102 protein-coding genes, 2 tRNA genes and 4 pseudogenes (2 of these 108 only partly in view) are annotated in these 113,053 nt (G+C 73.6%); 60 read left to right on the top strand and 48 right to left on the bottom strand.

The features are described from left to right. Positions 1–199 carry the 5' end (the start) of a M48 family metallopeptidase gene (locus IGA62_RS07800; protein ID WP_145815611.1) on the bottom strand. 1,643 nt of this gene lie to the left of the window's left edge, so the window shows 199 of its 1,842 coding nt (coding positions 1–199); the start codon lies at positions 197–199; the stop codon falls past the left edge of the window. A gap of 286 nt (positions 200–485) precedes the next feature. Here IGA62_RS07800 and IGA62_RS07795 point away from each other — a divergent pair, with 286 nt between their 5' ends. The 3 genes from IGA62_RS07795 to IGA62_RS07785 are packed head-to-tail and all read left to right on the top strand — an operon-like array spanning position 486 to position 2,905. Further along, the gene (locus tag IGA62_RS07795) at positions 486–1,577 is read left to right on the top strand and encodes a prephenate dehydrogenase (RefSeq protein WP_145815612.1); all 1,092 of its coding nucleotides are present in this window, start codon (positions 486–488) and stop codon (positions 1,575–1,577) included. 9 nt (positions 1,578–1,586) lie between these two features. Continuing rightward, complete coding sequence (locus IGA62_RS07790; RefSeq protein WP_145815613.1) at positions 1,587–2,234, top strand: SIMPL domain-containing protein; 648 nt, start codon at positions 1,587–1,589, stop codon at positions 2,232–2,234. After that, positions 2,234–2,905 carry a nucleoside/nucleotide kinase family protein gene (locus IGA62_RS07785; protein WP_145815614.1) on the top strand — a complete coding sequence of 224 codons (672 nt, stop codon included), beginning with the start codon at positions 2,234–2,236 and terminating at the stop codon, positions 2,903–2,905. The genes IGA62_RS07790 and IGA62_RS07785 overlap by 1 nt, the downstream gene beginning before the upstream one ends. On the opposite strand, the gene IGA62_RS07780 is transcribed toward IGA62_RS07785, so the two are convergent. Both IGA62_RS07780 and IGA62_RS07775 read right to left on the bottom strand, forming a co-directional pair. After that, positions 2,882–5,419, bottom strand: coding sequence for a hypothetical protein (locus IGA62_RS07780; protein ID WP_190289267.1), 2,538 nt, complete (start codon positions 5,417–5,419; stop codon positions 2,882–2,884). The two genes, IGA62_RS07785 and IGA62_RS07780, sit on opposite strands and share 24 nt — an antisense overlap. Before the next feature lie 103 nt (positions 5,420–5,522). Then, positions 5,523–6,080: a sugar O-acetyltransferase gene (locus IGA62_RS07775; RefSeq protein WP_145815615.1), complete on the bottom strand. Its 558-nt coding sequence runs from the start codon at positions 6,078–6,080 to the stop codon at positions 5,523–5,525. 164 nt (positions 6,081–6,244) lie between these two features. Between IGA62_RS07775 and IGA62_RS07770 the strand changes: the two genes are divergently transcribed. Next, the gene (locus tag IGA62_RS07770) at positions 6,245–9,577 is read left to right on the top strand and encodes a S8 family serine peptidase (RefSeq protein WP_232624917.1); all 3,333 of its coding nucleotides are present in this window, start codon (positions 6,245–6,247) and stop codon (positions 9,575–9,577) included. A gap of 50 nt (positions 9,578–9,627) precedes the next feature. Here the strand turns inward: IGA62_RS07770 and dapD are convergent, their stop codons facing one another. Then, the gene (gene dapD, locus IGA62_RS07765) at positions 9,628–10,587 is read right to left on the bottom strand and encodes a 2,3,4,5-tetrahydropyridine-2,6-dicarboxylate N-succinyltransferase (protein WP_145815616.1); all 960 of its coding nucleotides are present in this window, start codon (positions 10,585–10,587) and stop codon (positions 9,628–9,630) included. Positions 10,588–10,666: 79 nt separating this feature from the next. On the opposite strand from dapD, the gene dapE reads away from it, so the two are divergent. After that, entirely contained in the window at positions 10,667–11,740 is a 1,074-nt protein-coding gene (dapE, locus tag IGA62_RS07760; RefSeq protein WP_145815617.1) for a succinyl-diaminopimelate desuccinylase, read from the top strand. A gap of 131 nt (positions 11,741–11,871) precedes the next feature. Here dapE and IGA62_RS07755 read toward each other — a convergent pair whose 3' ends face one another. Beyond that, positions 11,872–12,036: a hypothetical protein gene (locus IGA62_RS07755; RefSeq protein WP_186499717.1), complete on the bottom strand. Its 165-nt coding sequence runs from the start codon at positions 12,034–12,036 to the stop codon at positions 11,872–11,874. A gap of 194 nt (positions 12,037–12,230) precedes the next feature. Between IGA62_RS07755 and IGA62_RS07750 the strand changes: the two genes are divergently transcribed. The 6 genes from IGA62_RS07750 (at position 12,231) to IGA62_RS07725 (ending at position 22,540) form a co-directional block, all read left to right on the top strand. Further along, positions 12,231–13,082 (top strand): LOG family protein, encoded by an 852-nt coding sequence (locus tag IGA62_RS07750; RefSeq protein ID WP_145815618.1) that lies wholly within the window; start codon positions 12,231–12,233, stop codon positions 13,080–13,082. A gap of 4 nt (positions 13,083–13,086) precedes the next feature. Continuing rightward, complete coding sequence (locus IGA62_RS07745) at positions 13,087–13,650, top strand: LOG family protein (RefSeq protein WP_091451310.1); 564 nt, start codon at positions 13,087–13,089, stop codon at positions 13,648–13,650. Positions 13,651–13,736: 86 nt separating this feature from the next. Next, positions 13,737–17,186, top strand: coding sequence for an ATP-dependent helicase (locus IGA62_RS07740; RefSeq protein ID WP_145815619.1), 3,450 nt, complete (start codon positions 13,737–13,739; stop codon positions 17,184–17,186). Continuing rightward, a complete protein-coding gene (locus IGA62_RS07735) occupies positions 17,183–20,581 on the top strand; it encodes an ATP-dependent helicase (RefSeq protein ID WP_145815620.1) in 3,399 nt (1,132 codons plus the stop codon). Before IGA62_RS07740 ends, IGA62_RS07735 begins: the two co-directional genes overlap by 4 nt. A gap of 198 nt (positions 20,582–20,779) precedes the next feature. After that, positions 20,780–20,983, top strand: coding sequence for a cold-shock protein (locus tag IGA62_RS07730; protein ID WP_088982211.1), 204 nt, complete (start codon positions 20,780–20,782; stop codon positions 20,981–20,983). A gap of 204 nt (positions 20,984–21,187) precedes the next feature. Beyond that, positions 21,188–22,540 (top strand): DEAD/DEAH box helicase, encoded by a 1,353-nt coding sequence (locus IGA62_RS07725; protein WP_145815621.1) that lies wholly within the window; start codon positions 21,188–21,190, stop codon positions 22,538–22,540. 22 nt (positions 22,541–22,562) lie between these two features. Here the strand turns inward: IGA62_RS07725 and IGA62_RS07720 are convergent, their stop codons facing one another. Next, positions 22,563–23,498 (bottom strand): hypothetical protein, encoded by a 936-nt coding sequence (locus IGA62_RS07720; RefSeq protein ID WP_145815622.1) that lies wholly within the window; start codon positions 23,496–23,498, stop codon positions 22,563–22,565. 534 nt (positions 23,499–24,032) lie between these two features. Here IGA62_RS07720 and IGA62_RS30755 point away from each other — a divergent pair. Continuing rightward, entirely contained in the window at positions 24,033–24,227 is a 195-nt protein-coding gene (locus IGA62_RS30755; RefSeq protein WP_145815623.1) for a hypothetical protein, read from the top strand. Positions 24,228–24,269: 42 nt separating this feature from the next. On the opposite strand, the pseudogene IGA62_RS07715 reads toward IGA62_RS30755, so the two are convergent. From IGA62_RS07715 to IGA62_RS07700, 4 genes and pseudogenes are all read right to left on the bottom strand, one after another. Then, positions 24,270–24,650, bottom strand: a pseudogene (locus IGA62_RS07715) (RrF2 family transcriptional regulator); the annotation flags it as partial. A gap of 4 nt (positions 24,651–24,654) precedes the next feature. Beyond that, positions 24,655–25,539 (bottom strand): ABC transporter permease, encoded by an 885-nt coding sequence (locus tag IGA62_RS07710; RefSeq protein ID WP_145815624.1) that lies wholly within the window; start codon positions 25,537–25,539, stop codon positions 24,655–24,657. Continuing rightward, positions 25,529–26,308, bottom strand: a complete 780-nt coding sequence (locus tag IGA62_RS07705) for an ABC transporter ATP-binding protein (RefSeq protein ID WP_145815625.1) — start codon at positions 26,306–26,308, stop codon at positions 25,529–25,531. The genes IGA62_RS07710 and IGA62_RS07705 overlap by 11 nt, the downstream gene beginning before the upstream one ends. Next, on the bottom strand, positions 26,305–27,360 hold the full coding sequence (locus tag IGA62_RS07700) for an ABC transporter substrate-binding protein (RefSeq protein ID WP_145815626.1): 1,056 nt from the start codon (positions 27,358–27,360) through the stop codon (positions 26,305–26,307). The genes IGA62_RS07705 and IGA62_RS07700 overlap by 4 nt, the downstream gene beginning before the upstream one ends. Positions 27,361–27,646: 286 nt before the next feature. On the opposite strand from IGA62_RS07700, the gene IGA62_RS07695 reads away from it, so the two are divergent. The 3 genes from IGA62_RS07695 to nudC are packed head-to-tail and all read left to right on the top strand — an operon-like array spanning position 27,647 to position 31,283. Then, positions 27,647–28,957: a M16 family metallopeptidase gene (locus IGA62_RS07695; protein ID WP_145815627.1), complete on the top strand. Its 1,311-nt coding sequence runs from the start codon at positions 27,647–27,649 to the stop codon at positions 28,955–28,957. Next, a complete protein-coding gene (locus IGA62_RS07690; RefSeq protein WP_145815628.1) occupies positions 28,954–30,297 on the top strand; it encodes a M16 family metallopeptidase in 1,344 nt (447 codons plus the stop codon). Before IGA62_RS07695 ends, IGA62_RS07690 begins: the two co-directional genes overlap by 4 nt. Beyond that, on the top strand, positions 30,294–31,283 hold the full coding sequence (gene nudC / locus IGA62_RS07685; RefSeq protein ID WP_145815629.1) for an NAD(+) diphosphatase: 990 nt from the start codon (positions 30,294–30,296) through the stop codon (positions 31,281–31,283). Before IGA62_RS07690 ends, nudC begins: the two co-directional genes overlap by 4 nt. A gap of 101 nt (positions 31,284–31,384) precedes the next feature. Here nudC and IGA62_RS07680 read toward each other — a convergent pair whose 3' ends face one another. The 3 genes from IGA62_RS07680 to IGA62_RS07670 all read right to left on the bottom strand — a co-directional run bounded on the left by IGA62_RS07680 (position 31,385) and on the right by IGA62_RS07670 (position 33,250). Beyond that, the gene (locus tag IGA62_RS07680) at positions 31,385–31,669 is read right to left on the bottom strand and encodes a hypothetical protein (protein WP_145815630.1); all 285 of its coding nucleotides are present in this window, start codon (positions 31,667–31,669) and stop codon (positions 31,385–31,387) included. A 317-nt stretch (positions 31,670–31,986) separates the two neighbouring features. After that, on the bottom strand, positions 31,987–32,226 hold the full coding sequence (locus IGA62_RS07675; RefSeq protein ID WP_145815631.1) for a DUF397 domain-containing protein: 240 nt from the start codon (positions 32,224–32,226) through the stop codon (positions 31,987–31,989). 70 nt (positions 32,227–32,296) lie between these two features. After that, positions 32,297–33,250, bottom strand: a complete 954-nt coding sequence (locus IGA62_RS07670) for a helix-turn-helix domain-containing protein (RefSeq protein WP_145815632.1) — start codon at positions 33,248–33,250, stop codon at positions 32,297–32,299. 208 nt (positions 33,251–33,458) lie between these two features. Between IGA62_RS07670 and IGA62_RS07665 the strand changes: the two genes are divergently transcribed. Next, the gene (locus tag IGA62_RS07665; RefSeq protein WP_145815633.1) at positions 33,459–34,778 is read left to right on the top strand and encodes an MFS transporter; all 1,320 of its coding nucleotides are present in this window, start codon (positions 33,459–33,461) and stop codon (positions 34,776–34,778) included. Between the two features lie 58 nt (positions 34,779–34,836). On the opposite strand, the gene IGA62_RS07660 is transcribed toward IGA62_RS07665, so the two are convergent. After that, positions 34,837–35,082 (bottom strand): mycoredoxin, encoded by a 246-nt coding sequence (locus tag IGA62_RS07660; RefSeq protein WP_091451256.1) that lies wholly within the window; start codon positions 35,080–35,082, stop codon positions 34,837–34,839. 92 nt (positions 35,083–35,174) lie between these two features. Here IGA62_RS07660 and IGA62_RS07655 point away from each other — a divergent pair, with 92 nt between their 5' ends. The 3 genes from IGA62_RS07655 to IGA62_RS07645 all read left to right on the top strand — a co-directional run bounded on the left by IGA62_RS07655 (position 35,175) and on the right by IGA62_RS07645 (position 38,210). Further along, the gene (locus IGA62_RS07655) at positions 35,175–37,334 is read left to right on the top strand and encodes an ATP-dependent DNA helicase UvrD2 (protein ID WP_145815634.1); all 2,160 of its coding nucleotides are present in this window, start codon (positions 35,175–35,177) and stop codon (positions 37,332–37,334) included. 123 nt (positions 37,335–37,457) lie between these two features. Then, entirely contained in the window at positions 37,458–37,712 is a 255-nt protein-coding gene (locus IGA62_RS07650) for a hypothetical protein (RefSeq protein WP_091458489.1), read from the top strand. A 132-nt stretch (positions 37,713–37,844) separates the two neighbouring features. Continuing rightward, positions 37,845–38,210 carry a WhiB family transcriptional regulator gene (locus IGA62_RS07645; protein ID WP_145815635.1) on the top strand — a complete coding sequence of 122 codons (366 nt, stop codon included), beginning with the start codon at positions 37,845–37,847 and terminating at the stop codon, positions 38,208–38,210. 296 nt (positions 38,211–38,506) lie between these two features. Here the strand turns inward: IGA62_RS07645 and IGA62_RS07640 are convergent, their stop codons facing one another. The 3 genes from IGA62_RS07640 to IGA62_RS07630 all read right to left on the bottom strand — a co-directional run bounded on the left by IGA62_RS07640 (position 38,507) and on the right by IGA62_RS07630 (position 41,355). After that, entirely contained in the window at positions 38,507–39,859 is a 1,353-nt protein-coding gene (locus IGA62_RS07640) for an ABC1 kinase family protein (protein WP_145815636.1), read from the bottom strand. Positions 39,860–39,869: 10 nt separating this feature from the next. After that, the gene (locus IGA62_RS07635; protein ID WP_145815637.1) at positions 39,870–40,979 is read right to left on the bottom strand and encodes a TOMM precursor leader peptide-binding protein; all 1,110 of its coding nucleotides are present in this window, start codon (positions 40,977–40,979) and stop codon (positions 39,870–39,872) included. A 208-nt stretch (positions 40,980–41,187) separates the two neighbouring features. After that, positions 41,188–41,355 carry a DUF5679 domain-containing protein gene (locus IGA62_RS07630; RefSeq protein WP_170107818.1) on the bottom strand — a complete coding sequence of 56 codons (168 nt, stop codon included), beginning with the start codon at positions 41,353–41,355 and terminating at the stop codon, positions 41,188–41,190. Positions 41,356–41,883: 528 nt separating this feature from the next. Between IGA62_RS07630 and IGA62_RS07625 the strand changes: the two genes are divergently transcribed. Together IGA62_RS07625 and IGA62_RS07620 are read left to right on the top strand one after the other, a co-directional pair. Then, entirely contained in the window at positions 41,884–42,414 is a 531-nt protein-coding gene (locus IGA62_RS07625; protein ID WP_145815638.1) for a M48 metallopeptidase family protein, read from the top strand. A gap of 110 nt (positions 42,415–42,524) precedes the next feature. After that, positions 42,525–43,133: a hypothetical protein gene (locus IGA62_RS07620; protein ID WP_145815639.1), complete on the top strand. Its 609-nt coding sequence runs from the start codon at positions 42,525–42,527 to the stop codon at positions 43,131–43,133. Positions 43,134–43,291: 158 nt separating this feature from the next. Here IGA62_RS07620 and IGA62_RS07615 read toward each other — a convergent pair whose 3' ends face one another. Next, on the bottom strand, positions 43,292–44,578 hold the full coding sequence (locus tag IGA62_RS07615) for a zinc-dependent metalloprotease (protein WP_145815640.1): 1,287 nt from the start codon (positions 44,576–44,578) through the stop codon (positions 43,292–43,294). Positions 44,579–44,708: 130 nt separating this feature from the next. Here IGA62_RS07615 and IGA62_RS07610 point away from each other — a divergent pair, with 130 nt between their 5' ends. The 5 genes from IGA62_RS07610 to IGA62_RS07590 all read left to right on the top strand — a co-directional run bounded on the left by IGA62_RS07610 (position 44,709) and on the right by IGA62_RS07590 (position 49,796). Beyond that, on the top strand, positions 44,709–45,722 hold the full coding sequence (locus IGA62_RS07610) for a YlbL family protein (RefSeq protein ID WP_145815641.1): 1,014 nt from the start codon (positions 44,709–44,711) through the stop codon (positions 45,720–45,722). 162 nt (positions 45,723–45,884) lie between these two features. Next, complete coding sequence (locus tag IGA62_RS07605; protein ID WP_145815642.1) at positions 45,885–48,890, top strand: UPF0182 family membrane protein; 3,006 nt, start codon at positions 45,885–45,887, stop codon at positions 48,888–48,890. 133 nt (positions 48,891–49,023) lie between these two features. Continuing rightward, positions 49,024–49,100 (top strand) — tRNA-Met (locus IGA62_RS07600). A 256-nt stretch (positions 49,101–49,356) separates the two neighbouring features. Continuing rightward, positions 49,357–49,433, top strand: a tRNA-Met gene (locus IGA62_RS07595). 108 nt (positions 49,434–49,541) lie between these two features. Further along, positions 49,542–49,796, top strand: a complete 255-nt coding sequence (locus tag IGA62_RS07590) for a hypothetical protein (RefSeq protein WP_145815643.1) — start codon at positions 49,542–49,544, stop codon at positions 49,794–49,796. Positions 49,797–49,845: 49 nt separating this feature from the next. On the opposite strand, the gene IGA62_RS29945 is transcribed toward IGA62_RS07590, so the two are convergent. Continuing rightward, complete coding sequence (locus tag IGA62_RS29945; protein WP_232624915.1) at positions 49,846–50,706, bottom strand: extracellular solute-binding protein; 861 nt, start codon at positions 50,704–50,706, stop codon at positions 49,846–49,848. 50 nt (positions 50,707–50,756) lie between these two features. After that, positions 50,757–51,179: an extracellular solute-binding protein gene (locus tag IGA62_RS29940; RefSeq protein ID WP_232624914.1), complete on the bottom strand. Its 423-nt coding sequence runs from the start codon at positions 51,177–51,179 to the stop codon at positions 50,757–50,759. Between the two features lie 192 nt (positions 51,180–51,371). On the opposite strand from IGA62_RS29940, the gene IGA62_RS07580 reads away from it, so the two are divergent. Continuing rightward, on the top strand, positions 51,372–52,205 hold the full coding sequence (locus IGA62_RS07580) for a phosphoribosylaminoimidazolesuccinocarboxamide synthase (protein ID WP_145815644.1): 834 nt from the start codon (positions 51,372–51,374) through the stop codon (positions 52,203–52,205). 94 nt (positions 52,206–52,299) lie between these two features. On the opposite strand, the gene glpK is transcribed toward IGA62_RS07580, so the two are convergent. After that, positions 52,300–53,772 carry a glycerol kinase GlpK gene (gene glpK, locus IGA62_RS07575; RefSeq protein WP_145815645.1) on the bottom strand — a complete coding sequence of 491 codons (1,473 nt, stop codon included), beginning with the start codon at positions 53,770–53,772 and terminating at the stop codon, positions 52,300–52,302. 33 nt (positions 53,773–53,805) lie between these two features. Next, positions 53,806–54,267 (bottom strand): ATP-binding protein, encoded by a 462-nt coding sequence (locus IGA62_RS07570; protein ID WP_145815646.1) that lies wholly within the window; start codon positions 54,265–54,267, stop codon positions 53,806–53,808. Between the two features lie 122 nt (positions 54,268–54,389). Between IGA62_RS07570 and macS the strand changes: the two genes are divergently transcribed. Beyond that, a complete protein-coding gene (gene macS, locus IGA62_RS07565; protein ID WP_145821737.1) occupies positions 54,390–55,568 on the top strand; it encodes a MacS family sensor histidine kinase in 1,179 nt (392 codons plus the stop codon). 80 nt (positions 55,569–55,648) lie between these two features. After that, on the top strand, positions 55,649–56,314 hold the full coding sequence (locus tag IGA62_RS07560; protein WP_145815647.1) for a response regulator: 666 nt from the start codon (positions 55,649–55,651) through the stop codon (positions 56,312–56,314). 28 nt (positions 56,315–56,342) lie between these two features. On the opposite strand, the gene IGA62_RS07555 is transcribed toward IGA62_RS07560, so the two are convergent. From IGA62_RS07555 to IGA62_RS07545, 3 genes are all read right to left on the bottom strand, one after another. Next, positions 56,343–56,915, bottom strand: coding sequence for a DUF5709 domain-containing protein (locus IGA62_RS07555; RefSeq protein ID WP_091451210.1), 573 nt, complete (start codon positions 56,913–56,915; stop codon positions 56,343–56,345). A gap of 69 nt (positions 56,916–56,984) precedes the next feature. Further along, positions 56,985–57,704: an ATP-binding protein gene (locus tag IGA62_RS07550; RefSeq protein WP_232624913.1), complete on the bottom strand. Its 720-nt coding sequence runs from the start codon at positions 57,702–57,704 to the stop codon at positions 56,985–56,987. A 59-nt stretch (positions 57,705–57,763) separates the two neighbouring features. Beyond that, positions 57,764–58,750, bottom strand: a complete 987-nt coding sequence (locus IGA62_RS07545) for an SDR family oxidoreductase (protein ID WP_145815649.1) — start codon at positions 58,748–58,750, stop codon at positions 57,764–57,766. A 239-nt stretch (positions 58,751–58,989) separates the two neighbouring features. On the opposite strand from IGA62_RS07545, the gene IGA62_RS07540 reads away from it, so the two are divergent. Next, entirely contained in the window at positions 58,990–60,189 is a 1,200-nt protein-coding gene (locus IGA62_RS07540; RefSeq protein WP_145815650.1) for a glycosyltransferase, read from the top strand. On the opposite strand, the gene IGA62_RS07535 is transcribed toward IGA62_RS07540, so the two are convergent. The 4 genes from IGA62_RS07535 to aroA are packed head-to-tail and all read right to left on the bottom strand — an operon-like array spanning position 60,147 to position 64,500. Next, positions 60,147–61,256: a hypothetical protein gene (locus tag IGA62_RS07535; RefSeq protein WP_377464322.1), complete on the bottom strand. Its 1,110-nt coding sequence runs from the start codon at positions 61,254–61,256 to the stop codon at positions 60,147–60,149. The genes IGA62_RS07540 and IGA62_RS07535 overlap by 43 nt on opposite strands. A 26-nt stretch (positions 61,257–61,282) precedes the next feature. Further along, positions 61,283–62,086, bottom strand: a complete 804-nt coding sequence (hisN, locus tag IGA62_RS07530) for a histidinol-phosphatase (RefSeq protein WP_145815651.1) — start codon at positions 62,084–62,086, stop codon at positions 61,283–61,285. Between the two features lie 25 nt (positions 62,087–62,111). Then, positions 62,112–63,182 (bottom strand): ribosome small subunit-dependent GTPase A, encoded by a 1,071-nt coding sequence (gene rsgA, locus IGA62_RS07525; RefSeq protein WP_145815652.1) that lies wholly within the window; start codon positions 63,180–63,182, stop codon positions 62,112–62,114. 16 nt (positions 63,183–63,198) lie between these two features. Then, positions 63,199–64,500, bottom strand: a complete 1,302-nt coding sequence (gene aroA / locus IGA62_RS07520; protein ID WP_145815653.1) for a 3-phosphoshikimate 1-carboxyvinyltransferase — start codon at positions 64,498–64,500, stop codon at positions 63,199–63,201. Between the two features lie 124 nt (positions 64,501–64,624). On the opposite strand from aroA, the gene IGA62_RS07515 reads away from it, so the two are divergent. The 5 genes from IGA62_RS07515 to rsrA all read left to right on the top strand — a co-directional run bounded on the left by IGA62_RS07515 (position 64,625) and on the right by rsrA (position 67,999). Further along, entirely contained in the window at positions 64,625–65,353 is a 729-nt protein-coding gene (locus tag IGA62_RS07515) for an SOS response-associated peptidase (protein WP_145815654.1), read from the top strand. Between the two features lie 196 nt (positions 65,354–65,549). Continuing rightward, on the top strand, positions 65,550–65,942 hold the full coding sequence (locus tag IGA62_RS07510; RefSeq protein WP_091451194.1) for a WhiB family transcriptional regulator: 393 nt from the start codon (positions 65,550–65,552) through the stop codon (positions 65,940–65,942). 51 nt (positions 65,943–65,993) lie between these two features. After that, complete coding sequence (locus IGA62_RS07505) at positions 65,994–66,638, top strand: alpha/beta hydrolase family protein (RefSeq protein WP_145815655.1); 645 nt, start codon at positions 65,994–65,996, stop codon at positions 66,636–66,638. A gap of 250 nt (positions 66,639–66,888) precedes the next feature. Beyond that, a complete protein-coding gene (locus IGA62_RS07500; RefSeq protein ID WP_145815656.1) occupies positions 66,889–67,710 on the top strand; it encodes a sigma-70 family RNA polymerase sigma factor in 822 nt (273 codons plus the stop codon). A 1-nt stretch (position 67,711) separates the two neighbouring features. Then, positions 67,712–67,999 carry a mycothiol system anti-sigma-R factor gene (gene rsrA / locus IGA62_RS07495; protein ID WP_145815657.1) on the top strand — a complete coding sequence of 96 codons (288 nt, stop codon included), beginning with the start codon at positions 67,712–67,714 and terminating at the stop codon, positions 67,997–67,999. Between the two features lie 157 nt (positions 68,000–68,156). On the opposite strand, the gene IGA62_RS30885 is transcribed toward rsrA, so the two are convergent. After that, a complete protein-coding gene (locus IGA62_RS30885) occupies positions 68,157–68,231 on the bottom strand; it encodes a 50S ribosomal protein bL37 (RefSeq protein WP_373684233.1) in 75 nt (24 codons plus the stop codon). A gap of 218 nt (positions 68,232–68,449) precedes the next feature. Between IGA62_RS30885 and IGA62_RS07490 the strand changes: the two genes are divergently transcribed. From IGA62_RS07490 to IGA62_RS07480, 3 genes and pseudogenes are all read left to right on the top strand, one after another. Beyond that, entirely contained in the window at positions 68,450–68,665 is a 216-nt protein-coding gene (locus IGA62_RS07490; protein WP_088982253.1) for a biotin/lipoyl-binding carrier protein, read from the top strand. Positions 68,666–68,853: 188 nt separating this feature from the next. Then, a complete protein-coding gene (locus IGA62_RS07485; RefSeq protein ID WP_145815658.1) occupies positions 68,854–69,159 on the top strand; it encodes a hypothetical protein in 306 nt (101 codons plus the stop codon). A 189-nt stretch (positions 69,160–69,348) separates the two neighbouring features. Further along, a pseudogene (locus IGA62_RS07480) lies at positions 69,349–70,896 on the top strand (MDR family MFS transporter); the annotation flags it as partial. A gap of 126 nt (positions 70,897–71,022) precedes the next feature. Here the strand turns inward: IGA62_RS07480 and IGA62_RS07475 are convergent. Beyond that, positions 71,023–72,843: a tetratricopeptide repeat protein gene (locus IGA62_RS07475; protein ID WP_232624911.1), complete on the bottom strand. Its 1,821-nt coding sequence runs from the start codon at positions 72,841–72,843 to the stop codon at positions 71,023–71,025. 187 nt (positions 72,844–73,030) lie between these two features. Here IGA62_RS07475 and IGA62_RS07470 point away from each other — a divergent pair, with 187 nt between their 5' ends. Further along, positions 73,031–74,062 (top strand): SIS domain-containing protein, encoded by a 1,032-nt coding sequence (locus IGA62_RS07470; RefSeq protein ID WP_145815660.1) that lies wholly within the window; start codon positions 73,031–73,033, stop codon positions 74,060–74,062. 61 nt (positions 74,063–74,123) lie between these two features. Next, the gene (locus tag IGA62_RS07465; RefSeq protein ID WP_145815661.1) at positions 74,124–75,656 is read left to right on the top strand and encodes a PAS domain-containing sensor histidine kinase; all 1,533 of its coding nucleotides are present in this window, start codon (positions 74,124–74,126) and stop codon (positions 75,654–75,656) included. Between the two features lie 76 nt (positions 75,657–75,732). Here the strand turns inward: IGA62_RS07465 and IGA62_RS07460 are convergent, their stop codons facing one another. After that, a complete protein-coding gene (locus tag IGA62_RS07460; RefSeq protein ID WP_232624910.1) occupies positions 75,733–77,286 on the bottom strand; it encodes a glycosyltransferase family 39 protein in 1,554 nt (517 codons plus the stop codon). A gap of 384 nt (positions 77,287–77,670) precedes the next feature. On the opposite strand from IGA62_RS07460, the gene IGA62_RS07455 reads away from it, so the two are divergent. The 4 genes from IGA62_RS07455 to IGA62_RS07440 are packed head-to-tail and all read left to right on the top strand — an operon-like array spanning position 77,671 to position 81,233. Next, positions 77,671–79,383 carry a nitrite/sulfite reductase gene (locus tag IGA62_RS07455; RefSeq protein WP_145815663.1) on the top strand — a complete coding sequence of 571 codons (1,713 nt, stop codon included), beginning with the start codon at positions 77,671–77,673 and terminating at the stop codon, positions 79,381–79,383. 43 nt (positions 79,384–79,426) lie between these two features. Continuing rightward, positions 79,427–79,636, top strand: a complete 210-nt coding sequence (locus tag IGA62_RS07450) for a hypothetical protein (protein ID WP_145815664.1) — start codon at positions 79,427–79,429, stop codon at positions 79,634–79,636. Further along, positions 79,633–80,397, top strand: coding sequence for a phosphoadenylyl-sulfate reductase (locus IGA62_RS07445; protein WP_145815665.1), 765 nt, complete (start codon positions 79,633–79,635; stop codon positions 80,395–80,397). The genes IGA62_RS07450 and IGA62_RS07445 overlap by 4 nt, the downstream gene beginning before the upstream one ends. Before the next feature lie 44 nt (positions 80,398–80,441). After that, on the top strand, positions 80,442–81,233 hold the full coding sequence (locus IGA62_RS07440) for a sirohydrochlorin chelatase (RefSeq protein WP_232625050.1): 792 nt from the start codon (positions 80,442–80,444) through the stop codon (positions 81,231–81,233). Here the strand turns inward: IGA62_RS07440 and IGA62_RS07435 are convergent. Then, positions 81,221–81,478 (bottom strand): WhiB family transcriptional regulator, encoded by a 258-nt coding sequence (locus IGA62_RS07435; protein WP_088982262.1) that lies wholly within the window; start codon positions 81,476–81,478, stop codon positions 81,221–81,223. The two genes, IGA62_RS07440 and IGA62_RS07435, sit on opposite strands and share 13 nt — an antisense overlap. 425 nt (positions 81,479–81,903) lie before the next feature. Next, positions 81,904–82,851, bottom strand: a complete 948-nt coding sequence (locus IGA62_RS07430) for a diacylglycerol/lipid kinase family protein (protein ID WP_091451149.1) — start codon at positions 82,849–82,851, stop codon at positions 81,904–81,906. 41 nt (positions 82,852–82,892) lie between these two features. Here IGA62_RS07430 and IGA62_RS07425 point away from each other — a divergent pair, with 41 nt between their 5' ends. Beyond that, positions 82,893–83,285 (top strand): hypothetical protein, encoded by a 393-nt coding sequence (locus IGA62_RS07425; protein ID WP_145815667.1) that lies wholly within the window; start codon positions 82,893–82,895, stop codon positions 83,283–83,285. Positions 83,286–83,318: 33 nt separating this feature from the next. Here IGA62_RS07425 and IGA62_RS07420 read toward each other — a convergent pair whose 3' ends face one another. From IGA62_RS07420 to sodN, 3 genes are read right to left on the bottom strand one after another with little or no spacing between them, the layout of a single operon-like run. Then, positions 83,319–83,729, bottom strand: a complete 411-nt coding sequence (locus IGA62_RS07420) for an ATP-binding protein (protein ID WP_377464320.1) — start codon at positions 83,727–83,729, stop codon at positions 83,319–83,321. Positions 83,730–83,746: 17 nt separating this feature from the next. Beyond that, positions 83,747–84,277: a GNAT family N-acetyltransferase gene (locus IGA62_RS07415; RefSeq protein ID WP_425325897.1), complete on the bottom strand. Its 531-nt coding sequence runs from the start codon at positions 84,275–84,277 to the stop codon at positions 83,747–83,749. Beyond that, the gene (gene sodN / locus IGA62_RS07410) at positions 84,274–84,678 is read right to left on the bottom strand and encodes a superoxide dismutase, Ni (protein ID WP_091451141.1); all 405 of its coding nucleotides are present in this window, start codon (positions 84,676–84,678) and stop codon (positions 84,274–84,276) included. The genes IGA62_RS07415 and sodN overlap by 4 nt, the downstream gene beginning before the upstream one ends. Before the next feature lie 84 nt (positions 84,679–84,762). On the opposite strand from sodN, the gene IGA62_RS07405 reads away from it, so the two are divergent. The 3 genes from IGA62_RS07405 to IGA62_RS07395 all read left to right on the top strand — a co-directional run bounded on the left by IGA62_RS07405 (position 84,763) and on the right by IGA62_RS07395 (position 87,568). After that, on the top strand, positions 84,763–85,110 hold the full coding sequence (locus IGA62_RS07405) for a S24/S26 family peptidase (RefSeq protein ID WP_232624909.1): 348 nt from the start codon (positions 84,763–84,765) through the stop codon (positions 85,108–85,110). Between the two features lie 139 nt (positions 85,111–85,249). Then, positions 85,250–86,428: an NAD(P)-dependent malic enzyme gene (locus IGA62_RS07400; protein ID WP_145815668.1), complete on the top strand. Its 1,179-nt coding sequence runs from the start codon at positions 85,250–85,252 to the stop codon at positions 86,426–86,428. A gap of 177 nt (positions 86,429–86,605) precedes the next feature. After that, positions 86,606–87,568, top strand: a complete 963-nt coding sequence (locus IGA62_RS07395) for a zinc-binding dehydrogenase (RefSeq protein WP_145815669.1) — start codon at positions 86,606–86,608, stop codon at positions 87,566–87,568. Between the two features lie 78 nt (positions 87,569–87,646). Here IGA62_RS07395 and IGA62_RS07390 read toward each other — a convergent pair whose 3' ends face one another. Both IGA62_RS07390 and IGA62_RS07385 read right to left on the bottom strand, forming a co-directional pair. Beyond that, positions 87,647–88,615: an alpha/beta hydrolase family protein gene (locus IGA62_RS07390; RefSeq protein ID WP_145815670.1), complete on the bottom strand. Its 969-nt coding sequence runs from the start codon at positions 88,613–88,615 to the stop codon at positions 87,647–87,649. Between the two features lie 40 nt (positions 88,616–88,655). Next, the gene (locus IGA62_RS07385) at positions 88,656–89,552 is read right to left on the bottom strand and encodes an alpha/beta hydrolase family protein (protein ID WP_145815671.1); all 897 of its coding nucleotides are present in this window, start codon (positions 89,550–89,552) and stop codon (positions 88,656–88,658) included. 182 nt (positions 89,553–89,734) lie between these two features. On the opposite strand from IGA62_RS07385, the gene IGA62_RS07380 reads away from it, so the two are divergent. Next, a complete protein-coding gene (locus IGA62_RS07380) occupies positions 89,735–89,917 on the top strand; it encodes a hypothetical protein (RefSeq protein ID WP_145815672.1) in 183 nt (60 codons plus the stop codon). A gap of 14 nt (positions 89,918–89,931) precedes the next feature. Here IGA62_RS07380 and IGA62_RS07375 read toward each other — a convergent pair whose 3' ends face one another. From IGA62_RS07375 to IGA62_RS07340, 8 genes are all read right to left on the bottom strand, one after another. Then, complete coding sequence (locus tag IGA62_RS07375; protein WP_145815673.1) at positions 89,932–91,056, bottom strand: acetate/propionate family kinase; 1,125 nt, start codon at positions 91,054–91,056, stop codon at positions 89,932–89,934. Further along, positions 91,053–93,119 carry a phosphate acetyltransferase gene (gene pta / locus IGA62_RS07370; protein ID WP_145815674.1) on the bottom strand — a complete coding sequence of 689 codons (2,067 nt, stop codon included), beginning with the start codon at positions 93,117–93,119 and terminating at the stop codon, positions 91,053–91,055. The genes IGA62_RS07375 and pta overlap by 4 nt, the downstream gene beginning before the upstream one ends. Positions 93,120–93,178: 59 nt before the next feature. Beyond that, a complete protein-coding gene (locus IGA62_RS07365) occupies positions 93,179–93,862 on the bottom strand; it encodes a DUF998 domain-containing protein (RefSeq protein ID WP_186499718.1) in 684 nt (227 codons plus the stop codon). A gap of 117 nt (positions 93,863–93,979) precedes the next feature. After that, complete coding sequence (locus IGA62_RS07360; protein WP_091451114.1) at positions 93,980–94,159, bottom strand: DUF6104 family protein; 180 nt, start codon at positions 94,157–94,159, stop codon at positions 93,980–93,982. 73 nt (positions 94,160–94,232) lie between these two features. Beyond that, complete coding sequence (locus tag IGA62_RS07355) at positions 94,233–98,009, bottom strand: multifunctional oxoglutarate decarboxylase/oxoglutarate dehydrogenase thiamine pyrophosphate-binding subunit/dihydrolipoyllysine-residue succinyltransferase subunit (protein WP_145815675.1); 3,777 nt, start codon at positions 98,007–98,009, stop codon at positions 94,233–94,235. 260 nt (positions 98,010–98,269) lie between these two features. Next, complete coding sequence (locus IGA62_RS07350) at positions 98,270–99,097, bottom strand: ABC transporter permease (RefSeq protein ID WP_145815676.1); 828 nt, start codon at positions 99,095–99,097, stop codon at positions 98,270–98,272. Next, positions 99,094–100,029: an ABC transporter ATP-binding protein gene (locus tag IGA62_RS07345; protein ID WP_145815677.1), complete on the bottom strand. Its 936-nt coding sequence runs from the start codon at positions 100,027–100,029 to the stop codon at positions 99,094–99,096. The genes IGA62_RS07350 and IGA62_RS07345 overlap by 4 nt, the downstream gene beginning before the upstream one ends. A 148-nt stretch (positions 100,030–100,177) precedes the next feature. Continuing rightward, positions 100,178–100,888 carry a hotdog family protein gene (locus IGA62_RS07340; RefSeq protein ID WP_145815678.1) on the bottom strand — a complete coding sequence of 237 codons (711 nt, stop codon included), beginning with the start codon at positions 100,886–100,888 and terminating at the stop codon, positions 100,178–100,180. Between the two features lie 163 nt (positions 100,889–101,051). Here IGA62_RS07340 and IGA62_RS07335 point away from each other — a divergent pair, with 163 nt between their 5' ends. From IGA62_RS07335 to IGA62_RS07300, 9 genes and pseudogenes are all read left to right on the top strand, one after another. After that, entirely contained in the window at positions 101,052–101,891 is an 840-nt protein-coding gene (locus tag IGA62_RS07335; protein WP_145815679.1) for a GNAT family N-acetyltransferase, read from the top strand. Continuing rightward, the gene (locus IGA62_RS07330; RefSeq protein WP_145815680.1) at positions 101,888–102,739 is read left to right on the top strand and encodes a lysophospholipid acyltransferase family protein; all 852 of its coding nucleotides are present in this window, start codon (positions 101,888–101,890) and stop codon (positions 102,737–102,739) included. Before IGA62_RS07335 ends, IGA62_RS07330 begins: the two co-directional genes overlap by 4 nt. A gap of 86 nt (positions 102,740–102,825) precedes the next feature. Continuing rightward, complete coding sequence (locus tag IGA62_RS07325; RefSeq protein ID WP_088982280.1) at positions 102,826–103,527, top strand: response regulator transcription factor; 702 nt, start codon at positions 102,826–102,828, stop codon at positions 103,525–103,527. Next, positions 103,524–103,689: pseudogene (locus IGA62_RS30880) on the top strand (two-component sensor histidine kinase); the annotation flags it as partial. The gene IGA62_RS07325 and the pseudogene IGA62_RS30880, both read left to right, overlap by 4 nt. A gap of 200 nt (positions 103,690–103,889) precedes the next feature. Next, positions 103,890–105,107 (top strand): annotated as a pseudogene (locus IGA62_RS07320) (HAMP domain-containing sensor histidine kinase); the annotation flags it as partial. 62 nt (positions 105,108–105,169) lie between these two features. Next, positions 105,170–106,786 (top strand): S1C family serine protease, encoded by a 1,617-nt coding sequence (locus IGA62_RS07315; protein ID WP_190289266.1) that lies wholly within the window; start codon positions 105,170–105,172, stop codon positions 106,784–106,786. A gap of 159 nt (positions 106,787–106,945) precedes the next feature. Further along, on the top strand, positions 106,946–107,617 hold the full coding sequence (locus IGA62_RS07310; RefSeq protein ID WP_145815682.1) for a BON domain-containing protein: 672 nt from the start codon (positions 106,946–106,948) through the stop codon (positions 107,615–107,617). 122 nt (positions 107,618–107,739) lie between these two features. Next, the gene (locus tag IGA62_RS07305; protein ID WP_145821742.1) at positions 107,740–108,795 is read left to right on the top strand and encodes a glycosyltransferase family 4 protein; all 1,056 of its coding nucleotides are present in this window, start codon (positions 107,740–107,742) and stop codon (positions 108,793–108,795) included. Between the two features lie 416 nt (positions 108,796–109,211). Next, on the top strand, positions 109,212–110,393 hold the full coding sequence (locus IGA62_RS07300; RefSeq protein WP_145815683.1) for a Cmx/CmrA family chloramphenicol efflux MFS transporter: 1,182 nt from the start codon (positions 109,212–109,214) through the stop codon (positions 110,391–110,393). A 30-nt stretch (positions 110,394–110,423) separates the two neighbouring features. Here IGA62_RS07300 and IGA62_RS07295 read toward each other — a convergent pair whose 3' ends face one another. Further along, positions 110,424–111,899, bottom strand: coding sequence for a serine/threonine-protein kinase (locus IGA62_RS07295; protein ID WP_145815684.1), 1,476 nt, complete (start codon positions 111,897–111,899; stop codon positions 110,424–110,426). Between the two features lie 198 nt (positions 111,900–112,097). Between IGA62_RS07295 and IGA62_RS07290 the strand changes: the two genes are divergently transcribed. Together IGA62_RS07290 and IGA62_RS07285 are read left to right on the top strand one after the other, a co-directional pair. Further along, positions 112,098–112,928 (top strand): patatin-like phospholipase family protein, encoded by an 831-nt coding sequence (locus tag IGA62_RS07290; RefSeq protein ID WP_091451084.1) that lies wholly within the window; start codon positions 112,098–112,100, stop codon positions 112,926–112,928. Then, positions 112,928–113,053, top strand: partial view of a 1-acyl-sn-glycerol-3-phosphate acyltransferase gene (locus IGA62_RS07285; RefSeq protein ID WP_145815685.1) — the beginning only. 921 nt of this gene lie beyond the right edge of the window; the window shows 126 of its 1,047 coding nt (coding positions 1–126); its start codon is at positions 112,928–112,930; the stop codon falls past the right edge of the window. The genes IGA62_RS07290 and IGA62_RS07285 overlap by 1 nt, the downstream gene beginning before the upstream one ends.

The following is a 113,053-nucleotide window of genomic DNA, read 5'->3' as shown; positions in this document are numbered from 1 at the left end:
GGACGGCCCGCCACAACGCGACCACCACCGCGCCGAGCGCGACCAGCAGGGGGAAGATCAGTTTCGCCGCGAGGATGCCGCTGGAGACGCTCAGCAGCCACCAGCCCAGTGCGACGACGGCGGCGAGCTGGAGGAGTGCGACGACGTAGAAGCCGATCAACATGAGCACCGAGGCGAGCGCCCGGTACGTCGCGGACATGGTGTTTCCCTTTCCCCGTGGCCCGCCCGAACGGCAGGGCAGCGCAGGGACGGTACGACGTCGATCTTCGTACGACAACCCTCTTCCGGTGCGATCGCCCGAAACCGAACGATCTTGCGACGAACCGGGAAGGGAACCGGCATGTGGCCGTTCCGGCTGCGGGTAGGCCGTCCGCTTGCTGGTCTTGGGGCGGCGCGGCCGTCCGCGTCGGGCCGTGCAGGGGATATCCTCGGCGCTCGAACGGGTCGGCTGGGACCCGCACCGAGCGGAACCCGAGGTAGGGAAGATGGTGGCGAGCTCCGGGGCGCGGGTTCGGGCGGCGGTGGTCGGTACCGGCCTGATCGGTGGCTCGGTCCTGCTCCGGCTGCACCGGGCCGGCCTCGACGTGACCGGCTGGGACCCGGACCCGGCGACCCGCCTGGCGGCCCGTCGCAGTGGTGTCACCTGCCCCGACGAGCTGACCGAGGCGGTCGCCGGCCGGAACGTGGTCTTCCTCTGCGGGCCGTTGCCGACCCTGCCGCAGACCCTGCCGACGGTCGCGGCGGCGACCGGCGAGGAGTGCGTCCTCACCGACGTGGGCAGCACCAAGGCGGGCCTGGCCGCCTTCGCCGCCGCGCACGGCCTGACCCACCGTTTCGTACCGGGGCACCCGATGGCCGGTACCGACCGGGCCGGGATCGGTGCCGCCGAACCGGACCTCCTCGCCGGTGCCGCCTGGGTGCTCTGCCCCTCGGCGGGGCCGGGGCTCGCCGCGTTCCGGCGGCTGGCCGCGCTGATCCTGGAGGTCTTCCGGGCGCGGGTGGTGCCGATGGCGGCCGACGAGCACGACGCGGTGGTGGCGCTCTCCTCGCACGTGCCGCACCTGCTGGCCGGGGCCCTGGCCGGCGCCGCCGGCCGCTCCACGCTGCGTGACGCGGTGCTGGCGTTGGCCGCCGGGAGCTTCCGGGACGGCAGCCGGGTGGCCGGTGCCCCGGCCGAGCGGACCGCCAACATGCTGCTCGACAACCGGGAGTACGTACTGCGGGAACTGGCCGGTGTCCGGTCCTTCCTGGACGAGTTGGCCGACGCGCTCGCCGACGCCGACGCCGGTGCGCTCACCGCCGCCTGCCGGGAGGCCCGGACGGCGCGGACCGCCCTGCTCGGCCGGACCTTCACCGAGTTCCGGCGCACCTTCCCGACCGTCCCCGGCGACCGCCCCGAGGCCGTGCCCGGTGCTCGGGCGGCCGGCGGGCCGGGTGGGCCTGCGGGCACCCCGGACGAGCTGGGGTTCCTGCTCGCGCTCGGTTCGGCCGGCGGGCACCTCGGTGGGTGCCGGGTGAGCGGGACGACGGTCGAGTACACCGCGCACAAGCCGGCGGGGTCGGCGGAGCGCGGTTAGGGTGAGCTCATGGTGGACGGACCGGTGGTGACGGTACGCGGCGAAGCGTACCGGGAGGTGGCGCCCGAGATCGCCCGCTTCACGGTGACCGCGATGGCCCGTGACCGGGACCGCGAGGTGACCCTGACCCGGCTGGCCGAGCGGGCCGCCGCGATCCGGGTGCTGCTCGACGGCTACGGTCCGGCGGTGGACCGCCGGGAGACCGGTGAGCTGCGGGTCCGGCCCGAGTTGAAGCGTTCCGGCGAGCGGGTGGTCGCGTACCACGGCAGCGTCACCACCACGGTCACGGTCACCGACTTCGCCGTCCTCGGCGAGCTGATGCTCCGCCTGGCCGACCAGGACCAGGTCTCGGTCGCCGGCCCGTGGTGGTCGCTGCGGCCGGACAGCCCGGTGCACCGCCAGGCGCGGCAGGCCGCCATCGCCGAGGCGCTCAACCGGGCCCGGGAGTACGCCGAGGCGCTCGGTGCCCGGGTGACCGGCCTGATCGAACTCTCCGACTCGGGGATGGCCGCCCAGCCGATGACGTTCCGGGCGGCCGGCTTCACCGGCGCGACGGAGTCGGCCGGGGCTCCGGAGATCGACCTCGACCCGCAGCAGCAGACCGTCCAGGCCGCCGTCGAGGCACGGTTCGCGATCAGCGAGCCGGTTCTGGGCTGATGCCCCGGCCGTCCGCGCCCGGTCCGGTGCCGGCCCGGGAGTGCCCGGTCGACGAGCTGGTGGCCCGGGCCCGGGAGCTGGCCGCCGCCGGCCCCCGGCAGCTGCTCGGCATCGCCGGGGCTCCCGGGGCGGGGAAGTCGACCCTCGCCGAGCGGATCGTCGCCGAGGTCGGCCCGACCGCCCGGCTGGTGCCGATGGACGGCTTCCACCTCGCCCAGGCGGAACTGGACCGGCTCGGTCTGGCCGACCGCAAGGGTGCGGTGGAGACCTTCGACGCGTACGGCTTCGCGGCGTTGCTGCGCCGGCTGCACCGGTTGGAGCCGGTCACCGTGTACGCGCCGGCCTTCCACCGCGAGATCGAGGAACCCGTCGCCGGGTCGATCGCCGTGCCGCCCTGGGTCACGCTCGTGGTGACCGAGGGCAACTACCTTCTCCTCCCCGACGACCCGTGGGACGAGGTCCGGACCCTGCTGCACGACGCCTGGTTCCTCGACCTCGACGCCGAGCTGCGGCTGCGTCTGCTCACCGCCCGGCACGTCGCGTACGGCCGGTCGCCGGCCGAGGCGGAGCGCTGGGCGCGTGGGTCCGACGAGGCGAACGCGGCCCTGGTGGCCGGCACCGCGCACCGCGCCGACCTGGTGGTCCGGCTAGCCGACCCCCTCCCGGGGTGAGGGGACGGCCCCGCGCATCAGCCCCGCCACCCGCTCCCGCTCGACGAGGAACTCCGGGGACTCCGGGTACCCGCCGTGGTTGCGGATCGGCGGGTCGACGACCTCGCCGCCGGTCGGGTGCAGCCCCTCCGGGTCCCGCACGCTGACCTGCCGGTGGGCGGCGGGCACCGGCCAGCCCAACGGGTCGGTCTCCCGCCAGAAGTTCGTCCAGCCGGTGCGGCCGTGCCGGTCGGTGAGCGCGTCGGCCAGCACCGGCAGCCGGTGGGGACCGAAGTACGCCGGGAAGACCCGCCCGTAGAGCCGGGTCAGCTGGCAGCCGTACGAGAAGAACCGGACCCGGCGCCGCCAGCGGGCCGGCAGCTGGAGGAGCACGGCCGCGCAGATCACCGCGCCCTGGCTGTGCCCGGAGAGGATGATGCCCGCCACCCCGCGCGGGTCGTCGTCGGGCAGCGCCAACAGGCCGGCGGTGCGGGTCTGCAACTCCGGTACGGCCCGTTCGGCGTAGCTGGGCGGGGCGAACGGGTGGGCGGACCGGGGCCAGAACGTGCCGACGTCCCAGATCACGCCGACCGACCGGCGGACGGTGTCGTTGCGGTACACCAGCAGGCCGAGCGTCGCGACCACCACGGGCAGCCAGCCGAGGAGCCGGTCCCCGGCGTTGGCCGCCCCGTCGACCAGTGCCGCCCAGCCGCTGCCCGGCGCGCGGTGGGGGCCGGTCCCGGAGAGCGCGGCGACGCAGCCGAGCGCGGCGAGGGCGAGCAGTGCCGCGCCGCACCACCCGCCGAGCCGGATCGCGTGTTCGCCGACGAGCCGGTGCAGGGCGCGGAACGTGCTCACGTCCCGGCAGCGGCGCAGGTCGTGGGCGGAGAGTCGGCGGCCGGGCAGGCTGAGGTGCTGGTACTCCTGCCGCCGCAGCCGGGCGAAGAGCATCCCGGCGTGGACGGCGCTGCCGAGGACGACCAGCAGCGAGCCGCCGAACACCAGCCCGGCCCAGGTCACCGGCACCGGCGGGACGACGCCGACCCGGTCGTCGGGGTTGAGCCGGTTGCCGACCCAGTAGACCACCCCCGTGCAGTACGCGACGGCGAGCAGCCAGCCGAGCCCGGCGATCAGCATCGGGCCCCGACCACCCCAGGCCAGCCCGGTGTGCCCCGCCCCGGGCGGGTCGACCGGGGCAGCGCGGGGGAGGAGGAGCCCGGTGCCGGCCACCGCGACCGCCGGCCCCACCAGCATCCACAGGTCGAGTCCCTCGGGTGGCGCGGACGCCCCGGGCAGCCAGCCGGACGTCCAGGCGACCGTGGCCACCAGGGCGAGCCCCGCGCCGGCCGGGACGACCAGCGCCCGCCGCCCCGAGCGGGCGACCGCGCCGATCGCGACCAGCAGGAACAGCTGCCCGACGCCCCACCCGGCGATCACCCCGTCGTAGCCGGGCAGGGAACGGTCGGCCCGGCAGCCGGCGGCGTCCGGTGTGGCGACGCAGCCGTGCGGCGGGCGCAGCTCGGCGAGGGGTATGCCGGCCGGACCGTCGGGCAGGAGCAGGAGCGCGAAGGTGCCGGCCAGTCCGCCCAGCGTGCTCACCACGACCAGGGCGCTGTACGGCCCGAGCGGGGTCCGGCCGCCGCGTCGGGTGAGGTACGGCCGGCCGAGGGCCACCACGGCGACCGTCACCGGGAGCACCAGCAGCGCCACGGTGAGCCCGGCGAGGACGGCCCGTGGTCCGGCCGGCGGGTCCATCACCAGTACCGCGCCGAGCGGTACCGCCGCCGCGACGGCCGTACCGGTGCAGAGGTGCAGCACGGCGGCCCGCCGCAGCTGCCCCTCGCCGCACCAGAAGGTGGGGTCCTGCAACGGGTTGACCATCGGCACCCCGACCGGGGGGACGACGCCCGGTCCGACCGGCATCTCCGCCTCGTACTGGTAGGTACGCCAGCTCAGCAGCCCGACCAGCGCGATCAGGGCGAGTGGCACCAGCAGCCCGACGGCGAGCGCGTGCGCGTCCTGACTCCACCAGCCGTGCCCGAGGAACTCCCAGGGGCCGGGCAGCCGGCGCAGGCAGCTCCGGTCCACGCACTGCCAGCCGATCAGGTCGACCCCGATTCCGGTGGCGGTGAGGACCATGGTGCCGGTCAGGCTGAGGCAGAACAGCCGGATCAGCCAGCCGACGATGCCGGCACGGCAGGACCACCGTTCCCGCTCCGGGTCGGCGGGGATCTCCGGCCGGGCGTGCAGGGCGACGTTGGCGAGGGTGAACGGGAGCAGCACCGTCCAGAGTGCGCGTTCGACGTCCCGCGCGGTCCGCGCGCCCGAGGTCAGCCGACCCCAGCTGTACGCCTCGACGGTGACCGGCTCGTCCTGGTCGGACCCGGGGCGACGGTAGAAGCCGGTGACGTCGTCACCAGCCACGAGCCACGGCTGCGGGGCCGGTCCGTCCGGTTCCGGGAGCAGGCCCAGCAGCTCGTCCGGTGGCGTGTTGGACACGCCGTGCACGCGTAGTTCGAGCACTCGACCAGCCATCCCTGCCTCCCGGTGACGGCGTCACTACCCAGAGTGCTCCCGTGAAGGCGGGTGGGGCCAGTAGTTCTATCCGTTTTTGCAGCTCAGGATGGATCCGAGGCGGTCAGTCGAGGGCGCGGACCGAGCGGGCGGGGTTACCGACCGCCACCACGTTCGGCGGCAGGTCCCGGGTGACCACGGCGCCCGCGCCCACCACGGTGTTGTCCCCGATGGTGACTCCGGCGAGCACGATCACGCCGCCACCGAGCCACACGTTGTCGCCGATGGTGATCGGTCGGGCCGCCTCCCACTTGTCGCGGCGGGGCTCCGGTTCGACCGGGTGGGTGGCGGTGAGCAGTTGCACGTTCGGTCCGATCTGCGCGTCGGCGCCGATGGTGATCGGGGCGACGTCCAGGAAGACGGCGTTGAAGTTGACGAATCCGCGTGGCCCGATGGTGATCCGGGAGCCGTAGTCGCAGTGGAACGGTGGCCGGACCCAGGTGCCCTCGCCGACTGAGCCGAGCAGTTCCCGGAGGGCGGCGAGCCGGCCCTCGGGGTCGTCCGCGCGGCTGCCGTTGAACCGCTCCATCGCGAGGGCGGCCCGGTCCAGCTCGGCGAGGATCTCGGGGTCGTCCGCCCGGTACAGCTCACCGGCGAGCATGCGTTCTCTCATCGACGTCACGGGTCGAGCATGCCGGACGCACGGTCGGCAGGCCAGAAAGGTTGCGCCCCTTTCCCCCGTTTCCGGTCGGATCAAGGACATTTTGCGGGGATCCGGTGTGGAAACGTGGGTCCGGCCGTGTCGATGTGATCAGCATCGACGAGAACGCTCCTCAAGGAGGTCGCGTGCCACGAACACGGAAATCCGTCGGTGTCGGGCTGGTCCTGGGTCTGCTGCTCGGGGCGGCCACGGCCGTACCCGCGTCGTCCGCCCCGGCCGCGATCGCCCCCGGGCCGACGGTGTCGCCCGCCACCGCCCCGGCCCCGACCACGGGTGCCGGACGCCCGGTCACGGTCACGCTGCTCACCGGCGACCGGGTCACGGTCACCGGCGGCGACTCGATCAGTGTCCGTCCCGGCCCCGGGCGGGCCGGCATGACCTTCGTGACCCGGCGGACGGGGGACCACCTCTCCGTCCTGCCCCGGGACGCGGTGCACCTGGTCCGGTCCGGTCGGGTGGACCAGCGGCTCTTCGACGTCACCGAACTGGTCTCCGCCGGGTACGACGACGACCGGCGGGACACCCTGCCGCTGCTGCTGCGGTACCGGGGCGGGGCGGACCGGAAGGCTCCCGTCGCCGGCACCCGGGTCACCCGGGACCTGCCCGCCATCGGCGGCGCGGCGGTCCAGGCCACGAAGGACCGGGCCGCCGCCGTCTGGACGGCGCTCACCACCGGCACGGCCGGCAACCGGGTCGACACGGCGGGGGGCGTCGACCGGATCTGGCTGGACGGCCGGCGTCAGGTGGTTCTCGACCGGAGCGTGGCCCAGATCGGTGCCCCGGAGGCGCACCGCGACGGGTGGACCGGTCGGGGCGTCCGGGTGGCGGTGCTCGACACCGGCGTCGACGCCACCCATCCGGACCTCGCCGGCCGGGTCGCGGAGAGCCGCAACTTCACCGAGGCCACCGACGGGGACGACACGGTCGGGCACGGCACCCACGTGGCGTCGATCATCGGCGGTAGCGGAGCTGCGGCTGGCGGCCGGTACCGCGGGGTCGCGCCGGACGCGACCCTGCTCTCCGGGAAGGTGTGCGAGAGCCAATTCTGCACCGAGTCGGCGATCCTGGCCGGCATGCAGTGGGCCACGGTCGAGCAGCGGGCCGCCGTCGTCAACCTGAGCCTGGGCGGCCAGGACACGCCGCAGGTCGACCCGCTGGAGGAGGCGGTCGGGAAGCTCACCGCCCAGACCGGCGCGCTCTTCGTGATCGCCGCCGGCAACGACGGGTCGGACGCCTCGGTCGGCTCCCCGGGCAGCGCGGACGCGGCGTTGACCGTCGGCGCGGTGGACCGGGCGGACGACCTCGCCGAGTTCTCCAGCCGGGGTCCCCGCCCGTACGACGAGGGGATCAAGCCCGACATCACCGCGCCCGGTGTCGACATCGTCGCGGCGCGCGCCGCGAAGGGGCAGATCGGCGACCCGGTCGGGGAGCGACACGTGAGCCTCTCCGGCACCTCGATGGCCACCCCGCACGTGGCCGGCGCGGTGGCGCTCCTGGCCCAGCAGCGTCCCGGGGCGGACGCGGGAGCGCTCAAGGCCCTCCTGATGGCCTCGGCGCGGGCGCACCCCGAGCAGACGGTCTTCGCGCAGGGCGCGGGCCGGGTCGACGTGGCCGCCGCCGTGGACCAACGCATCACCAGCGACCCGCCCAGCGTCTCGTTCGGTCGGACCACGTGGCCGCACCACGACGACACCCCGGTCGCCCGGACGGTGGCCTACCACAACACCGGCGGTAGTCCGGTGACCCTGCACCTGACCCTGGCGGTCACCGGCCCCGACGGCGAGCCCGCGCCGGCCGGCATGTTCCGCCTCGGCGCGGACCGGGTGACCGTCCCGGCCGGTGGTCGGACGGAGGTGACGGTCAGCGCGGACACGAGCGTGGCCGGGCCGGACGGGTACTACACCGGTCGGCTCGTGGCCCGTTCCGACGCCGGCACGGTGGCGACCCCGCTGGCCGTGCACCGGGAGGTGGAGAGCTACCAGTTGACCGTCGAGGTCCTCGACGACACCGGGGCGCGTGCGAACGACCACTTCACCCAGCTCTACGGCCTCGACCAGCGGTACTCGCAGGAGCTCCACGGTGCCGGCGAGGTGAGCAGTGTCCGGGTCCCGAAGGGCCGCTACGGGCTGGCCAGCGCCGTCTTCGCCGATGGCCGGGGCTTCGCCGTGCTCGCCCAGCCGGAACTGACCCTCGACCGGGACACCCGGATCACCGTCGACGCGCGGCGGACCGGACCGGTCCGGATGACCGTGCCCGAGGCGTCCGCCGTGCCGGCGATGGTGGACGTCACAGTGCACTTCAACGCCGACCAGGGCTCCTACGGCTTCGGCGTCGGGGGTGACGACTTCACCGGTGTCCGGACCGGGCGGGTCGGCGGGAGCACCTCGGCAAAACGGTTCCTCAGCTCGGTTTCCAGTCAGTGGGTCCACGGCGAGGCGGAGGTCAGCCCGTACCTGTACGCGCTGAGCGAGACGTTCGGCGGCACGGTGCCGACCGGGTTCGTCCGGGACTACCACCGGCGTGACCTGGCCGCCGTCCACCAACGGTTCCACGGCGACCCCGCAGTCGAGGCGGACCGGGTGGTCTTCCCCCGGCAGGAGGGGGTCAGCTTCGCGACGGCGGTCGGGCTGCCCACGGACCTGCCCGGCAGCCGGGTCGAGTACCTCAACGCCGCTGCCGGGCTGCGCTGGTGGTCGCTCCTGGAGACCGGGGAACGCACCGACCACGGTTGGCTGGAGAACAGCACGACGTACTTCTCGGAACCGGTCGCCTACCGGGCGGGGCGCTCCCACCGGGACGAGTGGAACGGCGCACCGTTCGGGCCGGCCCTCCCTCGGTCGACCGAGGGCATCGCCCGGTACGGCGACACCCTCGTCGTCGACGTCCCGGTGCACGCCGACGCCCACGGCCACGGCGGGTACTCGATGACCGACACGGAACGGACCGTCCTGTACCGCGACGGCAAGCTGGTCGGGGAGAGCCCGTACGCCGGCTCCGGCATGTTCGTCGTTCCGCCGGAGCCCGCCGAGTACCGGCTGGAGGTGTCCGCCGCCCGGGGCTTCACCGACCTGAGCACCGAGGTGACCGCGAGCTGGACGTTCCGGTCCGGGAACGTGCCCGGTGACGCCCCGGTCGGGCAGCCGGCGATGGCGGTCCGCTTCGCGCCGAGGCTGGACGACACCGGCACCGCCCCGGCCGGACGGCCCTGGACGATCCCGGTGACGGTCGACCGGCAGCCGGGAGCACCGGCGGCCACGGTGACCGCGCTGACCGTGGACGTCTCGTACGACGGGGGAGCGAGTTGGCAGCCGACGCGGCTGCGGAAGCAGGGCGCCGGTTGGGTGGCCGCCGTGCGGCACCCGTCCGGGCCGGGCTGGGTGTCGTTGCGGGCCAGCGCCACCGGCAGCGACGGCAGTCTGGTGACCCAGCGGATCACCCAGGCGTACCGGCTGGGGTGAGGCGGATCCGTCCCGGCCCGTGGGGTTGCCACGGGCCGGGACGGGCCGGGTCAGTCGTTGGCGTGCAGGGCGGCGTTCAGGGTGATGCCCTGGCCGGTGCGCGGCCGGGCCTCCAACGCGCCGGTGACCGAGTTGCGCAGGAACAGCAGCCCGTCGACACCGGAGAGCTCGCGGGCCTTGACCACCCGGCCGTCCGGCAGGGTGATCTTCGACGCGGCGGTGACGTAGCAGCCGGCCTCGACCACGCAGTCGTCGCCGAGGGAGATGCCGACCCCGGCGTTCGCCCCGATCAGGCTCCGCTGGCCGATGCTGATCCGCTCGGTGCCACCACCGGAGAGGGTGCCCATGATCGACGCGCCGCCGCCGATGTCGGAGCCGTCCCCGACCACCACACCCTGGACGATCCGCCCCTCCACCATCGAGGTGCCGAGCGTCCCGGCGTTGAAGTTGACGAAGCCCTCGTGCATGACGGTGGTCCCCGAGGCGAGGTGCGCGCCGAGCCGGACCCGGTCGGCGTCGGCGATCCGCACCCCGGAGGGAACCACGTAGTCGGTCATCCGGGGGAACTTGTCCACCCCGTACACGGCCAGGTGGCGGCCGGCGGCCCGCTCGATCACCCGTAGCTCGTCCACCCGCTCCGGCGGGCACGGCCCGGCCGACGTCCAGGCCACGTTCGCCAGATTGCCGAAGATGCCGTCGAGGTTGAGGCCGTTCGGCCGGACCAGGCGGTGGGAGAGCAGGTGCAGCCGCAGGTACGCGTCGGCGGCTCCCTTGATCGGGTCGTCCAGCGAGCCGATCACGGTGACCACCTCGACGGTGCGCAGACCCGGCAGGGCCCGCTCGCCGATGGCCCCCGGCGGCAGGTCCAGCACGTCCGCCTTCTCCTCGCCGGGAACCAGGGGCAACTCGCCGAGGCCGAGCTTGCCGGTCGGGTACCAGGTGTCGAGGACCTGGTCGTCGGCGGTGACGGTGGCCACGCCGATGCCCCAGGCGGACTGTGCGGACGTCACGATTTCACCCTTCGTTCACGGCCGGCGGGCGCGCACGCTCACTGCCGGCTCCTGTCGTCCTGACGGTACCGTGCGAACCATGGAGAACCCGCTGACCCCCGAGGTCCTCGCCGATCCGGTGGCGTTGACCCGTGCCCTGGTGGACATCGAGTCCGTGTCCCTGAACGAGAAGGCGATCGCCGACTGTGTCGAGCAGGTGCTCCGGGCGGTCCCGCACCTGACCACCCACCGGTACGGCAACACCGTGATGGCCCGTACCGAGCTGGGCCGCGCGCAGCGGGTGGTGCTCGCCGGCCACCTGGACACCGTCCCGCTGAACGGCAACTTCCCGTCCAGCATGCGCGGCGACCTGATGTACGGCTGCGGCACCTCCGACATGAAGTCCGGCGTGGCGTACGCGCTGCACCTGGCGGTGACCCTGCCCGACCCCCGGTACGACGTCACGTACTTCTTCTACGAGGGCGAGGAGATCGAGCAGAAGTACAACGGCCTGCACCTGGTCGCCGAGGCACACCCGGAGTGGCTCCAGGCGGACTTCGCCGTGCTGCTCGAACCGACCTACGGCATCGTGGAGGCGGGCTGCCAGGGCACCATGCGGGCGGTCGTCACCACGGTCGGCGAGCGCGCCCACGCGGCCCGGTCCTGGAACGGGGTGAACGCGATCCACGGGGCCGGCGAGGTGCTGCGCCGGCTGACCACGTACGAGGCACGTCGGGTCACCATCGACGGCTGCGCGTACCGGGAGGGGATGAACGCGGTCCGGATCTCCGGCGGGGTGGCGGGCAACGTCGTTCCGGACCGGTGCGACATCGAGGTCAACTACCGGTTCGCGCCGGACCGGGACCCGGCGGCGGCCGAGGCGCACCTGCGTGAGGTCCTCGACGGCTTCGAGCTGACCGTGACCGACGTGGCCGCCGGGGCGGCCCCGGGGCTGGACGCGCCGGTGGCGCAGGAGTTCCTGGCAGCGGTCGGCGCGGCGCCGATCGGCAAGCTGGGCTGGACGGACGTGGCCCGCTTCGCGGCGATGGGCATCCCCGCGCTGAACTTCGGCCCCGGCGACCCGAACCTGGCGCACCACAAGGACGAGCACGTCGAGATTTCCAAGATCCGCGACGGGGCGGCGACCCTGCACCGGTGGCTGGCCCCGGCCTGACCCACCGCCGGCCGGCCCGACCGGCGACCCGCCCGGGGTGACCAGGAGACGACCTGGTCACCCCGGGCGGTCGGCCGGGCTGTCGCGCGCGGTCACCCCCCGGTGCGCGCGGACAGCCGTCGAGCGGTCGGTCAGTTGTTGCTCAGTGCGGGCGCGTCGATGTCCGCCCGTGCCTCGGTCTCGCCGGCCAGTTCGATGGTCTGCATCTGGCGGGCGCGACGGCGCTCGGCCACCACGTCCCGGATCCGTCGCTGCATCTGCCGCCGGATCCGGATCCTCTCGTTGTTGCTGATCACGCTGCTCCTCCCCCGAAGGCGCGCCGGGGGCGTCCCCCGTGTGTGAATAGTAGGACGCACGTGCGACCGAATAAGTTGCGTTCCGATGGCGGGAGTTCGTCTCCCGGTTGACCGGACGTCTCGTCCGCCGGTGGCCGCGAGTTCTCGGACGACCCTCCCGACCTGCGGCGCGGCACTCCACTACGGTGGCTTGCATGAGCCAGAGCAACGGACGGGACACCGGACACGGTCTGTCCGAGGTACGACACCGGGGCGCGGTGACCCTGCGCCGCCGGGCCCTGCCGACCAGCACCGCCGACGAGCGGCTGCTGGACTCGCGGGGCCGGGCCGACTGGAAGACCCGCGACGCCTGGCGGGCGCTGCGGATCCTCTCCGAGTTCGTCGAGGGGTTCGACACGCTGGCCGACCTACCGTCGGCGGTGAGCGTCTTCGGTTCGGCCCGGAGTAAGCCGGACAGTCCGGAGTGTCAGCTGGCCGAGCAGGTGGGCGCGGCGCTGGCCCGGGCCGGGTACGCGGTCATCACCGGCGGGGGGCCGGGGGTGATGGAGGCGGCGAACCGGGGGGCCAGTGAGGCCGGCGGGCTCTCCGTCGGCCTCGGCATCGAGCTTCCCTTCGAGCAGGGCCTCAACGAATGGGTCGACCTGGCCATCGACTTCCGCTACTTCTTCGCCCGCAAGACCATGTTCGTCAAGTACGCCCAGGCGTTCGTCGTCCTGCCCGGTGGATTCGGCACCATGGACGAACTCTTCGAGGCGCTGACCCTGGTGCAGACCGGCAAGGTGACCCGGTTCCCGGTGGTGCTGATGGGCACGGACTACTGGCGGGGGCTGCTGGACTGGTTGCGCGACACGATGGCCGCCGATGGCAAGATCGGTCCGGTGGACCTGGAACTGATCTGCCTCACCGACGACGTGGACGCGGCCGTCCGGCACATCGTCGAGGCCGAGGCGCAGCTCTCCGCCGAGCAGGAGGCGGTACGCGAGGAGGCGGTGGCCCGTACCGCCGCCGACCAGAGGGCCGCGGCCGACGAGAGCCGGGAGGGCTGAGCCGGTGGCCGCGATCGGCGTGTTCTGCGCCTCCTCCCGGACCCTCGACCGACGCTGGCTCGACCTCGCCTTCGACACCGGGGCGGAGCTGGCCCGGCGGGGTCACACACTGGTCAGCGGAGGCGGTTGCGTCGGCATGATGGGGGCGCTGGCCGACGGCGCGCGTTCCGGGGGCGCGCGGACCGTCGGGGTGATCCCGCAGGCGCTGGTCGACCTGGAGGTCGCCGACCTGGCCTCCGACGAACTGCTGGTCACCGACTCGATGGCCAGCCGCAAGACGGTACTGATCGAGCGCTCGGACGCCTTCCTCACCCTGCCCGGCGGGCTCGGCACGCTGGACGAACTCTTCGAGGTGTGGACCACGGCGACCCTGGCGATGCACGACAAGCCGATGGTGCTGCTCGACACGGACGGCTTCTACCGCCCCCTGCTGGACTGGCTCACCACCCTGACCGACCAGCACTTCGTCAAGCCCGCCGGGCAGGATCTCCTCCTGGTGGCGCACACCCTCGCCGAGGCCCTGGACACCATCGACTCGCGCCTCCCGCTGACCCGCCGGCCGGCCTGACCGCAGTCGGCCAGGAGGTCGACGGCCGGGGCCGGTGGGGGGTGTGGTGGGGACGGGGTGTCGGGGGCGCGTGGTGTGATGGTCGGATGCAGACGTACCGGTTGGTGCGCCGGTCCGAGGGGCTGACCTGGGCAGACGGTCCCACCCCGGCACCGGTGGGGTGGCGGGGGGATCCCCGGCAGGCGGAGGTGGTCGCCCACACCGACGGGCCGATGCTGGTGCTCGGCGGTCCCGGCACCGGAAAGACGGGCACCCTGGTCGAGGCGGTCGCAGCGCGGGTCGCCGAGGGCGTCGACCCGGAGCGGGTGCTGGTGCTCACCTTCGGGCGGCGGGCCGCCACCGCGCTGCGCCACCGGATCGAGGCCCGGGTCGCCGTCGGCAACCGCGTGGTCCGCGAGCCGCTGGTGCGGACCTTCCCGGCGTACGCCTTCGGCCTGCTGCGCCGGGCCGCCGCCGTGCGCGGCGAGCCGTCTCCCCGGCTGCTCACCGGCCCGGAGCAGGATCTGATCATCCGGGAGCTGCTCGACGTCGTGGGGGAGAGCCCCGAGGACGACCCGGTGGGCTGGCCCGAGGACCTGCGCCCCGCGCTGCGCACCCGGGCGTTCGCCGGCCAGCTGCGCGACCTGCTGATGCGCGCCGCCGAACGCGGGGTGGGGCCGGGGGAGCTGACCCGGCTGGGCGAGCGGCTGGGCCGCTCCGACTGGCCGGCCGCCGCGCGCTTCCTCCGGGAGTACGTCTCCGTGCTCGCGCTCCGCGACGTCAGCAACCGGGGCTCGGTGGCGTACGACCCGGCCGAGCTGGTCCGGGCCGCCACCGGGCTGCTGCTCGACGACCCGGAGCTGCTGGAGGCCGAGCGCCGCCGGCTGGCCCACGTGTACGTCGACGAGCTGGCCGACACCGACCCGGCCCAGTACGACCTGCTCGCCGTGGTGGCCGGTGGCGGCAAGTCCCTGGTCGCCTTCGGTGACCCCGACTCCTCCACGTACGCCTTCCGGGGTGCCGACCCGTCCGGGGTGACGGCCTTCCCGCACCGGTTCCGGACCGCCTCCGGGGCGCCGGCGGCGCAGGTGGTGCTCACCACCTCGCACCGGGCGGGGACGGAGCTGCTGGCCGTGGCGGGACGGCTGGCCCGGCGACTGCGTGGCCCGGTCACCCACCGGCGGCTGGAACCGGTCCCCGACGCGCCGCCGGGCGTGGTCGAGGTCCGCACCTTCCGGTCGGCGACGAGCGAGTCCGCGTACCTGGCCCACGCGCTGCGCGCCGCGCACCTGCTCGACGGGGTGCCCTGGTCCCGGATGGCGGTGCTGGTCCGGTCGACCACCCTCCAACTGCCCACCCTGCGCCGGGCGCTGCACACCGCCGGGGTGCCGACCGTGGTGCACGGCGAGGACCTGCCACTGCACCTGCAACCGGCGGTGGCTCCGCTGCTGCTCCTGCTCCGCTGCGCCCTCGAACCGGAGCGGTTGGACGAGGAGGCTGCGGTCGCGTTGCTGCACTCCCCGCTCGGCGGGGCCGATCCGCTGGCCGAGCGGCGACTGCGCCAGGGCCTGCGGGCGCTCGCGCTGGCCACCGGCGACCGCCGTCCCTCCGGTGACCTGATCGTCGAGGCGCTGCGCGACCCGGACGCCCTGGCCGGCGTCGAGCGGCGTTGGGCGGAGCCGGCCCAGACGGTGGCCGGGCTGCTCGCCACCGCCCGCGAGACGGCGGCCCGACCGGGCACCACCGTGGAGGACGTGCTCTGGGCGGTGTGGGCGGCCAGTGGCCTGGCCGAGCGCTGGTCGACGGCGATCGAGGGAGGGAGCGCCACCGGGGAGGGCGAGACCGCCCGGCGCTGGCGGGCCGACGCGGCCGACCGGGACCTGGACGCCGTCCTGGTGCTCTTCGACGCGGCGGCCCGGTTCGTCGACCGGCTGCCCGGTGCCCGGACCGAGGTCTTCCTCGACCACGTGCTCGGGCAGGACCTCCCCGCCGACACCATCGCCCCGACCGCCGACCGGGGGGACGCCGTCCGGCTGCTCACCGCGCACGCCGCCAAGGGGCTGGAGTGGGACGTGGTGGCGGTCGCCGGGGTGCAGGAGGGGATCTGGCCGGACCTGCGCCTGCGGGGCAGCCTGCTCGGCTCGGAGCGGCTGGTGGACGTGCTCGCCGGCCGGGGCGACGGCGCGGGCACCGCCGCCGTCCTGGCCGGGCAGACCTCCGCGCTGCTCGACGAGGAGCGCCGGCTGTTCTACGTGGCGGTCACCCGGGCCCGGCGTCGACTGCTGGTCAGCGCGGTCTCCTCCGCCTCGGTGGGGGGCGACGACCACGAGGAACAGCCGAGCCGCTTCCTGTACGAACTCGGCGCCGCCGAACCGCCGAGGGGGGACGGCGGTACGCCGCGCGGCCCGGTGCCACCACCGGTGGACGGTGCCGGGCGGGACGCCGTGGCCCCGTCCGACGAGGACGGCGACGGCGCGGACGGCGTCGAGCCGGTGGGCGAAGACGTGGACGGTGCGGCGGCGGACGCCGGGCGGGCCGGGGAGCTGCCGGTCGGCCGGCCACCCCGGGCGCTGACCCTGCCCGCCCTGGTCGCGGAGCTGCGTACCGCGGTGGCCGACCCGGCGGCACCGGTGGCCCGTCGGCACGCCGCAGCGGCCGAACTGGCCCGGCTCGCCGCCGCCGGGGTGCCCGGCGCGCACCCGGACGACTGGTGGGGGCTGCGCGGACTCTCCGACGACCGGCCGCTGGTCGACGACGGCGAGCCGGTACGGGTCACTCCGTCGGCGATGGAGAGCGCGTTGCGGTGCAGCCTGCGCTGGCTGCTGGAACGGCACGGCGGCGGGGCGCCACCGAGCACCGCCCAGAGCGTGGGCAACCTGGTGCACGCCGCCGCGATGCTCGCCGAGAACGCCAGCGTCGACCGTTCCACCCTGCTGGAGTACGTCACCGCGCGGTTCGACGCGATCGAGCTGGCCGCCCGGTGGATGGCCGGCCCCGAGCAGGCCCGTGCCCATGCCATGGTGGACAAGCTGCTCCGCTGGCTGGCCGTCAACCCGCGTCGGTTGCTCGCCATCGAGCACGAGTTCGCCGTCCGGCTGGACGACCCGCACCGCCCGGTCGACCTGGTCGGGCGGGTGGACCGGCTGGAGATCGACGCGGACGGCCGGCTGGTGGTGGTCGACCTGAAGACCGGCCGGTCCACCACGGTCGGCACGGAACTGGCCGAACACCCGCAGCTCGGGGCGTACCAGGCGGCGGTCGAGGCGGGAGCGTTCGCCGAGTACGGCGACTCCTCGGGCGGGGCGGCCCTGGTGCAGCTCGGCACCGGGTCGAAGGAGGCGCGGGAACAGGGCCAGGCGCCGGCGGGCCAGGGGCCGGAGGCCGGCTGGGCGACCGCGCTGGTCCGGCGCACCGCCGATACGATGGCCGCCGCCACCTTCGCCGCCGTCGCCAACTCGAAGTGCCGGGTCTGCCCGGTCCGCACGAGCTGCCCGGTCTCCGGCAAGGGGCGCCAGGTCGTCGAACCGCCGACCACCCGTGACCCGGAGTTGTCTTGACCCAGCCCGCGCTCTTCGGCACCAGCCCCGCGCCGTCACCGCGCGCGGCCGATTCCGGTCCCCGGTACACCCCGGTGGAGCTGGCCCGGCTGCTGCGGCTGCCGGCGCCCACCCGTGAGCAGGCGGCGATCATCGCCGCGCCGGTGGAGCCGCTGCTGGTGGTCGCGGGCGCGGGCTCGGGCAAGACCGAGACGATGGCCGCCCGGGTGGTCTGGCTGGTCGCCAACTCGTACGTCCGGCCCGAGCAGATCCTCGGGCTGACCTTCACCCGCAAGGCGGCCGGTGAGCTGGCGCACCGCGTGCGTACCCGGCTCGACCAGCTGATCCGCCGGCTCGGGCGGCCGGGGCACGACCCGCTCGACGACCCGCTGGCCGGTGAGCCGACGGTGGCCACCTACCACTCGTACGCGGCCCGGATCGTCACCGAGCACGGGCTGCGCTCCGGCTACGAACCCTCCACCCGGCTGCTCACCGAGGCGTCCCGCTGGCAGATGGTGGACCTGCTGGTGCGCAACCACGACGGGGACCTCTCCGAACTCCAGCGGACGCCGAGCACGGTCACCGACGCGGTGCTGGCGCTCGCCGCCGAGCTGGACGAGCACCTGGTCGACCCGGACGACCTGGCCGCCTGGACCGGCCGGTTCTTCGCCGAGGTCCAGTCCCGCCCCGGCAAGGTCTACGCCGACGTCCGCAAGGCGCTCGGCGTCCAGCAGAACCGGCTGCGGCTGCTGCCGCTGGTGCGGGCGTACGCCGGGCGCAAGGCGGACTTCGAGGCGATGGACTTCGCCGACCAGCTGGCCCGGGCCGCCCGGGTGGCCCGCGACCACCCGGAGGTCGGCCGGATCGAACGGGACCGGTTCCGGGTGGTGCTCCTCGACGAGTACCAGGACACCAGCCACGCGCAGGTGGTGCTGCTGCACTCGCTCTTCGGCGGCGGACACCCGGTCACCGCGGTCGGTGACCCGTGCCAGTCCATCTACGGCTGGCGCGGGGCGAGCGCCGGCACGCTGGAGCGCTTCCCGACCGGGTTCACCCGCGTCGACGGGGAGCCGGCCCGGGTGCTCGGGCTGACCACCAGCTGGCGGAACCGCCCCGAGATCCTCGGCGTGGCCAACGCGTTCGCCACCCCGCTGCGGGCCGCCGGGGCACGGGTGCCGGAGCTGCGGGCCGCCTCGACCGTCGCCGACCCGATCCCGCACCGTACGCCCCGGGGGGCGGCCGGCGGCACGGTGCACTGCGCGCTGCTGCCCACGTACGCCGAGGAGTCCGGGTGGATCGCCGACAGCGTCCTCGCCGCCTGGCGCGGGGCGGCCCGGATGCCCGGCGCGCTGCCCGAGCACATCCCGGTGCCCCGGCGTCCCACCACCGCCGTGCTGGTCCGGGTCCGCAGCCAGATCCCGGCGATCGAGTCGGCGCTGCGCGACCGGGGGCTGCCGGTCGAGGTGGTCGGGCTGGGCGGACTGCTGGACACCCCGGAGGTCCGGGACGTGGTCTGCACGTTGCGGGTGCTCGCCGACCCGACCGACGGGGCGGCGCTGCTGCGGCTGCTCACCGGGGCGCGCTGGCGGATCGGCCCCCGGGACCTGGTGGCCCTGCACCGGCGGGCCCGGCAGATCGCCGCCGCCCGGCGGGAGCTGGCCGGCGGGGCGTCCATCCCGGACGGGGTCGACGTGCTCGACGAGGCGACCCTGGTCGAGGCGCTGGCCGACCTCGGTCCGGCGCAGGCGTACTCGGCGGAGGGGTACGCGCGGCTGAAGGCGTACGCCCGGGAGCTGGCCCTGCTCCGCTACCGGCTGGACCAGTCCCTGCCGGAGCTGGTCGCGGACGTGGAGCGGACCACCGGCCTGGACGTGGAGGTGGCCGTCCGGGCCGGTCGGGACGGTGCCGGTGACGCCGGCCTGGCCCGGGGGCACCTGGACGCCCTCGGTGACGTGGCCGCCCGCTTCAGCGGGGAGACGCCGGGGGCGACCCTGGCCGGCTTCCTGGCCTTCCTCGCCGCCGCCGAGGACGAGGAGCGGGGGCTCACCCCGGGCGAGGTCGAGGTGGTGGAGGGCGCGGTGCAGGTGCTCACCGCGCACGCCGCCAAGGGACTGGAGTGGGACGTCGTGGCGGTCGCCGGGCTGACCCGGGGGGCGTGGCCGGGCCTGGTCCGCAACTCCGACCACTACCTGGGCGGGTTGGGTGTGCTGCCGTTCCCGCTGCGCGGGGACGCCGACGGCCTGCCCGACCTGGCCCTGGACGAGGCGGTCGACCAGCGTGGGGTGGCCCGGGGACTGGCCGACTTCGTCGACGACTGGCGGGCGCACGACGAGCGGGAGGAGCGGCGGCTGGCGTACGTGGCGGTGACCCGACCGCGCCGGCTGCTGCTCTGCTCCGGCTACTGGTGGGGGGAGGGGACGAAGCGTCCCCGGGGTCCCTCGGTCTTCCTCCGGGAGGTGCACGACGCCTGCCTGGACGCCCGGGACGGGCACGTGGTCGACACGTGGGCGCCCGAGCCGGCCGGGGACGCGGTCAACCCGACCACCGAGGTGGTGCTCCGCGCCGAGTGGCCGGCCGACCCGCTGGGGGCCCGCCGTCCGGTGCTCGCCGAGGCGGCGGCACTGGTCCGGGGTTTCCTGGCCGGCGACGACCCGGCGGACGGGCCGGCCGGGGCCGACGACCCGGAGGCGGTCCGCTGGCGGCGGGAGGCCGACCTGCTGCTGGCCGAGCGGGCCGAGGCGCTGCGCGGGGCCGGGACGGTCGAGGTGACGCTGCCGGAGCACCTGTCGGTCTCCCAGCTGGTCGCGCTGCGTCGTGACCCGGAGGCGCTGGCCCGTACGCTGCGCCGTCCGCTGCCGACCCCACCCAACCCGTACGCCCGCCGGGGCACCGCCTTCCACACCTGGCTGGAACAGCGCTTCGGGGCCGACCGGCTGCTCGACGTGGACGAGCTGCCCGGGGCCGCGGACGCCGACGCCGCCCCGGACGGCGAACTGCTCGCCCTCCAGGAGCGCTTCCTGGCCAGCGAGTGGGCCGACCGGGTGCCGCTGGAGGTGGAGGTGCCGTTCGCCACGGTGATCGCCGGTGTGGTGGTCCGGGGCCGGATGGACGCGGTCTTCACCCGCCCCGGCGGCCGGTACGACGTGGTCGACTGGAAGACCGGGCGGCAGCCGGCCGGGGCGGAGGCCGACGCGGCGGCGGTGCAGCTGGCGGTGTACCGGCTGGCCTGGGCGGAGCTGGCCGGGGTGCCGGTCGAGCAGGTGGGCGCGGCGTTCCACTACGTCCGGGACGGGGTGACCGTCCGTCCGGCGGATCTGCTGGACGTCGCGGGGCTGACCGCGATGGTGGCCGGGGCGACGGAGGTGTCGGACGGCACCGGATCGGAGAAACCTGGTGCCACCGCGCCGGATCCGTGATAGCTTGGGTTCGTTGCAGTTTTGGTTACCAGAGACTCTGTGTGCGCCTGGTGAATTGTGGCCCCAGGCGCTCTTTGTTGTGTCCGGAGTTCTCCGGGCGGGGCGACCAGCAGCGACAGGCGAGCCGTGCACGCGGCGCGCTCCCTATCGAGTCCGCAACAGGTGCGGGCCCGACGTTCCGTCAAGGAGACGAAACACATGGCAATTGGTACCGTCAAGTGGTTCAACGCTGACAAGGGCTTCGGCTTCATCACCCCGGATGGCGGGGGCCCCGACGTCTTCGCCCACTTCTCGGCGATCCAGTCCTCCGGCTACCGGAGCCTGGACGAGAACCAGCGGGTCGAGTTCGAGGTGACCCAGGGCCAGAAGGGCCCGCAGGCCGAGAACATCCGTCCGCTCTGATCCTCCGGGATCCCAGCGACACCCACCGCGCCCTCCGGGTGTGGTGACGCGGCCGGTCCGCAGCGCATCCGCGCGGACCGGCCGCGTACCCCTTCGGTTCGTGCTTGTGACGACCGCTGCGCGCCCTTACCACCGGCCGCGCCGGTGCAGCGCCGTTCGTCGGCGCCCTCCCTCGACACGTGCCGCGTCGAGGAAGGCTTTTCCATGACCACCGTCATCCCGTCGTTCGCCGACGTCGGCCTCCGGCCGGAACTGCTCGCCGAACTCTCCGTGCAGGGCATCGACCTGCCGTTCCCGATCCAGGCGGCGACCCTGCCCGACTCGCTCGCCGGCCGGGACGTGCTCGGCCGGGGCCGAACCGGTTCCGGCAAGACCCTCGCCTTCGGGCTGCCGACGTTGCACCGCATCGCCGGCCAACGGGCCCGGTCCGGTCGGCCGAAGGCGCTCGTGCTGGTGCCCACCCGGGAACTCGCCCAGCAGGTCACCACCGCGCTCACCCCGTACGCGAACGCGCTCGGGCTGCGCTGCGCGACCGTGGTCGGCGGGCTCTCCCTGCAACGGCAGGCGGACGCCCTGCGGGCCGGGGCCGAGCTGGTCGTGGCCACCCCGGGCCGGCTGCACGACCTGATCGACCGGGGCGACGTCCGGCTCGGCGAGGTGCGGGTCACCGTCCTCGACGAGGCCGACCGGATGGCCGACATGGGCTTCCTGCCGCAGGTCACCAAGCTGCTGGAGCAGGTCGCTCCGGACGGCCAGCGGATGCTGTTCTCCGCCACCCTGGACGGGGGCGTGGACCGGTTGGTCCGTCGCTTCCTGACCAACCCGGTCTCCCACTCGGTCGACCCCGGCACCGCCACGGTGACCGCGATGACCCACCACGTGCTGCACGTCGACGCGGACGACAAGCCCGGCACGCTGGCCCAGATCGCCGCCCGCGAGGGTCGCACCATCCTCTTCATGGGCACGAAGCACCGCGCCGACCGGCTCGCCCGGCAACTGCTCGCCCGGGGGGTACGCGCGGCCGCGCTGCACGGTGGCAAGTCGCAGCCGCAGCGCACCCGGATCCTGGAGCAGTTCAAGACCGGGGCGGTCACCGCGCTGGTCGCCACCGACGTGGCCGCCAGGGGCATCCACGTGGACGGGCTCGACCTGGTGGTGAACGTGGACCCGCCGGCCGAGGCGAAGGACTACCTGCACCGCGGCGGGCGTACGGCGCGGGCCGGGGAGTCCGGCACGGTGGTCACCCTGGTCCTGCCGGAGCAGCGCCGGGACGTCGTCAAGTTGATGAGCGTGGCCGGTATCAAGCCGCACGTGGTCGCGGTGCGTCCCGGTGACGAGGCGCTGACCCAGGTGACCGGTGCCCGTGAGCCCTCCGGTGTTCCGGTCACCATCCCGGTGCCGGCCGCCACCAGGTCCGGCGCGGTCGGTGGCGACGCGGCCCAGCGTGGCCCCGGCGCGGCGTCCACGTCGGGTAGGCCGGCCAGGTCCGCCGGGGGTGCCGTCCCGCACCGCTCGTCGGCCCGCTCCCGGCGCTCCCGCCGCTCCCGCCCCTCCTGACCACCCGCCCCACCCGGGTCGATCAAGAGGTTCGTGTCATCGTTGAGGTGACGCGAACCTCTTGATCGACGACCCTGGCTGGGGTCGAGAGGTGCTGATGCAGGCCGGCGAATCCGTAAACGCAGGCTGCCGGTGTGGCGAGGAGCCCGAGCGCCACGACGAGCACGGCCGGCCGTCCCGCGTTGGCCAGGAGAAGCTGCGCCGGCCCCTGGAGCGCTGCCGTGGCGCAGCCCGTCCAGGTCAGTGCCCACCGCACGGCTGGCGAGAACGGACCGCGTCCGGCGAGGTGTGGCGCGGTCACTCCGATCAGCGTCAGCAGCCCGGTGGCCAGGAGCACCGCGCGTTGGGCGACAGCATCCATGCCGGCAGGGCCGTGCTCACCGGGCCCGGCCAGGCCCCAGTAGCACATGGCCAGACCGAAGGGCAGCACAGCGACCCCCGCCAACCGGGCCCACCACTGTCGGGGAGGTCGCGGTGCGTCGAGCAGCAGCCACCCCCAGCGCTCGATGACGTGCATCACGAGTAGCGCCGCGAGCGCGAGTGCGAGAATCCCGAAGCCGCCGTAGACCAGGGCGAAGACCCAACCCTCGAGGTTTCCTTCGTTGCCGGACGAGACCGTTCCGTCAACCGCCGTCTGGATCAGCGTCCCGAGGGGCAGCCCCACGGCGATCGGCGCCAGAAGTCCGGTGGCACCCCCGGCGATCAGGAGGATCAGCCAGGGAGGGACGCGCCGCCCCCGCGTGCTGGCGAGCGCGAACGCAAGTGCGACCGCCAACGCCTGAAGACCGAGCGTGACGACGTTGCCCACGACCATACGGGTCGTGTGCATGTCGCCGGTCCCCGTTCCCGGTCGCATACCGACGTGCGATCCCGCCAGCCACAGCAGTTTCAGTACGACGTAGGGCGTGACCGCCGCCAACGCCAGTGCCAGGGCTACCCGCTGGACGTTCTTCACCACGTGACCCTCCTGTTCGGTAGCCGGCGACCCGGTGACGAACCGGTTGCCGTGCAACTCCAGGAGCTGGCCCTGGCGCTGACGCAACGATTCTGCGGCGCGGTACCTTAAACGGAGCTGAGAGGCGGCGGGATGGCCATGCCCACCGGATTCGGCTCGGGTTCGTGGCGTGGTGTCTCGTCATTCGCGTTCGCAGGCAGGACCGAAAACCGCCCACGCTCATGCCACCTCCCGGCAGTCGCGACTGCCGCAGGTGACAAGCCCGCAGGTCGCCGTGGCGGGAAATCCGGAGCGGTTGGTTTCGGCTCGGTCACTGTCGCTCGCGCCGTCGCCCCGATGTCGGATGCGGACGGTAGTTTTCCTCATGTCGGCCGTCGTGATCCGTTGCTGAGTCGGGGATCAGCAAGGGGAGCGTCAGGTGGCCGACAGCACCGATCGGCCCGAGGGCTGATGGTGAGGTCGGGGGAGCGGGTCGGTGGGGACCGACCGCGTCGGATCCGGGTCGATGGGGATCGGCCCGCGTCAGGAGGGGTGACGATGGGGGTTCCCGCCGGGGCGGTGCGCGAACTACTGGTGGTGCTCGCGGTGGCCGGGGTCGGCGTGCTGCTCGCCCTGCTGGCGGCGTTCGGCCCCTGGCATCCCGGGGTGGGCGACCGGCACCCGGCCGTGGTGGTCGAGTTGCACAGCCCGGTGCGGCCGATGGGCACGGGCGGCGTCGCCGACGCCGGCTGAGCGGCGGTCGACGGGGTGGTGTCCGCCGGTGAGCAGATCGGCGAGCGTGGTCCGGTCGACGACCTGCTCGACCGCCCCGTGCACGGCGAGCCAGACGTCCCGGAGCCCGGTGGCCACCCCCTGGTAGCCGGCACTCTCGGCGGGCAGGCCCCGGACGGTGGTCAGGGTGCCGCCGACGGCACGCAGCACGTCCCCGACGGTGATCCGGTCGGCGGGACGGCTCAGGACGTAGCCGCCCTCCGTGCCGCGGTGGCTGATCAGCAGGTCGGCCCGGCGCAGGTCGAGCAGGATCCCGTGCAGCACGCTGAGCGGGATCTGCTGGACCTCCGCCAGGAGGGCGGCCTTGACCAGCTCGCCACCGCCGAGGTCGGCGATGGCGAGCACGGCACGGAGGGCGTAGTCGGCGCGGGCGGAGACGTGCACGGCGTCAGACGCTCCCCTGGTCCAGGACGCCCCACCGGCGGCGGATCGCCTTGTCGGCCGCGCCGAACGCGGCGTCCACGACCAGTCCGACGACCAGGATCACGATCATCGTGGCGAGCAGCCAGGGGGCGTCGGACAGCTCGCGTGAATAGGTGAGCTGCGCACCCAACGACGTCTGGGAGATGCCCACCACGATCAACTCACCGGCCATCAGGCTGCGCCAGGAGAACGCCCAGCCCTGCTTGAGCCCGGCGACGATGGCGGGCAGGGCGGCCGGCGCGATCACGTACCGGTAGAGGTTCAGGCCCCGCGCGCCGAGGTTGCGACCGGCCCGCAGCAGCAGCGGCGGCACGTAGTCGACCCCGGCGATCACGCCGTTGGCGATCGACGGCGCGGCACCGAGCACCACCACGAAGAAGATCGCCTTCTCGCTCAGTTCGAACAGCAGGATCGCCAGTGGGAACCAGGCGATCGACGGCATGGTCTGCAACGCCGTGATCATCGAGCCGATGGCGGCGCGGAGCACCCGGGAACGGGCCACCGCCAGACCGACCAGCAGGCCCACCGCGACGGAGAAGACGTACCCGACGGCGGCCCGCCGCAGGGTGGTCACCATGCCGTCCCAAAGCTGGGGACCGCCGACCTGGCGCAGCAGCTCCTGCCCGACGGTGACCGGCCCGGGTAGCGAGTACTCCGGCTTCCAGCCGGTCCAGACCACCACCTGCCACGCGCCGACGGCGATGGCCAGCGCGGCGAGCTTCGGCCAGGTGGCCGACCAGAACCGGCTGGCCCGGGACGGGGCCTTCTCCTGCCCGGCGATCTCCAGCGCGTCCAGCCCGGAGATCTCCGCGTCGGTACGTGCTCCGCTGGCGAGCGTGTCACCGGCCATGACGCCCCACCTCCGCGCGCAGTCGGTCGGTGACCTCGGCGGCGATCGCGGCGACCTCGGGGGAGTCGATGCGCCGGGGCCGGGGCACCTCGACCCGGGTGGACCAGATGATCCGGCCGGGCCGGCTGGAGAGCAGGATGATCCGGTCGGCGAGCCGGGCCGCCTCGCGGACGTTGTGGGTCACGAAGAGCACGGTCAGCTTCCGCTCGGACCAGATCCGTTCCAGCTCGTCGTGCAGGATGTCCCGGGTCATCGCGTCGAGCGCGCCGAACGGCTCGTCCATCAGCAGCACCGGGGTCTGGAGGGCGAGGGTGCGGGCCAGCGCCACCCGCTGCCGCATGCCGCCGGAGAGTTCGTGTGGGCGCTTGCCGGCGAAGTCGCCCAGGTGCACGGTGCGCAGCAGCTCGGCGACCCGCTCCCTCCGTCGCGCCCGGGGCAGTCCGCGCAGCTTCAGCGGCACCTCGACGTTGCCCTCCACGGTCAGCCAGGGGAACAGCGCCGACTCCTGGAACATCAGTCCCGGCTCGACACCCGGGCCGAGGTCGATCTCCCCGCCGCTGACCCGGTCCAGGCCGGCGACCAGGTTGAGCAGGGTGCTCTTGCCGCAGCCGGACGCGCCGACGAGGCAGACGAACTCACCCGGGGAGACGTCGAGGGTGACCCCGTCCAGGGCGAGGACCGCACCGTCGCCACGTCCGTACACCTTGGTCACCCCGCGCAGCGCGACCGCACCGGTCGCGCTGCGCGGGGTCGTCGTGGCCGATGTCACGGCTGGCTCACCTCGGGCTTGCCCTGGGCCTTGAGCACCTCGTTGAGGTACGTCAGGTCGTAGAGCCCGTCCAGGCTGACCGGCTGGGTCAGCCCGACCGCGACGGCGTGGTCCAGCCCGGTCTTCAGCGACGAGGCGATCGGGTCGTTGGTGAACTCCAACGTCGGCCAGGCCTGCTTGATCAGCTTGAGGTCCAGCGGCTTGCCGGTGATCTTGCCGATGTGGTCGGAGATGGCCTGGTGCGCCTGGTCCGGGTTGGCGGTGACGAAGGCGTTCGCGGCCACCTGCGCCTCGACCAGCTTCTTGACCACGTCCGGGTGGGCCTTGAGGAACTTCGTGCTGACGATCAGGTTGGTGATCACGAACTTCCGGTCCGGCCAGAGGTCCCGCTCGTCGACGAGCACCTTGCCGCCGGCGTTGACCAGCCGGGAGACGAACGGCTCGGGCACCCAGGCGCCGTCGATCGCGCCGCTGCCGAAGGTCTCGACGGTCTGCGCGTTCTCCTGCGGGACGATCTTGACGTCGCCACCACCCTCCTTGGTGGTGGTGATGCCCTTCTCCTTGAGCCAGAACCGCAGCGCGACGTCCTGGGTGTTGCCGAGCTGCGGGGTGGCGATCTTCTTGCCCCTGAGCTGCTCGACCGAGGTGATCTCGGGCTTGACGACCAGCGCGACCCCGCCGGAGGCGGCGCCGGAGATCACCCGGACGGCCTCGCCCTTGCTCTTGGAGTGCGCGTTGACCGTGGGGTTCGGTCCGATGTACGTCGCGTCCAGCGCGCCGGAGAAGATCGCCTCGATGGCGGCCGGGCCGGCGTTGAAGGTCTTGGTCTCCAGCTTGACGTCGCTGCCGAGCTTCTCGGCGAAGATGCCCTTCTCGACACCGACCACGGCCGGCGCGTGGGTGATGTTGGGGAAGTAGCCGAGGCGCAGCGTCGTCGGCCCGGAGGAGCCCCCGCCCGCGTCGTCCTCGCCCCCGCAGGCGGCCAGGCTCGCCAGGCCGACGATCGCCAGGGCCGCCAGGGCCGCCGTCCGACGGTAGGGGTGCCGTCTCATCCCACAGTCCAATCCTTGGTTTTCCTACTTGGTTGGTAGGAAGACTGGACTAGCGGCGGGATGACGTCAACAGCCAACCGGATAACGGGAAAGCGCCGTCAGGGGTATCCCGGTTGTCCCATGTATTTGATAGGTGATCCGGTCACCGGTGGTCCGCCCGGCGCGAGTCCGCTCCGGCCGGGCCACCCGGGCGCACCGCCGCGCCGGGGCGTCCGGGAGGTGCTGCCACTGGTCACACCGCCCAGGGGTGCCGCGCGTGGAGGCCCCGACACGCTAGGGTCGACGCGTGGCGGCGCGGAGATCCAGAATCCCAGCGACGAAGTACCCGGTGGAGCGGTTCACCCTCGACAACGGACTGCGGGTGGTGCTCAGTCCCGACCGCAGCGCCCCGGTGGTCGGGGTCGCGGTCGTCTACGACGTCGGCATCCGCTCCGAGCCGGAGGGGCGCACCGGCTTCGCCCACCTCTTCGAGCACCTGATGTTCCAGGGTTCGGAGAACCTGGAGAAGCTGGCCCACTTCCGGCACGTGCAGGGCGCGGGGGGCACCTTCAACGGCTCCACCCACCTGGACTACACCGACTACTACGAGTACCTCCCGGCGAACGCGCTGGAGCGCGCGCTCTTCCTGGAGGCCGACCGGATGCGCGGTCCCCGGCTGACCGAGGAGAACCTGCGCAACCAGGTCGACGTGGTCAAGGAGGAGATCCGGGTCAACGTGCTCAACCGCCCGTACGGCGGCTTCCCCTGGCTGACCCTGTCGCCGGTGGTCTTCGACACCTTCCCCAACGCCCACGACGGGTACGGATCCTTCGACGACCTCGAGTCGGCGACCGTCGACGAGGCGGTCGACTTCTTCCACCGCTTCTACGCCAGCGGCAACGCCGTCCTGGCCGTCAGCGGGGACATCGACGTGGCCGAGGCCACCATGCTGGTCGAGCGGCACTTCGGCGACGTGCCGGCCCGTCCCGCGCCGGACCGCCCCGACTTCGGCGAACCCGACCTGACCGTCGAACGGCGCACCTCGTACACCGACAGGCTGGCCCCGATGCCGGCGGTGGCCAGCGCCTGGCGGGTGCCCGATCCGCTCACCGACCTCACCGGCTACCTGGCGTACGTGGTGCTCGCCGAGGTGCTCACCGACGGCGACGCGTCCCGGCTGGTGGAGCGGCTGGTGCAGCGGGACCGGACGGTCACCAGCATCGGCGGGTACCTCAACTTCATGGGTGACCCGTTCGACGTCCGCGACCCGACCGTGCTGGTGCTCCAGCACCACCTGCCGCCCGGCGGAGACGTGGACCGGGTGCTCCGCACCGTCGACGAGGAACTGGACCGGCTCGCCGCCGACGGTCTCACCGAGGGCGAGCTGGCCCGGACCCAGGCCCGGATGGCCACCCACCTGCTGCGCGACACCGACGCGGTGCTCGGCCGGGCACTGCGGATGGCGGTGCTGGAGCAGCAGCGCGACGAGCCCGGCCTGCTCAACGAACTGCCCCGGCTGGTCGGCGAGGTCACCGAGGAGCAGGTCCGCGCCGCCGCCGCCATGCTGCGGCCCGAACGCCGCGCGTCGATCGAGGTCATTCCCGGAGGTGCCCGGTGACGACGGAGACCCGGACCGCGACCCGGCCGCTGCCGCCGCTCGGCCCCGTCCGCCGACTCAAACTGCCCCGCCAGGCCGAGCGGACGCTCGACAACGGCCTCACCGTGATCGTGGTACGCCGGCCGGCGGTGCCCCTGGTCGAGCTGCGGCTCGGCGTGCCGTTCGGCCGTGCCCACCTGGCCCGGGGCACGCTGCTCGCGCAGACGCTGCTCGCCGGCACCGAGCGGATGTCCAGCAACCGGATCGCCGCCGAGTTGCAGGCGGTCGGCGGCGGGCTCTCCGCCGGGGTCGACCCGGACCGGCTGATGGTCTCCGGGTTCGGTCTGGTCACCGGCCTGGACCGGATGCTGGAGATCCTCGCCGACGTGCTGACCGGGGCGACGTACCCGGCCGACGAGGTGGCCACCGAACGGGCGCACACGGTCGACCGGATCGAGATGGCACAGAGCCAACCGGCGCACCTGGCCCGGGTCGCGCTGTTGAAGCGGCTCTACGGCCGCCACCCGTACGCGGTGCAGACCCCCGGGCCGGAGCAGCTCCGCGCGGTCCGGCCGGCCGCGTTGCGCACCCTGCACGCCGAACGGGTGCACCCCACCGGCGCGGTACTGGTGCTGGTGGGTGACGTGCAGCCGGAGCGGGCGCTGGACGCCGCCGAGCGGGCGCTCGGCGGGTGGCGGGGGGACGGTCGCCCGGTGGAGCTGCCACCCACGCCGCCGCTTCAGCCGGGACCGGTCCGCCTGGTCGACCGGCCCGGTTCGGTGCAGTCGTCGCTGCGCATCGCGTTGCCGGCGGTCGGGCGCACCCACCCGGACCACGCCGCCCTGCAACTGGCGAACCTGGTCTTCGGCGGCTACTTCTCCTCCCGTTGGGTGGAGAACATCCGGGAGGACAAGGGCTACACCTACGGCCCGCACTCGGTGGTGGAGCACTCGGCCGCCGGCTCGGTGCTGGTCGCCGGGGCCGACGTGGCGACCGAGGTGACCGGCGCGGCGCTGCTGGAGACCACCTACGAGCTGGGCCGGCTGGCCTCGCTGCCGCCCGGCGAGGAGGAGTTGGAGCAGGCCCGGCGGTACGCGCTGGGCAGCCTCCAGCTCGGCATGGCCACCCAGGCCGGCCTCGCCTCGCTGACCAGCGCGTACGCCGGCAGCGGGCTGCGGCTGGACTTCCTCGCCGAGCATGCCGCCCGGCTGGCGAAGGCGACCGTCGACGACGTCGCCGAGGCGGCGGCCCGCTACCTCGCCCCCGCGGGGGCGGTCACCGTCGTGCTCGGGGACGCCGAGCGGATCGCACCGGGGCTGGCGGTGCTCGGGCCGGTGGAGACGGAACCGGCGTCGACATGACCCGTACCGGGGGTGCGGGTGCGGAGCCGGCCCGCGAGGCTCCGGCGCTGCCACCGCTGGCCCGGGCCGTCCTCGACCGGGCGGCGCACCGGCGTACCGACCCGGTGTGGCTGGCGGAGGCCTGGCGGCGGGGCCTGGTCCTGGTGGTGGACACGGCCGCCGGTGGCCGGACCCTGGTGACCGTGGACCGCACCCCGCCCGCGCTGCGGCTGCTCGACCCCGGGCAGGCCCCGGACGGGCCGCCGATGTTCCTGGGGGTCGGCGTGGACGGCGTGCCGCTCTTCGCGGTGGACGCGACCCTGCCCACGATCCCGGAGACCCGCGCCGGGTCGCTGCGGGAGGTCGGGCACCTGCTCGACGACCGGGACGCCGGCCTGTTCATCACGGCGGTCGCACTGGCCAACTGGCATCTGCGGCACCGTTTCTCGGCGACCACCGGCGAGCCGACCGCCCCGGACGAGGGCGGCTGGTCGCGGGTGGACGCGAACGGCGACCGGGTCTGGCCCCGGACCGACCCGGCGATGATCGTGCTGGTGCACGACGGGGTGCCCGGCCCGGACGGCCGCTGCCTGCTCGGCAACAACACGACCTGGCCGGCGACCCCCGGTGCGCGTCGCTTCTCCTGCCTCGCCGGCTACGTCGAGCCGGGTGAGTCGGCGGAGGCCGCCGTCGCCCGGGAGGTGACCGAGGAGGTCGGGCTCACCGTCTCCGGGATCCGGTACGCCGGCAGCCAGCCCTGGCCGTTTCCCGGTTCGCTGATGCTGGGGTTCCTGGCCCGGGCCGATCCGGCGCAGCCGCTGCACCTGGACCCGGCCGAGATCGCGTACGCCCGCTGGTTCTCCCGGCGGGAGATCGCCGAGGCGGTCGCCGACGGCGCGGTGGACGTGGGGGACGGGGAACGCCTGTTGCTGCCGCCGCCGCTGTCGATCGCGCACTTCCTGATCGGCCGCTGGTTGGCGGACGCGGAGCCCGGTCTTGGCCCGTGACCGTCGTTGCCGCGACGGTCACGGGCCAAGAACCGGCCCGTCGAGGTCGGTGGAAGGTGTGGAGCGCGGCGGGGGAGCGCCGCCTGCGACCGCGACGGGCGTCAGGTGGTCCGGGTGGTGGTACGGCCCCGGCGGGCGGGGCGGGTGGTGCGGGGCGGGACGACCGGCAGCACCTTGACCCGCTGCCGGCCGGCGCGGACCCGACCCACCCCGGCGAGGGCCCGGGCCAGCCGTAGGGCGGCGTCCCGGTCGTCGGCGTGCAGGACCTGCCGGCGTGGCTCGGGCGCGGTGGTCTCGTCGCGGAGTCGGCCACCGGCGGACCAGGCGGCGGCGAGGTCGGCGTCGTCTGCGGTACGGATGTCGGTGCGAACGATCAGGAACCGCATGGGTGTCTCCCGATGCACTGACGGATGGCGAGGTGCGTCACGGGTGTGGGCCGCGCCCGGAGCGCGGCGGTGTTCGCCGGAGCCGGTGGCCGGTGGGCAGGCCAGGGCCGGTGGTCCGACCGTGAGGTGGAACTTTCACGTGAACTCTCGCCGTCATGTTACGCCGAGGTCTCGCTCCGGCAAGGGAAACGCGGCGGTCGATGTGGGTACCGACTGATCGGCCGATGTCCGCCTCGAACCCCCGGTTGGTCCCGGGCGCACGACGGGGCCGCCGGCCCGTGACGGATACCGGCGGCCCCGTGACCTGTCGTCGGGGGTCAGTGCCCGGCGAACTCCCCGTTGCGGGTGCCGGTGAGGAAGTCCCGCCACTGCTCGCGCCGGAACAGCAGCACCGGTCCGCCCCGGTCCTTGCTGTCCCGTAGGGCCACCGCGGTGGGCCCGGCCGGCAGCGGGGCGACCTCGACGCAGTTGGAGGTCTGGCTGCGCGAGCTGGTACGCCACGCGGCGTCGGTCAGCGCGACGCTGCCGACGGACGAGGTGTCGGGAGTCTGGTTCATGGTTCTGGCTCCTGCTCTGGTTTCTGGCGATGGGACGAGTGGCGGGCCGTCCCGGCACGGCGGACCCGCCTCACCGCTCCGTCGGTCGCCCGGAGATGCCACGGCGTTGGGCCGGCGTCGTTGGCGACCCGTATGCCGCCGGGGGCGGTGCCGCCGTCTCGGCCGCCTCGATCAACCAGGCGAGGGAGTCCGATGGGGAGCGCGCCGCCGCGCACAGCCACTCGAAGACCATTTTATAGCGATTCAGGGCATTTGCGTCATGTGACACGACGTCGGTGAAGCCGCCTTCGATCGCCAGCGTCTCCGGGTCCGCCGGATCCGGGAACCGGTAGAGCGAGAACGCGGTCGGGGGGAGGTACCAGTCGCCGATGGTGGCGTCGCGGGGCAGCACCTGGATCGTCACCTTCGGCCACGCGGCCAGCTCGCAGAGCTGGCTGAGCTGCTCCCGGATCACCTCCGGTGGCCCGGCCCGTCGGCTCAGCGCCCCCTCCTCCAGCACCGCCGTGTAGCGGGGCGCGTCGGCCGGTTGCAACAGCGCCTGCCGGGCCAGCCGCGCGTCCACCTCGGTCTCGACGGCCTGTGGATCGGCGTCGGACTCGGCGAGTCGGGCCGAGACGATGCGTACCCGGGCGTACGCGGCGGTCTGCAACAGGCCCGGCACCAGGACCGGGTTGTACTCGCGGATCTCGGCGCAGCCCGCCTCCAGTTCGGCGTAGCTGCGCTGGTGCTCGGTCATCGCCCCGTACGACTTCAGCCAGGCCCGGATGTCCCCCGCCTCCCGGGTGATGGCGGTCAGTTCGGCGCGGGTCTCGTCGTCCGCGCCGTAGAGGTCGAGCAGGGCGCGGATGTCCCTCGGGTCGGGGCGGCTGCGTCCGTTCTCCAGGCGGGAGAGCTTGGACGCCGAGGCCCAGCCGACCCGCTCGATGACCTGTTCCCCGGTGAGGCCGGACGCCTCACGCAGGCTGCGTAGTTCGGTGCCGAGCCGGCGACGTCGCAGGATCGGGCTGGGTACGGCAGGAGGCACGTCGACCTCTTCTCCGTCGGGCCGTCGCGGACGCGACGGTAACTGTATGAAACTGGCCCCCCACGGCCAGTATGGACGGCGCGGCCCGCGCCGGACGTCCCCCGGCGGGCGTGTCTCGAAAAGGAGGACGTCGGTACGACTCCGCCCGCTCCTTGCGACCCGGTCGGTGAATCCCCTGATCGGACCCCATCCCCGCGGAAGGATCCTGATGTACACCGTCCTGCGCCGCCCCGACTTCCGACTGCTCTTCGGCGCGCTGTTGGCGAGCATGACCGCCGAGTCGATCCTGATGCTCGCCCTGGCGATCTGGGTGAAGGACCTGACCGGTTCCGACCGGATGGCCGCTGCGGTGATCTTCGCGGTGGTCGCGCCGAAGGTCCTCGCGCCGCTGATGGGGTGGGTCGTCGACCGGTACCGCCGCCGGCCCTTCTTCCTGGCCGCGAACGTGGTCACCGCCGCGCTGCTCACCCCGCTGCTGACCGTCCGCGACTCCGGCGACGTGTGGATCGTCTACCTGGTCGGCGCGTTGTACGGCCTGTCGTCGATCGCGCTCGGCGCGGCGCTCAGCGGGCTGCTGCGCACCCTGCTCCCGCTCGGGCTGCTGGCCGAGGCGAACGCCGCCCTGCAGACCGTACGCCAGGCCCTGCGGCTGGGTGGCCCGCTGGTCGGGGCGGCGCTCTACGCCGTGGCCGGCGGCTGGGCGCTCACCGTCATCGGCGTCACCGGGTTCGTCACCGCCGCCGCCGTGGTGGGCCTGCTCCGGGTGGCCGAGCCCGCGCGGCCGCACCGGCTGGCGTGCGGCCTGACCGAGCTGGGCGCCGGGCTGCGTCACCTCGGCACCGAGCCGGTGCTGCGCCGGGCCCTGCTCGGGTACGGCGCGGCCGCACTGGTGATCGGGTTCAGCGAGGCGCTGCTCTTCGCCTACGTCGAGCGGGGGCTGGACCGGCCCCCCGCCTTCGTGGGCGTCCTGTTCAGCGTGCAGGGGGTGGGTGGCCTGGTCGGCGCGCTGCTCTCCCCGGTCGTGGTACGCCGCTTCGGTGAGGTCGGCTCGCTCGCCGCCGGGGTGGCACTCTTCGGGGCGGCGGCGCTGACCCTGACGTACCCGGGTCTCTGGCTCGCCGTCGCGGCGCTGCTGCTGGCCGGGCTGTCCCTCCCGCTGAGCTGGGTCGGGCTGCACACGCTGGTGCAGCGGCGGACCGAACCCGGGCTGCTCGGCCGGGCGACCGCCGCGACGGACGCGCTGGTCAGCGGACCGCAGGCGATCTCCATCGGCGCCGGGGCGCTGCTGGTCGCGGTGCTCGACTACCGGCTGCTGTTCGCCCTCGTGGGCGTGGTGATGCTGGCCGCCGGGGCGTACCTGTGGCGGGCCCGGAGGTTCGCCCCGGCCCCGGTGGATCCGGCCCCGGTGGATCCGGCCCCGGCCCGGCCGGTGGTGCCCGCCCCGCGCCGTCCCCTGGCCGGTCCGGGTCGCTCCCGCCCGGCCCTGGACGCCGACCACGGGGTGGTCGCCTCGACCCGGGACGGGTGACGCCGGCGGGCCCGGCGCCGGCGGCGCGGGACGGCGGGGCCGTCCCGCGCCGGTGCGCTCAGGCGCCGGCCAGGCTCGCGAGGTGCTGCTTGACCTGGTTGATCGAGGGGTTGGTGAGGGCGGAGCCGTCGGCGAAGCGCAGCGTGGGCACCGTCTGGTTGCCGCCGTTGACCTTCATCACGAACTCGGCCGCCGCCGGATCCTGCTCGATGTCCACCACCTGGTACGCGATGCCCTCCCGGTCGAGCTGCGACTTCAACCGGTGGCAGTAGCCGCACCACGGCGTGGAATACATCGTCAACATCAGTCAGAACCTCCATCGGTCCACGGTCGGGCGGCTTCGCCCGCACAGGGTATCGGCTGCAACGTCCGGCGCGGCTGGGATGATTCCTCGTTGTGGGGGTGCACTCAGCGGCGGAACAGGTGCTGGCCGGGCTCGACCCCGAGCAGCGGACGGCGGTGACCGCGCCCGCCGGGCCGGTCTGCGTCCTGGCCGGCGCGGGTACCGGGAAGACCCGGGCGGTCACCTCCCGGATCGCGCACCGGGCGCTGACCGGGGCGATCTCGCCCCGGCACGTGCTCGCGGTGACCTTCACCGCGCGGGCCGCCGCCGAGATGCGCGCCCGGTTGACCGCGCTGGGCGTCGCGGGGGTGCAGGCGCGCACCTTCCACGCCGCCGCGCTGCGCCAGATGCGCTACTTCGCCCCCCGGCTGCTGCACGGCCGGGCCCTGCCCGAACTGCTGGACAGCAAGGTCCGGCTGGTCACCCTGGCCGCCGCCCGCGCCGGGCTGCGCACCGACCGGGCCGCCGCCCGGGACCTGGCCGGCGAGATCGAGTGGGCCAAGTCGTCCCTGGTCGAGCCGGGGGAGTACGTCGTCGCCGCGGCCAAGGCGCAGCGCGACACCCCGCACGAGCCGGCGAAGGTCGCCGAGGTCTTCGCCGCCTACGAGACGGTCAAGCGGGCCAACGGGGTGATCGACTTCGAGGACCTGCTCCGGGCCGCCGTCTGGGGGATCGAGGAGCACCCGGACGTCGCCGAACAGATCCGGGCCCAGTACCGGCACTTCGTGGTCGACGAGTACCAGGACGTGAACCCGTTGCAGCAGCGGCTGCTGGACGCGTGGCTGGGCGGCCGGGACGACCTCACCGTGGTCGGCGACGCCAGCCAGACCATCTACTCGTTCACCGGGGCCACGTCGGCGTACCTGGTCGACTTCCCCCGCCGCCACCGGGGCGCGACGGTGGTCCGGCTGGTCCGCGACTACCGCTCCACCCCGCAGGTGGTCGGGCTGGCCAACGCGGTGATCGCCCAGGCGCGCGGCAGCGAGGCCCGGCTCCGGCTGGAACTGGTCGGACAGCGCCCGACCGGCCCCGAGCCGGAGCTGCGGATCTTCACCGACGAGCCGACCGAGGCGACGGCGGTCGCCGCCCGCTGCCGGCAGCTCGTCACCGCCGGCACGCCGGCCCGGGAGATCGCGGTGCTGTTCCGCACCAACGCGCAGTCCGAGGCGTACGAGAAGGCGCTCACCGAGGCCGGCGTCCCGTACGTGGTGCAGGGGGCGGAACGGTTCTTCGAGCGGGTCGAGGTGCGGCAGGCGATGGTGGCGCTGCGGGCGGCCACCCGCTCGATCCCCGGGGAGACCCCGCTGCCGGCCGCCGTGGTCGAGGCGCTCGCCGCGGTCGGCTGGGCCCCGGACGCCCCCCCGGCCGGCGGCGCGGTGCGGGAACGCTGGGAGGCGCTGGCCGCTCTGGTCCAGCTCGCCGAGGAGTACGCGGCCACCCCACCGGTGCTGCCGATCGGCGAGGGCGCGGCGGTCGAACGGCCGGTCACCCTCGCCGCCTTCACCGAGGAACTGCACCGGCGGGCCGCCCAGCAGCACGTGCCCACCGTCGACGGGGTCACGTTGGCCTCCCTGCACTCGGCCAAGGGACTGGAGTGGGACGCGGTCTTCCTGGTCGGGCTCGCCGAGGGCACCCTGCCGACCGGGTACGCGAAGACCCCCGAGCAGGTCGAGGAGGAGCGGCGGCTGCTGTACGTCGGAATCACCCGGGCCCGGCAGTGGCTCTGGCTGTCGTACGCCTCGGCCCGCTCGCCGGGTGGGCGGAACCGGCGTCCCTCACGTTTCCTGCCGCAGCTCGACCGCTCCGGCGGATCCGAACGGGCCGGCGCCGGTCCGGTTCCGCGCGCCGAGCGTCGCCGGAACGTGGTGGTCTCCTGCCGGATCTGCGGGGCGACCCTGCTCGCCGGGGGCGACCGCAAGCTCGGTCGCTGTCCGACGTGTCCGTCCGACGTGGACGAGGACCTGCTGGAACGGCTCCGGGACTGGCGGCAGCGGGTGGCCGGCGCGCAACGGGTACCGGCGTACGTGGTTTTCACCGATGCGACCCTGACCGCCCTGGCCGAACGACGACCGGGCCGCCCCGAAGAGTTGATCGCTATCGCCGGAATCGGCCCCCGCAAACTGGGCCTCTACGGTGAATCCGTGCTGGCCCTGGTGGGTGGCGCGACGGTCGACGCGATCTGCCCGAAAGAAAGTTTGGAAAACCCGTCGTAATTCGTTTGCCCTCGCGCCCGGAGGCGGCATAGCCTCAGAACACACCTCGCGGGTGGCCCATCGTGGCTGCTCACGGGGGCGAGACCGAGTCGACAACGAGTGTGAGTGAAGGAGGTGGCACTGATGGAGAGCTTCGTCTACGAGCGTCCGGCGGCGCTGCCTGCTGCCCTCGCTCCGCTGTCGGCTGTCCGGGCCGCCCTGACCGTTGGGCTCCCGGTTCCGCAGGCGCACCAGACCCAGGATCAGGCCGAGCTGATTCTGACCGTCGCGCCGATCGGAAACGAGGGGACCAGTGGGTTCACGGGCAAGGGCGTCAAGGTCGCCATGAAGCGGCGTCTGGACGTCCGCGGTGTTCCACCTCGAGGGAGACCGGTCTGATCATCAGACCACCGGCTCACCTCGAGGCCGCGGAACCCGCTACCGGGATCCGCGGCCTCAGTTTTTTGTCCCGCCGAAGTACGTCGGAAATGCGATCCCCCGAGATCGAAGTGAGAGAGAGGTGACCGGGCGATGAGTCTGGTGTTGGCCCCCCTCGACGTGAACGTCGAGCTGGAGGCGAACCTGCCCTGCCGGAAGTTCGACCCCGACCTGTGGTTCTCCGACTCGCCCACCGAACTGGAGCTGGCCAAGTCGCTCTGCGGGGACTGCCCGCTGCGCGTCGAGTGCCTCGCCGGTGCGGTCGAGCGGGCCGAGCCCTGGGGCGTCTGGGGTGGCGAGATCTTCGAGCGTGGCGCGGTCGTCCCGCGCAAGCGGCCCCGTGGTCGCCCGCGTAAGGAGGACGTCGCCCGGGATGCCGCGCTCCGGGTCGAGGCCGAGGCGCGACTGGCGGCCAGTGGGCTGGCCACGTCCCGCAACACGGTCCGGCTGGCGGCCTGACATGAACCCGATCCGCGCTCGTGCCGGTGGCGCACCGGCAGTCAGCGAACTGATGAACCCGCACGTCCTGAACGGAGTCGCCGAGATGCAACTACTTCACGAAGCGTTGTCCAGGGCTCGAATGCGTCGGCCTCAGGCCGGTCGTACCACCACGAGCACTGAGGCAGCCCGATCCGCCCGTACCGTCGCCATGGCCGGCCGTCAGCGGTCGGCCCGCGAGTTGGGCGTTCTGTAACCACACCGAACCGCAGGGGGCGGGTGGGCCGGCACCGGCCCACCCGCCCCCTGCGTCGTCGCTAGGCCGCCGGGGCGAACCCGGGGAGCCACCGTTCGAGGATGCCCCGGTAGGGGGCCTTGGCCTCCAGCTGGCAGAGCACCCCGATGGAGCCGAGCGTCACCCGGTGGATGAGCAGGTACGACGGGGGCAGGTTGAGCTGCCGGCCCAACTGGTAGGCCGGCGACCGGGGGTTGGCGATCCGGGCCGCCTCCGCGCGCAGCCAGGCCCGGGTGAACTGGAACTCCTCGGTCGCCACCGGCTCCAGCATCGGCCGGACGAAGTCCAGCACCGCCTGCGCGTCGATCGGCGCGTTCGCCGGGACGAAGCCCTCCGCCCGCAGCCCCTCCACCACCGCGTCGGCCTCGCCGCGCAGGGAGAGCCCGGCCAGTCGGCCGATCGGCTCCGGTGTCCCCTCCGGCATCCGGGCCACCGCGCCGAAGTCGATCACACCGAGCCGGCCGTCGGGCAGCAGCCGGAAGTTGCCCGGGTGCGGGTCGGCGTGCAGCAACCCGGCCCGCGCCGGGGCGGAGAGGTGCAGGACGGCCATCAACCGGCCGGCCCGGTCGCGCTCCTGCGGGGTGCCCTCGCGGATGATCTGCGCCAGTGGGGTGCCCTCCACCCACTCGGTGACCAGCACCCGGGGCGCGGCGGCGACGACCGCCGGGATGAAGATCTCCGGGTCGTCCGCGTACGCCGCCGCGAAGGCCCGCTGCGACTCGGCCTCCAGCTCGTAGTCGAGTTCCTCGGTGATCCGTTCGCGCAGCTCGGTGAGGAGGGGCTTGACGTCCAGGCCGGGCTGGATGGCCCGGAACATGGCGCCCAGCCGGGAGAGCTGCTTCAGATCGGCCAGGAGGGCGTCCCCGGCGCCCGGGTACTGGATCTTGACGGCGACGGACCGCCCGGTCGGGGCGGCCGACCTGCGTCGTCCGGTGGTCGGCTCCCGCCAGACCGCCCGGTGCACCTGGCCGATGCTGGCCGCCGCGGCGGGGGTGTCGTCGAACTCCAGGAACCGGTCCCGCCAGTCCGGCCCGAGCTGCTCGGCGAGCACCTTGTGCACGGTGGCCGCGGGCAGCGGCGGAGCCGCCTCCTGCAACTTGGTCAACGCCTGCCGGTACGGCGCGGCGACCTCCTCCGGCAGGGCGGCCTCGAACACCGACAGCGCCTGGCCGAACTTCATCGCCCCACCCTTGAGCTGCCCGAGAACGCTGAACAGCTGTTCGGCGGTGCGCTGCTGGATCTCGGCGGAGATCACCTCGGAGGCGAGCCCTGTGACGCGCTTTCCCATGCCGAGGACGGTCCGCCCGGCGAAACCGAGCGGCAGTGCGGCGAGCTTGGCGGTCCGGGACACGGCCCGGCGCGGGATATCGGTCACCCGGCCATTGTTACCGACCGGACCGCCCCGCTGCTGCTCTGCGGCCGGGCCGGGGTCCGTGGGGTGGGTCTCCCCGGACGCCGAGGCACCCACAGTCCGGATGTGGCGGCCAAACCCGCCGTCGGAACCGACCGGCCCCGCCGACCTCGACGGCCGCGCCGACCGTCTCGGGAGTCCCGCCGTCGACGTGGCTGAGCGCCTCCGCCGTGGCCAGGGCGACGGCGGCGAGGAGGGTGGCGACCCCACAGGCGGGGGTCGGGTCGTCGCCGGCGAGCTGGGCGGCGAGCCCGGGCCAGGCCGGGTCCCGGTCCAGTCGGTGCCGGTCGAGGCAGTTGAGGCACGGCCCGGCCGGTGGCCGGACCAGGGGGCCGATCACCGGTACGCCGTCGCGCAGCGAGAGCATCAGGTGCGGCTGCCGGCGGCGGGCGAACCCGGCGGCGAGCAGCGCGGCCGGCCGGTCGACGCCCACCTGGACCACCAGGTCGGCGCGACGGCGTCGGACCGGACTGGTGACGGTGCCGGCTGCGGTACGGGCGATCGCGTCGGCCACCGCCTCGGCGGTGTGCCGCCCGACGTCACCGGGGAGGAGACCGGTGCCGACCAGGTCGGCCGGGCGCACCCGACCGCCCAGATCGGGGTCGACGTGCCCGACGCCGGCCTGGGCCAGGGCCACGGCGACCGGACCACCGAGCCGCCCGGAGCCGGTGACCACCACCCGGGCGGCCCGCCGACGCCGGAGCACCTGGGCGGGAGTGCCGGGCAGGTCGCCGGCACCGAGGGCGAGCGCGCCCGCCTCGTCGCTCAGCCGCGCGCGGTCCGGGTCGGCGAGGCCGGTGGGGAGCAGGGTGTGCGCGGCGACCACCAGCCCGGCGGCGCGGAGCGTCTCCAGCAGGCTGCGGGCGTCGTCGCGGTCGACCCGGATCCGGGTGGCGTGGTCGAGGATGTGTCGTTCGCTGTGCGCGCCGTCGAGCAGGTCGAGCAACCGGACGGCACGCGGGTTGGCCACCTCGAGCAGGACTGCTCGGGCGGGATCCAGGCCCAGTTGCAGCGTGTGCCGGTCGCGCCAGAGCCGGGTGAGGCCGGGCAGCAGCGTCGGGCGGAGGAGTGTGGCACGGGTCATGGTGACCAATGGTCACCGTATCCGGACGATCCGTCGATCGTTGTCCACAGCCCTGCGGCGCTTCCTCCAGGGTTATCCACAGGATGTGGCCGGTTGTCCACAACCCGTTGGTAACATCGGCCGTCACCGACGGCTTGCGGTGCGAGCCCGGGTCACGGCGGGGAGGGGGCGGCCCGCAGGGCCGCCCCCTCCCCGGTCGGTCTGATGGTCAGACCTTCGCCTTGCCGAGAATCCGGTTCACTGTTGTGCCGCAGACCGGGCACTTGCCCTTGGCCATGTTCATGCCGGTCTTGGAAACCTCGACCTTGCCCTCGAAGTCGCGCTTCTCCTTGCACTTGACGCAGTAACCGTTGTAGGTCTGGGCCTGGTCGGCCACGGTGCCCTCCTCGTCTCGTCCGCCGGTCGATGCCGGCGGCTACCCGGCGGCGGGCCTCGGCGGCTCCGGCGCTGGGGTCTTCTGCGCGGTCACGCTCGTAACCGCTGGTCCGGCGGACCCTACCCAGGTGCGGGTGGTTCCATGTCAAAGATCCATCGACACTGTGAGCTAGTCGACGTCGAGAGTGTGCATGGCGAATTAGGTCGGATAAGTGAGTTTGGCGGGGACACGCCGGGCGAACCGCCCCGAAGTGGCCGACGGGCACCCCCGGTGCACCCGTCGCACCGAAGATCTCCTAACGTGGAGAACCGCTCCGCGTCCGCCCGAACCGCCACCCAGGGTGATCGGATCACCGTCCGGACCAGGGGCGGAGGGCCATCGGGACGGGTCCGCAAACATTTTTTTCGGACTGGGCGCCATCAACCCGGAGTTTCCGGGCGCGTGTCGGTGGGTTGACCCTTGCGGACCCCTGGTCAGAACGCATTAGCTTTCCCATGTGGCAGGAACACGAGGCTGCGCAGGCCAGTGATGGCAGGCGCGCGGAAGCCCGTCGTCGAGGTGCGGCGCAGTCAGCGTCGGCGACGCACGGTGTCCGCGTACCGGGACGGGGAACGGGTGGTCGTCCTGATCCCCGACCAGTTCTCCCGGGCCGAGGAGACCGAGTGGGTCGACCGGATGCTCGCCCGACTCGCCGCGCGTGAGGGCAGACCGGTCCGCACCGACGCCGAGCTGCTCCAGCGAGCCGCCCGCCTGATCAACCTCTACCTGGCGGAACACGGCCCGGCAGCGGTTCCCGCGAGCGTCCGGTGGGTGACCAACCAGAACGGCCGCTGGGGGTCCTGCACCCCCGCCGACCGGACCATCCGCATCTCGCACCGGCTCCAGGACATGCCGGACTGGGTGATCGACTACGTCCTTCTGCACGAGTTGGCCCACCTCATCGTGCCGAGCCACAACGCGTCCTTCTGGTCGTTGGTCTGCCGCTATCCCAAGGCCGAACGGGCCCGTGGCTACCTGGAGGGGGTCGCCTCGGTGGCCGGCGTACCCCTGACCGACTGACCGTTCGCGCGCCGCCGGTCGCGCCCTGCGCGCGGAGCACCGGACCCGGCCCGGCGGGCCGACGTCGTCAGCGTGGATCACCATCGGACAGGGAACGTTAGGGTCGGACCGTGACCCGACGAGTGGTGGTGGCGTTGCTCGCCCCGGTGGCCTGGTCGCCGCCGGGCATCGACCCGGCCGACTGGCGACATGCCCTGGCCGAGGACGTGGTGGACCTCCTCGCCACGCTCCAGGAAGTGGAGACCGCGGTCGCGGTGACGCCTGCGGACCGGCGGTTGGCCGACGCGGTGGTCTGGCCCGGTACCCCGGTGGTCGAGGTGCCGACACCGAGCGTCGGCGCGGTGCTCGCCGCGCTGGACGGGTACGACCAGGCGGCCGTGATCGCCGCCGACGCGCCGGACCTGCCGGGGCTCACCATCGGCAAGCTGCTGCGCCCGTTGACCACCCGACCCGTCGCGGTGGCCCCGGTCGAGGGGGCCGGACCGGGACTGCTCGGTCTCGCCGCCCGGCTCCCGGCACCGGAGTGGCTGCCCGAGATCGACCTGGACAACGCCGTGCCCGCCGCGATCCGGGCGGCTGCCCCGCGCCCCGCCGACCTCGCCGTCACCGCCCCCTGGCGTCGGGTGCGCGGCCCGGCCGACCTCGCCACCCTCGACCCGGCGGTGGAGGGGTGGGAGGCGACCCGGGCGTTGCTCACCACGGGAAACCACGCGGTCTGACCGCTTCAGGTGGTTGCAGGGGTCCCCTGCTCATCAAAAAGCGACTGCAAGGGGCCCCTGCTACCACCCCAGCGGGGCGGCCCCGGACAGCACTCCGCCGGCCGGGCCGGGAGCGGGGTGCCCCGGCGGTCGGCCGGCGGAAGAGGTGACGGGCCCGGTCAGGGGCGGTCGGTGTCCTGCGGTGGCGTGGCGTCGCCGCCCGGGGGGTGCTCCTCCGGGCCACCGGGCGCGGTGAAGTCGAACTCGTCCAGCTCGCCGAAGTCGAGCTGCGAGCGGGCGAAGGCCACCGGGTCGGCGAAGTCCTCGCCCGAGGGGAGCAGATCCGGGTGCCCCCAGAGGGCGTCCCGGCCGGCGATGCCCCGGTGCTCGGTCAGCGCCGCCCAGAGCGCCGCCGCCTCGCGCAGCCGACGCGGACGCAGCTCCAGCCCGACCAGGGCGGCGAAGGTCTGTTCCGCCGGCCCACCGGCCGCGCGCCGCCGGCGGAACGCCTCGCCGAGGGCGACCACGTTCGGCAGCCGGCCGCCGGCCGCGTCGTCGACCACGTGGCAGACCCATCCCTCGACCAGGGCCAGGGCGGTCTCCAGGCGGGCCAGGGACGCCTTCTGCGCCGGGGTGTCCTCCGGCGTGAAGATGCCCTCCAGGGCGATCGCCCGCATCGACTCCGGGTCGGTCGGGTCGACCCGCCCCATCGCCTCCTCGATCGCCTCCCGGTTGACCCGGATGCCGGCGGCGTACGTCTCGACGGAGCTGAGCACGTGCCCGCGCAGCCACGGGACGTGCTGGAAGAGGCGCTGGTGGGCGGCCTCGCGCAGGGCGACGTAGAGGCGTACCTCGTCCTCGGGCAGCTCCAGGCCCTCGCCGTACTGCTTGATGTTGGCCGGGATGAGCGCGGCCGTGCCGGCCGGACCGAGCGGGAGACCGATGTCGCCGGCGGAGAGCACCTCGGCGGCCAGCGAGCCGAGTGCCTGACCGAGCTGCCCACCGAAGAGCGCCCCGCCCAGCGTGGCGACCATCGACTGCATCGGGCCGAGCTGGGCCCGCGCCTCCGGTGGCACGAGGTCGCCCATCGCGCCCACCATCCGGCTGGCCACCGGGTCGCAGAGCTTGCGCCAGACGTCGAGGGTCTTGTAGATCCACTCGTTGCGGTTCCAGGCGACCGGGGTCTGGATGCCCGACGGCCACGACGAGGCCGGCTCCAGCCAGAGGTCCGCCAGGCGCAGCGCCTCCTCGACGGCGTTGCGTTCGTACGGCGTGACGGCCGGGTCGCCGGCGGCGGCGAGCTGGCTGGCCGCCACCTGTCGGGCCAGGTCCCAGTTGACCGGCCCACTGCCCGGCGCCGAGAGCAGGTGCTGCAGCTGGCTCATGAACTGCTGCATCTGCGCGGGGTCGTTGGGGTCTGGTGGTTGCCCACCCGGGAGCGCGAAGCCGAACGGAATATCAGGCACGGGTCTACGGTACGCGCGGCGTGCCGCTGGTCGCCGGCACCGGCGTTGCGCTGAGGGCGAAGTCGCCGAGCCGGATTCCGCCCGCTCGTCCGCCCCGGCCGGCCGCCGACCGGTCGGTACGCTCTGCCGCATGAGACGTCGCGGTGTCACGGTTCTGCTCGGTGCTCTGCTCACCACCCTGCTCAGCATCGGAGTACTCGCGGCGCCGATCCCGTACGTGGTGCTCGGCCCGGGGCCGACCGTCGACACCCTCGGCACGCAGGACGGTGAGGAGATCATCAAGGTCGACGGCCGGGAGACCTCCACCTCGGCGGGGCAGCTCCGGCTGACCACCGTGGGCGTGCAGCCGTCGGTGAAGCTGCGGTCGGCGATCGCCGGCTGGTTCTCGCCGGAACGGGCGGTGGTGCCCCGGGAGCTGGTCTACCCGCCGGGGCAGAGCCGTGAGCAGGTCGAGGAACGTAACGCCGAGGAGTTCACCGCGTCGCAGACCAGCGCCGAGACCGCGGCGTTGCGGGAACTGGGCTACCCGGTCCAGGTGGTCGTCCGGACGGTGACCGCGGACGGCCCCTCGGCGGGGCGGCTCCAGGCCGGCGATCTGATCAGTTCGGTGGACGGCAAGCCGGTGGCCAGCGCGAACGGGCTGACCGGGCTGATCCGTGCCCGTCCGGCCGGCTCGACGCTCGCCATCGGCTACAGCCGGGGCGGGGCCACCGGCACGGCCACCGTGACCAGCCGGGAGCAGGACGGCCGCCCGCGCATCGGGATCGAGATCGAGCAGCGGCAGCCGCACCCGTTCACCCTGGAGATCGACCTCGGGGACATCGGCGGGCCGAGCGCCGGACTGATGTTCGCGCTGGGGATCGTGGACAAGCTGGACCCCGATGACCTGACCGGCGGTCGGGTCATCGCCGGCACCGGCACCATCGACGACGAGGGGCGGGTGGGCGCGATCGGCGGCATCGCCCAGAAGCTGGTGGGCGCCAAACAGGCCGGGGCGGCGGTCTTCCTGGTGCCGGAGGAGAACTGCGCCGAGGCGCTGAGCAACCCCCAGCCCGGGTTGCCGATGGTCAAGGTGGGCAGTCTGGACGAGGCGCTGACCGCCCTGGAGACGCTCCGCGCCGGAGGTGAGCCGACCCGCTGCTGACCGTCGGTCGTCGGCGGGGCCGAGGGGACGTCGACCGAACCGGGGGACGTCCGGCCGAACCGTGACCGTCAGCGCCGCGACCTTGACCGGAAGTGTCCAGGAACACCACGTACTCTTGTGGCCTGGTCGGATCCGGTCACAACGAGCGTGCGGAGCCAAACAGTGGTCAAGCGTAGTGCCCCCCTGCCCAGGATGAGCCGACGCGGGCGCGTCACGATCGGGGTCCTGATCGGGGTGTTCGTACTCTTCACCCTGCTCGGCTGGGGTGTCCAGGCGTGGACGGACTGGCTCTGGTTCGACGAGGTCGACTACACCCAGGTCTTCACCGGGGTGCTGGTCACCCGGCTGCTGCTCTTCCTCGCCGTCGGCCTGGGCATGGCGGCGGTGGTCGGCGGCAACCTGTGGCTGGCCCACCGGCTGCGCCCCGGGCTGCGGCCGCACTCCGCCGAGCAGGCCACCCTGGAGCGGTACCGGATGGTCCTCGGGCCGCGCATCGGCACCTGGATCCTGGCGGTCAGCGCCGTGGTGGCGCTCTTCGCCGGGCTCTCGGCGCAGAGCCGGTGGAGCCAGTGGCTGCTCTTCCGTAACGGCGGGGACTTCGGTGTCAAGGACCCGGAGTTCGGGGTCGACGTCGGCTTCTACGTCTTCCAGCTGCCGTTCCTGCGGTACCTGCTCGGGGTGGGCTTCACCGCCGTGGTGCTGGCGGTGATCGGCGCGCTGGCCGTGCACTACGTCTTCGGCGGCGTGCGGCTCCAGGGCGTCGGTGACCGGATGGCCAATGCCGCCCGAGCCCACCTGACCACCCTGGTCGCGGTCTTCGTCCTGCTCAAGGCGGCCGCGTACGTGCTGGACCGGCGGGCGATGCTGCTGGAGTACAACGACAGCGCCAAGCTCTACGGCGCCGGGTACGCCGACGTCAACGCACTGCTGCCGGCCAAGGAGATCCTCGCCTACATCTCGATCGTGGTGGCCATCGCGATCATCGTCTTCTCCAACGCGGTGATGCGGAACCTGGTCTGGCCGGGCGTCTCGCTCGCCCTGCTGGGCCTGTCGGCGGTGGCGATCGGCGGCATCTACCCCTGGGCGGTGCAGACCTTCGAGGTCAAGCCGAGCGCCCGGGACAAGGAGGCCCCGTACATCCAGCGCAGCATCGACGCGACCCGGACGGCGTTCAGCCTGAACGGGACGAAGACCATCCCGTACGGGGCGAACAACCTCACCCCGCCGGCCACGCTCGCCACCGACAAGTCCGTGGTGCCGAACGCCCGGCTGCTCGACCCGCAGCTGGTCTCCGAGACGTACACCCAGTTGCAGCAGGTGCGAGGCTTCTACGACTTCGGCCCGAAGCTCGACATCGACCGGTACACGGTGGGCGGCCAGACCCGGGACTACGTGGTCGGCATCCGTGAGATCAACTACGGCGAGCTGACCGACCAGCAGAGCAACTGGATCAACCGGCACACCGTCTACACCCACGGCTTCGGGCTGGTCGGGGCCCCGGCCAACCAGGTCGTCTGCGGCGGGCAGCCGTTCTTCGTCTCCGGCTTCCTCGGGGAGAAGGAGCAGGAGCGCTGCTCCGCGCAGACCGACCAGATCCCGACCGAGCAGCCCCGGATCTACTACGGCGAGCGGATGACCGCCGACGACTACGCGATCGTCGGGCAGACCGACGACGGCCGTAACGCCGAGTTCGACCGGCCGACCCCGACCACCGGTGGCGAGCAGTACTACACGTACACCGGCTCCGGCGGGGTGGAGATCGGCTCGTTCACCCGCCGGCTGCTCTACGCGATCAAGGAGCAGGAGTCGAACTTCCTCCTCTCCGAGGCGGTCAACGAGAACTCGAAGCTGCTCTACGTCCGCAACCCCCGGGACCGGGTGGAGAAGGTCGCCCCGTTCCTCACCATCGACGGCGACCCGTACCCGGCGGTGGTCGGCGGGCGGGTCCAGTGGATCATCGACGCCTACACCACGTCGGCCACCTATCCGTACGCCGAGCGGGTGAACCTGCAACGGGAGACCACCGACGAGCTGACCGGCCGGGGCACGTTCCAGCTCGCCCGGGAGAACGTCAACTACATCCGCAACTCGGTCAAGGCGACCGTCGACGCGTACGACGGCACGGTCCGGCTCTACGAGTTCGACGAGTCCGACCCGGTGCTGAAGGCGTGGAACAAGGCGTTCGGCGGTGACCTGGTGACGCCGAAGTCGGAGATCCCGGCCGAGCTGGCGGCGCACTTCCGCTATCCGGCGGACCTGTTCAAGGTGCAGCGCAACCTGCTGACCCGCTTCCACGTCACCGACCCGGGCGACTTCTACTCCGGCCAGGACTTCTGGCAGGTGCCGAACGTGCCGGACAACCCGGACAGTGAGCAGAAGCAGCCCCCGTACTACCTCTACACCCAGCTTCCCGAGCAGGACGCGCCGCGCTTCCAGCTCACCTCGGCGGTCACCCCGAACGGGCGGCAGAACCTCGCCGCGCTGATCTCCGGGTCGTACGTCGACGGGCAGCCCCGGTTGGAGGTGCTGGAGCTGCCGGACCAGACCCGGGTCTCCGGTCCGGTCCAGGTGCACCAGCAGATGACCAACAACGCGACCATCCGTACCGAGCTGAACCTGCTCACCTCGAACCAGGCGCAGGTGCAGTACGGCAACCTGCTCTCGCTGCCCTTCGGCAACGGCATGCTCTACGTCGAGCCGGTCTACGTGAAGAGCAACCAGGAGGACGCGTACCCGCTGTTGCAGAAGGTGCTCCTCTCCTACGGTGACGGCGGCTCCTACGTGGTGCTCGCCAACACCCTGGAGGACGGCATCAAACAGCTCGTCGAGCAGGGCAAGAAGGCGACTCCGGGCACCCCGCCGCCGGCCGGGGACGGCGGAACTCCGCCCCCGCCGTCCGGTGGCGAAACCCCGCCCGCGCTGACCGGCGAACTGGCCGAGGCCGCGCAGCGGGTGCAGACCGCCATCGCGGAGGTGCGGGCCGCGCAGACCTCCGGCGACTTCGAGCGGTACGGCCGGGCGCTGAAGGCCCTGGACGAGGCGATCACCGCCTTCCAGCGGGCACAGCAGGCGGCCGCCCCGGCCTCACCCGCGCCGGGCGCCAGCCCGTCCGCCCCGGCACCGAGCGGCAGCCCGTCCCCCTCGACGCCACCGAGCCCGACCGGCTGATCCGCCGGCCGCCGGCGACCCGATGGTTGCAGGGGCACCTTCCTACCGTTTCGTGCGGAGGAGGGTGCCCCTGCAACCATGAGGGGGCCGTTTTGCGGGTTCGCGCCGGCTTGCGCTAGGGTTAGTGAGCCGACGCGGGGTGGAGCAGCTCGGTAGCTCGCTGGGCTCATAACCCAGAGGTCGCAGGTTCAAATCCTGTCCCCGCTACCACGACGAACGGCCCTCCGGTACTCACCGGGGGGCCGTTCGGGTTTTCAGCCGCGCTCACCGGGCTTTCTGGCCACACTGTCCGGTCTCCTGCCTCCGCGCTCCGGTTCTGTCCGGGTCCGGTTCTGCCAGGATCCGGTTCTGTCCGGGGCCGGCCCGTTGTCGCCGGGTAGGTATCCGGTGCCTGACCTGGCGGAAGCAGCCGGTGCGGACCCCGCCGGATACGGGGCTCGGGCATGCGATAGAGTGGTCATACCGACGCGGGGTGGAGCAGCTCGGTAGCTCGCTGGGCTCATAACCCAGAGGTCGCAGGTTCAAATCCTGTCCCCGCTACCACGAAAGAAGGACCCTCGGACAGTGTCCGAGGGTCCTTCTTCATGTCGTGCCCTGACCCGGCGAGGCGAGCGGCGTGCCGTTCTTGCCCTCCTCGGCGAGGATGGGGTCATGTCTTCCTGGAACAGATGGTGGGGCCGGCTCAGTGCCGTCCTCGGTGCGGTGGTGCTCTCCGTGTTCGTGCCGGTCGCCGCCTGGGCGTCCACCGGCCCCGGTGAGCTGGTCGTGGAGGCCGCGCGGCGGCGGTCCCGCGGCGGCGGTGGGTTCGGGCTGATCGGCCTGCTCTGCTGCCTGGTGGTGGCGGCGGTGGTCGTGGTGCTGCTGATCAGGATGATGCGCGGCCGGCGCGGCCCCGGCCCTCGCTGAGCCGGCTCGGGCGGGCCGCGCAGCGGCCCGCCCGCCGGTGACGTGCCGGTCAGGCGGCCAACGCGGCGGCGGCCTGCGCCACGAACCGCCAGGCGGCGGCGCGGATGGTCGACCGCCCGGACTGTACGGACTCGGCGGCGGTGACCAGCAGGCCGCGGATCCGGGCGTGCCCGGTCGGCGGGGGCGGCGGTGCGGTGCCGAACGTGTCGGCCACGCTGAGCTCGAAGGTCGCCGAGGTCCGGACCGAGGTGTCCCGGATGGTCGGCTCCACGAACTTGCGGATGTTGAGGTGCGGGCTGAGACCCCGGTCGAAGCCGAGCACCCGGCCGGCGTCCACGTTCGTGGTGAGGAAGTTGATCACGTCGGCCACCACGTCCGGGTGACGGGTGCCCCGGAAGCCCGCCCAGTACATCGAGGCCCGCGCCCACTGCGCGGCCGCCGGGCCGGGGCAGCTGACGATGCCCAGCTCGTCCCGACTGTGGCGCTGGAGTTCGACCAGCTGGTTCGACCAGGCGAACGAGGCGGCGGTGTGCCCGGTGACCACGAGCTGGCGGGCCGGTTCGCCGCCGTTCGCCTGCTGCACCAGCGCCGCGCTCGGGGTGGCCCGGGCGGCCCGTGCCCGCTGCCACAACTCGAACCAGTCGATCAGCTCGGGGGAGTCGAACCCGAGCTTGCGCCCCTGGTAGAACTCGTTGCCCCGGGATCTCAACCAGAGCCAGAATGCCCGGTGGTCACCGGAGGGGTCCATGGTGCCGGCGACCCTGCCGTCACTGGCCCGGGTCACCCGGGCCGCCCAGGTGAGGTATTCCGGGTAGCTCATCCCGCTGCGCGGCGTAGGCTCGCCCAGCCGGCGCAGCAGGTCCCGGTTGAAGACCAGCCCGGCCGAGTTCTGCGCGGCGGCCACCGCCATCGTGCGTCCCGCGACCTGGCCGTACCGGACGAGCCCCTCGGGCAGGCCGCTCAGGTCGAGCCGACGGTCCGCGGCGTACCGCTCAGGTCCAGCAGGATGTCGCGGCGCGCGTACTCGGTGAGGAAGGTGTCGTCGATCTGGAACAGGTCCGGGACGTTGCCCCCCACCGCCTGGGTGGCGAGCCGCTCGTAGTAGCCGTCGAGGCCCTGCCAGGTCACCCGGAAGGTCACCTGGGGGTTCCGGTCGGAGTAGAGCCGTAGCGCCTGCTCGGTCAACTGGGCGCGGCGTGCGCTACCCCACCAGAACACCGACAGCTCGACCGGGCCGCTCTCGACCAGGGCCGCCGGTTCGCTCCGGCAGCCGGTCAGCCCGCCGGTCGCGACGACCGGGAGGCCGAGCAGGCCGGCGAGCACCCGCCGTCGCCCCGGGTCGACGCCGGGGCGACGGGCGGTCGGGTACGGGGCTGCGGGCACGGTCGACTCCTGGGACGCCGGGTTGGATTCGGATCATTCACCCAGGTGACGCGGGGAGGTGTCAACGTCCGGCGGGACGGGACCTCCGGCCCGGAAAGCCAGGGTGGCGAGCGGTGACCGGTACGGCCCACGGCGTGTGGTGCGGCGGACGGGGGCACGGGGCGCGTGACGCCGCGTGGTCTACTAGGCCGCGTGGAACTACTGCACTCCGGCAAGGTACGGGACGTCTACGCCGACGGGGACGACCTCGTCCTGGTCGCCTCGGACCGGATCTCCGTCTACGACGTGGTGCTGCCGACCCCCATCCCGGACAAGGGGCGGCTGCTCACCGCGCTCTCGGTCTGGTGGTTCGCCCAGCTCGCGGACATCGTCCCGAACCACGTCGTCTCCACCACGGACGTGCCGACCGAGTTCGCCGGGCGGGCGATCCGCTGCCGCCGGCTGGACATGGTCCCGGTCGAGTGCGTCGCCCGGGGTTACCTGACCGGGGGCGGCCTGGCCGAGTACGAGCGCACCGGCGCCGTCTCCGGGGTCGCGCTGCCCCGCGGGCTGGTGGAGGCGTCGATCCTGCCCGAGCCGATCTTCACGCCGTCGACCAAGGCGCCGATGGGGGAGCACGACGAGCCGATCACCTACGAGCAGGTGGCGGCGAAGGTCGGGCCGGAGACCGCCGAGCGGCTGCGGCAGATCACCATCGACGTCTACCGCCGGGGCGCGGAGATCGCCGCCGACCGGGGGATCCTGGTCGCCGACACCAAGATCGAGCTGGGCTGGGCGCCGGACGGCACCCTCGTCCTCGCCGACGAGGTGCTCACCTCGGACTCGTCGCGGTTCTGGCCGGCCGAGTCGTACCAGCCGGGCCGGCCCCAGTTCTCCTACGACAAGCAGTACGTCCGGGACTGGGCGGCCGGCAGCGGCTGGAACAAGCAGGCCCCGGCCCCCGAGGTGCCGGCCGAGGTGGTCGAGGCGACCCGGGCACGCTATGTGGACGTCTACGAGAAGCTGACCGGCAACCGCTGGCAGTGACGTCGACGCGCGCGGGTGCGCCCCACGCGGATCGACCGGCCGGTGCGCGGCGGACGCGGACCGGCCGGCGGGAAAGCGCTCGGCCGGCGGGTGCTCAGTCGACCCAGTCGAGGGTGCGCTGCACCGCCTTGTGCCAGTTGCGCAGTTCCCGCTCGCGGTGATCGGCGTCCATGCCGGGCGTCCACTGCGCGTCGGAGCGCCACTGCCCGCGCAGGGTGGCCAGGTCCGGCCAGAAGCCGACCGCCAGCCCGGCCGCGTACGCGGCGCCGAGGCAGGTGGTCTCGGTGATCCGGGAGCGCACCACCGGCACGTCCAGCACGTCGGCGAGGAACTGCATGAGCAGCGCGTTGCCGGTCATCCCGCCGTCCACCCGCAGCCGGCGCAACGCCACGTCGGAGTCGGCGTTCATCGCGTCCACCACGTCCCGGGTCTGCCAGGCGGACGCCTCCAGCACCGCCCGCGCCAGGTGCCCCTTGGTGATGTAGCCGGTCAGCCCGGCGACGACCCCCCGGGCGTCGCTGCGCCAGTACGGCGCGAACAACCCGGAGAAGGCCGGGACGACGTAGCAGCCGCCGTTGTCGTCGACGGTGCGGGCCAGTTCCTCCACCTGGGGGGCGGTGGAGATCAGCCCGAGGTTGTCCCGGAGCCACTGCACCAGTGACCCGGTGACCGCGATCGCCCCCTCCAGCGCGTACGCCGCCGGCTGCTCGCCGATGCGGTAGGCGACCGTGGTGAGCAGGCCGTGGCCCGACGGCACCGGGCTGGCTCCGGTGTTGAGCAGCAGGAAGCTGCCGGTGCCGTAGGTGCACTTGGCCTCGCCGGGCTGGAAGCAGGTCTGCCCGAACAGGGCGGCCTGCTGGTCGCCGAGGGCACTGGCCACCGGCACCCCGGCGAGGACGCCGGTGGCGGTGCCGTACACCTCGGCGGAGGAGCGGATCTCGGGCAGCACGCCGGCCGGTACGCCCAGCGCGTCGAGCAGTTCCGGATCCCAGTCGAGGGTGGTGAGGTCCATCAGCATGGTCCGGCTGGCATTGGTCACGTCGGTGACGTGCCGGCCCGTGAGCTTCCAGATCAGCCAGCTGTCCATGGTGCCGAAGAGCACCTCACCGGCCTCGGCGCGGTCTCGCAGCCCGTCCACGTGGTCGAGCAGCCAGCGCAGCTTCGGACCGGCGAAGTAGGTGGCCAGCGGCAGGCCGGTGCGGGAGCGGAACAGATCCTCGTCCAGGTTCCGCAGGATCGGCTCGGTGCGGGTGTCCTGCCAGACGATCGCGTTGGCGACCGGACGACCGGTGGCGCGGTCCCAGACGAGGGTGGTCTCCCGCTGGTTGGTGATGCCGACCGCGGCGAGCCCGTCCGGGCCGATGCCGGCCGCCGCGAGCGCCTCGCCGACCACCCGCTCGACGTTGGCCCAGATCTCCTCGGCGTCGTGCTCCACCCAGCCGGGCCGGGGGAAGACCTGCCGGTGCTCGCGCTGGGCGACGGCGACGATCTCGCCGGCCCGGTCGAAGACGATGCACCGGGAGGAGGTGGTGCCCTGATCGATGGCGGCGACGTGTTGCGGGCTCACCCGGAGCACCGTACCCGGGCCGGGCCGGCCGCGTCAGTCCCCGTGCCCGGTGGGCTGCGGGGCCTGGAGGACGGTGCTGATCCGTACGGTGGTGCCGGCCGTGCCGGTCTCCACCTGCATGGTGTCGCTGAGTTCCCGGGCCAGCCAGAGTCCCCAGCCCCCGGCGGTCTCCGGTGCCGGTCGACGCCGGTCGTGCAGGCGCTGGGCGCTGATCCCCTGACCGTGGTCGGAGACCTCGCAGAGCATGCTCTCCGCCTGCCGCCACAGCCGCAGCCAGCCCCGGCCGCCACCGTGCCGGACGGCATTGGTGATCAGTTCGTTGACCGCGAGCACGAAGTCGTCCAGGCGCTGACCGGACAGTCCGGCGGCATGCGCGCAGGAGGTGACGGAGTGTCGCAACTCCGTCACCTGGGCCTGGTCGAAGGCTTCGGCGATCAGCAGGGAACGTTCGATGGGCACCACCGTACGCGGTGTGGAGCGTTCGGCGTTCGTCATGGCCCGTACCGCCGCTGGGTTCTCGAGGTTTTTCGTGGTATTTCTACCCTACGTGATGGTATGACGTGGGGCTCGTCACCAATCCGGCGGCGGTGCTCCGCCGGTGTGGCATCCTGCTGCCCATGCCGACCCCGCCCGGCGGGCTGGAGGTGCCGCTCTGGCGGGCCATCGCCGTCTACCGCGTCGCCGCCCTGGGGTACGCCTGCGTGGTCGTCCTGCGCGACCTCCACCGGTACGACCACCCGCTGGCCGCCTGGCCGGTGCTGGCGGCGATGGCCGGCTGGACGGCCACCACCGCGTACGCGTACGCCCGGCCGACCTGGCGGGGGTGGCCGCTGCTCCTGGCCGACCTCGGCGTCGTCCTCGGAATCCTGCTGCTCAGCCCCTGGGTGGTCGGCCGCGCGACGTTGGCCGCCGGGGTGCCCGCCCTCGCCGTCGCCTGGCTCGGCGGCCCGGTGCTGGCCTGGGCGGTCTCCGGCGGCCGGCGGCGGGGCGTGGTGGCCGCGCTGGTGCTCGGCGCCGGTGACCTGCTGGTCCGTGGCTGGATCACCCCGTCGGCGCTGAACGGCGCGGTCCTGCTGCTGCTCGCCGGGGTGGTGGTCGGGCACGTGGCCCGGCTGGCCGTGACCGCCGGGGAACGGTTGCAGCGGGCGGTCGAGATCGAGGCGGCGAGCCGGGAGCGGGAACGGCTCGCCCGGGACATCCACGACTCGGTGCTCCAGGTGCTCGCCCTGGTGCAGCGGCGCGGTGCGCACCTCGACGGCGAGGCCGGCGAACTCGCCCGGCTCGCCGGTGAGCAGGAGGCGGCCCTGCGCACCCTGATCGCCACCGGCCCGCCGGCTCCCCGGCCGTCCTCGGTCCCGTCGGCTGGCCGGCCGTCCTCCGCCCCGCCGGCCGCCCGGTCGTCCTCTGATCCGTCGGTGCGCGACCTGCGGGACCTGCTCCGCCGCTTCGCCGGGCCGACGGTGTCGTTGGCCGCCCCGGCCACGCCGGTGCCGCTGCCGGCGCACGCCGCGAAGGAGGTGACCGCCGCCGTGGCGGCGGCCCTGGACAACGTCGCCCGGCACGCCGACGGCCGGGCCTGGGTGCTGCTGGAGGACGAGGGGGCGCTGGTGCGGGTCTCGATCCGCGACGCCGGACCGGGTATTCCCGCCGGCCGGCTGGACGAGGCCGCCGCCCAGGGTCGCCTGGGCGTGGCCCAGTCCATCCGGGGACGCCTGGCCGACCTCGGTGGGACCACCACGATCACCTCCGTCCCCGGCGAGGGCACCGAGATCGAGTTGGTGCTGCCGCGCCCGTGAGAGACACCCGTCCGGTCGGCCCGGTGCGGCGGGCCCGTCCGGCCGGGGCGCCGTCCCGGACGGCGGCCTAGGGTGGCGGGATGAGCGAGGTCGAGGCGGTCCGGGTGATGGTTGTCGACGACCATCCGATGTGGCGGGACGGGGTGGCGCGGGACCTCACCGAGGCCGGTCACCTCGTGGTGGCCACCACCGGCGAGGGACACCAGGCCGTCCGGATCGCCCCCGCCGCCCGACCCGACGTCGTCGTCCTCGACCTGCACCTGCCCGACGCGGGTGGGGTGGAGGTGATCCGGGGCCTGCGGGCCGCGCTGCCCGAGGTGCGGGTGCTGATGCTCTCCGCCAGCGGTGAGGAGCAGGACGTGCTGGAGGCGGTGAAGGCCGGCGCCACCGGGTACCTGCTCAAGTCGGCCGCGGCGGGGGAGTTCCTGGACGCGGTCCGGCGCACCGCCCTCGGGGAGGCCGTCTTCACGCCGGGTCTCGCCGGCCTGGTGCTCGGCGAGTACCGCCGGCTGGCCGCCCGGCCCGGGGCACCGGCCGACGACGACGGCGCACCCCGGCTCACCGAGCGGGAGACCGAGGTGCTGCGCCTGGTGGCCAAGGGCCTGTCGTACAAGCAGATCGCCGCGCGGCTGGGCCTGTCGCACCGTACGGTGCAGAACCACGTGCAGAACACGCTGGGCAAGCTGCACCTGCACAACCGGGTCGAGCTGACCCGTTACGCCATCGCCCGGGGCCTCGACGACTGAGCCCCGGGCGACGGCGGCGGGCCTGTGGTCAGTGCGCCTCCGGCGGGCGGGTCTCGTGGATGGCCAGTTCCTCGGCGCTCGCCCCGCCCCCGGCCGCCCCGGCGTCGTACGCCACGGAATCGCTCTCGCTGTCGCTGCGTACCCCCTCGTCCGGCTCGACCAGCCGGCCGACCTGGGCGTCGGCGACACTGCCGAGCTGACCGTGGTCGTAGAGGGAGACCGGGGAGTGCGGGTCGGAGGTGGGGCCGGGTTCCATCACGTCGGCATCGAGCTGGGCCTGCGCGGCGGCCTCCTCGCTGTCCGCCTCGGCCGCGATGTCCGGGTCGACCGGGCCGGCCAGCGGGTCGTCGGCCGGACGCTCGTACTGTTCCCGGTCGAGCTTGTAGTCCAGCGACTCGCCGTCCCGCTGCTCCTCGGCGGTGGACCCGAACCGGTCCACGGCCACCGGCGTACGGTCACCGGGCAGCTGGGCCGGCTCCGGACCGTCCGCCTCGCGACCGGTCTCGACGTCGTCGTTGGCGGTGGAGTCGTCGTCGGCGGTGTCGGGCAGGCCCTCCGCCTCGGGGTCGGACACGGGGGTCGGGTACTCGTCGTCGCGCATGGTTGATCCCTACCCGCTGCCCACCCGGCGTAACCGCGCCCGGCCCGCCGACACGGGCCCGGAAGGGGACTAGCCGGCCAGAGCGGCCTCGTCCTCCCCGTCCAGGACGGCCCAGACCAGTTTTCCCTCCGGCAGCGGGGTGCAACCCCAGCGGCGCGACACGGTGTCGATCAGCAGCAGTCCCCGGCCGCCGGCCGACGTCAGCGGGGCGATCCCGGCGAACCGGGGCGTGTGCGGGGAGTGGTCCCGGACGGCCAGCCGCAGCACGTGGTGGCCGGGAGCGAGCCGTACCGTCATCGGGGTCCGGGCATGGGCCACCACGTTGTTGACCATCTCGGTGACCGCGATCGCCCCCGGTTCGATCAGGTCGGGCAGACCCCACCGGGCGCAGCCGGCGGCGACCAGCTCGCGGGCCTGCCGGGCCGCGCCGACCGAGGGCGGCAGGTCGGCGGTGACCGCGCCGCCGGAGGGCAGCCCGGCGAGTGCCACCTCCGGACTCGACCAGACCGGCGCCCCGTCGACCGTCCAGCCGCCGGCCGGATCGCAGACCAGCAGGTCCGCCGCGGGCCAGTCGGCGACCGCCCGGCGGACCTCGGTGAAGACCGCGCGGGCGGTGGGGTCGGTGATCCGGAGTTCGGAGAGATCCACCACCACCGGGCCGGCGTGGTCGCCGAGCCGGGTGAGGAGGGCGTCGCGGACCGTGTTCGCGCCGGTGTGGTCGAGTGACCCGGTCAGCCGGACCAGTGCGGATCCGTCCGTCTCCACCTGGCACTGCACGTCCGTCGGCATGGTCGCCCTATTGTGCACGCCACCGGTGGGGCGCGCATCCGGTCGGTCCGGCGGTGAACTCATGGCTCTGACCGGGCACGGCGGGCCAGGACGGCCACGGTGCCGGCGGCGGCCAGGCCGAGCGCGGTACCCACCCGGACCAGGTGCCGGCGGCGACCGTGCCAGCCGCCTTCCAGCTCGGCCGAGGCGTCGGCCCGGAACACGTTGCCGCTGTCGTCGGGGTGGGTCGCCGGCCCGAGCTGGGCGCGGGCGGCGTACCAGCCGAGGGCCCGTTCCGCCAGCGCCGGGGCCAGCCGCCACTGGAGGCCGAGCAGGCGGGCGGCCCCGCCCGCGTACGCCTCCCGCCGGGGCCGGCGGATCAGCCGGACGATCGTCTCCGCCACCAGGTCGGGCGGATAGACCGGCGGGGGCGGGGTCAGCTCCCGGCCGGTGTGGTTGGCCGCGTGCGCGAAGAACGGGGTGTCGATGCTGGCCGGCAGCACCGTGCAGATCGAGACGGCATGCCGCCCGGTGACCCGCAGCTCCTGCCGTACCGTGTCGGCGAACCCCCGGATGCCGTGTTTCGTGGCGTTGTACGCCGACTGGTACGGCATCGCCACCTCGGCCAGCACGGACGCGTTGTTGACCACCACCCCGCCGCCGCCCGCGAGCAGGTGCGGCAGTGCGGCCCGGGTGCCGTGCACCACGCCGAGCAGGTTGACCTCGACCACCCGGCGGAACTCGTCGGCCGGGATCTCGTCGAACAGCCCCACCGCGCTGACCGCCGCGTTGTTCACCCAGGCGTCGATCCCGCCGAACTCCGCCGCCGCGCGGGCGGCGAGGTGCCCGACCCGCGCCGGGTCGGTGACGTCGGTGGGGACGGCCAGCGCTCGCGCCCCCAGCCGCCGGCAGCGTTCGGCCACCTGTTCCAGGGCGTCCGCGCTGCGCGCGGCGAGCACCACGTCCGCGCCCCGGCGGGCCAGGGCGCAGGCGGTCGCCGCGCCGATGCCGCTGGAGGCGCCGGTGACCACCACGGTCGAATCATCGAGGCTGCGGGTGAGAGGCATCTTCAGCCGGTACCCCCGCCGACCGGTTGCATACCTGTCCGCGCCGATTCTTCCGGTTCGCGGGTTTGGTCCGACCCATCCGGGCGGGGGCGGCGAGGTGTCGGCGGGTGACGCGACCTCCGGCGGCGACGGTGCCGGTCCGACCGATCCTGATCTGCCAGGTTTCGGCTCCTTGGCCCCAGGTTAATGGGACCCTCTGACCGGAGGACCGTAGCTCGTGTGATCGCATGGAGGTGACCATGCGCGTCGGCCTAGTCTGCGCGCACGCCGGGCCGGCCCGGCGTGCCGACGGTCCTGTCGTCGGCACACACCAGCACATCGCCCGGATCGCCGCCGAACTGGCCGGCCGGGGCCACCACGTCCGGGTCTACGAACGACGCGACGACCCCGACGCGCCCCCGTCCGTGGACCGGGACGGCTACCGGCTGGAATTGGTTCCGGTCGGGCCGCCCGCGCCCACCCCCACCGCCCGGCTGGTGCCGTACGTCGCCGAGTTCGGGCGGTGGCTGGCCGACCGGTGGACCGGCGACTGGCGCCCGGAGGTGATCCACGGCCACTACTGGGTCGGCGGGCTGGCCGCCGCTCACGCGGCCCGGGGCACCGACGTGCCGGTGGTGCAGACCTTCCACTCCCTCGGCATCGAGCAGCTGCGCCACCTCGGCCGCGAGTACGCCGGCCCGGGAGAGCGGATCCCGCTGGAGCGGGCCCTGACCCGCGCGGTGGACATGGCCGTCGCCCAGTGCAACGACGAGGTCGACGAGCTGACCCGGATGGGACTGCAACGGGCCTCGGTGGCGCTGGTGCCGACCGGGGTGGACACCGCGCAGTTCCACCCCGACGGGGAGGCCGCGCCCCGGGAGCAACGAGCCCGGATCCTCACCGTCGGCGGCCTGACCCCGTCCAGCGGCCACGACGACCTGATCCGGGCGATGCGCCTGGTCGGCGACGCGGAACTGGTGATCGCCGGGGGGCCACCGGCGGAGCAGCTCGGCGGGCACACGGAGGCCCGCCGGCTGCGCGAACTGGCCGAACGGGCCGGCGTCGCCGAGCAGGTACGCCTGGTCGGCGCGGTGCCGCACGACCAGATGGCCACCTGGTACCGGTCGGCTGACGTGGTCGCCTGCACCCCGCACTACGCCTCCGCCGGGCGCGTCCCGCTGGAGGCGATGGCGTGCGGCGTGCCGGTGGTCGGGTACGCCATGGGTGGCATCGCCGACGCGGTGGTGGACGAGGTCACCGGCAAGCTGGTGCCGCCCGGGGACGTCCGCACCCTGGGAATGGCCCTGCGTCGTCTCCTCGCCGACCACGCCGGGCGGTTCGCCTACGGGCACGCGGCGGTGGACCGGGTGCGGTGCAGCTACACCTGGGAACGGACCGCCGGTGCGCTGGAACGGCTCTACGAGCGGGTGGTCGGCCGCCGCAAGCCGGTGGAGGCGTGAGCGGCGTTGACGTGAGAGGCGTTGGCGTGGTTGTGGTGTACGGCGTCGGCGTGCGCGGTGTGCCGGGGTGGTTGCAGGGGACCCCGGCTACCGCCTGGTGATGAGGAAGGGCCCCCTGCAACCACCACCCCGGCACCCGAGCCGCCCCCGGCACCCACACCGGCGGCACCCGAGCCGCCCCCGGGCACCCGGGCCGCCGGGAGCACCGGACGGCTGTGGCGGTCGGCGGCGGGCCGGTGGTGCTGCGGCTCGGCGTACCGGGTCAGGCCGATCACCGCGACCAGCGTGCCCAGGAAGCCGACGGCGGCCAGCCACTCCCGGCCGGGCCAGATCTTGTCGTTGAGCAGCAACAGCCCGACGATCGCGGCGGGCACCGCCCCGGCGGCGTCCATCGCGGCCACCGCCGCCGTCGTCGACCCGCGCTGCATGGCCAGACCGAGCAGGAGCTGCCCGACCACCGAGTGCGCGATCAGCAGGTAGAGCAGCGGGTCGCGGAGGAACGTCTCCCCCGAGTGCACCGACGCCAACGGCCGGGCGGCCACCGCGGCGGCGGAGAAGGCCAGCCCCGCCAGGGAGCCCAGCGCCACCGAACCCGGTGCGCCGTGCAGGCGTACCGCGAAGAAGCCGAGCAGCGCGACGGCGGCCAGGGCGACCGTCAGGCCGATCAGCCCGGCCGCGCCGAGCTGCTTGGACGGCGCGGGGCGGGCGGCCAGCACGAGTGCGGTGATCCCGCCGAAGAGCAGACCGAGCAGCGCCACCTCCGCCCTCGGCAGCCGCCACTTCAACACCAGTACGCCGAGCACCGCGGTGACCCCCAGCCCGGCCGCCACGCTGGCCTGGACCAGGAACAGCGGCAGGTCCCGGCGGGCCAGGAAGGCCAGCACGAACCCGGCCACCTGACAGGTGAGTCCGACCAGGTAGGTGGGGTGGCAGGCCAGCCGCAGCAGCAGGCCCGGGTGGAAGGTGTGGTGCACGGTGGTGCGCGCCGCGGCGACGGACTGGAGGAGGTTGGCGATGCCGTACGCGACGATCATCGCCGCGAGGAAACACCAACCGGAGGTAGACACCCGGCGAGGATAGATGGTGCCCCGGCTCAGCGCTCGGCAGGCCGACCCAGCCGACCGAGGATCTCGGGGTGCAGGTGGCCGTTGGTCGCCACCGAGCTACCGGCGCCGGGAGCGGGGGCGCCGGCCAGGTCGGTGAGGGTGCCGCCCGCCTCGGTGACGATGGGCACCAGCGCGGCGATGTCCCACAGCGACAGCTCCGGTTCGACCATCACGTCCAGGGCGCCTTCGGCGAGCAGCATGTAGCCGTAGAAGTCGCCGTACGCCCGGCTGCGCCAGCTGTCCCGCATGATCTGGAGCATCGCCGCCAGTCGTCCGGTGGCCTCCCAGCTGTCCAGCGAGGCGTAGCAGAAGCTCGCGTCGGCGAGGCTGGCCACACCGGAGACCCGGATCGGTTCGCCGTGTGCCGCGTCCGGGCCGGCGTACGCGCCCGTGCCGGTCGCCGCCCACCAGCGTCGGCCCAACGCCGGGGCGGAGACCAGCCCGAGCACCGGCCGGTCGCCCTCCAGCAGTGCGATCAGGGTGGCCCAGATCGGCACCCCCCGGACGAAGTTCTTGGTGCCGTCGATCGGGTCCACCACCCAGCGCCGTCCCCCCGGGCCGGTGGCGGGCTGCTCGCCGTACTCCTCGCCGAGCAGGCCGTCGGCGGGCCGGTGCGTGGCGAGCAGCGCGCGGATCTCCCGCTCCACGGCGGTGTCCGCGTCGGAGACCGGGGTCAGGTCGGGCTTCGACTCCACCCGCAGGTCGAGCGCCCGGAAACGGGCGGTCGACACGGCGTCGGCGGCGTCGGCGAGCCGGTGGGCGAGGGCGAGGTCGTCGGCGTACCCGGTCATGGGGGAGACGGTAGCGACGCCCGCGTCACGCCGCGCCGTGCGGGTCGGCCTCCGTCCGCCCGTCGGTCTCCCCGGCCCGCGAGGCGAGCAACCGGCGGTACGACGCCAGCCGGCGCGGATCCGCCTTCCCGGCGGCCACCCAGGCGTCCAGCGCGCAGCCCTCCTGGTCGGCGGTGTGCTCGCAGTTGGCCGGGCAGTCGGCGGTCGCCTCCACCAGGTCGGGGAAGCCGTGCAGCAGGCTCTCCGCCGAGACGTGCGCCAGCCCGAAGCTGCGCACCCCGGGAGTGTCCACGATCCAGCCCGGGTCGGTGTCGGTATCGGGCACCGGGGGCAGGCGCAGCGCCACCGCGCTGGTCGAGGTGTGTCGGCCGCGGCCGATCGCGCTGACCGTGCCCACCGCCCGGTCGGCCGCCGGCACCAGCCGGTTGACCAGGGTCGACTTGCCCACGCCGGAGTGCCCGACCAGGACCGATATCCGTCCGGCGAGCAGCTCGCGCAGCTCGGTCAGGTCGGAGTCCGGCCGGACCAGCACGTGCCGCAGGTCCAGCTCGGCGTAGTAGTCGAGGACGGCCTCCGGCCCGGCGAGGTCGGCCTTGGTCAGGCAGAGCAGCGGTTCGACGTCCGCGTCGTACGCCGCCACCAGGCAGCGGTCGATGAAGCCGGTGCGCGGCGGCGGGTCCGACAGCGAGCCGACGATCACCAGCTGGTCGGCGTTGGCCACCACGACCCGCTCCAACCGCCCCTCGGGGGTGGTCTCGTCGTCGTCGGCGGTGCGTCGCAGCACCGACCGGCGCTCGTCGATCCGGACGATCCGGGCCAGCGCGCCGTCCGTGCCGGAGGTGTCACCGACCAGCCCGACCCGGTCGCCGACCACCACCGACCGGCGGCCCAGCTCGCGGGCGCGCATCGCGGTGACGGGAGGCGTCTCCGGCTCGTCGTCGGGGAGGACGCAGGTGTACCGGCCCCGGTCGACGGCGATCACGAAGCCCTCGACGGCGTCGGCGTGCTGCGGGCGGGTGCGGGTACGCGGGCGCGAGGACCGGCCGGGCCGGACCCGGACGTCCTCCTCGTCGTACTCGCGTCGTCGTGTCGCCAGGACCGCCCCCTGTCCGTCAGTTCCCGCCGGTCACCATCCCCGACCATAGTGCCGGGAACTCCGGCATGGTCTTGGAGGTGCACGACACGTCGTCGAGTTCGACGCCCGGGACGGCCAGCCCGGTCACCGCGGCGGCGTGCGCCATCCGGTGGTCGTGGTACGTGCGGAACACCCCGCCGCGCAGCGGCCGGGGACGGATCTCCAGCCCGTCGGGGGATTCGGTGACGTCCGCGCCGAGCCCGGTGAACTCCCGGGCCAGGGCGGCGATCCGGTCGGTCTCGTGGCCCCGGATGTGCCCGACGCCGGTGAACACCGACGGGGAGTCGGCGAGCATGGCGAGCGCGGTCAGCACCGGGGTCAGCTCGCTGACGTCGGCGAGGTCGGCGGTGATGCCGTGCACCGTGCCGGTGCCCCGGACGGTCAGCCCGGCCGTGGAGAGGCTCACCTGCCCGCCCATCTCGTGCAGCAGCGAGCGGAGCCGCTCGACCGGCTGGGCGCTGCTGCGCGGCCAGCCCCGCAGGGTGACCTCACCCCCGGTGACCAGCGCGGCGGCGAAGAACGGAACTGCGCCGGAGAGGTCCGGCTCGATCTCCCAGACCCGGCCGCTGAGCGGACCGGGCTCGACCGTCCAGACGTCCGGCGTGCCGTCGTCCACGGCCGCGCCCGCGGCCCGGAGCATCTGCACGGTCATCCGCAGGTGCGGTGCGGACGGGACCGGCGGGCCCACGTGCCGGACCACCACGCCCCGGTCGAAGCGCGGGGCGGCCAGCAGCAGCCCGGAGACGAGCTGGCTGGAGGCGGAGGCGTCGATCACCACCTCGCCACCGGTCACCCGGCCGGTGCCGAGCACGGTCAGCGGCAGGCTCCCCGGGCCGGTGACGTCGATCCGGACGCCGAGCGAGCGCAGCGCCCCGACCAGCGGGCCGAGCGGGCGGGTGCGCGCCGCCGGGTCGCCGTCGAAGGTGACCCGGCCGTCGGTCAGCCCGGCGACGGGTGGGACGAAGCGCATCACCGTGCCGGCCAGGCCGACGTCGACGTGCGCCGGGCCGACCAACGGGTGCGGCCGGACCAGCCATCGGTCGTCGTCGGCGATCGACATGTGCGCGCCCATCGCCCGCAGCGCGCCGGCCATCAGCTCGGTGTCCCGGGCCCGGAGCGCCCCCATCAGGGTGGACGGCCCGTTGGCCAGGGCGCCGAGCACCAGGGCCCGCGCGGTCAGCGACTTGGAGCCGGGCAGCCGGAGCGTCGCCGAGACCGGTTCGCTGGCGGTCGGCGCGGTCCACGGCTGCAACGGACGGGTCGCGGTCAGATTCCCCACGGTCACATTCTGCCGGGTTTCCGGTCCCGATGGACCAGGCGGTCACGTCGCCTCCCGGTGGGCGGGACGGCCGTCCGTCGTCCGCAGGACGGTGGGAGTCGGACCGGCGGGTTAGCGTGTCGGCATGTGCGGCAGGTACGCGACCACTCGCAGTTCCGGGGCGCTGAGCCAGCTCTTCGAGGCGTACGACGACACCGACGGCCGGCTGCGGCCGGACTGGAACGTCGCGCCGACGAAACCGGTGCCGGTGGTCCGGGTCGACGACGAGGGGACGCGGGCGGTGTCCCTGGCCCGCTGGGGGCTGCTGCCGCCGTGGGCGACGTCCCCGTCGGCCGGCGCGCGCATGATCAACGCCCGCGTCGAGACGGTGGCGACCAGCCGGGCGTACGCCGCTCCGTTCGCCCGCCGGCGCTGTCTGGTGCCCGCCGACGGGTGGTACGAGTGGGCCCGCACCGACGGCGGCAAGCAGCCGTACTACCTGACCCGGACCGACGGTGACGTGCTCGCCCTCGCCGGGATCTGGTCGGTGTGGCGGGGGCCGGACGGCCCCTGGCTCACCTGTAGCGTGCTCACCACCGCCGCCGTGGGCGTGCTGACCGGCGTGCACGACCGGATGCCGGTGCTCCTCCCACCGGAGCGGTGGGGCCGCTGGCTCGCCCCCACCGCCGACCCGACCGCCCTGCTCGGCGCGGACGAGGAGTGGCTGGCCGGGCTGGAGATCCGTCCGGTCGGACCGGAGGTGGGCAATGTCCGCAACGGCGGACCGGAGCTGACCGACCGGGTGCCCGGTGTGCCGGCGCCGCGCCCCCGTCCGCCCGTGGCGGAGGCGGCCGACGAAATGACGCTGTTCTGAACCGCGTCAGCGCATTGTCGGGTGCTGATTTGCCAGAGTTGCGGGCGAATCGTCGTGCGAATATTCGCCCATTTTTCCGCAGACCCTTGTCCCGGTGTGTCCAAGTGCGATAGAACACAGCGCCGGTAGTGGGTGTCGATCGTACGGTGCGATCGACCATCGCCGATTCAGCCGGTCCCACGGGGGAGGTGGGTTGATGACACGGGCGCGAATGCCCCGCCCGCACGAAGTGGCCGCCGCGCGCCGCGATCCGCGACTGTTGCGGGCCCTGCGCGAACGACGGCAGGACGACGCGTGGCGCACCAAGGGAACCTGCCGCAGCGTGGACCCGGAGACGTTCTTTCCGGCGCCGAACGAACCGGCCGACGCGGCCGTCGCGCTCTGCCGCACATGTGAGGTGCAGGGGTCCTGCCTGGCCTGGGCCCTGGAGGCCGGGGACTACCACGGTGTGTGGGGTGGCACCACACCCCGCGAGCGGCGGGCGATGCTGGTCGCCTGGCGCAGCGAGGTCCAACCGGACCCGGACGCGGCCGACGAGGCCGGCCCGCCGGTCCGCGACCGCCTGCTCGCCCTGGTGCCGCTCTCCTGACGTCCGCCGGGCGGACGCGTGGTGGTCGCGGCTGCGGCGCAGAATGGGCCGGTGCGACACCGCGTGGAGGTCGAGACGCCCCGGGGCCCGGCGTGGCTGGACGCCGATCCGCCGACCGGTCCGGCGGCGAGCCTGCTCGTGCTCGGCCACGGTGCCGGCGGCGGGGTGGACGCACCGGACCTGGTCGCGCTCCGGGACGCGGCGGTGGCGGCCGGGGTGCTCGTCGTCCGGGTCACCCAGCCCTACCGCGTCGCCGGCCGGCGTGCCCCGGCCCCCGCCGGTCACCTCGACGAGTCCTGGACGGCCGTGCTGGCCGACCTGCGCCACCGCCATCCCACCGTGCCGGCGCTGCTGGTCGGAGGACGGTCCAGCGGCGCGCGGGTGGCCTGTCGGACGGCCCGCGCGGCCGGCGCGGTGGGCGTGGTCGCCCTGGCGTTCCCGCTGCACCCGCCGGGCCGGCCGGAGCGGTCGCGGGCGGCGGAACTCGACACCGGGCTGCCGACGCTGGTCGTCAACGGCGACCTGGACCCGTTCGGGGTGCCGGACGCCGGAGCGGCGGTACGGGTGGTGGTCCGTCCGGGGGAGCGCCACGACCTGCGCCGCGATCCGGCGGGAACCGCCGACGTGGTGGTCGACTGGTTGCACGCCCGAGGCTGGGCCCGCCGGCCCGGCGGCGACCGCGCCGTGCGGCCGTGACCTCGCCAGCCGCGCCGCCGCGTCGTGCCGCGCGACGACGGCCACGCGTCCGGCCGTGACCCCCGGCGACGACGGGTCGTTGCATCGATTGGTGCCGGCCCCCGCGGCGGGCACCGCCCTCCCAGGCCCTTCCTGGTCCCAGCGTCCACCCCCCGGTGCCGCTGGGGCCGGGAACGGGGGCGGAATGCGTCGCCGGTGGGGCGGTGTTGCACCCGCTGGACGGGTTGCGAACGACCGAGGGGGGTGACCGGTGCCGACCGGGACACAGAGCCGGGAACGGGACGAGCGGGACGCGCGTCGGCTGCGCCGGCTGCTGGACGGGCCACCGTGGCCCGCAGCGGCGGCGCCGGTCGGGCACGGGGTGAGCACGAGCACACCGGCGGAAAGTGAATCTACGAACAGGTCCGTGCGCGTATTCTCGGCGGGAAGGCATCCGACGCGAGGGGATGTGCGGTTGACCACCGAAAAGACGGACGAGCGCCGGGCGCGCTTCGAGCGCGACGCGCTGCCCTTCGTCGACCAGCTCTACGCGGCCGCGCTGCGGATGACCCGCAACCCGGCCGACGCGGAGGACCTGCTCCAGGAGACGTTCCTGAAGGCGTACGCCGCCTTCCACCAGTTCGAGCAGGGGACGAACCTCAAGGCCTGGCTCTACCGGATCCTGACCAACACCTACATCAACTCCTACCGGAAGCGGCAGCGGCAGCCGATCCAGGCGCCGACCGAGGAGATCACCGACTGGCAGCTCGCCGAGGCCGAGTCGCACACCTCAAGCGGTCTGCGCTCCGCCGAGACCGAGGCGCTGGACCGGCTCCCGGACAGCGACGTCAAGGAAGCGCTGCAACAGCTTCCCGAGGAGTTCCGGCTGGCCGTCTACCTCACCGACGTCGAGGGCTTCTCCTACAAGGAGGTCGCCGACATCATGGGCACGCCCATCGGTACGGTGATGTCCCGACTGCACCGGGGTCGACGTAATCTGCGGAAGCTGCTGGAGCGCTACGCGGCCGAGCGCGGTTTCTCCGCGGCCCGCTCCTCCGGTGGGTCGACCACCGCCGCCGGCCGGGAGGTGTGACGTGAGCTGTGGGGAGCCCCACGAGACGGACTGCCGCGAGGTGCTCGCGGAGGTCTACCTCTACCTGGATCTGGAGTGCGCGGAGGCGCGTCGCCAGTTGATCCGCGACCACCTGGACGAGTGCAGTCCCTGCCTGCGCGAGTACGGCATCGAGCAGGAGGTCAAGGCGCTGGTGGCCCGCTGCTGCGGCAACGAGACCGCACCGGCGGACCTGCGCGAGCGGCTCCGGGTCAAGATCAGCGAACTGGTCGTCTTCGAGACGTCCGAGTCCCGCGAACTGGCCGACTGACCGCACCCCTGGGCGCGATCCGACCGGTCGCGGGTCGGCGCTCCGCCGACGGCGCGTGCCGTGGGACGAACGGACGTACACGACGGTGGCCCGGGTCGAAAATCCGACCCGGGCCACCGTCGTCCTGACGCGGCCGGTGCTCGACCAGCCTCGCTGATCAGGAGTTGGGGCGCTTGCCGTGGTTGGCGGCGCTCTTCTTACGGGCCCTCTTCCTACGAGCCTTCTTCGCCATGGTGACCTCCTCGTGACGAGTCCTGGTCGGCTGCTGCGCGACCGGGGAGCCGGTCGCACCGGTCTCTCGACGCCTGCGGTCCGACCCGCTGATGCTAGTGCCGCCGGCCCTCGTCGCACCGGCTGGGGCGGTATCCGGCGGAACATGTCGCCGCGCGGGGGACCGTCACGTGATTGGATACCGTTCGCAAGCAACCCGTGGAGAGGGAGGGCCGTCCGATGGCCGAGGAGATCCGTGCCGAGATGGTGGCCAACGTCTGGAAGGTCGTCGCGTCGGCCGGCGACACCGTGTCCGAGGGCGACACACTGGTGATCCTGGAGTCGATGAAGATGGAGATCCCGGTCGTTGCCGAGTGCGACGGTGTGGTCAAGCAGCTCGCGGTGAACGAGGGTGACGTCGTCCAGGACGGCGACCTGATCGCGGTGATCGACTGACCGAACCCCTGGTCGCGGAGCGGATGGACGGGTACACGTCGTCGGGTTCGCGGATGGCTTCCGGCGGATCGGTGGGATTCTTCTGACGCAACTTTGTCATCGCAATGACCCATTCGCTGTGACACGTTGACTCCCGTCGATGGGAATGTCAGGCTCGACGCATCCACCGCACAGAGAACGGAGCTGTCATGCGCATGGTCCGCAAGGCTCTCGCGGCCACGGCCGTCGCCGGGGCGTTCACGGTGTCGCTGCTGGCCGGTGCCGCCCCGGCGTCCGCCGAGGGCACGAACGCATCGGGCTGGTACACCGGTTACGGGTCGAGCTCCACCTCGTCGATGGCCCTCTACTGGGCCGAGAACGACGCCAAGTGGAAGGCGGACATGGCGGGCTTCAACTCGTTCCTGGACTGCCGGGTCACCTACAGCCAGGTCACGCCGATCTCGCAGTACTACTACAACGCGACCGTCCAGCTCTACTGCTACAACTTCAGCTGACGGGTCCCGTTCCCGGTCCGGCCACGCGCGGCGCGTCCCTCGGGGGTACCGGGGGGCGCGCCGTCGTACGTGTGGTTGTGCCCGGTGTCACCCGGTCCACCGGCGGCAATCCTCGGCGACCCCTGGCCTCCGGCGCGTAGGCTGACCGACCGGTCGGTACGACGGTCGGTCACGCAACCGGGGGAGCCCATGAGCCAGACCAGCAAGCCTGTCGCCGGGCCGCCGAACCTCCGGTTCGTCCTCGTGGCCCTGATGATCGCCATGATGCTGGCGATGCTCGACAACATGATCATCAGTACCGCGCTGCCGCGCATCGTCGGCGAGTTCGGCGGACTCGACCACTTCACCTGGGTGGTGACCGCGTACGTCCTCGGCACCACGGTGTCCACGCCGATCTGGGGAAAGCTGGGCGACCTGTACGGCCGCAAGTCCGTCTTCCTCAGCTCGGTCGGCATCTTCCTGTTCGGCTCGGCTCTCTGCGGCATGGCCGGCTCGACGCTGCTGGGCGGCACGGACGGCGGGATGACCCAGCTCATCGCCTTCCGCGCGGTGCAGGGCCTGGGGGCCGGCGGCCTGATGGTCGGCGTCATGGCGATCATCGGTGACCTCGTCCCGCCCCGGGAGCGGGGCCGCTACCAGGGCCTCTTCGCCGGCATCATGGCGATCGCCATGGTCGCCGGTCCGCTCGTCGGCGGCTTCATCACCGACCACCTCTCCTGGCGGTGGGCCTTCTACGTCAATCTTCCGCTCGGCGGCGTGGCCCTGGTGCTGCTGATGGTCACCCTGCGACTGCCCCGGTACCGCACCGAGCACCGGATCGACTGGCTGGGCGCGGCGCTGCTGTCGGCCGGCATCACCGCGCTGGTGCTGATCACCACGTGGGGCGGCAACGAGTACGACTGGCTCTCCCCGCAGATCCTCGGGCTGGCCGCCGTCGCGCTGCTCACTCTCGGCGCCTTCACCGTGGTCGAGCGGCGGGTGTCCGAGCCGATCCTGCCGCTGGGCCTGTTCGTGAACCGGAACTTCGCGCTGGTCTCGGTGGTGGGGTTCCTCCTGGGCTTCGCGATGTTCGGGGCGATGAACTTCCTGCCGCTGTACCAGCAGACCGTGCAGGGGGCCTCGGCCACCGAGAGCGGACTGCTCCTGCTGCCCCTGATGTTCGGCATGCTGGTGGTGTCGCTGGTCGTCGGCCGCGCCATCACCCGCACCGGCCGGTACCGGATCTTCCCGGTCGTCGGCGGCGTGGTGATGGCCGTGGGCTTGGCCCTGTTCACCCTGCTGGACGCCGACACCAGCCGTGCCGAGGCCGGTGCCTACATGGTCGTGTTCGGGGCCGGCATGGGTTTCCTCATGCAGACCACCATGCTGATCGCGCAGAACAGCGTCGAGCAGCGGGACCTCGGCGCGGCCAGTGGCGCGGCCACCTTCTTCCGTTCCATCGGCGGCTCGTTCGGCATCTCCCTCTTCGGCGCGGTCTTCGCCAACCGCCTCGCCGACTCCCCGGCCGGGCCGGCGGTCAGCGGTGCCGCCGACGGGCAGGGGGTGGACCCGGCCGCCCTGAACGCGCTCCCCGAGCAGCTGCGGGCGACCGTGCTCGGTGGCCTGGCCGACTCCATCGCGCACGTCTTCGTCTGGGCGGTGGTCTTCGCCGTGGCGATTCCCGTGGTCGCCTGGTTCATCCGGGAGATCCCGCTCCGCTCCGGCCCCGAGATCGCACCCGGCGACGGTGCCGGGGACGTGTCCCCCGACGGTGCCGAAGCCGCGTCCTCCGACAAGGCCGGGACCACGTCTGCCGACGTCGCCGCGACCGTGCTCCCCGAGGCTGCCGGGACCGGGCCGTCGGCGGGATCCGGGCCGAAGCGGTCAGCGTCGGCGGAAGCGGCTCGCTAACCGGCGCCAGAGCCGGCGCAGCGGATTCCCGGCCGGCGGCTCGCCGACCACCCGGGCGGCCAACAGGGTGCTCGCCTCCTCCAGGTCGGGTGTGGCGAGTGCCAGATGGGCCAGGGAGCCGAGGATCGGCACCGGACGCTCCCGGCTCACCGCGATCGCGTCGGCGAGTCGCGCGGCCATCACCTGGGCCACGTCGGGGCGGACCGTCGGATCCACCCAGGCGGCGGTGACCAGCGCGAAGAGGGCGGCCTCGGTGGTCCAGTCCTCCACGCCCCAGACCAGGTCGAGCAGCATCCGGCGACGGGTCGAGCCGGCCCACGGCTCGTCGGTGCGGTGGTGCAGCAGCCCCAGGCAGGCCCAGACCTGCACGCACCGTACCCAGAGCGACGGGTCCTGACCGAGCACCATGCCGAGCGCGGTGGCCGGGGCGGCCGGTGGATGCGCCAGCAGGGCGATCAGATCGGCGCCGTCCAGGGTGGCCAGTCCGACCGCCGCGTCGTACGCCGCCGGTGGGTGCGGCCAGGCCGGGTGGGCGAGCTGCTGGATCCGCTCCACCGCCTCGGCCGACGGGGTCGGCACCAGCGGTACGACGCCGTCGCCGGTGTACCGCCACAGCGGCCGGACGCCGGCCCGCCGGGGCGTGCGGGGATCCGGTCCGGTCACCTCGGCGGCGGCCACCCGCAGGCCGGGACGGCTCGTGGCCAGGATCCGCAACGCGCTCGGCGGTGGCGGGGCGGGCAACCGCAGGGGCGGCCCGCCGCTGACCCGGTCGGTGGCGGTGAGCTGGCGCAACGCCTCCACCGCCGGCCCGCCGGCCGGGGTGAGCTGGCCGAGCCACGGTCGCCCCCGGCAGCACTCGGCGAGGTCGCCGTGCTCGTGGGAATCGTCGGGGTGGTCCCGGACGAAGTCGGCGAGTGCCACCAGGTGGCCGACCCGCCCGTCCCGCTGGTGCCGTAGGCGGTGGGCGGTGTGCACCGCGCAGTCGAAGGTCGGATCGCGGGCCAACGCCCGGTCGACCCAGGTCAGGGCCTCGTCCAGGCGACCGTTGTCGGCCAGGGTGCCGGCGATGTCGGCGTAGACCGCGAGGTCGTCGGGGTCGTGTTCGACGGCGCGGCCGAGCGCGGCGAGCGCCTCCCGGGTGCGGCCGGCGCTGCGGTACGCGTACCCGAGCCACACCTCGCCCAGTTTGGACGGCTGCGCGCGGACGCCCCGGGCGGCCCAGCGGATCGCCAGCTCGACCTCGCCGACCCGCCGGGCCAGCGCGGACGCCGCCCCCAGCAGCAGGCCGTGCTCGGCGTGCGCGGTGACCGCGTGCCGGGCCAGGGTGAGGTACGGCCGCAGCGGCGCGCGGGCGGCCTTCGGCACCGGGTCGGGTACGGCCGCGCAGACCTGCATGAGGATCCGCGCGCCCCGTTCCGGGTCGAGCCGTTCGGCCAGCTCGGGCGCGGTGACCCAGGGCACCCCGGCCCAGTCGGCCTGTGGGGCGTGCCCGGTCGCGGCGGCGAGCAGTTCCAGCCCCTCACCGGGGCGGCCGGCGGCGGCGAGCAGGTGCGCGCGGGCGACCACCGCTCCGACGAAGACGTGCTGCTCGATGGGGAAGAGGTCGATGCCGCCACCGCTGACCGCAGCGATCCGGGCCAGCGTCTCGTGCACCTCGGGCATGGTCGGGGCGTACGCGATCGCGCCCGCGAGGTGGCCGGCGGCGTGCCGCAGATCGCCCTGGTCGAGTGCGAGACGGGCCAGGGCGAGCTCGCCCTCGGCGGAAAGGCGGGGGTCGTCCTCTCCCTCGGACACGGTGCCCTTTCACTCGGCGTGGTTCTCGGGTGCGGTCAGCGTAGGGGATGACAGGCTTCCTGTGACCCCCCTTGCGCGTTCATGCTCGTTGCGTTGCCTAGTCGCGGCGAAAGATGCAAGACTGAGCACGAAGCGCGCGGGAACGCGCAGGAGGGGGAGGTTACCGGTGACGGGTCCAGGGGTTGGCATGACCACCGACATCGAGGAGCAGCCGGCCGGGTTCGCGCGGCTGCTCTCCGCCGAACACACCGGGCCGATCGCCCGGGTGGCCGAGGTGATCGCCCGGCGGCGGCCCCGGCACGTGGTCTTCACCGCGCGCGGCACCTCCGACCACGCCGCCCTCTACGGCGCGTACCTCACCGAGATCCGCCTCGGCATCCCGGCCGGGCTCGCCTCGCCGAGCACGATCACCGTCTTCGGCGCCCGGCCGGACCTCTCCGACGCCCTTGTGGTCGGGGTCAGCCAGAGCGGCGGCTCGCCCGACCTGGTGGAGGTGATCCGGGTGGCCCGCGCCACCGGTGCGCTCACCCTCGCCGTCACCAACGCCCCGCAGTCGCCGCTGGCCCAGGCCGCCGAGTTGAGCGTCGACATCGCCGCCGGGCACGAGCGGGCCGTCGCCGCCACCAAGACGTACACCGCCGAACTGCTGGCCCTGCTGCTGCTGGTCGAGGGCATCCGCAACGGCGACGGCAGCCTGCCGGCCGACGAGCGCGCGGCGCTCGACGCCCTGCCGGACCTCGCCGCGCGCACTCTCGCCGACCCCACCCCGACCCAGCTCGCCGCCCGCTACCGGTTCGCCGCGCGCCTGGTCACCACCGGTCGCGGGTACGCCTACCCGACGGCGCGGGAGGCGGCGCTGAAGCTGATGGAGACCTCCTACCTGCCGGCGCTCGCCTTCTCCGGGGCGGACCTGCTGCACGGCCCGCTCGCGATGACCGACCCGGACGTGCCGGTGCTGGCCGTGGTCGGCTCCGGTCTCGGCGGGCGCTCGATGCGCGAGGTGCTGCCCCGGCTCGGCGAGCGCCGTGCCGACGTGGTCGTGGTCGGCTCCGCGGACGTCGAGGGTGCTACCCGGATGGTCGTCCCCGACGTCGACGAGCGGTACGCGCCACTGCTCGACATCCTGCCGTTGCAGCGGCTGGCGCTCAGCCTGGCGCTCGCCCGGGGCGAGGACCCGGACGCCCCGCGCGGGTTGAAGAAGGTCACCTCGACCATGTGACCGAGGTGCCCGTGCGGTGGCCGACCGGGCGGGGTGCGATCCGGCGTGGCAGGCTGTCGAGGTGTCCACGCTGCGCGAACTCGCCGAGGAGCACACCCAGCTCCGTCCGGCCGACGTCGACCACCTGCACCGGATCGCCGGCGACTGGCAGCTCCTGTCCGACCTGTCCTTCGCCGACCTGCTGCTCTGGGTGCCCGTGGACGGCGACGAGAGCTTCCTCTGCGTCGCCCAGGTCCGCCCGACGACCGCCCCGACCGCATACCTGGACGACCAGGTGGGACGGATCGTCGGCGGGCCGGAGGTGGCCCACCTGACCATCGCGTACAGCCAGGGCCGGATCTGGCGGGAGGGCGACCCGGTCTGGTACGGCGACGTCCCGGCCCGGCACGAGGCCATCCCGGTGCGGCTGCGCACCGCCGACGGCGAGGCCGGTGAGGTGATCGCCGTGGTGGGGCGGGACACCAACCTCTCCACCGCCCGCACGCCCAGCCAGCTGGAACTGAACTACCTGACCACCGCCGACGACCTGGCCCAGATGCTCGCCGACGGCACCTTCCCGCCGCCCCGCCATCCGGGCGAGACCACCTCCGCGCCCCGGGTCGGCGACGGGCTGGTCCGGCTCGACGCCAGCGGCAAGGTCACCTACGCCAGCCCGAACGCCCAGTCGGCGTACCGGCGGCTCGGGTTCGCCTCCCACCTGGTCGGTGAGGACCTGGCGGTGCTGCACCGCCGGCTCGCCACCGACCCGCTGGAGGGCACCGACGCGGCCAACGGCATCCTCGCCGCGCTCCGGGGCGAGGCCCCGCCCCGCCGCGAGATCGACGCCCGGGGTGCGACCATGCTCACCCGGGCGCTGCCGCTGATGCCGGCCGGCGTGCCGATCGGCGCGCTGGTGCTGGTCCGGGACATCACCGAGGTCCGTCGCCGCGACCGGGCGTTGATCACCAAGGACGCCACCATCCGGGAGATCCACCACCGGGTGAAGAACAACCTCCAGACCGTGGCGGCGCTGCTGCGGCTCCAGGCCCGCCGGGTCGGTATCCCCGCCGCCCGGGCCGCTCTGGAGGAATCGGTACGCCGGGTCGCCTCGATCGCGCTGGTCCACGAGACCCTCTCCATGTCCAGCGACGAGGCGGTCGAGTTCGACGGGATCGTCGACCGGGTGGCCCGCGCGGCGGCCGAGGTCGCCGCCACCGACACCCCGGTGCGGATGCGCCGGGAGGGCAGTTTCGGCGTCCTGCCCGCCGAGATCGCCACCTCGCTGGTGATGGTCCTCAACGAACTGTTGCTCAACGCCGTGGAGCACGGCTTTCCGCCCAGCGACTCCGCCCCCGAACCGGGCACCGTGTCCGCCGGGGCGGAGGTGGTGGTCTCCGCGCACCGCTTCCGTAAGCAACTGCACGTCACCGTCGACGACAACGGTCGAGGGCTGCCCGCCGACTTCGACGCCGAACGCGGCGGCAACCTGGGCCTCCAGATCGTCCGGGCCCTGGCCACCGGGGAGTTGCGCGGCAGCATCGAGCTGCGTAACCGCGCCGGTGGCGGCACCGAGGCGGTGCTGGTCGTTCCGCTCGCCGCGCCCCGCCCCCGCTGAGGTGGTTGCAGGCTGAGGTGGTTGCAGGGGACCCTTCCTACCGCTTTTTGAGTAGCAGGGGTCCCCTGCATCCACCTCAGCGTGGCCGGGCGAGCAGGGCGACGGTGATGCCCGGCACCGTCGCGCGGTCGGTGGTGGCGAAGCCGTCGAGCGCCTCCCGCTTCGCCGTCGGCAGCGCGGCCACCGGATCGGCCCGGTTGCCGGCCACCACCAGCCACACCCGGTCCACCCCGGCCAGGCAGCGGGCCGGTTGCGCGCACTCGGTGGCACGCAGGTCACCGGCCCGGCGCGGGTCGCGTACCGCCAGCACGTCGCGGGGACGCTCGTCGCCCAGGTGATACGCCAGGCCGAGGTCGAGGAAGAGGAAGCCGTCGCGGGAGCCGTAGACGACCCCGTCGCCGGGGCGCTGCCCGGCGGCGACGATCCGGGCTGCCGCCCGGTAGTCGACCTGGGCGGAGCGGGGCCAGTCGTGGGTACGCCGCAGGTCGAGCTGGGCGGGAACGCCGAGGACGGCGGTCAGGCCGACCACCGCCAGCGCGGGCCCCGGGCGCACCGAGGCGAGCAGCGCTCCGGCGGGCAGGCAGAGGAACGGCGTGGTGAAGACGAGGTAGCGCGGCACCCAGACGGCGGTCACCAGCCCGGCGGCGAAGAGCAGCGCGGCCGGGGCGGCCACCGCCGCCAGCATGAGCCAGCCCCACCGCCGGTCGGCGGTCGTCCGTCCCGCCGTCCGGCCGCCGACCGCCGACCGGGGGGTACCGGCATCGGCCGGGGCACCCCCGACCGCTCGGAGGGCATCGGCCCCGGACGGAGCGTCGCCGGCCGGTCGGGCGGCGCCGACCACGGCCAGTCCGACCAGCAGGCCACCCACCACGGCGCTGGCGGTGAGCGAGCCGGGCAGTCCGGCGAGGTCGCCGAGGCGGGCCGGATCCACCCAGCTCAACTGGCGGGACTGCTGCCCCCGGGCGAGCAGCACCAGCGGGATCGACACGGCGGTCGCCGGCAGCAGGGCGAGCAGCCAGCGGCGGACCGCGCCCCGCACCGCCAGGGCGTGCGCGGCGAGCAGGGTCAGCGCGACCAGGTGCGCCAGGCCGAGGGTGGCCACCACCCCGGCGTACGCCGCCCACCGGCCCCGGCCCGGCCGGCGCAGCGCCGCCACCAACAGCACCGTCGCGGCCACCGCGAGCAGGGTGGCGAGCGCGTACGGCCGGGCCTCCTGCCCGTACCGGGAGGTGCTCGGCAGCACCGCGAAGAGCAGCCCGCCCCACCGGCCGGCCCGGACGCCGAACAGGCGCTCCCCGAGGACGGCGGTGAGGCCGGCCGCCCCGGCCATGGCCAGCACGGACGGGGCGCGCAGCGCCGTCACCGAGTCGCCGAGGACCGCCACCTGGCCGTGCGTGAGCAGGTAGTACGGGGCGAGGGTGGCGTCGACGGTGGCCGCCAAGCGGGCCAGGTCGGGCAGCGGACGGGTGGCGGCGCTCCAGGTGGCCAGCTCGTCCCGCCAGGGTTGGGCCCGGCCGATCCCGGCGGAGGCGACGGCGAGGGTCAGCAGAGTCGGCCAGAGCCAGACCGGGCGGCCGGCGCGTCGGATCCGCTCCCGCCAGCCGCCCGGTACGTCGGATCCGCCGACCACCCCCGAAGCGTCGCACGCGTCGGTCGTCGCCGACGGGGTGATCGGGACAGGTCGATCGGTTCGGCCCGGTCCGGAGCGCGTGTTCCGAGGTCGCCCGTGATGTGGGATGGCGCACCGGGACCTTGGCCGGGTTCTCGTGGGTGTGGCAGCATGGGCGACATGACCGCCGCTGTCGAGCGCCGCTTCGTGGCCCGCCGCCACGTCGACTACGGTCGCGTCCGCAGCGCCATCTGTCCGGCCCACTGACGACGCCCGACTCATTCGTCTCGGGCGCGCATCCGCGCCGGCTCCCCGACACCGTTGTCTCCCCGCCCGGTATTCCGGGCCGGCCGGCGCGTCCCGCGCTCGCACCGACGCGATCACCAGACAACGGAGGACGCCGCGATGGCCGTCAACAGCACCCCGGCTCGGCCCGAGCGCCCGGCGGCAGTCGCCGCCCGGGCCCCCCGCCGGCCTCGGGGTGAGGGACAGTGGGCGCTCGGGCACCGCGAGCCGCTCAACCCGAACGAGCGGATGAAGAAGGACGACGACCCGCTCAACGTCCGCGCCCGGATCGAGAACATCTACGCGCACCGGGGCTTCGCCTCGATCGACCCGCAGGATCTGCGCGGCCGGTTCCGCTGGTGGGGCCTCTACACCCAGCGCAAGGCCGGCATCGACGGTGGGCGGACCGCCGTGCTGGAGCCGCACGAGCTGGAGGACGAGTTCTTCATGCTCCGGGTGCGTGTCGACGGTGGGCAGCTCAGCCTGGCGCAGCTGCGGGTGGTCGCCGACATCTCCCGGGAGTTCGCCCGGGACACCGCCGACATCACCGACCGGCAGAACATCCAGTACCACTGGATCCGGGTCGAGGACATGCCGGAGATCTGGCGGCGGCTGGAGTCGGTCGGCCTCCAGACCACCGAGGCGTGCGGGGACTGCCCCCGGATCGTGCTCGGCAGTCCGGTCGCCGGCGTGGCGAGGGACGAACTGGTCGACCCGACCCCGGCGATCGACGAGATCGTCCGGCGGTACGTCGGCGACAAGCAGTACTCCAACCTGCCCCGCAAGTTCAAGTCCTCGATCTCCTGGCTGGTCGACACGCCGTACGAGGCGAACGACATCGCCTTCCTCGGGGTGGAGCATCCCGACCACGGCCCCGGGTTCGACGTCTGGGTAGGTGGCGGTCTCTCCACCAACCCCATGCTCGCCAAGCGGCTCGGGGTGTGGGTGCCGTTGGCCGAGGTCCCCGACGTGTGGGCCGGGGTGGTGGGCATCTTCCGCGACTACGGCTACCGCCGGTTGCGCAACCGGGCCCGGTTGAAGTTCCTGGTCGCCGACTGGGGCGTGGAGAAGTTCCGCGAGGTGCTGGAGAAGGAGTACCTGGGCCGGGCGCTGCTGGACGGTCCGGCCCCGGAGCTGCCGTCCCGCCCGATCGACCACGTCGGGGTGCACGAGCAGGCCGACGGGCGGTACTACGTCGGGGCGGCCCCGGTCGTCGGGCGGGTCTCCGGCACCCAGCTCGCCCGGCTCGCCGACGTGGTCGCCGCGCACGGCAGCGACCGGGTGCGGCTCACCCCGTACCAGAAGCTGCTGGTGCTGGACGTCGCGCCGGAGCGGACCGACTCGCTGGTGGCGGCGCTGCGCGGCATCGGTCTGGAGGCCCGGCCGTCGGCGTGGCGGCGCGGCACGATGGCCTGCACCGGCATCGAGTACTGCAAGCTCGCGATCGTCGAGACCAAGGCCCGGGGCGAGGAGCTGGTGGCCCGGCTGGAGGAGCGGCTGCGCGAGTTCGACGCGGACATCTCGATCCACATCAACGGCTGCCCGAACGCCTGCGCCCGGACGCAGGTCGCCGACATCGGCCTGAAGGGCCAGATCGTGGTCGGCCCGGACGGCCGCCAGGTCGAGGGCTTCCAGGTGCACCTGGGCGGTGGGCTGGGCATGGCGCACGGCCAGACCGCCGGCTTCGGCCGCAAGCTGCGCGGCCTGAAGACCACGGCCGAGGAACTGCCCGGGTACGTGGAACGGGTGGCCCGGCGCTACCTGGCCAGCCGCACCGAGGGGGAGAGGTTCGCCAACTGGGTGATCCGGGTCGACGAGGAGGAACTCCGGTGAACGAGCGATTCGACGTGGGATCCCGTCGCGGTGGGGGGACACGATGAGCGAGACCCGTTCGGTGCCGCTGTACTGCCCGTACTGCGGCGAGGAGGATCTACGCCCGAGCGAGGCCGGGCACGGCGTGTGGGAGTGCCACGCCTGCGTCCGGGTCTTCACGGTGAAGTTCAACGGGCTGCTCTCCCGAGCGGCTTCCCGGCCGGCAGCCGACGCGGCCGTCCGGCCGGCGGTCGACGGGACGGTGCCGCGATGAGCGGGCTGGTGTCGGCGGCCGGGTTCGGGCTGGTCGGCGCCGGCCGCCCCGGCCCGGCCGAGCCGGACCGGCGTAGCCCGGACGAGCTGCGTGAGCTGGCCACCCGGGCCGGACGGGACCTGGAGGGCGCTGGGGCCCTGGAGATCGCCCGCTGGGCGGCGGAGACCTTCGGCGACCGGTTCTGCGTCACCAGTTCGATGGCGGACGCCGTCCTGGCCCACCTGGTCTCCCGGGTCGCGCCCGGCGTCGACGTGGTCTTCCTGGACACCGGCCTGCACTTCCCGGAGACCCTGCGGATCCGCGACGAGGTGGCCCGTACGCTGCCGGTGAACGTCCGCTCGATCCGTCCCCGGCTGACCGTCGGCCAGCAGGACGGCGAGTACGGGCCCCGGCTGTTCAACAAGTCGCCGGACGACTGCTGCCAGCTGCGCAAGGTCGAACCGTTGGAGCGGGCGCTGTCCGGGTACGACGCCTGGGCGGCCGGGCTGCGCCGGGACGAGTCGCCGACCCGGGCGAACACCCCGGTGGTCGGATTCGACGAGCGGCGCGGCAAGGTGAAGGTCAACCCCATCGCGGCCTGGACCCAGGCGGACGTGGACGCCTACGTCGCCCGGCACCGGGTGCCGGTGAACGACCTGTTCCGGCAGGGCTACGGCTCGATCGGGTGCTGGCCCTGCACCCGGCGGACGAAGGCGGGGGAGGACCCCCGCGCCGGCCGTTGGGCGATGTTCGAGAAGACCGAGTGCGGACTGCACGTCTGACCCCCGGAACACCGGCGCGGCCTGCCGCGGCCGGTCCGGCGGCGGTGGCCGGGGTCGATCCGGTCGTCCTGGTCGCCCATGGCAGCCGGGATCCCCGCGCCGCCGCCGCGACCCGGGCGTTGGCCGGGGCGGTCGCCGCCGCCCGTCCCGGTGCGGTGGTCCTGCCGAGTTGGTTGGACCACACCGAGCCCACGCCGGTCGAGGTGCTGCGGGGGCTGGCCGCCGTCGGTCATCCCCGGGCGGTCCTGGTGCCGTTGCTGTTGACCGCCGCCTACCACCGGCGGGTGGACGTGCCGGCGGCGGTCGCGGAGGCGGGCGCCGCCGGACCACCGATGGCGGTACGGGTGACCGACGTGCTCGGTCCGGTCGGTGCGGTGGTGGACGCCACACTGTTGGCCGGGCTGCGGCAGCGACTGGCCGAGGCGGAACCGGGCCGGTTCGACGCGCTGGTGCTGGCGGCGGCGGGCACCCGGGACGCGCGGGCCCGTGCCTCGGTGGGACGGGTGGCCACCGCGCTCGGGGCGAGCTACGGGGTGCCCTGCCGGGTCGCGTACGCCTCGGCCGCCGCGCCGTCCACCGGTGCGGCGGTGGCCCGGTTCCGGGCGGCGGGGGCCGGGCGGGTGGCGGTGTCGGCGTACTTCCTGGCACCGGGGCTGTTCCACGATGCGGTGACGGCGGTGGCCCGGGAGGCCGGCGCGGTCGCGGTCTCCGCCCCGCTCGGCGACACCCCGGACCTGGTCCGCCTGCTCCTGAGCCGCATCACCCCGGGGGAGAAAGGCGAACGCCCCGCCAGCGGGCTGGCGGGGCGTTCGGTGGTGTGTGGTCAGGCGGAGTGAGCGCGCAGCACTCGGAGACCGCCGCGACGCTTCACGGCGCGACGCTCCTCCTCGCTCATTCCGCCCCAGACGCCGGCGTCCTGACCGGACTCCAGTGCCCACTTCAGGCACTCGTCGGTCACGGAGCACCGCCGGCAGACGGCCTTGGCCTGCTCGACCTGCAGCAGAGCCGGCCCGGACGTCCCGATCGGGAAGAACAGCTCCGGGTCCTCGTCGCGGCAGGCAGCATGGTGGCGCCAGTCCATGGCGGCAACACTCCTCATTCTGAGATGGGTGGCAGTTCTTTGCTTTTCCGTTTTCCTATTCGCATACGCAGTGCCGATGGTGACGGTTCGCGTTCATCTAATCAGCATTGCGTGAGCAGGCCGTTAGCCCTGGGGCAGCGAGGAACAGCTCATCATGTCGAGCATATCCGCGCAATGTCCCGGTAACTCAAGTCCGCTTGTGAATACTTTCACGAACTACTGGAATGTCAAGGGTGACGCTCCGAAAAACTTCTCGGCGGTGAGCAAGCTCACGACCTATTTGCCCGGTTTCCCGAGCCGGCCCCACCGCGCCGCCCCGTAGCCGAGGATCAATATAGTACAGTCCGCACGACATTGCAGGCATATCCGGCACCTCGCCCTCCGGCGCGTCGCCCGCCGCGCCAACCGAGGGTGGTACCCCAGACTCAGCAGATTACTCTCAGTGCGGCCGGTACGGATGTGAATCTAACTTTTTCCCGCTCTCCAAGGTAGTCCCCGTCGAGTTGGAACGCCTGCGGGCGGCTCGCGACCAAGGTGAACTCGGCCACGTCGTGAAGGCGGAGCACCTGTCGTCCACGGGGGTCCGGGTGCCGGGAGAACATCTGGGTGACCGTGCGTGACGTGCTCGCCACCCTTAGCTGACGAAGCGCCATCACGTCAAGGCCAAGGTCGAATGATGCGTCCGGGTTGGGGTTGATTTCCCGATCACCGAGGTACGTCCAAGGGGCCGTGTTCTGGATGATGGCCGTCGCCAACTCGCCTTCCGACTCCTCTCCCGGACGCTCCAACCGGATCATCGGATGCCGTCGGTCGGAGCCGAGGAAGTACTGATTCACCGCAGCGCGAAGATATAGCGACGGAGTGGAAACACGGCCTCGCTTCCGTGCCATTTCCACGCGATGCACGACCGCCGCGTCGAGCCCGAAGCCGGCGCAGAAGGTGAAGTAGCGGTCGTCGGCGCGGCCCAACCCGATCGTCCGGGAGCGACCCAGTCGGAGCCCCTCCAGGATCATGCTGGTGCCGTCGGGCCATTCCCGGGGCAGACCCAGTGCCCGCGCGAAGACGTTCGTCGAGCCGCCGGGCACCGTGGCGAGCGCGGGCAGCCGGTCGGCCGACGTGCCGCCGGTGACCGTCGGTGGCTCGGCGGTCATCAGCCCGTTCACCACCTCGTTGACCGTGCCGTCACCACCGAGGGTGACGACCAGGTCGACGCCCTCCTCGGCCGCCTCGCGCGCGAGGTCGGTGGCGTGCCCACGGCGACGGGTGTACCGCACCGCGAGGTCCACCTCACTGCGCAGCGCCCGGACCAGCACGTCCCGGCTGCGTTCGCTCGTGGTGGTGGCCTTCGGGTTGACTACCAGGACGGCCCGCATGGGCGGACTGTACCGCGATCCCGCGCGGGTATCGTGTCGCCGTGACGATCGACTCCGACCCGGTGCCCACCACGCTGAGTGCGGCGGTCCGCCTGCTGAGGGGAGAGGCGGTCGCCCTCGGGCTGGTCGCCGTCTGGTTGGTCTACGAGAACCTGACCTCGGACGCGGTCGACCTTGCCTCGGCGGTGCTCATCACCGTCTTCGCGGCCGGTGGCGCGCTCACGCTCTGGGCGGTCGGCACCGCCCTCGCGCGCCGCCGGGCCGGCGCCCGCGCCCCGGCGATCGTGCTCCAGCTCATGCTCCTGCCGATCGGTTGGTACATGATCGAGGGTGGGCTGGGTTGGCTCGGGGTGCCGCTGATGGCGCTCGGCGCGGGCGTGTGCGCGCTCCTGATCGCCCCGGCCACCACCCGGGCACTCGGTCTGCTGGACTGACGCCGTCCGTGGGCCGGGCACGGCCCGGCGGCGTCAGTGCGCGGCGCGGCGGGTGAGCAGCGAGATGGTGGCCCGGCCGTCGGCGGCGGTCGCGGCGGCCGACGTGGTCAGCGCGGTGAGCACCTTCCAGGCGAAGGAGGACTCGGCCGGCAGCTTTGCGCCCCGGACCGTCGGCACGGTCACCTCGACGGTCAGCGCGTCCTCGGTGACCGCGAAGGAACACTCCAGCTCGGCGTCGCGGGTGGCGATCGCGAGCAGCATGGCGCAGGCCTCGTCGACCGCGATCCGCAGATCCTCGATCTCGTCGAGGGCGAACTGGAGACGCGCGGCGAGGCCCGCGGTCGCGGTCCGCAGCACGCTGAGGTAGCCGCCGTCCGCGGGCACGGTCAGGTGTACGACGTCCTCGTCGGCCGTCGTCCGCCCGGTCAGTTGAGTCACGCTCATCCCCCCGGTCGCGGACTCTACCCGGTCGGACCGGATGCCGCTTCGTCAACGGTGGCCTGTGCCGCCAGCCGCCGCAGCGCCGCCCCGTCCAGCCGGTACGGCACCCAGTCGTCGATGGTGCGGGCGTCGATCGCCCGGTAGAAGCCGGCGGCGGGATTCCAGTCGAGCATCATCCACTCCAGCCGCCGGTAGCCCCGTTCGAGGCAGAGCGCGGCGAGGGCCGCCAGCAGCAGCCGTCCCGCCCCGGTGCCGCGGGCGGCCGGCCGGACGTAGAGGTCCTCCAGGTGGATGCCGTGGGTTCCCTCCCAGGTGGAGAAGGTGAGGAACCAGAGGGCGAACCCGACCGGCCGGTCGGTGGCGTCGACCGCCACGTGACCGAAGAGGGTCGGCGCCGGGCCGAACAGCGCCGCCTCGAGCTGCCCGGCGGTGAGGTGACAGCGGTCGGCGGCCCGCTCGTAATCGGCCAGCTCGTGCACCATGGCGACGACGGCCGGTACGTCCCGGGGACGTACCGGCCGGATCGTCGGTGCGGTTGCGCCGAGGGTCACGCCTGCTTGGTCTCCCAGAAGATCTTGGAGATCTCGTCGATCTTCTGGAGCAGCTCGTCGGCCTTGGCGGGGTCGATGGTGCCCTTGGCGCCGTTGGCGCCGGCCAGCTTGGTGGCCTCGTTGAACAGCGTGTGCAGGTTCGGGTACTTCTCGAAGTGCGCGGGCTTGAAGTAGTCCGTCCACAGCACCCACAGGTGGTGCTTGACCAGCTCGGAGCGCTGCTCCTTGATGATCAGGGCGCGGGTGCGGAACTCCGGGTCGGTGTTCGCCTGGTACTTCTCGCAGATCGCCTTGACCGACTCGGCCTCGATCCGGGCCTGCGCCGGGTCGTAGACGCCGCACGGCAGGTCGCAGTGGGCGCTGACGGTCACGCGCGGCGTGAAGATGCGGGGAAGACGCATCGGGATCCTCCATGGGACGTTTGCGATGATCCGACATGACATTACTCCTGGAGTTGCTCCCCGACGGTGCGGAGGTGAAACCCGGTGACCGCTGGTGGCGGCGGTACGCCCCGGCCGCGCGGGCCGCTGGCCGCCGTACTGGTGACCGGGCCGTCCATGGTCCCGACCTTGCGGCACGGGGACGCGCTGCTGGTCCGGACCGGCGGTCGTGCCGTCCGTGCGGGTGACATCGTGGTCGCGGTCTTCCGCAGCCGTCCGGGCCTGCTCGTGGTCAAGCGCGCGGTCCGCCCGGCGGAGGGCGGCTGGTGGGTACGCGGCGACAACGAGTTCGTCACCGACGACTCCCGCGTCCATGGCGTGGCCGACGTGTGGGGACGGGTGGTGGCGCGCTACTGGCCGCGACCTCGACGATTCAGTGAGCAACCGTTATGACCCTACTCACATTCGAGTTTCATCCCGGACACTATGCTCGGGCAGTGTCCGGGTGACCCCCGCACCGCGCGCTGCCCGCTGCCGCTGACCACGTGGCCCGGTTGGCCGGTCCATCTGCTCGACAGATCCTGGAGTCACCATGTCATCGTCTTCTGTGGATCCCGCTGATCCCGTCTTCCGGCTGCACGTCGGCGGCAAGATGGCCGTCACCTCGACGGTGCCGCTGACCAGCCGCGAGGATCTCTCCCTCGCCTACACCCCGGGAGTCGCCCGGGTCTGTGAGGCCATCGCCGCCGACCCCGCCCTGGTGGACGAGTACACCTGGGTGTCGCACACCGTCGCGGTGGTCACCGACGGCTCGGCCGTGCTCGGCCTGGGCAACATCGGTCCCCGCGCGGCGATGCCGGTGATGGAGGGCAAGGCGGTGCTGTTCAAGCAGTTCGGCGGCGTGGACGCCGTGCCGATCTGCCTGGACACCCAGGACGTGGACGAGATCGTCACGGCGGTGACGGCGCTCGCCCCGTCGTTCGGGGGGATCAACCTGGAGGACATCAGCGCGCCGCGCTGCTTCGAGATCGAGCGTCGCCTCGACGAGGCCCTCGGCATCCCGGTCTTCCACGACGACCAGCACGGCACCGCCATCGTCGTGCTGGCCGCCCTGCGCAACGCGTCCCGGCTGCTCAACCGCAAGCTCGGTGACCTGCGGGTGGCGGTCAGCGGTGCCGGCGCGGCCGGGATCGCGGTGACCAAGATGCTGATCGCCGGGGGCGTCAACCCGGACGACGTGGTGGTCTGCGACTCGCGGGGCATCATCGGCCCGGACCGTGCCGACCTCACCGCCACCAAGGCCGAACTGGCCGCCCTCACCAACGCCGCCGGGCGGCGTGGGGACATCACCGAGGCGCTGCGTGACGCGGACGTCCTGATCGGGGTTTCCGGTGGTCAGATCCCGGAGGCGGCAGTTGCCGGGATGGCCTCCGGTGGCATCGTCTTCGCCCTGGCCAACCCCACCCCGGAGGTGCACCCCGAGGTGGCCGCCCGGCACGTCGAGGTGGTCGCCACCGGGCGCAGCGACTACCCCAACCAGATCAACAACGTGCTCGCCTTCCCCGGTGTGTTCCGGGGCGCGCTGGACGCCCGGGCCACCCGGATCACCGAGAACATGAAGGTGGCGGCGGCCGACGCGATCGCCGGGGTGGTCAGCGAGACGTTGACCGCGGACGCGATCGTGCCCTCGCCGCTCGACCCCCGGGTCGCCCCGGCCGTCGCCCAGGCGGTCGCGGAGGCGGCCCGCGCGGACGGCGTCGCCCGCGCCTGAACCGTCGGAACTCCGAAAAGGGGCCCCACCCGCCGCCCGCCGGCCGGGAGGGGGCCCTTTTCCGGCAGAGCCGGACGGTACGGACGAATAGCCGCCCCGGCGCGGACGCGGCGCAGCGGCGTGGTGGCCGAGGGTCACCTCCTCGGGGGCTGCGCCGCTGCCGTCATCCTTGTTACCGTGCCGACCATGCGTGCCGCCTTTGCCTCCCGTTTCGACGACGCCGACCCGCTCGCCGCGCTCACCGTGGGAGAGCAGCCCGAGCCGACCCCCTGGGACGACGACTGGGTGACCGTCCAGGTCCTGGCCAGCTCGCTCAACCACCACGACCTCTGGTCGCTGCGCGGCGTCGGCCTGGGCGCGGACCGCCTGCCGATGATCCTCGGCTGCGACGCGGTGGGCGTCGGCCCGGACGGCAACGAGGTCGTCGTCTACCCGGTGATCGCCGACAAGGGCGACCCGCGCGGCATCTCCCTCCTCTCCGAGCACGCCCAGGGCACCCTCGCCGAGCGGGTGGCCGTACCCCGGTCGAACCTGCTGCCACTGCCCGCCGGGCTCTCCGCCACCGACGCCGCCTGCCTGCCCACCGCCTGGCTCACCGCCTGGCGGATGCTCAGGACCGTCGGGCGGGTCGACGAGGGCGACGCGGTGCTCGTGCAGGGCGCCGGTGGCGGGGTCGCCACGGCGGCCGTGGCGCTCGCCCTGGCGATGGGGAAGCGGGTCTACGCGACCAGCCGGGACGCGGCCAAGCGGGAGCGGATCGCCGCGCTGGGCGCGACCGCCGTGGAGCCGGGAGCCCGGCTGCCGGAGCGGGTCGACGTGGTCGTCGAGACGGTCGGCGCGGCCACCTTCGACCACTCCCTGAAGTCGGCCGCGCCGATGGCCCGGATCGTCGTCTCCGGTGCGACCGCCGGGCACGAGCCGAAGGTCAACCTGCGCCGGATCTTCGCCATGCAGTTGCAGATCCTCGGCACCTCGATGGGCACCCCGGACGACATGGCGCAGCTGCTCGCCTTCTGCGCCGAACACGGGGTGCGCCCGGTCGTCGACAGCGTGCACCCGTTCAGCCAGGTCGAGGAGGCGTTCGCCCGGCTGCACTCCGGTGACGTCTTCGGCAAGGTCGTCGTCGACCACACCCGCTGATCCCGGCGGCGCCCCGCACCGACGACGGTCGCGGGGCGTCCGCCCGCAGCGGCGGGTACGCGCGCCCCGGCGGACGGCTCAGAGCCGGTTGTCGAGGGTGGCGAGACCGCCCCGTGCCGCGTCCGCCGGCAGCCGGCGCTTGGCCGTGTCGTCGCCGTAGAGGCTCCAGCGCAGGAACTCGACGGTGGTGTCCGCGACGACCCGCAGGGACGCGCCGTCGGTGAGCAGGGCCCGCCCATGGTCTCCCCGGGGCAGGCTCAGCATCGCCTTGGGCCAGGGAACCCGGTCGTAGGCCGCCCTGCCGGCGGAGTAGTCGACCACCTCGTCGAGTTCACCGTGCACGAAGAGCTGCGGGGCGGCGGTTCCGGCGAAGGCGCTGCCCACGCCGAGTGCGGTGCCGGCGAGGACCACCCCGGCGTCGAGCCGCTCGTCCCGGCCCAGGGTGAACAGGCCGATGGTGGTCACCCCGCCGGCGGAGTGCCCGGCGGCGGCCACCCGGTCGGTGGCCAGCCGCCCGCGCAGCGGGTCGCCGGCCCGCCCGTCCAGGGCCAGCACCTCGGTGAGCACGTACGACACGTCGGCCGGCTGGTTCAGCACGTCGAGCGGGTTGACCTGGGCGGCACCCCGGCTGGTGTTCGGGAAGGTCGGTGCGGCCACCACGAAGCCCGCCGCCGCCCACCGGGTGAGCAGGGCGGCGTAGTCGGCTGGCCGGGCGCTGAGGCCGTGGCTGAACACCACCACCGGGAAGCGGCCCCCGGCGGTGGGTGCCGACCGTTTCGCCGTGTCGCCGGACTCGCCCCGGGCCGGGTACCAGAGCGTCACCGGCAGGGGCCGGTCGCCGTCCCGGTTGAGTGTGAGCTGGCGTACGCCGACCGCGAACGCCTGCTCCGGCGCCCGCCCCCGGGGGACCTTTGCGGCGGGCGTGGCGGTCGTCGACGGTTCGGCCGCCGGGGACCAGGTGGCCGGGGCGGCGTCGGTCGAGCACGCGGCCAGTCCCAGGGTGAGCAGCGTGGTGGCGACGAGCGCGGGGGTACGGCGGCGGGACATGCCCTCGATTGTGCCTCGCCTCCCGGCTCGGCCGGACGGCTCAGTGGGGGATGCCGAGGCGGTCCTCGAAGCTGGTCACCCCGGCCAGCCGCGCGCCCGCCGCGATCCGTCGTCCGGCCGCCGGGTCGTCGTAGAGCCGCCAGCGCAGCAGGTCGGTGGTGGCGGCGAGGACCTGTGCGAATCCGGGCCGGTCGGGGGTCAGGTACTCGCCGTGCCCCTGGCCGGGCAGGGTGAGGAACGCCCGGGGCCAGTCCGCGCGGTCGTATCCGGCCCGGCCGACGTGCCACGGCACGATCTGGTCGGCTCCGCCGTGCACGAAGAGCAGGGCGGCCGGCGGTCCGGCGAAGCTGCCCGCCATGCCGCCGGCGGCGATGATGACGCCCGCTCGCAGTCGTGCCGGGTGACCCGAGGTGAACATGCCGGCGGTGGTGAACCCGCCGGCCGAGTGTCCGGCAGCGGCGACCCGGCCGGTCTCCAGGTGACCGGCGAGCAGGTCGCCGGGGGTGCCGTCCAACCGGATGAGGTGTCGAACCACCCGCCAGGCGTCCGCCGGCTGGTTGCGGACGTCGGCGCGGTCGAACCGGGCCGAGCGGAGGTTGGTGTTCGGGTAGGTGGGCGCGGCCACCACGAAGCCCGCTGCCGCCCACCGGGTGGTCAACGCGGCGTGCAGCGCGGGCACGCTGCGCAGCCCGTGGCTGTACAGCACCACGGGGAACCGACCCGGCGCGACCGACCGGCCGGCTGCCGGGTACCAGACGGTCACCGGCAGCGGGCGGGCCGACCCGGGCTCGACGGTGAGCGTCCGCACGCCGACGGCGTACGCCTCCCGGGGTGCCGGGCGGGGCGGTGGGGCGGCACCGGGCGCGGCGGTGGCCGTGCCGCAGCCGGCCAGCAGCACCGTCAGCAGCAGCGCGGCGAGCAGGCGAGGCGGTTTCATGTCCTGACGGTAGGTGCCCCCGCAGCGGTGCGCTCCCGCCTTCCGGATCGGGTACGCCCGCCACCCGGCCGATCCGTTTCCGCCACCCGGCCGGGAGGCGTTCCGGGGAGACCGTCGACGGACGCGGGCGCGCGGGTGCGGCGGCTCACCGCGGGTTGCGCGGCTTCGCTACCCTCGTCGGCATGGCTGACGACTCCGTCGACCCGGGTGGGACCATCGAGTCGTATCGTGCCTTCGTGCCCGCTCCGGAGCTGGCCAGCCCGATCGGCCCGCCGGTGCCGGAGTCGTCGAAGCCGTCGCTGATCGGCGCGGCGGTGGTGGCCGCGCTGCTGCTCGCCCTGGCCTTCTGGATCGCCCTGAGCTGACCCGCGCGGGCGGGTCAGCCGGCGGCGACCACCGCGCGGGCCGCCCGGGCGATCTCCCGTTCCTCGTCGGTGCCGACCACGCAGACCGTGACCTCGGAACCATCCGGGGAGATGACCCGGTCCGCCCCGCCGCCGGTGGCGTTGCGCGCCGGGTCGACGCTGATCCCCAGCCGTTCCAGCCCGGCCAGCGCGGCGGCGCGGACCGGCGCGGCGTGCTCGCCCACCCCGGCGGTGAAGGTGATCGCGTCGACCCGCCCGAGCAGGGCGTAGTACGCCCCCACGTAGCCGGTGATCCGTCGGCAGTACACGTCGAAGGCGAGCGTCGCCGCCGGGTCGCCGTCGGCGCGGCGGGCCAGCACCTCCCGCATGTCGTTCGCCCCGGCCAGCCCACGCAGGCCGCTGCGGTGGTTGAGCAGGTCGTCGAGCGCGTCCACCCCGAAGCCGGCCTCGCGGTGCAGGTGGAAGAGGATCGCCGGGTCGAGGTCACCGCTGCGGGTGCCCATCACCAGGCCCTCCAGCGGCGACATCCCCATCGAGGTGGCGACGCTGCGTCCACCGGCCACCGCGCAGGCGCTCGCCCCGTTCCCCAGGTGCAGGGTGATGGTGTTGGTCTCCCCGTACGCCCGGCCGAGCAGTTCGGCGGTACGCCGGGAGACGTACGCGTGCGAGGTGCCGTGGAAGCCGTACCGCCGCACGCCGTACCGCCGGGCGGTCTCCCGGTCCACGGCGTAGGTGGCGGCGGCCTCGGGCAGGGTGTGGTGGAACGCGGTGTCGAAGACCGCGACCTGCGGGGTGTCCGGCAGCAGGTCACGGGTGACCTCGATGCCGGCCAGGTTCGCCGGGTTGTGCAGCGGCGCGAGCGGGAACAGGTCGCGGATGGCGGTGAGCACCCCGTCGTCGACCCGCACCGGCTCGGTGAAGCGCTGGCCGCCGTGCACCACCCGGTGCCCGACCGCGACCAGGTCGGTCAGGTCCAGCCCGGCGAGGATCTCCCGGACCGCGCCGGAGTGGTCCGCCGGACCCCCGCCCGGCTCGCCGATCCGCTCGACGGTGCCCCTGGCGTCCACCGTGTCGCCAGCGTAGAGGCGGTACTTGACCGAGGACGAACCGCAGTTGAGCACCAGCACCCGGTCGGTCACGACGGCTCCCCGGCGGCCTGGATGGCGGTGATCGCCACGGTGTTGACGATGTCGGCGACGGTCGCGCCCCGGGACAGGTCGTTGACCGGCCGGCGGAGACCCTGCATCACCGGGCCGACCGCGACCGCGCCGGCCGAGCGCTGCACCGCCTTGTACGTGTTGTTGCCGGTGTTCAGGTCCGGGAAGACGAAGACCGTGGCCCGCCCGGCGACCGGGCTCTCCGGCAGCTTGGTGGCGGCCACCTGAGGGTCGATCGCCGCGTCGTACTGGATCGGCCCCTCGACCAGCAGATCCGGCCGGCGCTCCCGGACCAGTTTCGTGGCCGCCGCGACCTTCTCCACGTCCGCGCCCGCCCCGGAGCTGCCGGTGGAGTAGGACAGCATGGCGACGCGGGGTTCGATGCCGAACCGGGCGGCGGTGTCGGCCGAGGAGATCGCGATGTCGGCGAGCTGGGCGGCGTCCGGGTCGGGGTTGACCGCGCAGTCGCCGTAGACCAGCACCCGGTCGGCGAGCAGCATGAAGAAGACACTGGAGGCCACCGAGACCCCCGGCACGTTCCGGATGATCTCGAAGGCCGGGCGGATGGTGGCGGCGGTGGTGTGCGTCGCCCCGGAGACCATGCCGTCGGCGTGCCCGGTCTGCACCATCATCGTGCCGAAGTAGTTCGGCTGCGCCATGATGTCGTGCGCCAGTTCGACCGTCATGCCCCGGTGCCGGCGCAGGTCGGCGTAGCGCTCGGCGAACTCGTCCCGCCACTCGCTGGTGACCGGGTCGACCACCTGCGCGTCGCCGATGTCGATGCCCAGTTCGCGGGTGCGCCGGGCGATGTCGTCGGGGCGGCCCAGGAGGGTCAGCGCGGCCACGCCCCGGCGCAGCAGCACCTCCGCCGCCCGGAGGATCCGCTCCTCGGTGCCCTCGGGCAGCACCAGCCGCCGCTGCCGCGCCCGGGCCCGGTCGATCAGGTCGTACTCGAACATCAGCGGGGTGACCCGCTCGGAGCGGCTGACCTCCAGCCGGCGGGCCAGGTCGACGGTGTCCACGCAGCTCTCGAACGCGCCGAGCGCGGCCTCCACCTTGCGCGGGTGGGCCGGGCTGGGCCGCCCCTCGATCCGGTTCGACGCGGAGATCGTGTCGTAGCTGTCGCTCGGCACCGACAGCACCGCGAGGCCGGTGTTCATCCGCTCGACCAGCCGCATCGCCCGGGGGTCGGGCCGCTCGCCGAGGGTCAGCACCAGCCCGGCCAGCGAGACCTGCCCGGCCACGTGCGCGGCGCTCGCCGCCACCAGCAGGTCGTCCCGGTCCCCGGGGGTGATCACCAGGCAGCCGTCGGTCAGGTGCTCCAGCAGGGTCGGCACGTGCGCCGCGCCGACCACGTAGTCGAGCACGTCCCGGCCGAGCGCGGCGTCGTCCCCGGTGAGCAGGGTGGCACCGAGCGCCGCCGCCACCTCGGCCACCGTCGGCGCCGACACGGTCGGCACCTCCGGGATCGCGTACGCCGGAACGGGCAGGTCCGGCAGCGTCATCGGCCCGGACACCCGGTTGGCGATCACCGCCAGCACGGTCGCGCCCAGGTCCGCCAGATCGTGGTACGCCCCACGCGCCGCCGCCGCGACCGCCTCCGGCTCCTGCCCGAAGCCGTCCACCACGGGCACCACCACGCTGCCGAACTCGGTGGCCAGCCGGGCGTTGAAGGCCAGCGCGCGGGGATTGCCCGGGTCACCGGTGTCGTCGAGGTCGCTGCCCACCACCACCATCGCCGGGCAGCGCCGCTCCACCGCGCGGTACCGCTCGACGATCCGGCTGATCAGTTCCTCCCGCTTGCCGTCACCGACCAGCCGGGCCGCCTCGGCGTACGTGGTGCCGTGCAGATCCGCCACCGGCGGTTCGATGCGGTACCGGTCGCCGAGCAGGGCGAGGATCGGGTCGGGCGCGGAGCCGGCGACCAGCGGCCGGAACGCGCCGATCCGCTCGACCTGACGGGAGAGGAGTTCCGCGAGACCGAGCGCGATGGTCGACTTGCCACCGCCCGAGCCCACGCTGGTGAGGTAGACACTGCGCGCCACGCCCTCACGCTACAAGATCGCACTCGGGCCCGCCCGGGTCCTTGGTCCCGGGCAGGGGCTCAGGACACGGCCGGCTCGGCCGGGCGGGGCGTCTCCTCCCGGGGCGGGTGGGCGGCCCGGAAGATCGCGTCGCTGCGGGCCAGCCACGCCGCGCCGAAGGCGAACACCGCGACCGCCTCGCACCACAGCACCGGCCGGAGCGTGTCGCGGACGTCGTCGGGCAGGACGTTGCTGGCCACGGCGAGCACGATCGCCGCGATGATCACGTACCCGCAGGTGCGGTAGAACCCGTTGCCGGGCACCGGGTCGGGGCGGACCGTCGGGTCGGCCCGGGTGAACAGGACCAGGCAGAAGACGGCGAGCAGCAGGAACAGCACCGCCGCGCAGACCTGGTGCACCACGCCGACGACCCGTTCGGTGCCGGTCGGGTCGCCGGTCGCGGTCGGGAAGAGCGCCACCCCGATCGCCAGCACCCCGGCGATCGTGCTGATCAGGTCGTCGGGCCGCCGGTGCCGGTAGCTGATCAGGAAGACGCCGATCGCGCACATGCCGCCGACGAAGACGTCCCGCATCGGGCTGTGGTAATACCCGCTGAGCGAGCCGAGCAGCGCGGGGCGGCCGGCGACGAGGGCGTACCCGGCGGTCAGCACGATCGGCAGGGCGATGCCGACGGTACCGATGCCGACCCGGAGCCGGCGTACGGTCACCGCGTCCTGGGGTGGCTTGGGGGTTTCGGGGCTCATGTCCGCCTCCCTTGGTCGGGCGGCGTACGGTCCGGCCGGGACGAACCGGACCGTGGACGCTGCCTCCCAGTGCACCCGACGGTGACGCTGGGTGTCAATCACCCCGTCCGGTGGACGTCAGTCGTCGTCCTCGTCGTCCAGCCGGGCCAGCCAGGTGGCGAACCGCTCGATCGGCGTCTCGAACTCCGGGTTCAGGTCGACGAAGTCGCGCAGCCGCTCGCCCAGCCACTCGACCGACACGGTCTCCTCTCCGCGCCGCTCGACCAGCTCCTCGATACCGCGGTCGGTGAAGTACATGTGCTCTCCTCGAACATGCCGCTGGGGCAGGCCCGGCCGGTGTCGGCGGACGCTGCCCCAGCGTGGGACGGGATCAGGGACGGGGCAGGGCCGCTTCGATGAGCGCGGCCTGCTCGACGTCGTGCATCTTCGCCGAGCCGACGGCCGGAGCCGCCGCGGCCGGACGGGAGATGCGACGCAGCCGGACGTCGTCCAGGTGCTCCAGCAGGTTGAGCGCGACGAAGCTCCAGGCACCCTGGTTGGCCGGCTCCTCCTGCACCCAGGCGAAGTCCTCGGCGTTCGGGTACTGGGCCAGGGCGGCCCGGATCTCCTCCACCGGCAGCGGGTAGAGCTGCTCGATCCGGATGATCGCGGTGTCCGTGACGCCCCGGTCGGCGCGGGCCTGGAACAGGTCGTAGTAGACCTTGCCCGAGCAGAGCAGCACCCGCTTCACCTGCTCCGGCGCGGGCGCGGCACCGTCGCGCAGCACCGGCTGGAAGGTGCCCGAGGTGAAGTCCTCCACCTGGGAGATGCAGAGCTTGTGCCGCAGCAGCGACTTCGGGGTGAAGACCACCAGCGGCTTGCGCTTCGGCGACAGCGCCTGGCGGCGCAGCAGGTGGAAGTAGTTCGCCGGGGTGGTCGGGATGGCCACCCGCATGTTGTCCTCGGCGCACATCTGGAGGAACCGCTCCGGGCGGCCGGAGGTGTGGTCCGGGCCCTGGCCCTCGTGGCCGTGCGGCAGCAGCAGGGTGACCGCCGAACGCTGGCCCCACTTCACCTCGCCGGACGAGATGAACTCGTCGATCACCGACTGGGCGCCGTTGACGAAGTCGCCGAACTGGGCCTCCCAGCAGACCAGCGCGTTGACGTTCTCCACCGAGTAGCCGTACTCGAAGCCCATCGCGGCGTACTCGCTGAGCAGCGAGTCGTGCACGAAGAACCGGGAGCGCTCGCCGTCGGCGGTGAGCGACTTCAGGGGGAGGTAGTCCTCGCCGGTCTTCGCGTCGACCACCGACGCGTGCCGCTGCACGAAGGTGCCCCGGCGGGAGTCCTGCCCGGCGAGCCGGACGGTGACCCCGTCGTGCAGCAGCGTGCCGAAGGCGATGATCTCGCCGAAGCCCCAGTCGATGCCACCCTCGACGGACATCTTCGCCCGCCGGTCGAGCAGCTGCTGGATCCGCTTGTGCGGGGTGAAGCCCTCGGGGAGGTTGACGTGCGCGTCCCCGACCGCCTTGACCACGGCGGCGTCGGTCGCGGTCTCCACCTGCGGCTCCGGCTCGTCCTCCCGGCGCGGCCGGGCGACCTGCTTCGGGGCCGACGCGGCGTCCCGGGTGGCCTTGAAGACCCGCTCCAGCTGGGCCTGGTAGTCGCGGAGCAGCTCCTCCGCGTCCTCCACGGTGATGTCGCCCCGACCGATCAGCTCCTCGGTGTAGAGCTTCCGCACCGAGCGCTTCGAGTCGATGATCTTGTACATCTGGGGGTTGGACATCGACGGGTCGTCGCCCTCGTTGTGCCCACGCCGCCGGTAGCAGACCATGTCGATGACGACGTCCTTGTTGAACGCCTGGCGGTACTCGAAGGCCAGCCGGGCGACCCGGACCACGGCCTCGGGGTCGTCGCCGTTGACGTGGAAGATCGGCGCCTGGATCATCCGGGCCACGTCGGTGCTGTAGAGGCTCGACCGCGAGTACTCCGGGGCGGTGGTGAAACCGACCTGGTTGTTGACCACCACGTGCACGGTGCCACCGGTGCGGTAGCCGCGCAGCTGGGAGAGGTTGAGCGTCTCGGCGACCACACCCTGGCCGGCGAAGGCGGCGTCACCGTGCACCGCCAGCGGCAGCACGGTGTAGCCCTCCAGCTTCAGGTCGATCCGGTCCTGCTTGGCCCGGACGATGCCCTCCAGCACCGGGTCGACCGCCTCCAGGTGCGACGGGTTCGCCACCACCGAGACCTTGACCGAGTGCTCGCCGTCCGGGGTGGTGAACTTGCCGTTCTGGCCCAGGTGGTACTTCACGTCGCCGGAGCCCTGCGTCGAGCGCGGGTCGAGGTGCCCCTCGAACTCCGAGAAGATCTTCTCGTACGGCTTGCCGACCACGTTGGCCAGCACGTTGAGCCGGCCCCGGTGGGCCATGCCGATGACGACCTCGTCCAGCCCCGCCTCGGCGGAGGACTCCAGCACCTCGCCGAGGAGCGGGATCAGCGACTCGCCGCCCTCCAGCGAGAAGCGCTTCTGCCCGACGTACTTGGTCTGGAGGAAGGTCTCGAACGCCTCGGCCGCGTTGAGCCGGTTGAGCACGTGCTTCTGCTCGTCGGCGGTCGGCTTCTCGTACTTGCGCTCGATCCGCTCCTGGATCCAGCGCCGCTCCTCCGGGTCCTGGATGTGCATGTACTCGATGCCGATCCGGCGGCAGTACGAGTCGCGCAGCACACCGAGGATCTCGCGCAGCTTCATCCGCCGCTTGCCCGCGAAGCCGTTGACCGGGAACTCGCGGTCCAGGTCCCACAGGGTCAGCCCGTGCTGGAGGACGTCCAGGTCGGGGTGCTTGCGGATCTTGAACTCCAGCGGGTCGGTGTCGGCCATCAGGTGGCCGCGCACCCGGTACGCGTGGATCAGCTCGTGCACCCGGGCGGTCTTGTTGACCTGGCCCTCGCTGTTCACCGCGACGTCGCGCATCCAGCGCACCGGCTCGTACGGGATGCGCAGCGAGGTGAAGATCTGGTCGTAGAAGCCGTGTTCGCCCAGGAGCAGCTCGTGCATGACCTTGAGGAACTCGCCGGACTGCGCGCCCTGGATGATCCGGTGGTCGTACGTGCTGGTCAGCGAGATGACCTTGCTGACCGCCAGCTCCGCCAGGGTGGCCTCGCTCATGCCCTGGTACGGCGCCGGGTACTCCATCGCGCCGACGCCGATGATCGCGCTCTGGCCCTGCATGAGTCGCGGGATCGAGTGCACCGTGCCGATGCCGCCCGGGTTGGTCAGCGAGATCGTGGTGCCCGCGTAGTCGTCCATGGTCAGCTCGTTGCGGCGGGCGCGCCGGACCACGTCCTCGTACGCCTGCCAGAACTGCCGGAAGTCCATCTGCTCGCAGGCCTTGATGGAGGGCACCACCAGGTTGCGGGTGCCGTCCGGCTTGGTCAGGTCGATCGCGATGCCGAGGTTGACGTGCTCGGGCGTGACCATCGCCGGCTTGCCGTCGACCTCGGCGAAGGAGTTGTTCATCTCCGGGTGCTGGACCAGCGCCCGGACCATCGCGTACCCGATCAGGTGGGTGAAGCTGACCTTGCCACCCCGGCCGCGGGCCAGGTGGTTGTTGATCACGATGCGGTTGTCCACCAGGAGCTTCGCCGGCACGGCCCGGACGCTCGTCGCGGTCGGCACGTTCAGCGAGGCGTCCATGTTCTGGACGATGCGCGCGGCCACGCCGCGCAGCGGGGTGGTGCGGGGGCCGCCCGACGACGGTGCGGCGGCGGCCTTGGCGGGCGCGGCCTTGGCGGCCGGCTTGGCCGGGGCGGCCTTCTCCGGGGCGGGCCTGGCCGGAGCCGGCGTGGCGGCGGCCTTCGCCTGCGGCGCGGCCGTCCGGCCGTTCTCCGGCTGCCCGGCGGCCCGGCGCTCACGGTCGGGCTGGGCGACGGCGGCGGCGGGTTCCTGCTGCCCGGCCGGCTCCGCCGTGGCGGCGGGCGGCGTCTTCTTCGGCGCCGTCGCCGGGGTACCGGCGCCCGGACCGGGCCGGTAGTCGGCGAAGAAGTCGTGCCAGGCCGAATCGACGCTGTTGGGGTCGGCGAGGTAGCGCTGGTACATCTCCTCGACGATCCACTCGTTCGGGCCGAAACCCGCCAGTGGGTTCTCCTGCGAAGTCTGCTGGGTCGACACGGCCGGTAATCGCCTCTTTCACGCGGGTTGTGTGTCTCGCGGCGTCCGCGGGCAGTCCCCTGAGGGGAGCGGACAGACGGCTCCCAGGCTACGCCGTGCGGGTGGCGGAGGCATTTCCGCCTCCGGCCCGTGTCACGTTTCACAGAAGATGCCAGAAATTCACCAACTGGCGCGTACGGCGTCGTCTCCTTGCTAGGCGGTCGCCCCGGGTGGGGGCGGCACGACGTGCCGCCCCCACCCGTTCCGCCAGCGACCCGGCGTCAGGAAATGTCCCGACGGCGGGTGATCAGGATGCCGGCCAGGCCGGAGACGATCGCGTACGCGACCAGCACCAGTGCGCCCGTCCACCACGGCGGCAGCATCGGTGAGTCGATGCCGCTGATCATGACCGTGGAGGCGATCGCCGGCCAGACCACCTGCCACTCCAGGATGGCCTCGGAGTCCAGCAGGTTGGACAGGAGCAGGAAGAGCAGCCCCACGACCTGGGTGCCGACCAGGTAGACCACCGAGGCGGTGATCACCGCGCCGAGCTGGTTGGTGATCAGCGTGCCGAGCCCCACGCCGAGGATCGTCCAGATCGCGTACGCCAGCAGGTTGAGCAGCAGGGCCCGGTGGACCTCCCACTCGCCGAGCTGGGTACCGAAGTCGTTGACGGACATGAAGATCACGCCAGCGGCCAGGGCGATCACCGTGGTGACCAGCCAGAACACGAAGCCCATCAGGGACGCCGCGATCAGCTTGCTCGCGATCACCGAGGTGCGTCGGGGCGTGCTGAGGAACGTGGTGGTGGCCGTCTGGTGGAAGAACTCGTTGGTCACCATCAGGATGCCGATCAGCATCACCAGGAGCAGGCCGAAGAACTGCCCCGAGGTGTAGAGGTTCGCCGCCTGCCCGGCCACGTCGGCCTGGGCCGCCGCCTCCTCCGGGGAGATGCCGAGGTCGGCCGGGTCCCCGGTGAGCGAGACGTGGGTGATCCAGGCGTTGAACGCGAACGCGATCGCCGTCGCGACGAAGGCCCCGATCGCCAGCAGCCACCAGGTGCTGGTGGTCCGGATCTTGAGCAGTTCGGAGCGGACCAGGTTCATCATCGGATGTCCGCCTTTCCGGCCGTCAGGTCCAGGAAGACCCGTTCCAGGTCGGGTCGTTCCGGGGTCAGTTCGTGCAGTTCGATCCCGGCGGCCAGCGCGGCCCGACCGACCGCCGGCGCGTCCACCCCGGTGACCAGGAGCGCGCCGTGCTCGTCCGGCTCGACGGTGGCGGAGAGCTCAGCCAGCGCCGAGACCAGCGCCTCGGACTGCGGGGTCCGTACCCGCACCCGCGCACCCTGGGTCATCGACCCGAGGACCTCCTCGACCGGCCCCTGCCGCACCAGCCGGCCGGCGGCGATGATCACCACGTCGTCGGCGAGCAGCTGCATCTCGGAGAGCAGGTGGCTGGAGACCAGCACCGTCTTCCCCTGGTGGGCCAGGCCCTTGAGGAAGCCCCGCATCCAGCGGATCCCCTCCGGGTCGAGGCCGTTCGCCGGCTCGTCCAGGACCAGCACCCGTGGGTCGCCCAGCATCGCCGCGGCGATGCCGAGCCGCTGCTTCATGCCGAGCGAGTAGCCCTTGAACTTGCGCTTCGCCGCCGGCGTCAGGCCGACCATGGCCAGCGCCTCGTCGGCCCGCTGCATCGGCAGGCCGGCCGCCGCGCAGATCACCCGGAGGTGGTTGACCCCGGTACGCCCCTTGTGGGCGCTGGACGCCTCCAGGACCGCCCCGACGTGCCGGAGCGGTTGCGCCAGGTCGGCGTAGCGCGCCCCGCTGATGGTGGCCGTCCCCGAGGTCGGGGTGACCAGGTTCAGCAGCATCCGCAACGTGGTGGTCTTACCCGCGCCGTTCGGCCCGAGGAAGCCGGTGACTCTCCCCGGCTGCACGGTGAACGACAGGTTGTCGACCGCTCGCACGGTGCGGTACTGCTTGGTCAGGCCGGACACCACGATCCGACCCTGGTCGGCGGGGCTCCGCTGCCCGTCAGACATCTTTCTCCTCCCCTGGCGCCGAGAAGCGCCGTCACACAGCGTGACGGCTGGGCCGGTCCAGGTCAATAACGCTGGGCTCCGAGATATGTCTCCACCTCAGGCAGGAGCGGGTCCTCCCGGGGAATGAGAACATCACCCTCGGTGGTCGTCAGGTCACCACAGCGATCCAGGTGGCGCGGGCGTGGGCCAGGAGGGTGCCGTCGGGGGCGTACAGGCTGGAGTGCACCAGCGCCTTGCGTCCCTCGCCGCCGGTCGCCGCACCGGTCACCACGCACTCGTCGCCCGGTCGGGGCAGCGCCGCCACGCGCACCGCGATCCGGCCCAGCACGTACGGGCGGCCGGGGGCGATCACCGCCCAGCCACCGGGGCAGTCCAGCGCCGCCCAGACGGTCTCCGGGCGGACCTCGGCCGGTACCCGGAACGGGGCCGCCGTCCGGCCGTCGGGAAGCCGGCCGGGGAAGATCCGCAGACCGTCGGCGTGCTCCGGGCCGCAGACGTAGCAGCCGGGAAAGGGGTGACCGGTGAAGCCGGGATAGTCGGCGGAGGCGGCCCGCGCGGTGGCCAGGTCCACGGCCGGCACGGTCGGGGTGAACTCCGCCACCGGCGCCACCTGGGCGACCAGCGTCCCGTCCGGATCGTGGATCTCGTGCCGGCCGGGCTGGTCGGCGGAGGGCACCGCGCGCAGCGGCACCGCCAGCGGCGGCGGCCGGCGCAGGGTCACCTCGACCGCTCCCGCCGCGCCGACGGCGGACCGGGCGTCGGCCGGGGCGGCACCGGCGACCGCGGTGGCGAAGACCCCGGCGCTCCAGCCGCCGTTGCCGGAGCCGGGTGGCCCGTTGTAGCGCGCCTCGATGATCATCCGGTAGGTCCTCCGTCGCCACCGCCCGGCGGCGGTGCCGGGCCAGAAGGGCAGCCTGCCACGTCCCCGGGCCCGCCGACAGGCCGCCGTCGGCGACAGGCGTTCACCAGATCGACACCCGCCGACCCGGTACCCGGCAACCCCGGTCGCCTACACAGTGCTCATGGCCGTTCCGCACCCCACTGGCACCCCCCTGACGACCAGCGGATACACCCTGCACATCGCCGACGACCCGGCCGAGGTGGCGGCCGCCCAGCGGCTGCGGCACGAGGTGTTCGGCACCGAACTCGGTGCCACCCTGCGCCCCGGTACCGCCGGTCTGGACACCGACGACCTCGACCCCTGGTGCGACCACCTGATCGTCCGGCAGGAGCGGACCGGGGCGGTGGTCGGCACGTACCGGCTGCTGCCGCCGGGACGCACCGACCGCCGGTACGCCGAGCAGGAGTTCGACCTGACCCCGCTCGACCCGCTCCGCGACGACCTGGTCGAGGTGGGCCGCTCCTGCGTGCACCCGGACCACCGCTCCGGTGCGGTGATCAACCTGATGTGGGCCGGCATCGCCCGCTACCTGCACCTGCGGGGACGCCGCTGGCTGGGCGGCTGCGCCTCGGTGCCGGTGGCCGACGGCGGGCGTACCGCCGCCGGGGTGTGGGAGCGGGTGCGGGCCGGGCACCTCGCACCCCCGCCCCTGCGGGTCCGGCCGCACCGCCCCTGGTTCGCCGAGGCGGGTGCCCTGCCGCCGGCGTCAGCCGCCGAAGGGCCCGCGCCCGCCCCGGGGACCGGATCCGCCGGACGGCTGGAGGTGCCCCCGCTGCTGCGTGGGTACCTGCGGCTGGGCGCGTGGGTCTGCGGCGAGCCCGCCTACGACCCGGACTTCGCGGTGGCCGACTTCTACGTGCTGCTCAGCCTGGACCGGATGAACCCGCGCTACCTGCGGCACTTCCTCGGTGAGCCGGCGGCCGACCCGGCCGTGTCCCGTCGGGCCGGGGCGACGGCGTGAGCACCGTCGGGTACGACCTGTGGCGTCCGCTCTCCGCGTGTGGCGCGGACTGCCTGCCGGTCGACGGTCACCTGCCGGCCGTACCGGTCGGCCGGCGGGCGACCCGGCTGCTGGCCGTACTCGGAATGCTGCTGGCCGGAGCCGCGCTGGCCGGCGCGCTGCCGCTGCTGCCCGCGCCCGCCCGGCGGGCCGGGTGCCGGGTCTGGGCGCGCGGCACGGCGCGGGCGTTCGGCGTGCGGCTGGTGGTCCGGGGCCGGCCGCCGCGTGGCCGGGCGCTGCTGGTCGCCAACCACGTCTCCTGGCTGGACGTCGTGGCGCTGCTCGCGGTCGCCCCGGCCCGGATGCTGGCCAAGCGGGAGGTACGGGCCTGGCCCGTGGTCGGCCTACTCGCCCGGGGAGCCGGCACGGTCTTCGTCGACCGCTCGCGCCCCCGGGCGCTGCCGGCGACCGTGCGCCGGGTGGCCGACCTGCTCCGGTCGGGCCGGCAGGTCGCGGTCTACCCGGAGGGGACCACCTGGTGCGGTACGGTCGACCCGGTCCACGTCCGGCCCCGGCCGGGTTTCCGGCCGGCCGTGTTCCAGGCGGCGGTCGACACCGGCGCGCCGGTCGTGCCGATCCGGATCGGCTACCGCTGCGCCTCGACCGGCGTCGACACCACCGCCCCGGCCTTCCTCGGCGAGGAGAACCTCTGGCGCTCGGTACGGCGGGTGCTCGCCACCCGGGACCTGGTGGTGTCGGTGACCGTCGGCGCGGCGCTGCACCCCGGGCCCGGGGCGGACCGGCGTGGCCTGGCCCGGACGGCGGAGTCCGCGCTACGGCTGATGCCGGTGTGGAAGAGTGGCGCCTGAGTCCGGTTCACCGGGCCGCCGGGGCTTTCAGGCTTTTTGCAGCAAGCGTCCAGCCCGGGCGCAGCGTCGTCGCGGATGATGGCCACATGGCCCCTACCCAGACCGAGGCGCGACTGCTCGTCGTCGAGGACGACCCGAACATCCTCGAACTCCTCTCCGCGAGCCTGCGCTTCGCCGGCTTCGACGTGGCGACGGCGACCAGCGGCAGCGCGGCGTTGAGCGCCGCCAAGGATCACCGCCCCGACCTGGTCGTCCTCGACGTGATGCTGCCCGACCTGGACGGCTTCGAGGTGATCCGGATGCTCCGCGAGGGCGGCACGCGGACACCGGTGGTCTTCCTGACCGCGCGGGACGCCACCGACGACAAGATCCGGGGCCTGACCCTGGGCGGCGACGACTACGTCACCAAGCCGTTCAGCCTGGAGGAGTTGACCGCCCGGATCCGGGCGGTGCTGCGGCGCACGGTCACCGGGGAGCACTCGCCGTCCCGGCTCACCTTCGCCGACCTGGAACTGGACGAGGAGACCCACGAGGTGCACCGCGCCGGGCAGCGGGTACAGCTCTCGCCGACCGAGTTCAAGCTGCTGCGCTACCTGATGCTCAACGCCAACCGGGTGCTGTCCAAGGCGCAGATCCTCGACCACGTCTGGAACTACGACTTCCGGGGCGACGACAACATCGTCGAGTCGTACATCTCGTACCTGCGCCGGAAGGTGGACAACACCCAGCCCCGCCTGATCCACACTCTGCGCGGGGTCGGCTACGTGCTGCGCAAGCCGGCGGCGTGAACGCCGTCGACCAGGCGAAGGGACGACTGCGGTCGGTACCGCTCCGGGTCAAGCTGGTCACGGCCGTGCTCGCCCTGGTCGCCGCCGCCCTCGTCGTGATCAGTTCGCTGACCACCTTCTTCCTCCGCAGCTACCTGGTCGACCAGGTGGACGCCGAACTGCGCAACAACGAGGCGACCATCCGGGGGGCGATCAGTCGCCTGCTGTCCGAGGGGAATTCGCAGAAGGCGGACCTGCCGACCGACTACATGGTCGCGGTGGTCGACGCCAACGGGACCGATCTGCTGAGGTACGACAGCAGCAACCTGGGCCCGGCGGACCTGCCCGCGTTGTCGGACGCCCTCACCGATGCCCAGGAGCGCGTCGGTAAGCCGTTCACGGCGCGTGCCCAGGACGGCGAGATCCGCTGGCGGGTGCTCTACATCCAGCTGCCCGACGGCACGGTGCTCGCCATCGGGCAGCACCTCACCGACGTCGACCGGGCGGTCAAGCAGCTCGTCTGGATAGACCTGCTGGTCGGGGGCGCGGTGCTGGTGCTGCTCGCCTCGATCGGCGCGGCGATCGTGCGGACCAGCCTGAAACCGCTGGTGGAGATCGAGCGGACGGCCGCCGCGATCGCCGGGGGTGACCTGACCCGGCGGGTGCCCGACCCGGAGCAGGGCAACGAGTGCCCCACCTCCGAACTGGGCCGGCTCTCCCGGGCGCTGAACTCGATGCTCACCCAGATCGAGGCGGCCTTCACCGCCCGTGCCGCGTCCGAGGCGTCGGCGCGGTGGGCGGAGGCCGCCGCCCGGGACGCCGCCGAGGCGGCCCGGGCGTCCGAGGCCCGGGCGATCCGTTCCGAGGAGCGGATGCGGCAGTTCGTCGCGGACGCGTCACACGAGCTGCGCACTCCGCTGACCACCATCCGGGGCTTCGCCGAGCTGTACCGGCAGGGCGCGGCCCGGGAGCCGGAGGAGACCGCCGGCCTGCTGCGCCGGATCGAGGACGAGGCCGCCCGGATGGGGCTGCTCGTGGAGGACCTGCTGCTGCTGGCCCGCCTGGACCGGGAACGGCCGCTGTCGCTGGCCCCGGTCGAGCTGCCGGTGCTCGCCGCCGACGCGGTCCAGGCCGCCCGGGTGGTCGCCCCGGACCGCCGGATCAGCCTGGACATCGGCCCGAACTCCGGGCCGCTGGTCGTCCGGGGGGACGACGCCCGGCTGCGGCAGGTCATCGGCAACCTGATGACCAACGCGTTGACCCACACCCCGCCGGACGCCTCGGTGACCCTGCGGCTGCGGGCCGAGGAGGCGATGGCCGTGGTGGAGGTGGCCGACACCGGGCCGGGGCTCTCCGAGGAGCAGGCCGAACGGGTCTTCGAGCGGTTCTACCGGGCCGACGCCGCGCGGAGCCGACGGGCCGGTGGGGCCAACGGGACGGGGCTGGGACTGGCCATCGTCGCCGCCCTGGTCGCCGTCCACCAGGGCACCGTCGAGGTGGACTCCACCCCGGGCGGTGGGGCGACCTTCCGGGTACGGCTGCCGTTGGCGCCGGAGGAGCCGGGTGACTCCCCGGGGGAGCCCGCGCGCGACGCGCGGTGATTTTCAGGCAACATTCAGGCGGGTTCCAGGCTGGACGCAGCCCTCGAAGGCAAGGTGGAGACATGACCGAGTACGAGACCGACCCGCAGCGGCGACCGGCCGACACCGAGCCGGTGCATCCCACCGCCGAGCTGCCCCGCGCCGAGCAGGCGCCGTCGCCGTACGCCGCGGACGCCACGGCGGCGTCCGCCGACCGTCCCGGAGTCGACGCGCCCCCGGCGACGCCCCCCACCACCGACCTGCCGGCGGCCGGGGCCACTGCCCCGGCCGACACCGCCGCATCCGCCACCCCGCAGGGTGCTCCGACCCCGCAGGGTGTTCCGACCCCGCAGGGCGCTCCGAGCCCGCAGGGTGTTCCGACCCCGCAGGGTGCTCCCGGGCCGTCCCCGGCGGGCGCGCCGCAGGGCTGGCGCCCGGCCGAGCCGACGCCCCCCTCCGCCGCGCCCTACCCGGGCCACCTGTCCGGGCAGCCCGGTCACCCGTCGCCCGGCGGCCCGTACCCGAACGGTCCCTGGTACCCCGGGAACCAGGGCGGTTGGCACGCCGGTCACCCGGGGCAGCCGGGACCGTCCGGGCCCGTGCCGCCCGTCGGGCCGGTGCCGCCGTGGGCGCAGGCTCCAGCTCCCCGCCCCCACACCCCGCCAGGCCGGGCGGCCAAGTTCGCCGCCGCCGGGGTCGCCGTGCTGGCCCTGATGTTCGGCTCCGGGGTCGGTGGCGGCGCGGTCGCGCTCGCCCTGTTCGACGACAACGGCGACACCCGCACCTACTCCGCCGCCCCGGTGCTCAACAGCGCCGACCTGCCGAAGATCGCCGCTGCCGTGCAGGACAGCGTGGTCTCCATCCAGGCCGGCAGCGGCGAGGGCTCCGGCGTCGTCCTCAGCGCCGACGGGTTCGTACTGACCAACAACCACGTGGTCGCCTCCGCCGGTGGGGAGACCGTGCAGGTGGTCTTCGCCAACGGCAAGACCGCCGCCGCGGAGGTGGTCGGCACCGACCCCAGGACCGACCTCGCGGTGGTGAAGGCGTCCGGGGTCTCCGGTCTCCAGCCGGCCAAGCTCGGCGACAGCGACGCGATGCAGGTCGGTGACCAGGTGCTCGCCCTGGGCAGCCCGCTGGGCCTCCAGGGATCGGTGACCGCCGGCATCATCAGCGCCCGGGACCGGACCATCCGGGCCGGCAGCCAGCAGGACCCGCAGGCCGGGGCCAGCTCCATCTCCGGGCTGCTCCAGACCGACGCCCCGATCAACCCGGGCAACTCCGGCGGCGCGCTGGTGAACACCCGGGGCGAGGTGATCGGCATCAACACCGCGATCGCCACCAGCGGCCAGAGCAGCGGCAACATCGGCGTCGGCTTCGCCATCCCGAGCAACAAGGCCAAGCTCGTCGCCGAGCAGCTCCAGCGGGGCGACAAGGTCAGCCACCCGTCCCTCGGGGTCAGCGTCACCGGTGCCGAGGACGGTGGGGCGCTGGTCTCCACGGTCACTCCGGGCAGCGCCGCCGAGAAGGCCGGACTGCGCAAGGGCGACGTGATCACCAAGTTCGGCGACAAGGTCATCAAGGACTCGAACGACCTGGTGGCGGCCGTGCAGGCCGGCAAGGTCGGCGACCGGGTGGAGGTCGAGTACCGCCGCAACGGCGCCACCGCCACCGCCACCGCGACGCTCGCCGAGGCGTCCTGACCGAAGCTGTCTCCTCCCCACTGACGGCGGGCGGCGGAACCGAGGGGGTCGGTTCCGTCGCCCGCCGTCCCTTCGTGGCCACCCGTACCGGGTGACCCGACCTCACCCCGACCGCGGGCAGCATCGACGGCATCCGCGGCGGCAGGGGAGGGAAGCGGCATGACCACAACGGCGGGACGACGCACCGACCGGCAGATCCAGCAGGACGTCTCCGAGGAGCTGCTCTGGGAGCCCCGCCTCCCGTCGACCGGGGTCGGCGTGACCGTCCAGGACGGGGTGGTCACACTGACCGGCCAGGTGGGCAGCTACGCGGAGCGGTGGGCCGCCGAGCGCAGCGCGCAGCGGGTGCGCGGGGTCCGGGCGGTCGCCGACGAGCTTGAGGTGCGGCTCGGCGTCGACGCGGAGCGCACCGACGCCGAGGTGGCGCTCGCCGCCGTCCGGGCGTTGGAGTGGGACAGCTTCGTACCGGCCGAGCGGCTGGACGTCACCGTCGCCGGCGGCTGGGTGATGCTCCGGGGCCAGGTCGAGTTCGGCTTCCAGCGCCGTGCCGCCGAGCGCGAGCTGCGCCGGCTGCGCGGCGTGCGGGGGATCACCAACCTGGTCCGGGTCCGCCCCCGTGGCGCGTCCACCGGTCAGGAGCTGCGTCGGCGGATCCAGGGGACGCTGCTGCGCCGGGTCGGCACGGCGGGGGTCACCGTGGAGGTGGCCGGGGACGCCGTGCTGCTCGCCGGCACGGTGCAGACCCTCACCGACCGGGACGAGGCGGAACGTGTCGCGTGGTCGACGCCGGGGGTCTGTGTGGTGCGCACCGAGGTGGCCGTCGCCGGCTGACCCGACGGCCGGCGGTTTACCCCCGGCGGTGGCGGGAAGTCGCCGCCCGGGACCTTGACAGGGGAGGCGTCGTCGTCGTGAACCAGTCGTCCGCCACGCGCGAGGGGCCGTTGCGGATCGCCATGGTGGTGCCCCCCTGGTACCCGGTGCCCCCGTCCGGCTACGGCGGCCTCGAACAGGTGGTGGCCGGTCTGGTCGACGGCCTGGTCGACCGGGGGCACCGGGTGACGCTCTTCGGCGCTGGTCCGGCCCACGGCACGGACGCCGCGTACGTCCCGACGGTCGGCGAACTCCAGCACGAGCGGCTCGGCGAGTCCCTGCCGGAGCTTGCCCACCTGGCCCGGGTGCACCGTTCGCTCGACCCGGCCCGCTTCGACGTGGTGCACGACCACACCACGATCGGGCCGCTGCTGGCCGAGCGGCGCGCCCTGCCCACGGTCGCCACCGTGCACGGCAACCCGGTCGGCGAGTACGGCGACGTGCTCAGCCAGGTGCCCGACACGGTCGGCCTGGTCGCCATCTCGCACGCCCAGCGTCGGCTGAACCCGGGCCTGCCCTGGGCCGGGACGGTGCACAACGCCCTGGAGACCGGGGTCTTCCCGCGCAAGCGTGCGCCCGGCACCGGTCCGGTGCTCTGGTTGGCCCGGTTCAGCCCGGACAAGGGGCCGGAGGTGGCCGTCGCGGCCTGCCGGGCGGCGGGGTTGCCGCTGGTGCTGGCCGGAAAGTGCAACGAGCCGGGGGAGCGCCGCCACTACGCGGAGGTGGTCGAGCCGCTGCTCGGGCCGGATGTGCGGGTGGTGTTCGACGCCGACCGGGAGACCTGCCTGCGGCTGCTGGTGGAGGCCCGCTGCCTGATCATGCCGATCCAGTGGGACGAGCCGTTCGGCATGGTGATGGTCGAGGCGATGGCGACCGGCACCCCGGTGGTCGCGTTGAACCGGGGCGCCGTGCCCGAGGTGGTCCGGCCCGGGGTGACCGGGCTGGTCCTCGACCGGCCGGAGGAACTGCCGGCCGCGCTGCGCGAGGCGGACCGTCTGCGGCCGGAGGACTGCGTCGCGCATGTGGCGGAGCACTTCTCCACCGCCGGGATGGCGCGCGGGTACGAGGCCGTCTACCGCCGGCTGGTCGCCCGCCCGCACCCCGTCCGCGCCGAGGTGGTCGGGACGCACGTCCGCTGACGGGTCGGCCCGACCTTTGGCCGGCTCCACAGCACCCGCCGGGGAACACGATTGACGGCGGGTTCGCGCGCTGACTAGGGTCGCCCCGTGTCCAGCCCCGAGGCGTCCAGACGCTAGCCACCGGTCTTCGGTGGCGGGCTCGTGGTGATGTCGCTCTGAAGCGCTGTCGAATCTGAGACGGCGCTCTCCTTCCTGCCGTGCCTGTCACCGGACCGCCGTGGGCTGTCCCTCGCGGAGGGTCGCACCTGGGCGACGCCACCGTCTCCGTCGCCTCCGTGAGATCACACCCCGGGTTTCCCTCGCGCGGTGGTCCCGTGCGCCCGGCTGGACGCGTGATCCGTCGCCACGTCCAGCCGTGGCCCGTCGTGACTCGACCGCGTGCTTCATCCATTCGCGTCGAGAAATGTGGATCTGTCATGCCAATCGCCATCTACCTGCTCGGACTGGCGGTGTTCGCCCAGGGGACGTCCGAGTTCATGCTCTCCGGCCTGGTCCCGGACATCGCCCGCGACCTGCACGTTTCCGTCCCGGCCGCCGGAGCGCTGACATCGGCCTTCGCCGGAGGAATGATCATCGGAGCGCCCCTGACGGCCATCCTCAGCCTGCGGTGGCCGCGACGACGGGCGCTGCTGGTCTTCCTGGTCGTCTTCATCCTGGTGCACGTCGTCGGGGCGGTCACCACCGACTTCGACGTCCTGCTGGCCAGCCGGGTCGTCGCGGCGCTGGCGTACGCCGGGTTCCTGGCCGTCGGCCTGGCCACGGCGACCGGAATGGCCGGGCCCGACGCCCGTGGCCGGGCCGCCTCCGTCCTGCTCGGTGGCATCACCCTGGCCTGCGTCGCCGGGGTGCCGGCCGGTGCCCTGCTCGGTCAGCTCTGGGGCTGGCGTTCGGCGTTCTGGGCGGTCGCCGTCGTCTCGGTGCCCGCCGTCGTCGCCATCCTGCGCTCGGTTCCGGCCGGCGCACCGGACCCGGCCGCCCCCGGCGCCCGGCGGGAACTGCGGGCGCTGCGCCGTCCCCGGTTGCTCGGGTACCTGCTCCTGGGTGCCCTGGTGAACGGCGCGACCTTCTGCACCTTCACGTACCTGGCGCCACTGGTCACCGACGTCACCGGGTACGGCACGGATTGGGTGCCCGTCCTGCTGGCCCTCTTCGGCCTGGGATCGTTCGCCGGCGTGACCCTCGGGGGCCGCCTGTCGGACTCCCAGCCGATGCGACTCCTCGTCCCCGGCGGCCTGGCCCTGCTCGCCGGCTGGCTGCTGTTCGCGGTGACGGCGGAGCACGCGTCCGTGGTGTTCCTGCTCGTCTTCGTCCAGGGGACCCTCTCGTTCGCCGTCGGATCCACGCTCGTCGCCCGGGCGCTGTACGCGGCCGTCGACGCGCCGTCCCTGGGCGGCTCGTTCGCGACCGCCGCCCTCAACGTGGGCGCGGCCGTCGGCCCCCTGCTGGGCGGTGCCGCCATCGGTGCGGGACTCGGCTACCGGTCCCCGCTGTGGGTCAGCGCGCTGCTGGTCGCGTGGGCGTTCCTGGCAGCGGGACTCGCCTGGACGGTGCGCGGTCGGGTCCGGACCGACCCGCCCGGGGAGGTGGTCGCCTCCTAGTGCGGGCCGGGGACGTCGGGTGGGATACCCCTAGGTCCGCGCGGCGGCGAGGCGTTGCAGGGCGGTGTCGAGCTGGCGGGCGTACCCGGGGGTGATCGCGCCCTCGCTGACCCGGCGCGCGACCTTCTCCCGCAGCTGGGCCACCGACCGCGTCACGTCGTGCTGGCCGCCGGAAGCTTCGGCGGTCAGGTTGCGTAGGTGGTTGTCCAGGTCGAGGCCGACGTCCTCGCGGATCTCGCCGGCCGTCACCCCGGCGTCGATGAGCTGGTCGAGCCGACCCACCGCGCTCTCCAGGGTCTCCCCGTCCGGGGTGGCCGCCGGGCGCGACGACGTGGCCGCCGGTGGCCGGGACGGGCGTTCGACGGCCGTACCGGCCGGGGCGGGCGACTCGCCGGTGGGCGCGACCGCCGGCCCGGTGGTCGGCTGGACCTGGACCGGTGGTGGGGTCGTCCCGGGGTCGTCCGGCCAGGCCAGTACGACCGGGACGAGCACCACGAGCGCCCCGGCGGCCAGGCCGAGTGCCCACCGGCCCCGTCCCCGGTCCGTGGGCGCGCCCGCCCGGACCTGGTCGGCCGGTATCCGGCCGGCCGGCGGCGCGGGTGCCGGCCCGGCCGTCACGGGCACCGGGGCGGGCTCGCCCGGTGGCAGCGGCACGGTCTGCGCGGGAGCCGGCTCGGCCGCCAGCTGTCGCCCCAGCGCCTCGGCGACCTGCCGCGCGGTGGGGCGTTCGGCCGGATCCCGCGCGAGGCACCGCAGACAGGTCCGCGCGACCAGGGGCGGCAGGTCCGGTACGCCGGCCAGCGTCGGCGCCTCCCGGGTCTCCAACGCCACCCCGAGCTGTTCCCAGGTGTCCGCCGGGTACGGCACCCGCCCGGTCAACGTCTCGTAGAGCAGTACGCCGAGGGAGTAGACGTCGGTCGACGGCTGGGCGGGTGCCCCGTCGAGGCGTTCCGGCGCGACGTACGCGGGGGTGCCGAACGTGCCGCCGTCCTCGTCCTCGTCCGGGGCACCGACCCGGGTGGCGATGCCGAAGTCGAGGACCTTCGCGCCGACCGGGGTCATCATCACGTTGGCCGGAGTGATGTCCCGGTGCACGATGCCGAGCCGGTGCGCGGCGGCGAGGGCGTCGGCCACCTGCACGCCGATCCCGACCGCCTCGGCCCAGGGCAGCGGCCCCTCGGTGAGGCGGCCCTCCAGCTCCTCGCCGGTGAGCAGTTCCATCACCACGAAGGAGGTGATCGTGCCGTCCGGGGCGATCGCCTCGCCGTAGTCGTGCACCGAGGTGACGTGCGGGTGGACGAGCTGCGCGGCGGACCGCGCCTCCTCCCGGACCATGTCCCGGAAGCGGGCGTCGGCGGCCAGCGACGGGGCGAGCACCTTCACCGCGACGATCCGGTCGAGCACCTCGTCGCGGGCCCGCCAGATCACCGACATGCCGCCGGAGCCGATCCGGTCGACCAACCGGTACCGGCGCGCCAGCAGGCTGCCGGCGTGAAGCGCTCCCATCACTGAACGCACCTGCCTCGGGTCGGAGCGGTATCAGGTTGCGGGAATGTGTCCGGGGTGTCAACGGCTGACCGGTTCGGCGGGACGCCACGGTCTCGTGTCCCGCCGGTCGGCGGGCGAGGCTCGGGAGCGGGTGCCGACCGTCCCGGCGGCCACCGGCCGCCGGCCGTCGGGCGTGGACGTGCCAGGATTGACGCCATGGCTGGCGGTCCGGTGGCGTTCGTGCTGGGTGGCGGGGGAGTGCTGGGCGCGGTCGAGGTCGGCATGCTGCGCGCCCTCTTCCGCGCCGGGATCCGCCCCGATCTGGTGCTGGGCACCTCGATCGGGGCGGTCAACGGAGCGCTGGTCGCCGCCGACCCGACCGAGGCGGTGACCGACCGGCTGGTCCGGCTCTGGGCCTCGCCCGAGGCGAGCGAGGTGTACGGCGACTCGGTGGCCCGGCAGTTGCGCCGGTTCGCCGCCCGGACCCATCTGCACTCGCCCCGTCCGCTGCGCCGGCTCCTGGAGGTCGAACTTGGCGCGGAGACCACCTTCGCCGACCTGAGGATTCCCTTCCGGTGCTGTGCGGCGAGCATCGAACGCGCCGCCGAGCACTGGTTCAGCACCGGCCCGGTGGTGCCCGCCGTGGTCGCCTCGGCCTCGGTGCCGGGGTTGCTCCCCCCGGCGGAGATCGACGGTGAGCACTACGTGGACGGTGGCATCGTCAACTCGATCCCGATCGGTGAGGCGGTCACGCTCGGCGCGCGGCGGGTCTTCGTCCTCCAGGTGGGGCGGATCGAACGCGTGCTGACCCCGCCCCGGCGGCCCTGGGAGGTCGCCCAGGTCGCGTTCGAGATCGCCCGCCGGCACCGGTTCGCCCGGGAACTGGCGGCGCTGCCCGACGGGGTCGAGGTGCACGTCCTGCCGACCGGAGGGCTGGAACCCCGGGACGACTCGCCGTGGGCCTACCGGGACATGGCCGCGGTGGGCCGGCGGATCAGCCGCGCGTACATCGCCTCGCGGGACTATCTCGCCGCGCTGGAGAACTGATGCCGTTGCCGCCGAGGTGGGTCCGCCGGGTGCTGCTCGCCCCGGCGGTGGTGTTCCTCGCCTTCACGGTGGTCACCACGCTGCCGGTCTGGCTGCTGGTCGCGGCGGCCCTGTCACCGTTCGTA

Source organism: Micromonospora sagamiensis (assembly GCF_014680085.1).
In the GTDB taxonomy this organism is placed as follows: domain Bacteria; phylum Actinomycetota; class Actinomycetes; order Mycobacteriales; family Micromonosporaceae; genus Micromonospora; species Micromonospora inyonensis.
This window is presented reverse-complemented; position numbering and strand designations above follow the sequence as displayed.

Bases quoted from the DNA above. Each gene is read 5' to 3' on its own strand.
- IGA62_RS07540 (WP_145815650.1), top strand. From the start codon at position 58,990: ATGCGCGTCGGCCTAGTCTGCGCGCACGCCGGGCCGGCCCGGCGTGCC.
- IGA62_RS07725 (WP_145815621.1), top strand. From the start codon at position 21,188: ATGACCACCGTCATCCCGTCGTTCGCCGACGTCGGCCTCCGGCCGGAA.
- IGA62_RS07385 (WP_145815671.1), bottom strand. From the start codon at position 89,552: ATGAAACCGCCTCGCCTGCTCGCCGCGCTGCTGCTGACGGTGCTGCTG.
- IGA62_RS07570 (WP_145815646.1), bottom strand. From the start codon at position 54,267: ATGACGAACGCCGAACGCTCCACACCGCGTACGGTGGTGCCCATCGAA.
- IGA62_RS07730 (WP_088982211.1), top strand. From the start codon at position 20,780: ATGGCAATTGGTACCGTCAAGTGGTTCAACGCTGACAAGGGCTTCGGC.
- IGA62_RS07555 (WP_091451210.1), bottom strand. From the start codon at position 56,915: ATGCGCGACGACGAGTACCCGACCCCCGTGTCCGACCCCGAGGCGGAG.
- IGA62_RS07350 (WP_145815676.1), bottom strand. From the start codon at position 99,097: ATGATGAACCTGGTCCGCTCCGAACTGCTCAAGATCCGGACCACCAGC.
- IGA62_RS07340 (WP_145815678.1), bottom strand. From the start codon at position 100,888: ATGATCATCGAGGCGCGCTACAACGGGCCACCCGGCTCCGGCAACGGC.
- IGA62_RS07680 (WP_145815630.1), bottom strand. From the start codon at position 31,669: ATGCGGTTCCTGATCGTTCGCACCGACATCCGTACCGCAGACGACGCC.
- IGA62_RS07660 (WP_091451256.1), bottom strand. From the start codon at position 35,082: ATGTTGACGATGTATTCCACGCCGTGGTGCGGCTACTGCCACCGGTTG.
- IGA62_RS07315 (WP_190289266.1), top strand. From the start codon at position 105,170: ATGACCGAGTACGAGACCGACCCGCAGCGGCGACCGGCCGACACCGAG.
- IGA62_RS07455 (WP_145815663.1), top strand. From the start codon at position 77,671: ATGGCCGTCAACAGCACCCCGGCTCGGCCCGAGCGCCCGGCGGCAGTC.
- dapE (WP_145815617.1), top strand. From the start codon at position 10,667: ATGGAGAACCCGCTGACCCCCGAGGTCCTCGCCGATCCGGTGGCGTTG.
- IGA62_RS07435 (WP_088982262.1), bottom strand. From the start codon at position 81,478: ATGGACTGGCGCCACCATGCTGCCTGCCGCGACGAGGACCCGGAGCTG.
- IGA62_RS07780 (WP_190289267.1), bottom strand. From the start codon at position 5,419: ATGGCTGGTCGAGTGCTCGAACTACGCGTGCACGGCGTGTCCAACACG.
- IGA62_RS07335 (WP_145815679.1), top strand. From the start codon at position 101,052: ATGGCCGTTCCGCACCCCACTGGCACCCCCCTGACGACCAGCGGATAC.
- IGA62_RS07795 (WP_145815612.1), top strand. From the start codon at position 486: ATGGTGGCGAGCTCCGGGGCGCGGGTTCGGGCGGCGGTGGTCGGTACC.
- IGA62_RS07560 (WP_145815647.1), top strand. From the start codon at position 55,649: ATGAGCGAGGTCGAGGCGGTCCGGGTGATGGTTGTCGACGACCATCCG.
- IGA62_RS07750 (WP_145815618.1), top strand. From the start codon at position 12,231: ATGAGCCAGAGCAACGGACGGGACACCGGACACGGTCTGTCCGAGGTA.
- IGA62_RS07635 (WP_145815637.1), bottom strand. From the start codon at position 40,979: ATGACCCGTGCCACACTCCTCCGCCCGACGCTGCTGCCCGGCCTCACC.
- IGA62_RS07490 (WP_088982253.1), top strand. From the start codon at position 68,450: ATGGCCGAGGAGATCCGTGCCGAGATGGTGGCCAACGTCTGGAAGGTC.
- IGA62_RS07700 (WP_145815626.1), bottom strand. From the start codon at position 27,360: ATGAGACGGCACCCCTACCGTCGGACGGCGGCCCTGGCGGCCCTGGCG.
- IGA62_RS07790 (WP_145815613.1), top strand. From the start codon at position 1,587: ATGGTGGACGGACCGGTGGTGACGGTACGCGGCGAAGCGTACCGGGAG.
- IGA62_RS07645 (WP_145815635.1), top strand. From the start codon at position 37,845: ATGAGTCTGGTGTTGGCCCCCCTCGACGTGAACGTCGAGCTGGAGGCG.
- IGA62_RS07450 (WP_145815664.1), top strand. From the start codon at position 79,427: ATGAGCGAGACCCGTTCGGTGCCGCTGTACTGCCCGTACTGCGGCGAG.
- IGA62_RS07485 (WP_145815658.1), top strand. From the start codon at position 68,854: ATGCGCATGGTCCGCAAGGCTCTCGCGGCCACGGCCGTCGCCGGGGCG.
- IGA62_RS07430 (WP_091451149.1), bottom strand. From the start codon at position 82,851: ATGCGGGCCGTCCTGGTAGTCAACCCGAAGGCCACCACCACGAGCGAA.
- IGA62_RS07610 (WP_145815641.1), top strand. From the start codon at position 44,709: ATGAGACGTCGCGGTGTCACGGTTCTGCTCGGTGCTCTGCTCACCACC.
- IGA62_RS07625 (WP_145815638.1), top strand. From the start codon at position 41,884: ATGGCAGGCGCGCGGAAGCCCGTCGTCGAGGTGCGGCGCAGTCAGCGT.
- macS (WP_145821737.1), top strand. From the start codon at position 54,390: ATGCCGACCCCGCCCGGCGGGCTGGAGGTGCCGCTCTGGCGGGCCATC.
- IGA62_RS07785 (WP_145815614.1), top strand. From the start codon at position 2,234: ATGCCCCGGCCGTCCGCGCCCGGTCCGGTGCCGGCCCGGGAGTGCCCG.
- IGA62_RS07510 (WP_091451194.1), top strand. From the start codon at position 65,550: ATGACACGGGCGCGAATGCCCCGCCCGCACGAAGTGGCCGCCGCGCGC.
- IGA62_RS07295 (WP_145815684.1), bottom strand. From the start codon at position 111,899: ATGGGAGCGCTTCACGCCGGCAGCCTGCTGGCGCGCCGGTACCGGTTG.
- IGA62_RS07380 (WP_145815672.1), top strand. From the start codon at position 89,735: ATGGCTGACGACTCCGTCGACCCGGGTGGGACCATCGAGTCGTATCGT.
- IGA62_RS07470 (WP_145815660.1), top strand. From the start codon at position 73,031: ATGACCACCGACATCGAGGAGCAGCCGGCCGGGTTCGCGCGGCTGCTC.
- IGA62_RS07710 (WP_145815624.1), bottom strand. From the start codon at position 25,539: ATGGCCGGTGACACGCTCGCCAGCGGAGCACGTACCGACGCGGAGATC.
- IGA62_RS07550 (WP_232624913.1), bottom strand. From the start codon at position 57,704: ATGCCGACGGACGTGCAGTGCCAGGTGGAGACGGACGGATCCGCACTG.
- IGA62_RS07325 (WP_088982280.1), top strand. From the start codon at position 102,826: ATGGCCCCTACCCAGACCGAGGCGCGACTGCTCGTCGTCGAGGACGAC.
- nudC (WP_145815629.1), top strand. From the start codon at position 30,294: ATGACCCGTACCGGGGGTGCGGGTGCGGAGCCGGCCCGCGAGGCTCCG.
- IGA62_RS07305 (WP_145821742.1), top strand. From the start codon at position 107,740: ATGGTGGTGCCCCCCTGGTACCCGGTGCCCCCGTCCGGCTACGGCGGC.
- IGA62_RS30755 (WP_145815623.1), top strand. From the start codon at position 24,033: ATGGGGGTTCCCGCCGGGGCGGTGCGCGAACTACTGGTGGTGCTCGCG.
- IGA62_RS07360 (WP_091451114.1), bottom strand. From the start codon at position 94,159: ATGTACTTCACCGACCGCGGTATCGAGGAGCTGGTCGAGCGGCGCGGA.
- IGA62_RS07445 (WP_145815665.1), top strand. From the start codon at position 79,633: ATGAGCGGGCTGGTGTCGGCGGCCGGGTTCGGGCTGGTCGGCGCCGGC.
- IGA62_RS07650 (WP_091458489.1), top strand. From the start codon at position 37,458: ATGGAGAGCTTCGTCTACGAGCGTCCGGCGGCGCTGCCTGCTGCCCTC.
- IGA62_RS07365 (WP_186499718.1), bottom strand. From the start codon at position 93,862: ATGAGCCCCGAAACCCCCAAGCCACCCCAGGACGCGGTGACCGTACGC.
- IGA62_RS07400 (WP_145815668.1), top strand. From the start codon at position 85,250: ATGTCATCGTCTTCTGTGGATCCCGCTGATCCCGTCTTCCGGCTGCAC.
- IGA62_RS07590 (WP_145815643.1), top strand. From the start codon at position 49,542: ATGTCTTCCTGGAACAGATGGTGGGGCCGGCTCAGTGCCGTCCTCGGT.
- sodN (WP_091451141.1), bottom strand. From the start codon at position 84,678: ATGCGTCTTCCCCGCATCTTCACGCCGCGCGTGACCGTCAGCGCCCAC.
- IGA62_RS07310 (WP_145815682.1), top strand. From the start codon at position 106,946: ATGACCACAACGGCGGGACGACGCACCGACCGGCAGATCCAGCAGGAC.
- IGA62_RS07740 (WP_145815619.1), top strand. From the start codon at position 13,737: ATGCAGACGTACCGGTTGGTGCGCCGGTCCGAGGGGCTGACCTGGGCA.
- IGA62_RS07290 (WP_091451084.1), top strand. From the start codon at position 112,098: ATGGCTGGCGGTCCGGTGGCGTTCGTGCTGGGTGGCGGGGGAGTGCTG.
- IGA62_RS07545 (WP_145815649.1), bottom strand. From the start codon at position 58,750: ATGCCTCTCACCCGCAGCCTCGATGATTCGACCGTGGTGGTCACCGGC.
- IGA62_RS07515 (WP_145815654.1), top strand. From the start codon at position 64,625: ATGTGCGGCAGGTACGCGACCACTCGCAGTTCCGGGGCGCTGAGCCAG.
- IGA62_RS07665 (WP_145815633.1), top strand. From the start codon at position 33,459: ATGTACACCGTCCTGCGCCGCCCCGACTTCCGACTGCTCTTCGGCGCG.
- IGA62_RS07390 (WP_145815670.1), bottom strand. From the start codon at position 88,615: ATGTCCCGCCGCCGTACCCCCGCGCTCGTCGCCACCACGCTGCTCACC.
- IGA62_RS07300 (WP_145815683.1), top strand. From the start codon at position 109,212: ATGCCAATCGCCATCTACCTGCTCGGACTGGCGGTGTTCGCCCAGGGG.
- IGA62_RS29945 (WP_232624915.1), bottom strand. From the start codon at position 50,706: ATGGCGGTGGCCGCCGCGCAGAACTCGGCCGGGCTGGTCTTCAACCGG.
- IGA62_RS07675 (WP_145815631.1), bottom strand. From the start codon at position 32,226: ATGAACCAGACTCCCGACACCTCGTCCGTCGGCAGCGTCGCGCTGACC.
- hisN (WP_145815651.1), bottom strand. From the start codon at position 62,086: ATGACCGGGTACGCCGACGACCTCGCCCTCGCCCACCGGCTCGCCGAC.
- IGA62_RS07345 (WP_145815677.1), bottom strand. From the start codon at position 100,029: ATGTCTGACGGGCAGCGGAGCCCCGCCGACCAGGGTCGGATCGTGGTG.
- IGA62_RS07420 (WP_377464320.1), bottom strand. From the start codon at position 83,729: ATGAGCGTGACTCAACTGACCGGGCGGACGACGGCCGACGAGGACGTC.